The organism is Streptomyces sp. NPDC050564 (genome assembly GCF_044457265.1).
In the GTDB taxonomy this organism is placed as follows: domain Bacteria; phylum Actinomycetota; class Actinomycetes; order Streptomycetales; family Streptomycetaceae; genus Streptomyces.
The window spans coordinates 1-111,580 of record NZ_JBITGS010000009.1 but is presented as its reverse complement, the minus strand read 5'-3'; the positions used below and the strand labels follow the sequence as shown (position 1 = coordinate 111,580).

The 111,580-nt window shown below is 71.0% G+C and carries 102 protein-coding genes and 5 pseudogenes (1 of these 107 cut by a window edge); 44 read left to right on the top strand and 63 right to left on the bottom strand.

The window, feature by feature from the left end; all coding sequences use genetic code 11:
* Positions 1-459: the 3' portion of a Gfo/Idh/MocA family protein gene (locus tag ACIBK0_RS16325; protein WP_399080086.1), read on the top strand. 453 nt of this gene lie to the left of the window's left edge; the window shows 459 of its 912 coding nt (coding positions 454-912); its start codon lies off the left edge, out of view; it ends in the stop codon at positions 457-459.
* Here the strand turns inward: ACIBK0_RS16325 and lnt are convergent.
* Both lnt and ACIBK0_RS16315 read right to left on the bottom strand, forming a co-directional pair.
* Positions 377-1,951 carry an apolipoprotein N-acyltransferase gene (lnt, locus tag ACIBK0_RS16320; RefSeq protein ID WP_399080084.1) on the bottom strand — a complete coding sequence of 525 codons (1,575 nt, stop codon included), beginning with the start codon at positions 1,949-1,951 and terminating at the stop codon, positions 377-379. The genes ACIBK0_RS16325 and lnt overlap by 83 nt on opposite strands.
* Positions 1,952-2,147: 196 nt before the next feature.
* On the bottom strand, positions 2,148-2,633 hold the full coding sequence (locus ACIBK0_RS16315) for a nuclear transport factor 2 family protein (protein ID WP_399080082.1): 486 nt from the start codon (positions 2,631-2,633) through the stop codon (positions 2,148-2,150).
* Between the two features lie 107 nt (positions 2,634-2,740).
* On the opposite strand from ACIBK0_RS16315, the pseudogene ACIBK0_RS16310 reads away from it, so the two are divergent.
* Together ACIBK0_RS16310 and ACIBK0_RS16305 are read left to right on the top strand one after the other, a co-directional pair.
* Positions 2,741-2,918 (top strand): annotated as a pseudogene (locus ACIBK0_RS16310) (DUF4291 family protein); the annotation flags it as partial.
* A 252-nt stretch (positions 2,919-3,170) separates the two neighbouring features.
* Positions 3,171-5,606, top strand: a complete 2,436-nt coding sequence (locus ACIBK0_RS16305) for a SpoIIE family protein phosphatase (protein WP_399080422.1) — start codon at positions 3,171-3,173, stop codon at positions 5,604-5,606.
* 341 nt (positions 5,607-5,947) lie between these two features.
* Here ACIBK0_RS16305 and ACIBK0_RS16300 read toward each other — a convergent pair whose 3' ends face one another.
* The gene (locus tag ACIBK0_RS16300; RefSeq protein WP_399080080.1) at positions 5,948-7,252 is read right to left on the bottom strand and encodes a vanadium-dependent haloperoxidase; all 1,305 of its coding nucleotides are present in this window, start codon (positions 7,250-7,252) and stop codon (positions 5,948-5,950) included.
* A gap of 305 nt (positions 7,253-7,557) precedes the next feature.
* On the opposite strand from ACIBK0_RS16300, the pseudogene ACIBK0_RS16295 reads away from it, so the two are divergent.
* Positions 7,558-7,844, top strand: a pseudogene (locus ACIBK0_RS16295) (SDR family oxidoreductase); the annotation flags it as partial.
* A gap of 436 nt (positions 7,845-8,280) precedes the next feature.
* On the opposite strand, the gene ACIBK0_RS16290 reads toward ACIBK0_RS16295, so the two are convergent.
* The 3 genes from ACIBK0_RS16290 to ACIBK0_RS16280 all read right to left on the bottom strand — a co-directional run bounded on the left by ACIBK0_RS16290 (position 8,281) and on the right by ACIBK0_RS16280 (position 9,453).
* On the bottom strand, positions 8,281-8,460 hold the full coding sequence (locus ACIBK0_RS16290) for a hypothetical protein (protein ID WP_399080078.1): 180 nt from the start codon (positions 8,458-8,460) through the stop codon (positions 8,281-8,283).
* A 136-nt stretch (positions 8,461-8,596) separates the two neighbouring features.
* Positions 8,597-9,112: a DUF1877 domain-containing protein gene (locus ACIBK0_RS16285; protein ID WP_399080076.1), complete on the bottom strand. Its 516-nt coding sequence runs from the start codon at positions 9,110-9,112 to the stop codon at positions 8,597-8,599.
* 110 nt (positions 9,113-9,222) lie between these two features.
* Positions 9,223-9,453 (bottom strand): hypothetical protein, encoded by a 231-nt coding sequence (locus ACIBK0_RS16280; protein ID WP_399080073.1) that lies wholly within the window; start codon positions 9,451-9,453, stop codon positions 9,223-9,225.
* Between the two features lie 10 nt (positions 9,454-9,463).
* Between ACIBK0_RS16280 and ACIBK0_RS16275 the strand changes: the two genes are divergently transcribed.
* Positions 9,464-9,640 carry a hypothetical protein gene (locus tag ACIBK0_RS16275; protein WP_399080070.1) on the top strand — a complete coding sequence of 59 codons (177 nt, stop codon included), beginning with the start codon at positions 9,464-9,466 and terminating at the stop codon, positions 9,638-9,640.
* A 4-nt stretch (positions 9,641-9,644) separates the two neighbouring features.
* Here the strand turns inward: ACIBK0_RS16275 and ACIBK0_RS16270 are convergent, their stop codons facing one another.
* Positions 9,645-10,520, bottom strand: coding sequence for an undecaprenyl-diphosphate phosphatase (locus ACIBK0_RS16270; protein WP_399080067.1), 876 nt, complete (start codon positions 10,518-10,520; stop codon positions 9,645-9,647).
* A gap of 319 nt (positions 10,521-10,839) precedes the next feature.
* Here ACIBK0_RS16270 and ACIBK0_RS16265 point away from each other — a divergent pair, with 319 nt between their 5' ends.
* Genes ACIBK0_RS16265 through ACIBK0_RS16255 form a run of 3 tightly spaced genes read left to right on the top strand, consistent with a single transcriptional unit; the run spans position 10,840 to position 13,702 of the window.
* Entirely contained in the window at positions 10,840-12,042 is a 1,203-nt protein-coding gene (locus ACIBK0_RS16265) for a Gfo/Idh/MocA family protein (protein ID WP_399080065.1), read from the top strand.
* A gap of 2 nt (positions 12,043-12,044) precedes the next feature.
* Positions 12,045-12,980, top strand: a complete 936-nt coding sequence (locus ACIBK0_RS16260) for a PmoA family protein (RefSeq protein ID WP_399080420.1) — start codon at positions 12,045-12,047, stop codon at positions 12,978-12,980.
* Positions 12,974-13,702 (top strand): cupin domain-containing protein, encoded by a 729-nt coding sequence (locus tag ACIBK0_RS16255; RefSeq protein WP_399080418.1) that lies wholly within the window; start codon positions 12,974-12,976, stop codon positions 13,700-13,702. The genes ACIBK0_RS16260 and ACIBK0_RS16255 overlap by 7 nt, the downstream gene beginning before the upstream one ends.
* An 87-nt stretch (positions 13,703-13,789) precedes the next feature.
* Here ACIBK0_RS16255 and ACIBK0_RS16250 read toward each other — a convergent pair whose 3' ends face one another.
* A complete protein-coding gene (locus ACIBK0_RS16250) occupies positions 13,790-14,251 on the bottom strand; it encodes a winged helix-turn-helix transcriptional regulator (protein ID WP_399080063.1) in 462 nt (153 codons plus the stop codon).
* A gap of 149 nt (positions 14,252-14,400) precedes the next feature.
* Between ACIBK0_RS16250 and ACIBK0_RS16245 the strand changes: the two genes are divergently transcribed.
* Positions 14,401-15,570, top strand: a complete 1,170-nt coding sequence (locus ACIBK0_RS16245; RefSeq protein WP_399080061.1) for a thiolase family protein — start codon at positions 14,401-14,403, stop codon at positions 15,568-15,570.
* Between the two features lie 85 nt (positions 15,571-15,655).
* On the opposite strand, the gene ACIBK0_RS16240 is transcribed toward ACIBK0_RS16245, so the two are convergent.
* A complete protein-coding gene (locus ACIBK0_RS16240; protein ID WP_399080059.1) occupies positions 15,656-16,456 on the bottom strand; it encodes a TVP38/TMEM64 family protein in 801 nt (266 codons plus the stop codon).
* Positions 16,457-16,505: 49 nt separating this feature from the next.
* On the opposite strand from ACIBK0_RS16240, the gene ACIBK0_RS16235 reads away from it, so the two are divergent.
* The 4 genes from ACIBK0_RS16235 to ACIBK0_RS16220 all read left to right on the top strand — a co-directional run bounded on the left by ACIBK0_RS16235 (position 16,506) and on the right by ACIBK0_RS16220 (position 20,617).
* The gene (locus tag ACIBK0_RS16235; protein WP_399080057.1) at positions 16,506-17,240 is read left to right on the top strand and encodes a DNA alkylation repair protein; all 735 of its coding nucleotides are present in this window, start codon (positions 16,506-16,508) and stop codon (positions 17,238-17,240) included.
* A gap of 322 nt (positions 17,241-17,562) precedes the next feature.
* A complete protein-coding gene (tuf, locus tag ACIBK0_RS16230; RefSeq protein WP_399080055.1) occupies positions 17,563-18,732 on the top strand; it encodes an elongation factor Tu in 1,170 nt (389 codons plus the stop codon).
* A 129-nt stretch (positions 18,733-18,861) separates the two neighbouring features.
* Positions 18,862-19,704 carry a patatin-like phospholipase family protein gene (locus ACIBK0_RS16225; protein ID WP_399080053.1) on the top strand — a complete coding sequence of 281 codons (843 nt, stop codon included), beginning with the start codon at positions 18,862-18,864 and terminating at the stop codon, positions 19,702-19,704.
* Between the two features lie 67 nt (positions 19,705-19,771).
* Positions 19,772-20,617, top strand: coding sequence for a spermidine synthase (locus ACIBK0_RS16220; RefSeq protein ID WP_399080051.1), 846 nt, complete (start codon positions 19,772-19,774; stop codon positions 20,615-20,617).
* Here the strand turns inward: ACIBK0_RS16220 and ACIBK0_RS16215 are convergent.
* Positions 20,579-20,877 (bottom strand): annotated as a pseudogene (locus ACIBK0_RS16215) (MFS transporter); the annotation flags it as partial. The gene ACIBK0_RS16220 and the pseudogene ACIBK0_RS16215 overlap by 39 nt on opposite strands.
* A gap of 629 nt (positions 20,878-21,506) precedes the next feature.
* Here ACIBK0_RS16215 and ACIBK0_RS16210 point away from each other — a divergent pair.
* The gene (locus ACIBK0_RS16210; RefSeq protein ID WP_399080049.1) at positions 21,507-22,283 is read left to right on the top strand and encodes a calcium-binding protein; all 777 of its coding nucleotides are present in this window, start codon (positions 21,507-21,509) and stop codon (positions 22,281-22,283) included.
* 181 nt (positions 22,284-22,464) lie between these two features.
* Here ACIBK0_RS16210 and ACIBK0_RS16205 read toward each other — a convergent pair whose 3' ends face one another.
* The 3 genes from ACIBK0_RS16205 to ACIBK0_RS16195 all read right to left on the bottom strand — a co-directional run bounded on the left by ACIBK0_RS16205 (position 22,465) and on the right by ACIBK0_RS16195 (position 25,682).
* Positions 22,465-23,502, bottom strand: a complete 1,038-nt coding sequence (locus ACIBK0_RS16205) for a hypothetical protein (protein WP_399080047.1) — start codon at positions 23,500-23,502, stop codon at positions 22,465-22,467.
* A gap of 90 nt (positions 23,503-23,592) precedes the next feature.
* Positions 23,593-24,627, bottom strand: a complete 1,035-nt coding sequence (locus ACIBK0_RS16200) for a hypothetical protein (protein ID WP_399080045.1) — start codon at positions 24,625-24,627, stop codon at positions 23,593-23,595.
* 65 nt (positions 24,628-24,692) lie between these two features.
* Positions 24,693-25,682: a hypothetical protein gene (locus ACIBK0_RS16195; protein ID WP_399080044.1), complete on the bottom strand. Its 990-nt coding sequence runs from the start codon at positions 25,680-25,682 to the stop codon at positions 24,693-24,695.
* A gap of 70 nt (positions 25,683-25,752) precedes the next feature.
* Here ACIBK0_RS16195 and ACIBK0_RS16190 point away from each other — a divergent pair, with 70 nt between their 5' ends.
* The 4 genes from ACIBK0_RS16190 to ACIBK0_RS16175 all read left to right on the top strand — a co-directional run bounded on the left by ACIBK0_RS16190 (position 25,753) and on the right by ACIBK0_RS16175 (position 31,414).
* Positions 25,753-26,205: a DUF4442 domain-containing protein gene (locus ACIBK0_RS16190; RefSeq protein ID WP_399080042.1), complete on the top strand. Its 453-nt coding sequence runs from the start codon at positions 25,753-25,755 to the stop codon at positions 26,203-26,205.
* A 392-nt stretch (positions 26,206-26,597) separates the two neighbouring features.
* Positions 26,598-29,078, top strand: coding sequence for a beta-glucosidase (locus tag ACIBK0_RS16185; RefSeq protein WP_399080040.1), 2,481 nt, complete (start codon positions 26,598-26,600; stop codon positions 29,076-29,078).
* Complete coding sequence (locus tag ACIBK0_RS16180; protein WP_399080037.1) at positions 29,075-30,649, top strand: carboxylesterase/lipase family protein; 1,575 nt, start codon at positions 29,075-29,077, stop codon at positions 30,647-30,649. Before ACIBK0_RS16185 ends, ACIBK0_RS16180 begins: the two co-directional genes overlap by 4 nt.
* A gap of 117 nt (positions 30,650-30,766) precedes the next feature.
* On the top strand, positions 30,767-31,414 hold the full coding sequence (locus tag ACIBK0_RS16175) for a DedA family protein (protein ID WP_399080416.1): 648 nt from the start codon (positions 30,767-30,769) through the stop codon (positions 31,412-31,414).
* 74 nt (positions 31,415-31,488) lie between these two features.
* On the opposite strand, the gene ACIBK0_RS16170 is transcribed toward ACIBK0_RS16175, so the two are convergent.
* Complete coding sequence (locus tag ACIBK0_RS16170) at positions 31,489-32,022, bottom strand: gamma carbonic anhydrase family protein (protein ID WP_399080035.1); 534 nt, start codon at positions 32,020-32,022, stop codon at positions 31,489-31,491.
* A 119-nt stretch (positions 32,023-32,141) separates the two neighbouring features.
* On the opposite strand from ACIBK0_RS16170, the gene ACIBK0_RS16165 reads away from it, so the two are divergent.
* Entirely contained in the window at positions 32,142-32,939 is a 798-nt protein-coding gene (locus tag ACIBK0_RS16165; protein WP_399080033.1) for an acyltransferase, read from the top strand.
* Positions 32,940-32,951: 12 nt separating this feature from the next.
* On the opposite strand, the gene ACIBK0_RS16160 is transcribed toward ACIBK0_RS16165, so the two are convergent.
* A complete protein-coding gene (locus ACIBK0_RS16160) occupies positions 32,952-33,809 on the bottom strand; it encodes an EamA family transporter (protein WP_399080030.1) in 858 nt (285 codons plus the stop codon).
* A 93-nt stretch (positions 33,810-33,902) separates the two neighbouring features.
* Between ACIBK0_RS16160 and ACIBK0_RS16155 the strand changes: the two genes are divergently transcribed.
* Entirely contained in the window at positions 33,903-34,475 is a 573-nt protein-coding gene (locus ACIBK0_RS16155) for a helix-turn-helix domain-containing protein (RefSeq protein ID WP_399080028.1), read from the top strand.
* 43 nt (positions 34,476-34,518) lie between these two features.
* Entirely contained in the window at positions 34,519-35,073 is a 555-nt protein-coding gene (locus tag ACIBK0_RS16150) for a YbaK/EbsC family protein (protein WP_399080025.1), read from the top strand.
* A gap of 249 nt (positions 35,074-35,322) precedes the next feature.
* On the opposite strand, the gene ACIBK0_RS16145 is transcribed toward ACIBK0_RS16150, so the two are convergent.
* On the bottom strand, positions 35,323-36,594 hold the full coding sequence (locus tag ACIBK0_RS16145; RefSeq protein ID WP_399080023.1) for a cation diffusion facilitator family transporter: 1,272 nt from the start codon (positions 36,592-36,594) through the stop codon (positions 35,323-35,325).
* Between the two features lie 62 nt (positions 36,595-36,656).
* Between ACIBK0_RS16145 and ACIBK0_RS16140 the strand changes: the two genes are divergently transcribed.
* Positions 36,657-37,016, top strand: a complete 360-nt coding sequence (locus tag ACIBK0_RS16140) for an ArsR/SmtB family transcription factor (protein ID WP_399080021.1) — start codon at positions 36,657-36,659, stop codon at positions 37,014-37,016.
* Between the two features lie 41 nt (positions 37,017-37,057).
* On the opposite strand, the pseudogene ACIBK0_RS16135 reads toward ACIBK0_RS16140, so the two are convergent.
* Positions 37,058-37,420: pseudogene (locus ACIBK0_RS16135) on the bottom strand (polyphosphate kinase 2); the annotation flags it as partial.
* Between the two features lie 56 nt (positions 37,421-37,476).
* On the opposite strand from ACIBK0_RS16135, the gene ACIBK0_RS16130 reads away from it, so the two are divergent.
* Entirely contained in the window at positions 37,477-38,325 is an 849-nt protein-coding gene (locus tag ACIBK0_RS16130; protein ID WP_399080019.1) for an alpha/beta fold hydrolase, read from the top strand.
* Positions 38,326-38,330: 5 nt separating this feature from the next.
* Here the strand turns inward: ACIBK0_RS16130 and ACIBK0_RS16125 are convergent, their stop codons facing one another.
* Positions 38,331-38,771 (bottom strand): GNAT family N-acetyltransferase, encoded by a 441-nt coding sequence (locus ACIBK0_RS16125; RefSeq protein WP_399080017.1) that lies wholly within the window; start codon positions 38,769-38,771, stop codon positions 38,331-38,333.
* A 65-nt stretch (positions 38,772-38,836) separates the two neighbouring features.
* Positions 38,837-39,244 carry a CoA-binding protein gene (locus ACIBK0_RS16120; RefSeq protein ID WP_399080015.1) on the bottom strand — a complete coding sequence of 136 codons (408 nt, stop codon included), beginning with the start codon at positions 39,242-39,244 and terminating at the stop codon, positions 38,837-38,839.
* A gap of 351 nt (positions 39,245-39,595) precedes the next feature.
* On the opposite strand from ACIBK0_RS16120, the gene ACIBK0_RS16115 reads away from it, so the two are divergent.
* Entirely contained in the window at positions 39,596-41,047 is a 1,452-nt protein-coding gene (locus ACIBK0_RS16115) for an amidase (RefSeq protein ID WP_399080013.1), read from the top strand.
* A 39-nt stretch (positions 41,048-41,086) separates the two neighbouring features.
* On the opposite strand, the gene ACIBK0_RS16110 is transcribed toward ACIBK0_RS16115, so the two are convergent.
* The 7 genes from ACIBK0_RS16110 to ACIBK0_RS16080 form a co-directional block, all read right to left on the bottom strand.
* The gene (locus ACIBK0_RS16110) at positions 41,087-42,277 is read right to left on the bottom strand and encodes a thiolase family protein (protein WP_399080011.1); all 1,191 of its coding nucleotides are present in this window, start codon (positions 42,275-42,277) and stop codon (positions 41,087-41,089) included.
* Positions 42,278-42,392: 115 nt separating this feature from the next.
* Positions 42,393-43,037: a CoA transferase subunit B gene (locus ACIBK0_RS16105; protein WP_399080009.1), complete on the bottom strand. Its 645-nt coding sequence runs from the start codon at positions 43,035-43,037 to the stop codon at positions 42,393-42,395.
* Positions 43,037-43,819 carry a CoA transferase subunit A gene (locus ACIBK0_RS16100; protein WP_399080006.1) on the bottom strand — a complete coding sequence of 261 codons (783 nt, stop codon included), beginning with the start codon at positions 43,817-43,819 and terminating at the stop codon, positions 43,037-43,039. The genes ACIBK0_RS16105 and ACIBK0_RS16100 overlap by 1 nt, the downstream gene beginning before the upstream one ends.
* 89 nt (positions 43,820-43,908) lie before the next feature.
* Positions 43,909-45,672 (bottom strand): FAD-dependent oxidoreductase, encoded by a 1,764-nt coding sequence (locus tag ACIBK0_RS16095; RefSeq protein WP_399080004.1) that lies wholly within the window; start codon positions 45,670-45,672, stop codon positions 43,909-43,911.
* Positions 45,673-45,686: 14 nt separating this feature from the next.
* A complete protein-coding gene (locus tag ACIBK0_RS16090; protein WP_399080002.1) occupies positions 45,687-47,648 on the bottom strand; it encodes a maleylacetate reductase and hydroxyquinol 1,2-dioxygenase domain-containing protein in 1,962 nt (653 codons plus the stop codon).
* Between the two features lie 230 nt (positions 47,649-47,878).
* Positions 47,879-48,781, bottom strand: a complete 903-nt coding sequence (locus tag ACIBK0_RS16085; protein WP_399080000.1) for a helix-turn-helix domain-containing protein — start codon at positions 48,779-48,781, stop codon at positions 47,879-47,881.
* Positions 48,782-49,006: 225 nt separating this feature from the next.
* Positions 49,007-50,824 carry a TIGR03767 family metallophosphoesterase gene (locus tag ACIBK0_RS16080; RefSeq protein WP_399079998.1) on the bottom strand — a complete coding sequence of 606 codons (1,818 nt, stop codon included), beginning with the start codon at positions 50,822-50,824 and terminating at the stop codon, positions 49,007-49,009.
* Between the two features lie 356 nt (positions 50,825-51,180).
* Here ACIBK0_RS16080 and ACIBK0_RS16075 point away from each other — a divergent pair, with 356 nt between their 5' ends.
* Positions 51,181-51,921, top strand: a complete 741-nt coding sequence (locus ACIBK0_RS16075) for a hypothetical protein (RefSeq protein WP_399079996.1) — start codon at positions 51,181-51,183, stop codon at positions 51,919-51,921.
* Positions 51,918-52,463: a SixA phosphatase family protein gene (locus ACIBK0_RS16070; RefSeq protein ID WP_399079994.1), complete on the top strand. Its 546-nt coding sequence runs from the start codon at positions 51,918-51,920 to the stop codon at positions 52,461-52,463. The genes ACIBK0_RS16075 and ACIBK0_RS16070 overlap by 4 nt, the downstream gene beginning before the upstream one ends.
* Before the next feature lie 3 nt (positions 52,464-52,466).
* On the opposite strand, the gene ACIBK0_RS16065 is transcribed toward ACIBK0_RS16070, so the two are convergent.
* Positions 52,467-54,458 (bottom strand): amino acid transporter, encoded by a 1,992-nt coding sequence (locus ACIBK0_RS16065; RefSeq protein ID WP_399079992.1) that lies wholly within the window; start codon positions 54,456-54,458, stop codon positions 52,467-52,469.
* 170 nt (positions 54,459-54,628) lie between these two features.
* Here ACIBK0_RS16065 and ACIBK0_RS16060 point away from each other — a divergent pair, with 170 nt between their 5' ends.
* The 3 genes from ACIBK0_RS16060 to ACIBK0_RS16050 all read left to right on the top strand — a co-directional run bounded on the left by ACIBK0_RS16060 (position 54,629) and on the right by ACIBK0_RS16050 (position 59,666).
* Positions 54,629-55,255, top strand: coding sequence for a YigZ family protein (locus tag ACIBK0_RS16060; RefSeq protein ID WP_399079990.1), 627 nt, complete (start codon positions 54,629-54,631; stop codon positions 55,253-55,255).
* Positions 55,256-55,325: 70 nt separating this feature from the next.
* A complete protein-coding gene (locus ACIBK0_RS16055; protein ID WP_399079988.1) occupies positions 55,326-56,489 on the top strand; it encodes an exonuclease SbcCD subunit D in 1,164 nt (387 codons plus the stop codon).
* 174 nt (positions 56,490-56,663) lie between these two features.
* Positions 56,664-59,666: an AAA family ATPase gene (locus ACIBK0_RS16050; RefSeq protein WP_399079986.1), complete on the top strand. Its 3,003-nt coding sequence runs from the start codon at positions 56,664-56,666 to the stop codon at positions 59,664-59,666.
* A gap of 97 nt (positions 59,667-59,763) precedes the next feature.
* Here ACIBK0_RS16050 and ACIBK0_RS16045 read toward each other — a convergent pair whose 3' ends face one another.
* Positions 59,764-60,210 carry an Lrp/AsnC family transcriptional regulator gene (locus tag ACIBK0_RS16045; RefSeq protein ID WP_369244993.1) on the bottom strand — a complete coding sequence of 149 codons (447 nt, stop codon included), beginning with the start codon at positions 60,208-60,210 and terminating at the stop codon, positions 59,764-59,766.
* A gap of 182 nt (positions 60,211-60,392) precedes the next feature.
* Between ACIBK0_RS16045 and ACIBK0_RS16040 the strand changes: the two genes are divergently transcribed.
* Positions 60,393-60,935 (top strand): rhodanese-like domain-containing protein, encoded by a 543-nt coding sequence (locus ACIBK0_RS16040; protein ID WP_399079983.1) that lies wholly within the window; start codon positions 60,393-60,395, stop codon positions 60,933-60,935.
* Between the two features lie 157 nt (positions 60,936-61,092).
* Here ACIBK0_RS16040 and ACIBK0_RS16035 read toward each other — a convergent pair whose 3' ends face one another.
* The gene (locus tag ACIBK0_RS16035) at positions 61,093-61,896 is read right to left on the bottom strand and encodes an ATP-grasp domain-containing protein (RefSeq protein WP_399079981.1); all 804 of its coding nucleotides are present in this window, start codon (positions 61,894-61,896) and stop codon (positions 61,093-61,095) included.
* 77 nt (positions 61,897-61,973) lie between these two features.
* Here ACIBK0_RS16035 and ACIBK0_RS16030 point away from each other — a divergent pair, with 77 nt between their 5' ends.
* Positions 61,974-62,489 (top strand): immunity 21 family protein, encoded by a 516-nt coding sequence (locus tag ACIBK0_RS16030; RefSeq protein WP_399079979.1) that lies wholly within the window; start codon positions 61,974-61,976, stop codon positions 62,487-62,489.
* 63 nt (positions 62,490-62,552) lie between these two features.
* A complete protein-coding gene (locus ACIBK0_RS16025) occupies positions 62,553-63,398 on the top strand; it encodes an SDR family oxidoreductase (RefSeq protein WP_399079977.1) in 846 nt (281 codons plus the stop codon).
* A 96-nt stretch (positions 63,399-63,494) separates the two neighbouring features.
* Here ACIBK0_RS16025 and ACIBK0_RS16020 read toward each other — a convergent pair whose 3' ends face one another.
* Entirely contained in the window at positions 63,495-65,186 is a 1,692-nt protein-coding gene (locus ACIBK0_RS16020; RefSeq protein ID WP_399079975.1) for a DUF885 domain-containing protein, read from the bottom strand.
* 63 nt (positions 65,187-65,249) lie between these two features.
* A complete protein-coding gene (locus tag ACIBK0_RS16015) occupies positions 65,250-65,777 on the bottom strand; it encodes an Lrp/AsnC family transcriptional regulator (RefSeq protein ID WP_399079973.1) in 528 nt (175 codons plus the stop codon).
* Between the two features lie 60 nt (positions 65,778-65,837).
* Between ACIBK0_RS16015 and ACIBK0_RS16010 the strand changes: the two genes are divergently transcribed.
* A complete protein-coding gene (locus ACIBK0_RS16010; RefSeq protein ID WP_399079971.1) occupies positions 65,838-67,031 on the top strand; it encodes a trans-sulfuration enzyme family protein in 1,194 nt (397 codons plus the stop codon).
* Between the two features lie 441 nt (positions 67,032-67,472).
* Here ACIBK0_RS16010 and ACIBK0_RS16005 read toward each other — a convergent pair whose 3' ends face one another.
* From ACIBK0_RS16005 to ACIBK0_RS15985, 5 genes are all read right to left on the bottom strand, one after another.
* Entirely contained in the window at positions 67,473-68,921 is a 1,449-nt protein-coding gene (locus tag ACIBK0_RS16005) for a GNAT family N-acetyltransferase (RefSeq protein WP_399079969.1), read from the bottom strand.
* Positions 68,922-69,068: 147 nt separating this feature from the next.
* The gene (locus ACIBK0_RS16000; RefSeq protein ID WP_399079967.1) at positions 69,069-71,720 is read right to left on the bottom strand and encodes a DUF6493 family protein; all 2,652 of its coding nucleotides are present in this window, start codon (positions 71,718-71,720) and stop codon (positions 69,069-69,071) included.
* Positions 71,717-73,123 (bottom strand): SWIM zinc finger family protein, encoded by a 1,407-nt coding sequence (locus ACIBK0_RS15995; protein WP_399079965.1) that lies wholly within the window; start codon positions 73,121-73,123, stop codon positions 71,717-71,719. The genes ACIBK0_RS16000 and ACIBK0_RS15995 overlap by 4 nt, the downstream gene beginning before the upstream one ends.
* A 207-nt stretch (positions 73,124-73,330) precedes the next feature.
* Complete coding sequence (locus ACIBK0_RS15990; RefSeq protein ID WP_399079963.1) at positions 73,331-74,926, bottom strand: alkaline phosphatase D family protein; 1,596 nt, start codon at positions 74,924-74,926, stop codon at positions 73,331-73,333.
* 411 nt (positions 74,927-75,337) lie between these two features.
* Positions 75,338-76,786 carry a PLP-dependent aminotransferase family protein gene (locus ACIBK0_RS15985; protein ID WP_399079961.1) on the bottom strand — a complete coding sequence of 483 codons (1,449 nt, stop codon included), beginning with the start codon at positions 76,784-76,786 and terminating at the stop codon, positions 75,338-75,340.
* Here ACIBK0_RS15985 and ACIBK0_RS15980 point away from each other — a divergent pair.
* Positions 76,750-77,670: pseudogene (locus ACIBK0_RS15980) on the top strand (DMT family transporter); the annotation flags it as partial. The gene ACIBK0_RS15985 and the pseudogene ACIBK0_RS15980 sit on opposite strands and share 37 nt — an antisense overlap.
* 45 nt (positions 77,671-77,715) lie before the next feature.
* On the opposite strand, the gene ACIBK0_RS15975 reads toward ACIBK0_RS15980, so the two are convergent.
* Entirely contained in the window at positions 77,716-78,546 is an 831-nt protein-coding gene (locus ACIBK0_RS15975; protein ID WP_399079959.1) for an alpha/beta fold hydrolase, read from the bottom strand.
* Between the two features lie 146 nt (positions 78,547-78,692).
* On the bottom strand, positions 78,693-79,346 hold the full coding sequence (locus tag ACIBK0_RS15970; protein WP_399079957.1) for an NADPH-dependent F420 reductase: 654 nt from the start codon (positions 79,344-79,346) through the stop codon (positions 78,693-78,695).
* Positions 79,347-79,434: 88 nt separating this feature from the next.
* On the opposite strand from ACIBK0_RS15970, the gene ACIBK0_RS15965 reads away from it, so the two are divergent.
* Both ACIBK0_RS15965 and ACIBK0_RS15960 read left to right on the top strand, forming a co-directional pair.
* Entirely contained in the window at positions 79,435-80,319 is an 885-nt protein-coding gene (locus ACIBK0_RS15965) for an RNA polymerase sigma-70 factor (protein WP_399079955.1), read from the top strand.
* Between the two features lie 269 nt (positions 80,320-80,588).
* The gene (locus ACIBK0_RS15960) at positions 80,589-81,350 is read left to right on the top strand and encodes a GntR family transcriptional regulator (protein WP_399079953.1); all 762 of its coding nucleotides are present in this window, start codon (positions 80,589-80,591) and stop codon (positions 81,348-81,350) included.
* An 83-nt stretch (positions 81,351-81,433) separates the two neighbouring features.
* On the opposite strand, the gene ACIBK0_RS15955 is transcribed toward ACIBK0_RS15960, so the two are convergent.
* The 3 genes from ACIBK0_RS15955 to ACIBK0_RS15945 all read right to left on the bottom strand — a co-directional run bounded on the left by ACIBK0_RS15955 (position 81,434) and on the right by ACIBK0_RS15945 (position 84,523).
* Entirely contained in the window at positions 81,434-82,591 is a 1,158-nt protein-coding gene (locus ACIBK0_RS15955; protein ID WP_399079951.1) for an ROK family transcriptional regulator, read from the bottom strand.
* A gap of 100 nt (positions 82,592-82,691) precedes the next feature.
* The gene (locus ACIBK0_RS15950) at positions 82,692-83,354 is read right to left on the bottom strand and encodes a response regulator (RefSeq protein ID WP_399079949.1); all 663 of its coding nucleotides are present in this window, start codon (positions 83,352-83,354) and stop codon (positions 82,692-82,694) included.
* 14 nt (positions 83,355-83,368) lie between these two features.
* Positions 83,369-84,523 carry a sensor histidine kinase gene (locus ACIBK0_RS15945; protein ID WP_399079947.1) on the bottom strand — a complete coding sequence of 385 codons (1,155 nt, stop codon included), beginning with the start codon at positions 84,521-84,523 and terminating at the stop codon, positions 83,369-83,371.
* Between the two features lie 108 nt (positions 84,524-84,631).
* On the opposite strand from ACIBK0_RS15945, the gene ACIBK0_RS15940 reads away from it, so the two are divergent.
* The 3 genes from ACIBK0_RS15940 (at position 84,632) to ACIBK0_RS15930 (ending at position 86,859) form a co-directional block, all read left to right on the top strand.
* A complete protein-coding gene (locus ACIBK0_RS15940) occupies positions 84,632-85,567 on the top strand; it encodes an ABC transporter ATP-binding protein (RefSeq protein WP_399079945.1) in 936 nt (311 codons plus the stop codon).
* Between the two features lie 62 nt (positions 85,568-85,629).
* Positions 85,630-86,355: an ABC transporter permease subunit gene (locus tag ACIBK0_RS15935; protein ID WP_399079943.1), complete on the top strand. Its 726-nt coding sequence runs from the start codon at positions 85,630-85,632 to the stop codon at positions 86,353-86,355.
* A gap of 60 nt (positions 86,356-86,415) precedes the next feature.
* Positions 86,416-86,859, top strand: a complete 444-nt coding sequence (locus ACIBK0_RS15930; protein ID WP_399079941.1) for a hypothetical protein — start codon at positions 86,416-86,418, stop codon at positions 86,857-86,859.
* 1 nt (position 86,860) lies between these two features.
* Here ACIBK0_RS15930 and mug read toward each other — a convergent pair whose 3' ends face one another.
* The 14 genes from mug to ACIBK0_RS15860 form a co-directional block, all read right to left on the bottom strand.
* Positions 86,861-87,361: a G/U mismatch-specific DNA glycosylase gene (gene mug / locus ACIBK0_RS15925; protein ID WP_399079938.1), complete on the bottom strand. Its 501-nt coding sequence runs from the start codon at positions 87,359-87,361 to the stop codon at positions 86,861-86,863.
* A 44-nt stretch (positions 87,362-87,405) separates the two neighbouring features.
* The gene (gene purB / locus ACIBK0_RS15920; protein ID WP_399079936.1) at positions 87,406-88,848 is read right to left on the bottom strand and encodes an adenylosuccinate lyase; all 1,443 of its coding nucleotides are present in this window, start codon (positions 88,846-88,848) and stop codon (positions 87,406-87,408) included.
* Positions 88,849-88,928: 80 nt separating this feature from the next.
* Positions 88,929-90,158 (bottom strand): cytochrome P450, encoded by a 1,230-nt coding sequence (locus ACIBK0_RS15915; protein WP_399079934.1) that lies wholly within the window; start codon positions 90,156-90,158, stop codon positions 88,929-88,931.
* A 23-nt stretch (positions 90,159-90,181) separates the two neighbouring features.
* Positions 90,182-91,576, bottom strand: coding sequence for an NAD(P)/FAD-dependent oxidoreductase (locus tag ACIBK0_RS15910; protein WP_399079932.1), 1,395 nt, complete (start codon positions 91,574-91,576; stop codon positions 90,182-90,184).
* Positions 91,573-91,794, bottom strand: coding sequence for a ferredoxin (locus ACIBK0_RS15905; protein ID WP_399079930.1), 222 nt, complete (start codon positions 91,792-91,794; stop codon positions 91,573-91,575). The genes ACIBK0_RS15910 and ACIBK0_RS15905 overlap by 4 nt, the downstream gene beginning before the upstream one ends.
* A gap of 99 nt (positions 91,795-91,893) precedes the next feature.
* Positions 91,894-92,526, bottom strand: coding sequence for a hypothetical protein (locus tag ACIBK0_RS15900; protein WP_399079928.1), 633 nt, complete (start codon positions 92,524-92,526; stop codon positions 91,894-91,896).
* Between the two features lie 103 nt (positions 92,527-92,629).
* Entirely contained in the window at positions 92,630-92,968 is a 339-nt protein-coding gene (locus tag ACIBK0_RS15895; protein ID WP_399079926.1) for a DUF4326 domain-containing protein, read from the bottom strand.
* A gap of 22 nt (positions 92,969-92,990) precedes the next feature.
* Positions 92,991-93,773 carry an SGNH/GDSL hydrolase family protein gene (locus ACIBK0_RS15890; RefSeq protein WP_399079924.1) on the bottom strand — a complete coding sequence of 261 codons (783 nt, stop codon included), beginning with the start codon at positions 93,771-93,773 and terminating at the stop codon, positions 92,991-92,993.
* Between the two features lie 81 nt (positions 93,774-93,854).
* Positions 93,855-94,868, bottom strand: coding sequence for a hemolysin family protein (locus ACIBK0_RS15885; RefSeq protein ID WP_399079922.1), 1,014 nt, complete (start codon positions 94,866-94,868; stop codon positions 93,855-93,857).
* Positions 94,865-96,190 carry a hemolysin family protein gene (locus ACIBK0_RS15880; protein ID WP_399079920.1) on the bottom strand — a complete coding sequence of 442 codons (1,326 nt, stop codon included), beginning with the start codon at positions 96,188-96,190 and terminating at the stop codon, positions 94,865-94,867. Before ACIBK0_RS15880 ends, ACIBK0_RS15885 begins: the two co-directional genes overlap by 4 nt.
* Positions 96,191-96,349: 159 nt before the next feature.
* Positions 96,350-96,775, bottom strand: a complete 426-nt coding sequence (locus ACIBK0_RS15875) for a GNAT family N-acetyltransferase (protein WP_399079918.1) — start codon at positions 96,773-96,775, stop codon at positions 96,350-96,352.
* Positions 96,776-96,831: 56 nt separating this feature from the next.
* Entirely contained in the window at positions 96,832-97,749 is a 918-nt protein-coding gene (locus ACIBK0_RS15870) for an LLM class F420-dependent oxidoreductase (protein WP_399079916.1), read from the bottom strand.
* Between the two features lie 38 nt (positions 97,750-97,787).
* Complete coding sequence (locus ACIBK0_RS15865) at positions 97,788-100,355, bottom strand: FtsX-like permease family protein (RefSeq protein WP_399079914.1); 2,568 nt, start codon at positions 100,353-100,355, stop codon at positions 97,788-97,790.
* A 7-nt stretch (positions 100,356-100,362) separates the two neighbouring features.
* Positions 100,363-101,274, bottom strand: coding sequence for an ABC transporter ATP-binding protein (locus ACIBK0_RS15860; RefSeq protein ID WP_399079912.1), 912 nt, complete (start codon positions 101,272-101,274; stop codon positions 100,363-100,365).
* 218 nt (positions 101,275-101,492) lie between these two features.
* On the opposite strand from ACIBK0_RS15860, the gene ACIBK0_RS15855 reads away from it, so the two are divergent.
* Positions 101,493-101,732: a toxin-antitoxin system antitoxin component gene (locus ACIBK0_RS15855; RefSeq protein WP_028800409.1), complete on the top strand. Its 240-nt coding sequence runs from the start codon at positions 101,493-101,495 to the stop codon at positions 101,730-101,732.
* Positions 101,733-101,736: 4 nt separating this feature from the next.
* Entirely contained in the window at positions 101,737-102,111 is a 375-nt protein-coding gene (locus ACIBK0_RS15850) for a fic family toxin-antitoxin system, toxin component (RefSeq protein WP_399079910.1), read from the top strand.
* On the opposite strand, the gene ACIBK0_RS15845 is transcribed toward ACIBK0_RS15850, so the two are convergent.
* The 4 genes from ACIBK0_RS15845 to bioB all read right to left on the bottom strand — a co-directional run bounded on the left by ACIBK0_RS15845 (position 102,106) and on the right by bioB (position 106,203).
* On the bottom strand, positions 102,106-102,786 hold the full coding sequence (locus ACIBK0_RS15845) for a class I SAM-dependent methyltransferase (RefSeq protein WP_399079908.1): 681 nt from the start codon (positions 102,784-102,786) through the stop codon (positions 102,106-102,108). The genes ACIBK0_RS15850 and ACIBK0_RS15845 overlap by 6 nt on opposite strands.
* 205 nt (positions 102,787-102,991) lie before the next feature.
* A complete protein-coding gene (bioD, locus tag ACIBK0_RS15840; protein WP_399079906.1) occupies positions 102,992-103,708 on the bottom strand; it encodes a dethiobiotin synthase in 717 nt (238 codons plus the stop codon).
* A gap of 1 nt (position 103,709) precedes the next feature.
* On the bottom strand, positions 103,710-104,990 hold the full coding sequence (locus tag ACIBK0_RS15835) for an adenosylmethionine--8-amino-7-oxononanoate transaminase (RefSeq protein ID WP_399079903.1): 1,281 nt from the start codon (positions 104,988-104,990) through the stop codon (positions 103,710-103,712).
* Complete coding sequence (gene bioB / locus ACIBK0_RS15830; RefSeq protein WP_399079901.1) at positions 104,983-106,203, bottom strand: biotin synthase BioB; 1,221 nt, start codon at positions 106,201-106,203, stop codon at positions 104,983-104,985. Before bioB ends, ACIBK0_RS15835 begins: the two co-directional genes overlap by 8 nt.
* A gap of 160 nt (positions 106,204-106,363) precedes the next feature.
* Between bioB and ACIBK0_RS15825 the strand changes: the two genes are divergently transcribed.
* Entirely contained in the window at positions 106,364-107,488 is a 1,125-nt protein-coding gene (locus tag ACIBK0_RS15825) for an 8-amino-7-oxononanoate synthase (protein ID WP_399079899.1), read from the top strand.
* 12 nt (positions 107,489-107,500) lie between these two features.
* On the opposite strand, the gene ACIBK0_RS15820 is transcribed toward ACIBK0_RS15825, so the two are convergent.
* Both ACIBK0_RS15820 and ACIBK0_RS15815 read right to left on the bottom strand, forming a co-directional pair.
* Entirely contained in the window at positions 107,501-107,725 is a 225-nt protein-coding gene (locus tag ACIBK0_RS15820) for a DUF397 domain-containing protein (RefSeq protein WP_399079897.1), read from the bottom strand.
* Between the two features lie 9 nt (positions 107,726-107,734).
* A complete protein-coding gene (locus ACIBK0_RS15815; protein WP_399079895.1) occupies positions 107,735-108,592 on the bottom strand; it encodes a helix-turn-helix domain-containing protein in 858 nt (285 codons plus the stop codon).
* A gap of 212 nt (positions 108,593-108,804) precedes the next feature.
* Here ACIBK0_RS15815 and ACIBK0_RS15810 point away from each other — a divergent pair, with 212 nt between their 5' ends.
* Positions 108,805-109,263, top strand: coding sequence for an ATP-binding protein (locus ACIBK0_RS15810; RefSeq protein ID WP_399079893.1), 459 nt, complete (start codon positions 108,805-108,807; stop codon positions 109,261-109,263).
* Between the two features lie 8 nt (positions 109,264-109,271).
* Here ACIBK0_RS15810 and ACIBK0_RS15805 read toward each other — a convergent pair whose 3' ends face one another.
* A complete protein-coding gene (locus tag ACIBK0_RS15805) occupies positions 109,272-110,198 on the bottom strand; it encodes a LysR family transcriptional regulator (RefSeq protein WP_399079890.1) in 927 nt (308 codons plus the stop codon).
* Positions 110,199-110,321: 123 nt separating this feature from the next.
* Here ACIBK0_RS15805 and ACIBK0_RS15800 point away from each other — a divergent pair, with 123 nt between their 5' ends.
* A complete protein-coding gene (locus ACIBK0_RS15800; RefSeq protein WP_399079888.1) occupies positions 110,322-110,939 on the top strand; it encodes a LysE family translocator in 618 nt (205 codons plus the stop codon).
* On the opposite strand, the gene ACIBK0_RS15795 is transcribed toward ACIBK0_RS15800, so the two are convergent.
* Entirely contained in the window at positions 110,893-111,411 is a 519-nt protein-coding gene (locus ACIBK0_RS15795) for a DUF6328 family protein (RefSeq protein ID WP_399079886.1), read from the bottom strand. The genes ACIBK0_RS15800 and ACIBK0_RS15795 overlap by 47 nt on opposite strands.
* Between the last annotated feature and the right edge of the window lie 169 nt (positions 111,412-111,580).

Sequence of the window (111,580 nt, the reverse complement as noted above, 5' to 3'; positions counted from 1 at the left end):
GCGCCGCGCACGATGGTGCTGGACGACTTCATCCATGTCGTGGACACCCTGCGGTTCCTGGTGCCGGGACCGGTGGACGACGTGACCGTACGGGCCCGCGTCGAGAACGGGCTGATGCACCATGTCGTGCTGCAACTGGCAGGGGACGGCTTCACGGCGATCGGCGTGATGAACCGCCTCAGCGGCTCGAACGAAGAGATCCTCGAGGTCTCGGGCCAGGACACCAAGCGTCAGGTGGTCAACCTCGCCGAGGTGATCGATCACAAGGGGCAGCCGACCGTCCGGCGGCGCGGGGACTGGGTACCGGTGGCCAGGCAGCGCGGTATCGAGCAGGTGGCGATCGCCTTCCTCGACGCGGTGCGGGCCGGCAAAGTGCTCAGTGCCCGTGACGCGCTCGCGACTCATGAACTGTGCGAGCGGGTGGTACGTGCGGTTGAGGAGCGTGCCGCCGCGCTCTGATCGCGCGGGCGCCCTCCGTCGCGCAGAGCGCCCCCAGCACCAGCAGGGCCGCGTGCACCGGCCAGTCGCCGAACCTGACGTACGGCGTGACACCCCGGGCCAGCGGCACCTCGTACACCATCGTCGTGCTCGCGTCCGTGCCGAGCCAGGAACCGATGCGCTCGCCGCTCGGGCCGTAGACGGCGGAGACGCCGGTCAGCGTCGCGTGCACCATCGGGCGGCCGGTCTCGGCGGCCCGCAGCGCGGCGAGCGAGGCGTGCTGCTCGGGTGCCCAGCTCTTCTGGAAGGTCGATGTCGAGGACTGCGCGAGGAGCACCCCGGCGCCGTCCTGGGCGAGATGGCGGCTCATGTCGGGGAACGCCGTCTCGAAGCAGACCATGGGTCCGATCCGCAGCCCGTGCCCGACGTTCATCACCACCTGCTCGGAGCCGCGCCTGCGGTCCTCGCCCGCCGCCTTGCCCACCGAGGTCGCCCAGCCGAGCAGGGAACGCGCGGGTATGTACTCGCCGAAGGGCACGAGCCGCATCTTGTCGTAGCGGTCGCCGGTCGGGCCCTGCGGTCCCACCAGGACCGAACTCTTGTAGATGCCAGGCCGGTCGGAGCGGCGCGCGTCGACGTTCACCAGGATGTCCGCGCCGGTGAGGCGGGAGAGCGCGGCGATCCGGTTCGCCAGGTCGGGACGGTGGGCCAGGTCGAACCCGACGCTGCTCTCGCCCCAGACGACCAGGTTCACATTCTGCCCGGCGAGCGTACGGGTGAGCGCCTCCTCGCGCGCGAACCGCTTGGCGGGGCTGCCCAGGCCGTCGACGATCCCGGGCTGTACGACGGCGATCCGTACCCGGCCGTCCACGTCGGGGCGCGGCGACCACACCCACGCCGCCGAGGTCGCCGCAGCCGTCGCGAGCAGCCCCGCCACGGCGGGCCTACGGGACTCACGCACCGCGACCAGTACGGCGACGGCGACGTTGACCGCCACCACCAGGAAGCTGAGCAGCCACACCCCGCCGACGGAGGCCAGCCGCAGCGCGGGCTCCACCTGCCACTGGCTCGACCCGAGCAGGCCCCACGGTCCGCCCAAGCCCTGCCAGGACCGGGCCAGTTCGACCACCAGCCACCCCGACGGCAGTACGACGAGCGCGGAGCCGACCTGCCCCGCCGAGGGCACCCCGGCGAGAAACCGACGGACGAGCCAGCCCCAAGGGGCCCACAGCGCACCGAGCAGGGTCGCTATGACCACCGTGAACACATGGAGGCTCGGCAGCAGCCAGTGGTGCACCGCGAGCATGAAGCCCAGCCCGCCGAGCCAGCCGTCGAACGCGGCCCGTCTGCCGGTCGGGGCCGAGCGGGCCAGCAGGAGCCAGGGCACGAGCGCGATGTACGCGAACCACCACCAGGACGGGGCGGGAAAGGCGAACACGGGCAACGCGCCCGCCAGCACGGCGGTGATCCCGCGCCGCCAAGGAGAGGCGAGCCATTGGTCGGGCCTCTTCATGCAGCGCCTCCCTCCCCAGGTGCGTGCCTCCAGTGTGCGCGTCGGAGACGATCTCCGACAGGGGGCATGGACAGGGGGCGGCTGTGGTGGTGAGCGTGGTCGGCAGGGCGCCGCTCTGGGGGCGGGTGTCGTGGCCGCGGGCCCGCCCAGGTGGCGGGTGTCGTCGGTGGGGAGCCCGCTTCGGCGGCGGGCACGCTCAGGTGGCCGCCGGTTGCTGGAGCGTCCGCGGGGTGCGGCGCCACTTCTCCTGGACGATCACGTGGCGTAGTCGCCAGCCGTCGTCCGTACGCAGCAGCCCGAAGGCGTAACGGCCGCCGCACACGAAGTCCGGCGCGGTGGATCCTCCGTCGTGTCCCGCGAACCTCATCGGATTGATGTAATCCGCCTGGACCCGGGCCGTATCGCCCGTGTCCTGCTCGAGGATCCCGAACCGGACGCGCCGGTTGACGATCAAATGCTGGCGCATCGGGAACAGCTCCATGCTCTGGGCGAGCCATCCCGCCACCTGGTCGGCGTCCCCCTCGATGCCCCCGGCCGAGCGGTAGTCCGCGCGTCCGTCCGGCGCGAACAGCCCCCGGTACGCCTCCCAGTCCCCGTCGTCCACCGCCACCGCGTAGTCGGTGACGAGTCCATCCACGGCGAACCGGTCCATCACGGTCGCGAGCTCCACACGCTGCGTCATCGGCTCAGTGTTGGCCACGGGGCGTCCCACGCCAAGGGCCGTGCGGTGATATTCGGTGGCTGATGTTCGCTGACCCCGACGGGGTCGCCCGGTGGACGCTGTTGCCCGTGAACGATCAATCCCTTGCGAAGGAGCCCAAGTTCCGCGTACGCGCCCGTCATACGCCGTCCACGGTCCCCGTCTACCAGGCCTACGGCCCGGGGATCGGCCGTCCCGCGGCGCGCCAACCGTTTTCCGTCCGCGTGGAAGCGGGACCGGATGACGTGGGTCATCAAGCCGGCGTTCACAGCCCACAAGGACTCGTGTCTGAAGTGCCACAACGCCCGACGCGCGCCGGCGACGGAGGGGGTCGCTTCGCCGACCTGCGTGACGGATTGGGCCCGGGCAGTGGCCACTCCCATTCCTTGCACGCGATTCCTTGCACGCGCTGAGCGTCGCCATGCCACTCCTGCCGAACCGCCGAACCGACAGGAAGGGAGAGTCGCGGACGGAGACCGGGGGGAGGAACATCGGAGTCACGGAGGCAAGGTGGTGGTTATGGGGACGCCGTCGATGCTTTTCAGCGAGAGTCCGGAGGATCCGTTCGCCCTCGGGCATGGTGCCTCGGCAGTGCTCGACGATCACGGCACAGTGGTCGGCTGGAGCGCACGTGCACAGGAGCTGCTGGGCTATACCCCCAAGGAAGTGATCGGACGGGCGTGGCAGGACCTCCTGGTCGACGCCCGTGACCTGCCTGTTGCGCGTTCCGTCGTCGTGGACGCCATGAGGACGGGGGGCTGGTTCGGAGTTCTGCCCATCCGGCACCGCGACGGACAGCGTGTGGAGATGGGCTTCCGGGCCCGTGCGATCACCCGCGACGGGGAGTCTCAGGAGTGGATCCTGGTCGGTGCGCCTGCCGCGGAGGTCATTGCCTGGCAGCGGGACCGTGCGCTGCTGGACGGCCTGTACCACCGGTCCCCGATCGGTCTGGTCATCCACAGCCCGGACATGACAGTGATTCGGGTCAACCGTGCGATCGAAAAGGCGAGCGGCGTCCCAGCCGAGGCGCCGGTGGGCCGTCGCCCCCGCGAATTCATGGTCGACGAGGACGCGGGTCCGGCCGAGGAGCGGGTACGGCACGTCCTGGAGACCGGCGAGCCGTTGATCTTCACGGAGCAGTCGGCCCGCACACGCCATGATCCGGGTCAGGAACGGATGGTGTCCGTCTCGGCGTTTCGAATGGAAGACTCCTCGGGCCGGGTTCTGGGCGTGGCCGAGACGATCGAGGACGTGACCCAGCGCTACCGGGCCCGACGCAGGCTCACCCTGCTGAACGAGGCGAGCGCCCGGATCGGAACCTCACTGGATGTGGCACAGACCGCCCGGGAACTGGCCGAGATGGCCGTCCACGGCCTGGCCGACTACTGCTCGGTGGACCTTCTGGAGCCGGTGACACGTGGTGACGAACCATCCCCCGGTGTGGCAGGTCCGCTGCTTCGAGTAGCCCTCTCGCCCCCAGAGCGCCGGGTCCCGTTCCAGGAGGGCGATGTGGTCCCGCTCCTTCCGCAGTCTCCGCAGGAGCGGTGCTTGGCCGAGCGTCGCCCGATTCTCGAAAGGCTGCTGTCCCTGCGCCCCGAGTGGCACGCCATGGACCGGCGGCGGATCGAGATCGCCTTGGGTCTCGGCGTTCATTCGCTGATCGTGGTGCCCCTGGTTGCGCGCGGCCTGGTACTCGGCGTAGTGAGCCTGTGGCGAGTGCGCCACTCGGAGCCTTTCGAGGACGACGATGCCGCCGTGGCCCAGGAGTTCTCCTCGCGTGCGGCCGTCTGCATCGACAACGCGCGCCGCTTCACCCAGCAGCAGAACGCCGCTCTGACTCTGCAGCGCAGCCTGCTGCCGAGCGTGGCGTCCGACCTGCCTGCCGTCGAGGTGGCCTGCCGATACCTCCCAGCGAGCGGTGAACCGGGCATCGGCGGTGACTGGTTCGACGTGATCCCGTTGTCGGGGGCCCGGGTCGCCCTCGTCGTGGGAGACGTGGTCGGCCACGGGATCCATGCTGCGGCCTCGATGGGCCGCCTGCGCGCCGCCGTGCGCACCCTGGCCAGCCTCGACCTGGAACCGGACGAGGTAGTGGCCCGGCTGGACGATCTGGTCGGTCTGCTGGCCACCGAGCTGGAGACGAACGCCGACGGCAACCGGTCGGCGATCGAGCAGGTGCTCGGGGCCACCTGTCTCTACGCGGTCTACGATCCGGTCTCCCGGCACTGCTCCCTGGCGCGCGCCGGCCACCCGGCACCCTTGGTGTCCACGCCGGACGGCCAGGTGACCGTGCTCGACCTGCCCGCAGGACCACCGCTCGGCCTGGGCGGACTGCCGTTCGAGACGTGCGACCTCGACCTCCCCGAGGGCAGCCTGCTCACGCTCTACACCGACGGTCTCCTGGAGGCGCGCAACAGCGACATCGATGCCGCGCTGGAAAGCCTGCACGAATGTCTCGCCCACTCCGCCGATCCTCTGGACCGCACCTGCCACGGCGTGGTCGAAGCGCTGCTGCCCACGGACCACCGCCCCATCGACGACATCGCGCTGCTCATCGCCCGTACCCGGGTGCTACCGCCACAGAATGTCGCCACATGGCAGCTGCCCTTGGAAGCGACCGCCGCTGCCCGTGCCAGGGAGCTGACCACGGCGAAACTGACCGAATGGGGGCTGACGGAACTGGCCTTCACCACCGAGCTGGTCGCCAGCGAGCTCGTCACCAACACCTACCGGTACGCGGCCGGCCCCGTCACCCTGCGGCTCATCCGTGCGCAGTGCCTGATCTGTGAGGTGTCCGACACCAGCCACACTTCCCCTCACCTCCGAAGAGCCCTCAGCACGGACGAGGGCGGACGCGGGCTCTTCCTGGTCGCACAGCTCACGGAACGGTGGGGCACCCGCTACAGCCACGACGGCAAGACCGTTTGGACGGAGCAGCCTCTGCCGCCCTCATGACCCGCGACCTCCACGACCTGCGCGAAAGCCATCGGTGTGGGCTCGGGCGGCTACACCACCATGGACACCCAAGAGGTGGTCATCAAGCTGATCTCATTCGACCACCAGGCCACAGCGGCCGCCCTGTTCGAGGGCAGGGGGACGGTGGACGAGATGGGGAAGAACCCTCCGGGAGACGAGATCGATGGCTTCGAATCACCGTCCCCCGGCGAGGGATGGGTCGGCCGCGGGTTCAACGTGCGGCAGGGAGCTGTCATCGCGAAGGCCGAGTACTCCTGTTCCGAAGACAGTGAAGTGCCCGGCCGTCTGATGGACATCACCAGGATGGTTGTTGAGCGTGTTCAGTCGTCGCCGCACTTCGGCTCGGCGCGCCTGTCCTGCGGAACCGTTCGTGTCGGCGGGGACGGCTGGGTGCCGTCCTTGGCGACCGGCTGGAAGTAGTGGTCCAGCGCCCAGGCGGCCACGTCGGTGCCGGCCCGGCAGCCGGCCACGTCCGCCGTGCGGGAGTGGACGCCGCCCCACACACGGGCGTCGACGACATCCCGGTTGAGGTCGTCGGCGGACCCGTAGTACCGCGTGGTACCGGTGACCTCGGAGGGGACGTAGAGGTCGATGCGCGGGGTGCCGAGGACGCCGGTCAGGGCGCGTGCCACGGCAGCGGTGACGGTCGTGTGGCCGGCGATGTAGTCCGGGTGTGGTGGGGTGAGGAGCAGCGGCTCCCAGGCCGGGTCTGCCGTCGTCGCGGGGTTGCCGTCGGTGTCGGCGAGGCGGATGGCGGTGATCGGCCGCCAGGTGCCGTAGTGGAGCTTGGCGTCCCATGCGGTGACGACGGCGTCGGTCGCCGACGCGTTCACCGCGGCGAACAGCCGGGCCGTCTCGGCGATGCCGAGCCGGTGCCGGGCGGCGTTGTCCCTTACGGCTGTCTGGACCTGTGCGACCAGGTTACCGCTGAAGAAGAGGGCGGTCTCGGTCTGCTGTGCGCTCCTGCCCGAGCCGGTCTTCGCGCCCATGGTCTTCAGCTCCTGGACATCCTCGGCGTACGCGGCCGAGGAGAGGGCGGGGGGTGCGCCGGGGCGGAACTGCTGCGGGGAGGTGAGCAGGAGGGGGCGGAGCCTGGCGAGCCAGGTGTCGATGAAGGGCTGGAACGCGGGCGGGGTGGGCCGCCAGACCCCCGGTGCCGGGGAAGCGGTGAAAGGAACGTCCGCGAACCGGCCGTCGCCCTCCCGGAGTTCGATGATGCGGGCGGCAGCTCGCTTTCCGTAGTCCACGCCCCGGTCTCTGGCCGGACCGGCCGGAAGAGCGGCGAGCGAGTCCGCGTAGGCGGTGTCGAGTTGCTCCTTGAAGGCAGGGAAGTAGGTGAGCAGCATGTCGTGGGCCGCAGTGGCGGCGGCCGCCGCGGAGGATGCCTTGGCCGGACCGCGCTCGTGCCATTTGTACAGGGCGTAGCCGCCTTCGATCCCCACCACGGCGTTGTACACGGCGACGGAGACGAACCCCTCCCAGATCGCTACCTGCCCGGAGGGGCGGGGGCCAAGGCTGGTCTTGATCGTGTCGGTGGCGATGGCGTTCCACTCGCGGACCACGGCTGCCGGGTCCGCCGCGGTCCGGGGGTCCGCGTCGGGGGGACTTGCGGCGGTGAGCGTCACGAGGGCGATGGCCGCGACGGCGCAGATGAATGCTCGGACACGTGAACGCGGAGGAACGGGAAGAGGGGGCTCTTGATGCACAGCGTGCTCCCTAGAGTTGAGTGCCCAAGGCTTAGCAACGGTCCACTGGGTGAGCAAGACAACTCGCCGCGAACCGGGCGGCCCAGGGCGCCCTCGAACGCCTCACCGCCCGCTACGAGGACATCACCGCCGGACAGACCCTGCACCCACCCCGGGCCCGGCGAACCGCGCTGCAAGGGGCAGAGTCGCGAACCTGCTCTCCCGCCTCGACACCGAACGCGACCGTGTCCTCGGCGGCTGCCACGCTCGGCAGCCCCGGTGAGTTCGTGCACTACGCGGCCACCAAGGCGGCCGTCGATGCGCTGACGCCGGGTCTGGCCGAGGAACTCGGCCCCGACGGCATCCGCGTCAACGCGGTCGCACCCGGCGTGATCGGCACCGAGATGCACGCGACGATGGGTGACCCGGGGCGCGCCGAGCGCGCGGCTCGTCGATTCGGCTCCGTCGCGTCGGACAGGCCGAGGAAATCGCCGCCGCCATCGCGTGGTTGATGTCGCCCGACTCGTCGTAGACGACGGGGGCTGTACTTCGGGTGTCCGGGGCGGTGACGGGGCGCCACCGCTCGGCGGTCGGTGCTGAAGCGCGGGCTCGTCGGGCTCAAGTGAGCGCGGGTGCGTCGGCCTCAACTGGCGGGCTGCCGTGGGGAGGTACTGGCCTTGCCCGGCGGGCTGCCGTGTGGATGTGGATGGGCCGGCTGCATCTGGCCGGCTGCCCCGGAGACGCGCCGACTTCGATTGGTCGGCTGTCCTGAGACGTGTCGGCTGCGGCTGGTCGGCTGTCCTGAGACGTATCAGCTACGGCTGGTCGGCTGCCCCGAAGACGAGTCGGCTTGGGGTGGTCGGCTGTCCTCGAGATGCATCGGCCTCGACTGACCGGCTGTCGTGGAGATGCGTCGGCTTGGACCGGTGCGTAGGCAGGGCCCGGTCGGCGCGCTCACCCCACGGCTCTCATGCCGCCTCGACGATCTCTCCCCGTATCGCTTCCGCCCACTTCACGACCAGCAGTTCGTACTCCGCCCGCTCCTGGGCGGACAGGGAACCGCCCGCGCGCGTCCACAGGGCGCGGATCTGCTCGTTCAACGCGGCAGCGGATCGCACGGAACCAGAGGGAGTGAAATCGGGGGACATGCGCACAAGCCTAGGGGCAAGGACTGACAGTGCGCTACCGGACGGCTACTCATGCCGTATGTGCTTCGTCACGGCGGGCGGGGAGTCCGAGGCGCTGCCCGTCGAGCACCGCCTCGACCGGGCTCAGTCGATCCACTCAGTCGATCCAGACGACGACGCACTGACCGCGCAGTTGCGCGCCGCGGAAGAAGGCGCGCAGCGCGAGGAAGTGCTCGACCAGGTAGTCCCGTACGTTGCCACGAAACCCCTCGAATCCGACGACGGAGGCGGCGGCTTCCGGGGATTGCGGCAGATCCGCGAGGACTCGGCCGATGTCCACGTCGAAGAGGGCGCGGGTGATCTCGTCGACCGCGGCGGGAGCCAGCAGACCGGGCGGGTCGGTGACGCCGTCGTACACCTCGTCGTGGTCGAGGAAGCCGATGTCGCCCCCGGGATCGCCGGTCAACACCCGGTCGAGCAGGTCGACCAGACGTGGGTGGGCGGCCGTCTTGCGGCAGTACCAGATGAGGCCCCACATCGCCCAGTCGGCGTCGAGGAGATCGCGGGACGGAGGGGCCCAACCGGGGGCGGCGCCGGGCGAACCGAGGGCCGACTCGCGACACTGCGCCAGGTACTCCGGAGAGACACGGGCGAATTGCTGAGTCAAGGCCATGGAAAGGGATTATGGCCAGGCCCGAGGCCCGCTGTCGCTGGACTTTCGAGGGGCCGTCCAGGGCGGGGTTCAAGCGCGTTGCGGTCCCGGTCCGGGCCTCGCGCCCGGGCTCACTCTCGCTCGGCCCGGACGCGGGACCAGTCCAGCAGAGGCCGCATCGCGGTCACCAAGTCGTCGCCGAGCGGGGTGAGATGCCAGGCCGACTGGGCCGTATGGCGACGTACGCGGAGACGGCCGGTCTCACCCCGGAACAGGTCACCCTCACCGCGATCGGCGCACCCGACGACCCGGTCTGGTCCGCCCGGCAGACGGCTCTGCTCCGCGCCGTCGACGAACTGCACACCACCGCGCGTGAGCGACGCGGTGTGGAGCGGGCTGCGCGAGCATCTCGACGAACAGGAAGTCCTGGAGCCGCTGGTCCGCGCGGGCTGGTACCGGACGATCGCGTACGTCGCCAACGGGGCGCGGAACGAGGAGGAACCCTGGGCGCTCGCCCTGCCCGGGACGGCAGGGGCAGCCGGGGTATGAGCCGTCAGCCCGACGACTCCGCCGCGTGCGGGCTCAGACCGCCCGTCGCCACCAGCGCGATGATGACGATGCCGAGCGCGATCCGGTACCAGACGAACGGCATGAAGCTCTTGTGCGAGATGAACTTCATGAACCACGCGATGACGGCGTAGCCGACCGCGAACGCGATCACCGTCGCGAAGATCGTCGGACCCCAGGAGATGTGCCCCTCCTCGGCGGCGTCCTTGAGCTCGAAGGTGCCGGAGGCGAGGACGGCCGGCATGGCGAGGAGGAAGGAGTATCGGGCGGCCGCCTCGCGGGTGTAGCCCATGAACAGGCCGCCGCTGATGGTCGCGCCGGACCGGGAGACTCCGGGGACCAGTGCCATCGCCTGGCAGAGGCCGTAGAGCAGGCCGTCCTTGGCGTTCAGATCCTCAAGTGTCTTGCGCTGCTTGGCCGCCCGGTGCCTGCCGCCCGTCTCGTCGCGTGCCGCGAGCCGGTCGGCGACGCCGATGACCACGCCCATCACGATCAGCATCGTCGCGGTGACCCGAAGATCGCGGAAGGGCCCCTCGATCTGGTCCTTGAGCGTCACCCCCAGCACACCGATCGGAATGGAGCCGACGATCACCAGCCAGCCCATCTGTGCGTCGTGGTCCCGCCGCATCGTCTTGTTGGTGAGCGAGCGGAACCACGCCGAGAGAATCCGTCCGACGTCCTTGCGGAAGTAGATCAGGACCGCGGCCTCCGTGCCGAGCTGGGTGATCGCGGTGAAGGCCGCACCCGGGTCGTCCCAGCTCGCGAACGCCGCGGTCAGACGCAGATGGGCGCTGGAGGAGACGGGAAGGAACTCGGTCAGCCCCTGGACAAGTCCGAGGATGAGGGATTCAAACCAAGACATGAAGTTACGTGGTCCAAGTGCCGATGGTGGGAGGGGCGACGGGCAGGCCGTGCCGCCGTTCGGGTGATCAAGGGTGTAGAGGGCAGCGTAGCGTCCGGCCGTGACAGCCCGGCCACAGGGGTTTCGCAGCCGTGCGAGGCGGGCCTGCCCGGGATGCGCGGCAACGTTGCCCATGACGTGACCGGGGTGTTGACCGGCCGCTGGATCGCCGCATACGTTGCAGCATTGGAGAAAGCGCTTGCTGTCGCCGGGTTTTGCTCGGGGCATCATGCGTTGGCCAACGTCTGACGTCACGTCCGATGGAGCGCTGATCACGTACATGAGCACATCCCGCACCGCAAGCAGCCCCGAGACCTCCGCGAACCGCCCCGCGACCGCGTTCGACGGCCGCCCCATCCGGGCCGCCCTCATCGGCGCGGGCGCCATCGCGCGCGGGAGCCACTGTCCGGCGCTCGCGCGGCTCGCCGAAGAGGGCGAGACGGAGATCGTGGCCGCGGTCGACATCGCCGAGGGCGCGGTCCGGGAGTTCTGCGCCGAGGTGGGGATTCCGCACGCGTACACCGATCTGGCCCGGATGCTCGAAGAGCAGCGGCCCGACCTGGTCGCCATCTGCACTCCGCCGACCCTGCATCGCGAGCAGACCATTGCCGCGCTGCGCGCCGGCGCCTGGGTGTGGTGCGAGAAGCCGCCCGTCCCGACGCTGGCCGACTTCGACGCCGTAGAGGCGGAGGAGGGAACGGACGGGGGCCCGTACGCGTCGATCGTCTTCCAGCACCGCTTCGGCTCGGGCGCCCGGCACGTACGGCGCCTGATCGCCGAGGAGGCCATGGGCCGTCCCCTGGTCGCGCACTGCCAGACCACGTGGTACCGCAACGCCGACTACTACGCCGTGCCCTGGCGCGGACGCTGGGCCACCGAGGGCGGCGGGCCCGCGATGGGACACGGCATCCACCAGATGGACCTGCTGCTCGACCTGCTGGGGCCGTGGAGCGAGGTGCGGGCGATGGCGGGACGCCTGGTGCACGATGTGGAGACGGAGGACGTCTCGACCGCCCTGGTCCGCTTCGCGAGCGGCGCGATGGCCACTGTCGTCAACAGCGTTTTGAGCCCCGACGAGGTGAGCCGCATCCGCATCGACTGCGAGCGCGGGACCGTCGAGCTCACGCACCTGTACGGGCACAGCAACGACAACTGGCGCATCACTCCGGCACCGGATGTGCCGGACGCCGATGTCGCGGCCTGGCGGGACTTCGGAGCGGACGTACCGAGTTCGCACCTGGCGCAGTTGCGGGAGCTCGTCGCGAGCATGCGAGCCCGAGAACGGCCGCGCAGCAGCGGCGCCGACGGACGGACCAGCCTGGAACTGATCACCGCTCTCTACAAGTCGGCGTTCACGGACACGACCGTCCGCGCGGGGGAGATCGGCCCGGGGGATGCGTACTACACGGCCCTGCACGGCGGCGCGCCCGGCTGGGCGCCCGTGGTCCCCGAGGTGTCCCTGGACCAGGAGGTGCCGGCGTGACCATGTCCTCGCAGGGGAGCCTGCGCCTCGTCCACACGCACGGGGAGCGCGTCACCGTCAGTGAAGTCACCAGCGGTGTGGAGTTGTTGAGCTACGTCTACCGGCCCGAGGCCGCCTGGGAGTCCCCGAAGCCGTATCTGCATCCGCTCAGGACACTGGCGAACAACGTCGTCACGGACTACCGGCCCAACGACCACCGCTGGCACAAGGGCCTCCAGATGACGGCCTCGCACCTCTCCGGGCAGAACCTGTGGGGTGGCAACACATACGTCCACGGAAAGGGATATCTCGAACTCCCAGAGCGCGTCGGGTCGATGGCGCATGTCACCTTCGACGAGGTCGCCTCGGACGGTGCCCGCGCGGTCATCGCCGAGCGCCTCACCTGGCATCCGTACGACGGTGACCCATGGGCCGACGAGGAGCGCCGCATCGAGGTGCACGACATCGATCTCGGAGCGGGCTCCTGGGCGCTGACCTGGACCACCGCGGTCACCAACCGCCGTGCGGAGTCCCTGCGCTTCGGCAGTCCCACCACCGCCGGGCGGGAGATGGCGGGCTACACGGGCCTGTTCTGGCGTGGCCCGCGCGCCTTCCGGGGCGGTCGGGTCATCGGGCCCGACTCCGAAGGGTCCGACCTGATGGCGCGGCAGGCGCCGTGGCTCGCGTACTCGGGTGAGCACGACGGGTCCGACGGCCACGCGACCCTCGTCTTCGCGCACGCCCCCGAGAACGACCACTCCGGGTCGCGAGGCGCCCACCCGGCCCACTGGTTCGTCCGCAACGAGCCCTTCGCGGCCGTCGCCCCCTCGCTCGCCTTCTTCGACGAACTGGAGCTCGCGCCCGGGGAAACACTCACCCGCCGCTACCGGGTCGTCGTCGCCGAGGGCACCTGGGAGCGCGAGGAGGTCGCCAAGTACCTGGAGGAGCATCCCTGGTGAGCGCTGTGATCCCCGGCTTCACCGGACTCCCGGGGGCCGTCGCCGTCTCGCACCTCTGCGTCTACGACTGGCCCGCGGCCGACGGCGTGCGCGGTGGAACCCCTCATCTGCACCTGACCTGTTCGGAGGCGTACGTCGTCACCGGCGGGCGCGGATCCGTGCAGACGCTGACGACGTCGGGGTATGAGGTCACACCGCTCCTCCCGGGCACGGTCGCGTGGTTCACGCCCGGCACGATCCACCGGCTCGTCAATGAGGACGACCTGCGCATCACCGTCCTCATGCAGAACAACGGTCTGCCGGAGGCGGGCGACGCGGTCCTCACCTTGCCCCCCACGTATCTGGCCGACCCCGGGACCTACGCTGCCGCAACCGTCATTCCGGCGGACGCGACCGAGGAGGAGCAGGCGCGGGTCGCCCGGGCCCGGCGCGATCTTGCCCTGGAGGGCTACCGCGCGCTGCGCGACGCGGAGGGGCCCGAGCCGCTCGCCGCGTTCCACCGGGCCGCCGCCGCGCTGGTGCGGCCTCGCCTCGCGGAGTGGCGTGAGCGGTGGCGGCGTGGCGCCGAGGCGGCCGCCTCGGCCACGGGGGACCAGCTCGACCGCCTGGAGCAGGGCGACACGTCTCACCTTGGTGACGCCGTGGTGCGGGCCGAGCTGCCGGCCGCCCACGGCCGGTTCGGGATGTGCGGACGGCTCGACATCTACAAGGGGACCGTCTAGGCCCCTAGAAAGAGGACCGACCAGGCCCGTGGAACGGCGACCGTCCAGGCCCGCAAGGGGCCCGTAGGGCCTGCGCCGGGCCGCGTGCTACGCCGCCGCGGGCCCCGTCACCGTCCAGCCAGGTGCCTGTGGGTGCGCCTTCAGGTCGCCTTGCTCCACCTCATTGCCGCACTCGGCGCAGACGACCTGCGGGACGAGTTCGTGGCCGCAGATGTGCTCGATCACCATCGGGCGGTCGCCGTCGGCGTGGAGGTGGCGGTCGCCCCACGCCATGAGCGTCCACAGGACCGGCACCAGCTCCAGACCGGCCTGGGTGGGCCGGTACTCGTAGCGCTTGGGGCGGTCGCTGTACTCGATCTTCTTCAGTACGCCGGCGTCGACGAGCCGCTTGAGGCGAGCCGTCAGTACGTCGCGCGGGGCGCCGATGTTGCGGACCAGTTGGTCGAACCGCGTGGCGCCCAAGGACACCTCGCGCAGTACGAGCAGGGAGTACTTCTCGCCGACGAGAGCGAGAGTGTCGGCGATCGAGCAGGGGCGCGCGTCCTTCATGCCACCAGTCTAGGGGGTGGGTTGGATTGTCCAACCCACTGAGCTACTCTGGAGTCACTTAGCGGGTTTGGAAAGCAAACTCAGTGAATTTGAAGAACGAACCCGCTCGGTCACCGGTTCCCTGACCTCAGAGACCTGAGAGGCATCCCATGCGTGACGCCGTGATCGTCGAAGCCGTACGCACGCCCATCGGCAAGGGCAAGCCGAACGGCTCCCTCGCCCATGTCCACCCCGTGGAGCTCCTCGCCCACACGCTGCGCACCCTCGTCGAGCGCTCCGGGATCGACCCGGCCCTGATCGACGACGTCATCGGGGGCACCGTCGACCAGGTCGGCGAGCAGGCCATGAACACCACCCGGTACGCCGTGCTCTCCGCGGGATTCCCCGAGACGGTGCCGGCGACCACCGTGGACCGGCAGTGCGGCTCCTCGCAGCAGGCCGTGCATTTCGCCGCGCAGGGCGTCATGTCGGGTGCGTACGACATGGTCGTCGCCTGCGGTGTGGAGTCGATGAGCCGAGTCCCGATGTGGTCGAACGTGCCGGCGGGCAAGGATCCCTTCGGGCCGGGCGTCGCCGAGCGCTACCCGGAGGGTCTGGTGCCGCAGGGGATCAGCGCCGAACTCATCGCCGCCAAGTGGGGCATCTCGCGCGAGCAGATGGACACCTTCGCGGTGAGCTCGCACCAGAAGGCGGCCGCGGCGTGGAACAACGGCCTGTTCGACGCCGAAGTCGCGCCCCTGGAGGGAGTGACCCGCGACGAGTGCGTTAGGCCCGCGAGCACCACGGAGATACTCGCCGGACTCAAGCCCGCCTACTACGACCCCACCTTCGGCGAGCGCTTCGGGCAGATCGACTGGTCCGTCACGGCGGGCAACGCGAGCCCCATCAACGACGGCGCGTCGGCCGTGCTCATCACGTCGAGCGAGACCGCGGCCCGCCTCGGCCTGCGGCCCATCGCCCGGCTGCACAGCTTCGCCGTCACCGGCTCCGATCCGCTGCTGATGCTCACGGGCGTCATCCCGGCCACCGAGAAGGTGCTGCGCAAGGCGGGGCTGGCCCTCGGCGACATCGATCTCTTCGAGGTGAACGAGGCCTTCGCGGCCGTCGTCCTCGCCTGGCAGCAGGAGACGGGCGCGGACCTTTCCAAGGTCAACGTGCACGGCGGAGCGATCGCGATCGGCCACCCGCTCGGCGCGAGCGGCACCCGCCTGACGACCACCCTCGTCCACGCCATGCGGACCCGCGGAGCCCGCTACGCGCTGCAGACGATGTGCGAGGCGGGCGGGCTCGCCAACGCGATGGTGCTGGAAGCCGTGTAGGGCCGGTGGCCGTGCGGTGCCGCGCGGTGGTGAGGCCGCGCGGTGGTGAGGAAGACAGTCAGCGCTTCCGCGACCGCGTGGTGTGTCAGCGGCCGCGCAGGTGGTGGCGCTTGCGCCAGGCCACCACCGCTCCGACCAGGGCCGGTACGGCGATGAAGCCCATCGCGATGAGGAAGGCGGGCGACGTCGGAGCCGAGGCCCGGGCGCCGGCGACGGCGTACGCGGCGGTGTTCGGGATCGAGCCGAGCGCCGTCGCGAGGAGGAAGGGCAGCCAGCCCATGCGGGAGACGGCCGCGCAGTAGTTGGCGGCCCAGAACGGCACCCCGGGGAACAGCCGGGCCACCATCATCGACCGGAAGCCGTGCCGGCTGAGCTGTCCGTCCGCCGCCTTCAGCCAGCGGGCGCGCAGCAACGGGCGCAGCGCGTCCTGCCCGAGGATCCGGCCCAGCCCGAAGGCGACACCGGCACCGAGCACGGTGCCCACGAGCGCGGTGCCCAGGCCCAGTTGGGAGCCGAAGAGGGCGCCCGCCGCCAGATTGAGGAGCGGACGGGGCACGAACGCGACCGTGCACAGCCCGTACGCCACGGCGAACGCGACAGCCGCCGCGGCACCGCCGAGTTGCGGCGGCCAGCCGTCGGCGAGCAGCCGCTGCGGTTCGAAGAGCAGCACGCTCGACGCGGCCGCCGCGAGCAGCACCACGAGCAGGGAGAGCCGCGACCAGGGCGAGAGCAGTGCTCTAGTACAGCGGGTGGTCAGGCCGGTGCGTGCGGCGGTCAGGACGGCGGGTGCGGCGACGGCGAGCTCCGCGGCGACGGAGAGCTCCGTGGCGGCGGCCTGGGGAGTGGCCGTGGCGGTGCCCCCAGAGCGGGTGGTGGCATCGAGCATCCGGCGACACTAACCGACCAGTGTGTGTGATCGCCGTATGGTTCGTCTCATGGGCGTCACAGCTTCCGGAACCTCAGGTGTGCGGTTCGAGGTGCCGAACAGCGCTGTCGCGGACGCCGTGCTGCCGCGGCTCACGGCCACGTACGCCGCGGCCGCCGATGCGGAACGGGCCGCGGCGATGCGCGCATACATGAAGGACGTCGCGCCCTTCCTCGGGCTGACCACGCCCGAGCGTCGCGCCCTGTCTCGGCCCGTCCTCCAGGACACCGCCCGACCCGACGAGGCCGACTGCGCGGCGCTCGCGTTGCGCTGCTGGGATCTGCCCGAGCGCGAGTACCACTACTTCGCCGTCGACTATCTGCGCCGTCATGGGAAGCGGTTGTCGTCTGGCTTCCTGCCGGTGGCGCGCCACCTGGTCCGCACGGTCCCCTGGTGGGACACCGTCGACGCACTCGCCTCCCACGTAGTGGGAGGCCTGGTGGCAGCCGACCCGAAGCTGAAGACCGACATGGACGCGTGGATCGAGGACGACGACCTGTGGGTCGCGCGTACGGCCCTGCTCCACCAGCTCCGCTACAAGGACGCCACCGACACCGAGCGCCTCTTCGGGTACTGCGTCCGCCAGTCCGGGCACCCCGATTTCTTCATCCGCAAGGCGATCGGCTGGTGTCTGCGCGAGTACGCGAAGACGGACCCGCAGGCGGTGCGGGACTTCGTCGCCCGGGAGCGGGGGAGGCTCGCGCCGCTGTCCGTGCGCGAGGCACTCAAGAACATCGGCGCCTGAGGCGCCTTCAGCATCCCATCGCACCACCCGAAACACCCGACTCCCGGGCGCCGAAAACCATTCGACGTGGGCCGACGCGTCGGCGATGATCTCCTCATGTTCCGGTACGCCTTCCTCCTCGCAGCATCCGCAGTCGCGGATGCCCCGAAGGCTGCCGTCCCCGTGGCCGCCGTCGACGGCGCCCGAAGCTGACCCTTCCCGGATCGTCCGGCGGACCCCGCAGGGGGAGGGTCGGCAAGTCCTTGGGGTCCCCGTCCCGGCCCGTATGCGCCGGGGCCATCACTCAGTTCCGCTGACACTGAAGAGGCTTCGAGGTACAGCCATGCCCAAGACGGCTTACGTGCGCACCAAACCGCACCTGAACATCGGCACCATGGGTCACGTCGACCACGGCAAGACCACCCTGACCGCCGCCATCACCAAGGTCCTGGCCGAGCGCGGCTCCGGCACCTTCGTTCCGTTCGACCGGATCGACCGTGCGCCGGAGGAGGCCGCTCGCGGCATCACCATCAACATCGCGCATGTCGAGTACGAGACCGACACCCGGCACTACGCGCACGTGGACATGCCGGGCCATGCCGACTACGTCAAGAACATGGTCACGGGCGCGGCCCAGCTCGACGGGGCGATCCTCGTCGTCTCGGCGCTCGACGGGATCATGCCGCAGACCGCCGAACACGTGCTGCTCGCCCGGCAGGTGGGCGTCGACCACATCGTCGTCGCCCTCAACAAGGCCGACGCGGGCGACGAGGAGCTCACCGACCTCGTGGAGCTGGAGGTCCGCGAGCTGCTCTCCGCGCACGGCTACGGGGGCGAAGCCGTACCTGTCGTACGCGTGTCCGGTCTCAAGGCCCTTGAGGGGGACCCTCGTTGGACGGCGGCGATCGACGCGCTGCTCGACGCGGTGGACACCTACGTGCCGATGCCCGAGCGGTATCTCGACGCGCCGTTCCTGCTGCCGGTCGAGAACGTGCTCACGATCACGGGCCGCGGCACGGTCGTCACCGGTGCCGTGGAGCGCGGCACGATCCGGGTCGGCGACCGCGTCGAAGTGCTCGGCGCCACCGTCGACACGGTGGTCACCGGTCTGGAGACCTTCGGCAAGCCCATGGAGGAGGCGCAGGCCGGGGACAACGTGGCGCTGCTGCTGCGCGGTGTTCCGCGCGACGCGGTGCGACGCGGGCACATCGTCGCCGCGCCCGGCAGCGTCGTACCCAGTCGCCGTTTCGCGGCGCAGGTGTATGTCCTGTCGACGCGCGAGGGCGGACGCACGACACCCGTCTCCACCGGGTACCGCCCGCAGTTCTACATCCGCACCGCAGACGTGGTCGGCGACGTCGACCTCGGCGAGACGGCGGTCGCGCGTCCCGGCGACACCGTCACGATGACGGTGGAGCTCGGGCGCGAGGTCCCGCTGGAGCCCGGCCTGGGCTTCGCGATCCGCGAGGGCGGCCGGACGGTCGGCGCGGGGACGGTGACGTCGGTCGGCTGAGCGTCGGCCGAGGGACCAGGGTGCCCGCCCCGAGAGGGGCGGGCACCCGCTCGTACCGATGTCAGTGCCGTGCGCGAGACTGATCGCAGACGGAGTGTCAGGGGCGCCGAGCCGAGGGGTGGGAAAGCCATGGGGGACAAGGCACTTGTGCTCGGCGGCGGGGGCAGCGGAGGGATCGGCTGGCTCGCCGGAATGCTGTACGGGCTCCTGGAGGCGGGTGTCGACCTGAGCGACGCCGATGTGGTGATCGGTACGTCGGCGGGCTCGTCCGTGGGCGCTCAGCTCGCCTCGGGCCGGCTGACCCTCCTGGAGCTGTACCAGCGTCAACTCGGCCCGCAGAGCGGCGAGCTGCCCGCACGCCTGGGCGCGGGCGCCTACGCTCGCTACGCCTGGGCGACGCTGACGTCGCGCACACCCGAGGCCTACGGCCGGAAGATCGGCCGGATGGCACTGGCGGCGCGCACGGTGGACGAGACGTCGCGTCGCTACGCGATCGAGAGCCGACTCGCCGCGCCCGAGTGGCCGGCGCGGCCGCTGCGCATGCCCGCCGTCGACACGGCCACCGGTGAGCTGCGCGTCTTCGACAAGGACAGCGGGGTGCCGCTCGTGGACGCCATGGCCGCGAGCTGCGCGGTGCCGGGAGCATGGCCGCCGGTCACGATCGACGGCCGCCGCTGGATGGACGGCGGCACCCACTCACCGGCCAACGCCCACCTCGCCGCCGGGTACGCGCGCGTGGTCGTCCTGGCTCCCGTCGCGGCGGGCGGCGGCCCCTTGGCCTCGGCCGCCGAGCAGGGCCGCAGGCTCACGGAGAACGGCGCCCGCGTCGCCGTCATCGCGCCCGACCGTGACGCGAAGCAGTCCTTCGGACGCAACCCCCTGGACCCCGAGGTCCGGGCGGCCGCCGCACGCGCCGGGCGGAAACAGGCCGCGATACACGCGGCGGAAGCCGCCGAGGTGTGGCAGGGCTGAGACGGAGGGTCGTCGCCGGGACGGGGACGACCCTCCGTCTCGGGAGGTATGACGGCACAATGGACCCGTGGACGAGCCGATACCCGTGACACGGGCCGTGGATCACGGAACCGCCAAGCTGATGCCGGATGTCGACCGGAAGCGGGCGTGGCTGCTGACGGTGGACGGGGCGCCCCAGTCGTACGTCGATCTGGACGCGCCGACGCATCTGGAGTTCGAGTACGCGCGACGGCTCGGGCATGTACTCGACACGGTGGTGGAACCGGGAGCGGCCCTGGACGTGCTGCACCTCGGGGGCGGGGCGCTCACCCTGCCCCGCTATGTCGCCGCGACCCGGCCCGGTTCGCGGCAGGACGTGGTGGAGGCCGACCGCGGTCTGCTGTCCCTGGTCGGCGAGCATTTGCCAGTACCCGACGGTTCGGGCATCACCCTGCACGGCGCGGACGCCCGTGCCTGGCTCGAAGCCGCCGCGCCCGACTCCGCCGACATCATGATCGCGGACGTCTTCGGCGGCTCACGGGTACCGGCGCACCTGACCTCCATCGCGTACGCGTGCGCCGCCGAGCGGGTGCTGCGCGCCGACGGCGTCTACCTCGCCAACCTCGCAGACGCCGCGCCCTTCGCCTTCCTCCGCTCCCAACTCGCCACGTTTTCCACGGTGTTCGAGGAGCTGGCGCTGATAGCGGAACCGGGCGTCCTGCGCGGCCGCCGCTTCGGCAACGCGGTGCTCGTGGCGTCCCACCGCCCCCTCGACACGGCCACGCTCGCCCGCCGGACCGCCTCCGACGCCTTCCCCGCGCGTGTCGAACACGGCCCCGCACTGCGGGAGTTCATCGGCGCCGCCGAACCCGTCCGCGATGAGAACGCGGTCCCTTCACCCGAGCCGCCCGACGGGGCCTTCAGCATCGGCTGACCCACTCGCCAGGTCCGGCACCGGCGTCCCCTGAGCCACCGGCCTGGTCCGCCGCCGGATTCCGCACGTCCGGCACGCACAGCACCGCCGCGGTGCCGCCACGACCAGCGCCGCGCAGCCCACAGCTCGGTCGTACGCCCGAAGGCCTGCTCCGCCGGCCCCGCCAGGGCCGTGGCCAGCGGCACCATCGCGATCGAGCCGAACCAGTCGTAGGCCGAGACACGCGAGGGCTTGTCCTCGGGGATTTCCTGGTGGAGCGCGCAACACCTCGGTGAATGTAGCCGTTCTGCTCGCGCTTCTTTCGCTTGGCTGTGCCGGCTGGTACGGCTACGGTCCGGCCCCCGCCGCTCTTCCCATGAGGCGCGGACAATGGCGAGGTTGTTCAGCCGGCTGGACGCGCCAGGGTGGTCGGGGCCGAGGGCTGCCTCGGTGATCTCCAACGCCCGCTCCTCCGTCGGTAACGCTTTTCCTCCCTGCGTGGATGCGATCAGCAAACACCTCAAGCGCGCTGACACGGTTCGAACTCGACTGCGGGGGGCCTGCACTTGGTCATACAGCGGGTGCCCGCGTGGCTCGTCGAGCTCGTAACCGCAGCCACCAGAGCCGGGACCGCGTGGTGGACGAGCCGCTGATCATCGGACCCGCCCTCACGGGCAATCCAGGATCTCGGGTCTACCCACGGCATCGCGGTGGACGGGTCGCCCACCATCCGCACCACAGCCATTGGCGAAGAACAGCACCATCGTGACCGCAGCCGCCCGTCATCCACGGCAACGGCACTGACTGCCCTCGCTTTGCCCCTTGTTGACGACTGCTGACCTACACTCAGCGCGCCAATCGGTGATCGCCACAAGGTACACCGATCCCCAGCTCGTTCCCAGGGAACTTCATGCGGATATCCACCCTGATCACTGCCGTCGGCGCACTGGCCCTGACCGCGCTGATCACGCCTACCGCCCATGCGACCGTGGGTGGCAGCAGCGACATCAGGATCTTGAACGCGACGGTCAACGGCGGCAAAGACATAGTGATCGGCACGACCACCAAGACGATAACGGCCACTGTGACGTCGACCGCTCCGTCCAACATCAAGAACGTGTCGCTGGTGCTCTTCCACGGAACCCATCTGAACACCGATGGCTACGACGGTGTTCTGAACCCGACCTCGAACCAGGCCGACTGCCGGACGGTCAACGATTCGACCTCCACGTGCAAGCTCACCATCAGCGGCAACCCGACCTTGCTGAAGAATGAGACAGCGGGGACTTGGAAGGCCTACATCTCAGTCGTCGCCAAGGACGGCAGCTGGGCCGACGCCGACCCTTACTCCAGTGTCCGCATCCAGCGGAAAACCCTTCTGACGGTGAACGCGTCACCGGAGCCGGTCGGCAAGGGCAAGACAATCACCATTGCCGGCAATTTGAGCCGCGCGAGCTGGTGGGACGACCTCGAGTACCACGGCTATGCCAACCAGCCAGTCGAGCTCCAGTTCCGCAAAGCGGGCACAGCCACCTACACCACGGTGAAGATGGCGTACAGCAACTCCTCCGGCAACCTGAAAACCACCGTGAGGGCCTCCGTGGACGGCTACTGGCGCTACAGTTTCGCCGGTACGACGACCACCCCGGCGGTCAAGGCCGCTGGCGACTATGTCGACGTCCGCTGAGTAACGCGCGGACCGGCCGCAGGTCGCGCGGTCGTCCGCGTTGTTTGGGGACGAAGAAGTCATCACCGAAGGCCTCGCTGCACGCTGCCGCCGTCGCAGCTTGCTCCACGGAGGTGTTCCCCCCTGGCCAGGACGGCAGCGTGCGGTGTGCCCAGGAGGCTCCTGAACTGCCGTACGCGGCTCAGGAATCCGTCGGATCACCGTGTAGGCGTACCGTGCTGAGAATCTTCTGCACGGTCGCGTCCGACACCTCGTCGGACACGCCCTTGGCGCCGTAGAACGTCCAGGACACGAAGTCGCCGGCCGAGTTCTTGAAGGCGAACGTGGTCGCCTTGCCGTCGGAGTCGCACTTGCCCTTCTTGGGGACACCGGTCGAGTACGTCGTCGCGACACTGCCCTTGACGCCCGACTTCGTCGTGTACGGCTTGGGCTTGCCTATGGTGAGCAGCTTCTTGGAGGCGCTTTTCTGGTCGGTGTAGCCACCGAAGACCCACCACGCCGAGTCGTTGCGTGCCGGGTCGTCGGTGTTCTTGGCACCGCTCTGTCCCTTGGTGCCCGCGGCGGCCAGCGCCGTGTCGTTCTCGTACCCGTCCTTGTCGTCGTCGGACGTGCACCACTTTTCCTGGAGGAAGGCGGGCGCGGACATCCCGATCAGCGAGGAGCCGTCGCCCTTCTTCTCGTCCTCGAAGCCGATGAAGGTGCCGGGAGTCTTGACCTCCCAGTCCGCGGGTACGTCGAAGGCGGTGCCCCATTTCGGGTTCACCACGACCTTCCAGCCCGCGATCGTCGCCTTCTCCTCCTCGCCGCCGCGCGGGTTGTCGTCACCACCGCTCTCGCTCGGCGAAGAGGAGACGGACGGCTTGGGGGACTTGGACGGATCGCCACCCGCCTTGTCGTCCTTGTCGCCGCCGCCCAGGACCAGGAACCCGGTGACCCCGGCCGCGATCACGACGGCCGTCGCCGCGACGATCGCCGTGATCCTGGTCTTGTTCCCGCCACCGCCGCTGCCCCCCGAGGCCTGCGGCGCGCCGGGGGGCTCCGACGGAGCCCCCCACTGCGGCTGCCCGTACGGGTTGGGCTGCTGATATCCCGGCTGGCCGCCGGTCTGCTGATATCCGGGCTGCTGGTACGGATTCGGCTGCTGGTACCCCGGCTGCTGGTACGGGTTCTGGTCCTGCGGGTTCTGCTCGCCCCCGGGCGGCTGCTGTCCTGGCCACATGGCCCGTAACGATAGAGGGACCCGGGACCCGAGTGTCACGGCGGTCCACAAAAGGGCCGGACACCCGGGCAGTTGGCTCAGGACGCCGGCTCAGGACTCCGTCGGATCGCCGTGCAGCCGCACGGTGCTGAGGATCTTCAGGATCGTCGCGTCGGGGATCTCCTGGTCCACGCCGGTGGCTCCGTAGAGGCTCCACGCCACGTAGTCGCCCGCCGAGTTCTTGAACCCGAACGTGATGGCCTTGCCGTCGCTCGCGCACTTGCCCTTCTGGGGCGTGTTCTTGGACCTGGCCCAGGCGATGCTGCCCTCGACGCCCGACTTCGTGGTGTACGGCTTGGCCTTCTCGTCGAAGGTGATGCTCTTCTTGTCCGGCTGCGTGTAACCGCCGTAGACCCACCAGGGCACCTGGTTCACGGCGACCTCGTCGGTGTCCTTGGCTCCGCTCGCGCCCTTGGTGCCCACCGCGCCGAGGGCGGTGTCCTCCGTACGGCCGTCCTTGTCGTCGTCGGACGAGCACCACTTCGACTTGAAGTATGCGGGTGCCGACATCACGATGATGGGCTTGTCGCCGGCCTTGGCGTTGTGCTTCTCGAAGCCGATCGACGTGCCCGGCGACTCGACCTCCCAGTCCGCCGGAACGTCGAACGCGGTGCCCCACTTGGGATTGACGACGACCTTCCAGCCGGCGACGGTCGGCTTCTCCTCGTCGCCGCCGCGCGGGTTGTCGTCCGAGGCCGACGCGCTCGGGTCCTGCGAGGGGCTGACCGACGGCTTCGAGTCCTTGCCGCCCTCCGCCTTGTCGTCCTTGTCACCGCCGCCCAGGACGAGGAAGCCGGTCACACCGGCGGCCACGACCACGGCCGTGGCCGCCACGATCGCGATGACCTTCGTCCGGTTCCCGCCCCCGCTCGGGGGTTCGGGCGCCCCCGCGGGAGAGGGAGCGCCCCACTGCCCCTGACCCGGCTGTTGCCCGTACGGGTTGGGCTGCTGATACCCCGGCTGGCCGCCGGTCTGCTGATATCCGGGCTGCTGGTACGGATTCGGCTGCTGGTACCCCGGCTGCTGGTACGGGTTCTGGTCCTGCGGGTTCTGCTCGCCCCCGGGCGGCTGCTGTCCTGGCCACATGGGCAGTAACCCTAGTGCTGCCTGTGACACGTTTCGGTCACCGCGATTCGTCAGGCATGTACCGGTCAGGAGTCGGACGGGACCTTGGAAAGGCGTACGGTGGCGACGATTTTCCGGACCGTCGTGTCCGGTACCTCCTCGGACACCCCCTTGGCGCCGAAGAACTCCCACGACACGATGTCGCCCGAAGGGTCCTTGAAGGAGAAGACGGTGGCCTTCCCGTCGGTGGCGCACTTTTTCGATTTCTTCACACCCGACGACGAGGCGGTGGCAAGGCTGCCCTTGAGCCCGGACGTCGTCGTGTACGACTCCGCCGCTCCGGGCGTGACGAGTTTCTTGTCGGGCTGGGTGTAGGCACCGTAGACCCAGGCGGCCGCGTCGTCACGGGCGGCCTCCTCGGGGCTCTTCGCGCCGTTGTTGCGCTTGGTTCCGGCGCCCGCGAGCATCGTGTACTCCTTGGTGCCGTCCTTGTCCTCGTCGGTGCCGCACCACTGCTCCTTGAGGAGCGCGGGGGCTCCGACACCGATGAGGGGCTTGTCCTCGGGGTCGTCGTCCCGCGAGACGTACGTGACCCAGCCGGTCGACTTGAGTCCCCACTGCGCGGGCACGTCGAAAGCGATGCCGCGCTTGGGGTTCACCACGGTCTTCCAGCCGGCGACGGTCGGCTTCTCGGCACCGTCGGTGCCTCGCGGATCGCTCGCCGGACTCGACTGCCGGGACGGGGACTTGGTCGGCTCAGGGTCGGTCCTGTCGTCCTTGCCGCCGCCGAGCAGGACGAATCCGGTCACTCCGGCGGCGACCACGACGGCCGCGGCCGCGACGATCGCGATGACCTTCGTCCGGTTGCCGTCGCCTCCCGTCGGCGGCGGTCCCGCAGGACCTGCCGTGACCGTCGGGGCGTTCCATGGCTGCGGTTGCTGCTGGTACGGATTGGGCTGCTGGTACCCCGGCTGCTGATACGGATTCGGCTGGCCGCCTCCCGCATGCGGCTGCCCGCTGCCGGCATTCTGCTGCGAATTCTGCGCGCCCCCTGGCGGCTGCTCTCCTGGCCACATGCGGCGTAAGGATACGGCGATCATCATCGGGTACTGGTCAAGGATTGCTACTCGCGGGTAACATGGCGATATGAGCGCAGACCAGATGACGATCGGCGAGATGCTCGCCGCCACCGTGCCGATGGCCCGGACCCTGAACCTCGAGTTCGTGGAGACCAGTCCGGAGAAGGCGGTCGTAGCGCTGCCGGACCAGAGCGACTACCACAACCATGTCGGCGGCCCGCACGCCGGAGCGATGTTCACGCTGGGGGAGTCGGCGAGCGGGGCGATCGTCCTCGCCGCGTTCGGAGAGCAGTTGTCGCGCGCCGTGCCGCTCGCGGTCAGCGCCGAAATCTCGTACAAGAAGCTCGCGATGGGGCCCGTCACGGCCACCGCGACGCTCGGCCGGCCCGCCGCCGACGTCGTCGCCGAACTCGACGCCGGGCAGCGCCCCGAGTTCCCCGTCGCCATCGCCATCCAGCGCGGTGACGGTGCCGTGACCGGTGAGATGACCGTTGTCTGGACGCTCCGCCCGAACAACTGAGCCAGACGCCTTGCGCAGGGCCTTGGCCGGGTCGGTACGACCTGGTCGAGGCCCTTGGTCGTTCATGCGGGGCCGCTCTGCCCCTGCCGTTCGCGACGCACCGCGTCGCCGCGTGGGGTGGCATGTGTGCGCAAGGCGGGTCGCCGCCCAGGGGGTAGGGGCCTGCCTGCCCTCCATGCTCCTTCGGTTCTTGTCGGGTTGTCAGCTGTTTCTGTTCACTTCATTGACACGAGTCACCTCCGGTCATAGTTTTCGCGCCGTACCCGTGGTGCCTGACGGCTTGTCAAGCCGACTCTGACGCGCAGTGCGTTCAAGGGCCGAACGTGGCGTCCGTTGGCACGTGTACACGCGGTCCACAACGATGTGCCCGCGCACCGAAGGAGTGACGGCTCATGTCCCACGCTGCTTCTGATGGGTTTTCCCGGCGATCGGCCCTGCGACTGCTGGGCGGCGCCATCGCGGTCGCCACGGCTGCCACCAGCACCGGTTCCGCCCCGTTCGCCTACGCCGAGTCCAGATCCAGCGCCGGTCCTCGCGTGGAGGGCCGGATCGGGAAACTCACCCTCGACGAGAAGATCTCCCTGCTGCACGGCGCCACCGACCCCACATCGCTCGGCCAGGCCGGATATGTGCCCGGAGTCCCGCGGCTCGGCATCCCCCCGCTCCGACTCGCCGACGGGCCCGCCGGCGTCCGCGTCACCCAGCACGCCACGGCCCTGCCCGCCCCCGTTCTGCTGGCCTCCGCCTTCGACCCAGGTCTCGCCCACCGCTACGGCCAGGTCATCGGGCGTGAGGGCCGCGCACTGGGCCAGGACGTGCTGCTCTCCCCGATGGTCAACCTCATCCGCACCCCGTACGCGGGCCGCAACTTCGAGACCTTCAGCGAGGACCCGCTGCTGGCCGGCGATCTGGTCGCGGCCGAGATCCGCGGCATCCAGGGCGAGGGACTCATCGCCACCGTCAAGCACTTCGCGCTGAACAACCAGGAGAAGGACCGCATGTCCATCGACGTGCGGGTCGACGAGCAGACCATGCACGAGGTCGAACTACGCGGATTCGAGGCGGCCATCGCCGCCCGCTCCGGCGCGGTCATGGGCGCGTACAACAAGGTCAACGGCACCTTCGCCTGTGAGAACAAGACCCTGCTCACCGATGTCCTGCGGGACCAGTGGGGATTCGACGGCTGGGTGATGACCGACTGGTTCGCCGCCCACAGCACCGGCGCCGCGATCACCGCGGGCCTCGACATGGAGATGCCCGACGGCACCTACTTCGGTGCCGCCCTGAAGACGGCCGTCCAGAACGGCAGCGTCTCCGAAACCTATGTCGACCGTGCCGTGCGCCGCGTCCTGGCGGTGATGGACCGCTTCGGGCTGCTCGACGCAAGCGCCCCGCCCCGCCCGGGCCGTGACCCGAAGGCGGGCGCCGCCGTGGCCCTGGAGGTCGCCAAGGCCGGTGCGACCCTGCTGCGCAACGACGGCCGCGCGCTGCCCCTGACCGGAGCCGCCGCCCGCAGCATCGCCGTCGTCGGACCCACCGGTTCGCTCCCCTTCGTCAGCGGCGGCGGCAGCGCGCATGTCGTCCCCGACCAGGCCGACAGCCCGTTGGACGCCATCAAGTCCCGCGCGGGACGAGGCGCCCGCGTCTCGTACGCGCTGGGCGAGGACCTCTTCGGCAAGCCCATCCCCGCGGACGCGCCGAACCCGGCCTTCAACACCGAGGCCCAGGCCGTCGCCGCCGGCCGGACCTGGACGTACGACGGGACGCTGACGGTCGCGGACGCCGACGAGTGGACCTTCGTCATCCACTACTCGGGCGAGCGCCCCAAGGTGCTCCTCGACGGCGAGGACCTCTTCCCGGTGGCACCCGGATTCGGCGAGTACTTCTCGGGTGGCCTCGTCTCGGCCGCCCCCGACGGCCTGTCCGTGCGCCGCAAGACGCTCGACCTCGCCAAGGGCGCGCACCGGCTTCAGGTCACCGCGCAGGGCGGGAGCGGCGGGCAGCTGTTCCGGCTGCGGCGCATCACCGGAGCGACCCGCGCGCAGGACGTCGCCGAGGCCGTCAAGGCCGCGCGGGCCGCGCACAGTGTTGTCCTTTTCGCCTACGAGGACGCGACCGAGGGCCTGGACCGCACGACCATCGCGCTCCCGGGTCACCAGGCGCGATTGATCGAGGCGGTGACGGCGGCGAACCCTCGTACCACCGTTGTCCTCAACACCTCGTCCTCGACCTCCATGCCCTGGGTGGACCGCACGGCCGCCGTGCTCCAGATGTACTACCCGGGCCAGCAGGGCGCGGCCGCCACCGCCGCCGTCCTGTTCGGCGACTGCGACCCGGGCGGACGGCTCACGCAGTCCTTCGCGGTCGACGACGACCACCATCCGGTCGCCGGGGATCCACGCCGCTACCCGGGCGTCGACGGCACCGAGGAGTACTCGGAGGGCATTCACGCCGGCTACCGCTGGTACGACGCCGAGGGCGTGCGCCCCCTGTTCCCCTTCGGGCACGGGTTGTCGTACACCTCCTTCGCGTACGACGATCTGCGGGTGCGCCGCGCCCACCAGGGTCTCGATGTGACCTTCACCGTGCGCAACACCGGACGGCGCGACGGCATCGAGGTCGCCCAGGTCTACGTCGGCCGTTCGCCGGATCTCCAACTGGACCAGGCTGTACGGGTGTTGGGCGGCTACCGACGGCTCGCGCTGCGGGCGGGGGAGCGGCGCCAGGTCACCGTTCGGGTATCGGCGCGCACACTCTCGTCCTGGGACGTGAAGAGGCACGGCTGGGTGCTCGGCACCGGACGCCGCACCGTATGGGTGGGTGCGTCCTCACGCGATCTTCGGCTGAAGACGACCGCGGAGGTGAGCGCGTGATACGCCACCTGGCCATCGGGCTCACCGCCCTCGCCGCCGTCCTCGGCGCCACGGCACCGGCCCAGTCCGCCTCCGCCTCGGCTGCGCGGCACACCCTCGTGCGCACGGACGCGGGCTGGGTCCGCGGCGAGACCACCACCGAGGGACGGCAGTTCCTCGGCATCCCGTATGCCGAGCCGCCCGTCGGCGATCTGCGTTGGCGGAACCCTCGGCCCGTCGAGCCCTGGCACGGTGTGCGCGCCACGAAGGACTTCGGCAAACGTTGTGTGCAGACGGCGAGTTGGGACCCCGGCTACGAACAGCCCAGCCACACCGAGGACTGCCTGGACCTCAATGTGTACGTCCCCGACGGCGCCGGACGGCGTCCGGTGATGGTCTGGCTGCACGGCGGCGGGCTCACCGCGGGCGCGGGCGAGGACATCGTGCCCGACACCTTCGCCCGGCAGACCGGCGCGGTCGTCGTGACCGTCAACTACCGCCTCGGCGCGATGGGTTTCCTCGCCACGGCCGGACTCGACGGCGAGGCGCGCGACGGGATCTCGGGCAACTTCGGGATGCTCGACCAGCAGGCCGCGCTGCGCTGGGTGCGGGCCGACATCGGGCGCTTCGGCGGCGATCCGGGACGCGTCACCATCGCGGGCGAGTCGGCCGGCGGCCGCTCGGTCTGCACCCAGATGGCCTCGCCGACCTCGAAGGGCCTGTACCGCGCGGGCATTGTCGAGAGCGGCGCGTACGGGAACTGCGCGGCACGCACCCACGAGACGGCCGTCTCGGCCGGCGCCGCCTTCGCGAAGAAGGTGGGCTGTGCCGATCTCTCGCTCGGCTGCCTGCGGGGCAAGTCCTCCGAGGAGATCCTCGCCGCGCAGGCCGGCTTCGACTGGGGACCCGTCGTCGGCGGAGACTTCCTGCCCGTGCAGCCCTTCGAGGCGTACGCGAAGGGGGCCGCCGCCCGGGTGCCCGTACTGAACGGGGCGAACGAGGACGAGGGGCGGCTGTTCGCCTTCGGCCAGTTCGACGTGAGCGGGACACCGCTCACCACCGAGCGGTATCCGGTCGTCGTCAAGGACGCCTTCGGCGCGGACCAGGGTGGGCGGGTGCTCCGGCGCTACCCGCTGTCGGACTACCCCTCGCCCACGATCGCGTACGGCACCGCCTTCGGCGACTACCTGATGGCCTGCCCGGCGCTCCGGCTCGACGGCGCGCTCGCGGCTCGCGGTCCGGTCTACTCGTACGAGTTCGCCGACCGCACCTCGCCGCCGTTTGCCTCGCTGCGCAATCTGCACACGGACTTCGACTTCGGCGCGACCCACGTCAACGAGGTGCAGTACCTCTTCAAGCACTTCGGGCTCGAGACCCCGCTGAACGCGGAGCAGCGGGTGCTGTCGAGGCAGATGGTGCAGTACTGGGGATCCTTCATCCGGGGCGGCGTGCCCCGGGCGGACGGACAGACCGCGATGCCCGACCGCACGGGCGTGGTGCTCTCGCTGCGGACCGCCTCCGCGGGCGGAAACACCCTCAGCACCACGGTCGCTCACGCGCACCGGTGCGACCTCTGGGACTCCGCCTCGTAAGACGGACCAGGTAGGCTGCCCGGCGTGCGCCCAGGGGGGAGCGCACGCCGGGTGATCATGAACCGCGCACGTACGGTGCACGCCCGGAACACGCACAGCGAAACGGAGGAAACGGCGTTGCACGTCCAGGAGTGGCTCGAGACGGTGCCCGCGGTCAGCATCTATGCGCTGGTGGGCCTGGTCATCGGCCTGGAAAGCCTGGGCATCCCGCTGCCCGGCGAGATCATCCTGGTCTCGGCGGCCCTGCTCTCCTCGCAGCACGCGGGCATCAACCCCGTCATCCTCGGGGCGTGCGCCAGCCTCGGCGCGATCGTCGGTGACTCCATCGGCTACGCCATCGGCCGCAAGGGGGGACGGCCGCTGCTCGCCTGGCTCGGCGCCAAGTTCCCCAAGCACTTCAGCGAAGGCCATGTCGCCACCGCCGAGCGCTCCTTCCAGAAGTGGGGCATGTGGGCCGTCTTCTTCGGCCGCTTCATCGCCCTGCTGCGGATCTTCGCGGGTCCGCTGGCGGGCGTGCTGCGCATGCCGTACTGGAAGTTCCTGATCGCCAACGTGCTCGGCGGCATCATCTGGGCCGGAGGTACGACCGCGGTCATCTACTACGTCGGTGTGGTCGCCGAGTCCTGGCTCAAGCGGTTCTCGTGGCTCGGGCTGGTGGCGGCGGTGCTCATCGGGCTCGCTTCGATGCTGATCGTCCGCCGCAAGGCGAGGAAAGCCACCGCTGAGCGTGAGGCGGAGCCCGAGCCCGTGCCCGCCGCCGAGTAGGTTCCCTCGGTTCGCAACGGCGGCCCGCCGGTGGCTGGTCGCGCAGTGCCTCGCGCCGCTACGGGGCGTTCTTCCTACCCCGCGTTGTGCGCCTGGCGGTGTGCCTTCGCCAGCTCCACGTACAGCGTGCCGTTCAGCGAGATGCCCTCACGCTCCTCGTCGGTCAGCCGGCGCTTGACCTTGGCGGGGACGCCCGCGACCAGTGAGCCCGGGGGCACCTGCATCCCCTGCGGCACCAGGGCCTGCGCGGCCACCAGCGAACCGGTGCCTATCACCGCGCCGTTCAGCACGGTGGCGCCCATGCCGATCAGGCAGTCGTCCTCGACGGTCGCGCCGTGCACCACGGCGTTGTGCCCGATGGAGACCCGCGCGCCGATGGAGATGGGGAATCCGGGGTCCACGTGAAGGCTGCAGTTGTCCTGGACATTGCTGTCGGCGCCGATGACGATCGGCCCACAGTCGGCGCGCAGCACCGCGCCGTACCAGACGCTCGCGCCCGCGTGCAGCGTCACGTCCCCGATGACCACGGACGTGGGCGCCGCGAACGCCTCCTGGTCCACCTGCGGATCCTTGCCGCCGATCCCCATGATCAGCGCCTGCTGCGTCATCACCGTCTCCTCTTGGTTCGGTACACCGGCACCGTATGCCATCGGTCCCGGCCCCGGTGGGGTGAAGATCACAGCCGTACGAGCCCATCGGCGCGCCGTGCGCTGAGTACCGTGAGCGGGTGCCCAGGAGCAAGAACACGTTCTCATCATGGCGGCGCCGCCTTGCGCAGCGCGCCGTCCACGCGGGCTGGGCCTGGGTGCAGCGCACGGGTGCGGTCACGGCCGAGCACCCCGGGCGATTCCGCTTCGGCGCGATGGGAACGAGTACCAGACTGGCCTTCCCGCTCGGCACGGTCTTCGGGGAACCGTGGATCCACCTCGGCGCCCATTGCATCGTCGCCGAGCAGGTCACGCTGACCGCCGGTCTGATGCCCGACCTCGACCTCGGCCCCGACCCGATCCTGCGCATCGGCGACGGCGTGGTGCTCGGCCGCGGCAGTCACGTCATCGCCGACACGACGGTCACGATCGGCAGCGACTGCTACTTCGGGCCGTACGTGTACGTCACGTCCACCAACCACTCCTACGACGATCCGCACGAGCCCATCGGCAAGCAGTGGCCGCGGATGGAGCCGGTGGAGATCGGGGCCGGCTGCTGGATCGGGACCGGGGCGGTGATCCTGCCGGGGGCGCGGATCGGACGGAACGTGGTGGTGGCGGCCGGTGCGGTGGTCCGCGGTGCGGTGCCGGACCACTCGGTCGTGGCAGGCGCCCCCGCGCGCGTCGTGCGGCGCTGGGACCCGGTGCAGGGGTGGCAGCCGCCGCTGCGGACACCGGCGCCGGTGCCCATTCCCGACGGCGTGACGCCGGAGCAGTTGCTGGCGCTGTCGGGGATGGACGAGGAGACCGCGGCGCGTCTGGCGGAACTGGACCTCGATGCCGAGGGCGCCTCCGGCGACGTGCGCGCCGAGTCCTGAGCCCTCAGGGCCTCAGCCGGTGGCGAGCAGCACCGTGCCGACCAGCGCGAGGCCCGCGCCCGCCGCCTGCACCCCGCGCAGCCGTTCGCTGAGGATGCCGCGTGCGGCCAGGGCGGTGACCACCGGATAGAGGGAGGCGAGGACGGCGGCGACCGTGACCGGGCCGTGCTGGGCGGCGACCGAGTACGTGCCATTGGCCGCGACATCGGCGAGGCCGACGAAGGCGAGCGCGGGGAGGGAGCCCCAGGGGAAACCCCCCTCGGGGAGGGCCCGGGCGCCACGCTTCACGGAGACGAACAGGGCCGTGCCGCCCACCGCCACATTGGTCACGCGCTGGACGAACAGCGCGAGGAACAGCCCGGTCACCGACGACGACGCTTCCGCGATCAGCGCGAACACCGTGCCGAAACCGAGCGCCGCGAGCAGCGTGAGGAGGATCGCCTGCCGCTGCACGGGGGCGCCGCGCAGCTGTGGTCCGCCCGCGAGCACGACGCCCACGACGGCGACCGCGATGCCCGCGAACTGCGTGAGCCCGGGACGCTCACCGAGGACGAGTCCTACGGTGATGGGGACGGCCACGCCCAGCGAGCCGAGCGGGGAGACGACCCCCATCGGGCCGAGGGCAAGCGCCTTGTAGAAGGAGAGCAGCGCGACCGGTCCCACCAGTCCGGCGGCGAACGCGAACCACAGCTGCGGTCCCGCCGCGCTCCAGCCTCCGGTGGCGACCACGATCGCGCCCAGCACCGCCGCCGCGATGGTCTGAGAGACGACGACCACCGTGAGGGCGGGAGTACGCCGGGTCAGCAGACCTCCGCCGAAGTCGGCCAGGCCCCACAGGAGGCTGGTGGCCAGGGCGAAGAGTGCTGTCACGGGGTACCTCGCAGTACAGTTCGGTGAACGATCAGGTGCACCACACGATAGTTCACCGAATTGAACTCTGTCATCCAGGATATTGGACGGAATGTGTCGGACCTCGACCTGCTGACTCAGTCCCTGGCGCGCAACGTGAAGCGCTGGCGCACCGAGCGCGGCTTCACCCTGGAAGCGCTCGCCGCTCGCGCCGGAGTCAGCCGCGGCATGCTCATCCAGATCGAGCAGGCCAGGACCAACCCCAGTCTGGGCACCGTCGTCAAGATCGGCGACGCCCTCGGTGTCAGTATCACCACCCTCCTGGACTATGAGCAGGGCCCCAAGGTCCGGATCGTCCCGGCCGAGCAGGCCGTACGCCTGTGGCACACGGACGCGGGCAGCTACAACCGGCTCCTCGCGGGCACCGAGGCGCCCGGCCCGCTGGAGATGTGGGACTGGCGGCTCATGCCGGGCGAGGGCAGCCCCTCGGACCCGCATCCCGCCGGCACCGTCGAGCTCGTCCATGTCATGGCGGGCGAGCTGACCCTCACGGTCGACGGAGTCGAGCACCGCGTCCCCGAGGGCGCGAGCGCCTCCTTCGAGGCCAACACCCCGCACACGTACGGCAATGACGGCGACGTCCCGGTCGAGATGGTCATGGCGGTGTCCGTCCCGCTCGTGCAGTGAGACACCCGGCGGGCGGCGCCGACGGGGCTGTTAGCGTGCGGTCATGCGCGCACCCATCGGACACTTCGACCACGTCACGCCCGCCCCCGAGTGCCTCGACGAACTCACCCGTCCGGTCGCCGACGCCGTGCGTGAGTGGCGGGGCAGCATCCCCGCCGAGCAGATCGTCTACGTCGACACGGACCCGCAGTGGGCCGACACCGCCACGTTCGTCGAGCACTACGGCCGCGAGCTGCTCGACCAGTCCGCCAACTGCGTGGTCGTCGCGGGCAGGCGCGGCGGCGAGACCACGCTCGCCGCGTGCGTCGTGCTCTCCACCACCCGTGCCGACGTCAACGGTGTGGTTCGCCGCCAACTCGGCGCCCGCAAGGCCTCGTTCGCGCCGATGGATACGGCGACCGGGGAGACCGGCATGGAGTACGGCGGCATCACGCCGATCGGACTCCCGGGCGGCTGGCCCGTGTTGGTCGACTCGGCTGTCGTCGAGCTGCCGTACGTCCTGGTGGGCAGTGGCCGACGGCGCGGGAAGCTGCTGGTGCCGGGGAAGGTGTTCGCGGAACTGGCGAACGCGGTGGTGTTGGACGGGCTCGGCGTGTGAGGGCCGCCTCGCTGATCGGGGAGCGCGCGCGGCTGTGTCACCGCCTCGAACGGGCGCTCTGACACGGTGCTTCAGGCTCTTCGATGACAGCCTCGCCCGGCATCCACCGGTGCGGACCCATCAAGCCCGGGATCAGTGTGCCGCGGGAGCCGCGCGCCGTGTCCGACGCGGCTTCGATCCCGTCCTCGGCCCGGCGGGTACCCACCGTTGTTGATCGCGTATCCCGCGCGGCCGGAAGCCGGTGCCCCCTCAGACCTCGGCGCCGCCTCCTGATGACGACGGCGCGTGGTGGGCCAGCGCCAGATGCGGATCCGTCTCGCCGGGGGCCGGTGCCGGATCGGCGTGGACCAGGGCGGCGGTGAGTTTCGGGACGGCGTGCAGCAGGGCGTGTTCGGCGTCCACGGCGATGCGATGGGCTCGGCGGACGGTCGCCTCGCCGTCCACGACGACCGCGACCTCGGCCCGCAGTCGGTGTCCGATCCACCGAAGCCGCAGCTCACCCACGTCGCGTACCCCCTCGACCTGCCGGAGCGCCCGCTCGGCGCGGTCCACCAACTCCGGTTCGACGGCGTCCATCACGCGCCGGAAGACCTCGCGGGCGGCATCGCGCAGCACCAGCAGAATCGCGGCCGTGATCGCCAACCCCACCAGTGGGTCGACGAGTTGCCGGCCGAGGGCGGCCCCGCCCGCGCCCACCAGCACGGCGAGTGAGGTGAATCCGTCCGTTCGGGCGTGCAGTCCGTCCGCGACGAGTGCCGCGGAGCCGATCTCGCGGCCGACGCGGATGCGGTGTCGCGCAACCCACTCGTTGCCCAGGAAGCCGATGAGGGCGGCCGCCGCGACGACCGGGATATGCCGCATGGGCTGCGGGTCGAGCAGGCGGTCCACCGCCGTCCAGGCCGCGAACGTCCCGGACGCGGCGATCGTCAGCACGATCACGATGCCTGCGAGGTCCTCCGCCCGCCCGTAGCCGTACGTGAAGCGCCGTGTAGCAGCGCGGCGGCCCAGTACGAAGGCGATCCCGAGCGGTATGGCCGTCAGCGCGTCGGCGGCGTTGTGCACGGTGTCCCCGAGCAGCGCGACCGATCCCGAGACGACCACAACGACCGCTTGCGCCAAGGCCGTTGTGCCGAGGACGGTCAGGGAGAGCCAGAGCGCCCGCATGCCTCGGGCCGACGATTCCAGGGCGGAGTCGAGCTTGTCGGCGGTTTCGTGGGAGTGGGGGGTGAGGAGGTGGCGCAGGCGGCTCGCGAGGGTGGTGTGCGCGTGCGGGTGCGGGTGGCTGTGAGCGTGGGGGTGCCCGTGCCGGGGCTGGTGAGGGCGGTCGTGGTCGTGCGGGTGATCGGGGCCGTGCTGGTGTCCGTGCGGGAGAGCGAGGTCGTGCTGGTGTGCGTGCGGGAGAGCGAGGTCGTGCTCGTGGCTGTGCGGCTGCCCGTGGCCGTGGCCGTGCCCGTCCTCGTGCGGCTCTTCGTGTGCGTGCGGCCGCTCGTTGGCGTGCTCGTGGTAGTGCCGATCGCTCACGTGGGGCCCCTTCCGCCGTGCGGCAGTGGACGTGTCGGTGTCCACGGGGCCATTATGTGCGTATGAGCGCACGCATGCACCTATCACCTGCGCAGGATGCGCACCCGCGCACTCCCGGCGAGGAGCAGTTCGCGCTCGCCGCCGAACTCCTGGCTCTCCTCGGCGATCGCACCCGTCTCGCGCTGCTCCATGCCCTGACCGGCGGCGAGGCCGACGTCAGCACGCTCACGGAGGCGTGCGGTGCCGCGCGTCCCGCCGTCAGCCAGCATCTGGCCCGGCTGCGGCTCGCCGGGCTCGTGAACACCAGGAAGGAAGGCCGCCGGGTGATCTACTCGCTCGGCGACGGCCATCTGCGCCGAGTGGTCGATGAGGCACTGAGCCTTGCCGATCACCGCATCAACAACCGTCCCGCGCACGACTGAGGACGACCGGGAGGCCGTACGCCCCGTGGTCGTCGTACCCCTCAGTCGTCGGTGTCGTCCTCGCCCGCCTCCAGCAGGTTCGCCGCCGCGCCCACGATGCTCGGGTCCGGGCTGCCGACGACCTCCTCGTCCTTGTCGGCGTAGTCGAAGCGGGCCAGGACGCTGAGCATGGCCTCGACCCGGGCCCGCTTCTTGTCGTTGCTCTTCACCACGGTCCAAGGGGCCTGTTCGGTGTCCGTCTCGCGAAACATGGTGACCTTGGCGGCGGTGTAGTCCTCCCAGCGGTCCAGTGAGGCCAGGTCCATGGGGCTCAGCTTCCACTGCCGTACGGGATCGAGGCGGATCGTGAAGCGCGTACGCTGCTCGCCCTGCGAGACAGAGAACCAGAACTTGATCAGGTCCACTCGCCCACCGCGCAAACCGCTTGCCGTGATCGTCACAGGGTCAGCAGGATGGCGCCATGCCTACCTTCACCGCCCCCGACGGGACCCAACTCGCCTACCACGCAACGGGGGAGGGCGAGCCCCTGCTCTGCCTGCCCGGTGGGCCGATGCGCGCCTCCGCCTACCTCGGCGACCTCGGTGGACTGGCACGGCACCGCCGGCTGATCAGGCTCGACCTGCGGGGCACCGGCGACTCCGGCATCCCGGCCGACCCGGCGACCTACCGCTGCGACCGGCAGGTCGGCGACGTCGAGGCACTCCGCGCGCACCTCGGGCTTGAACGCGTCGACCTGCTCGCCCATTCGGCGGGCGGCGACCTCGCCCTCCTGTACGCGGCCGGGTACCCGCGGCGCGTCCGCTCCCTCACGCTCGTCACCGGCCGTGCGCGGGCCCTCGGCGTCGACTTCACCGAGGAGCACCGCAGGGAGGCGGCCGCCCTGCGCAAGGCGGAGCCGTGGTTCGAGACGGCCCACGAGGCCTACGAACGGGTCTGGGCCGGTTCCGGGAGCGACGCCGACTGGGACGCCATCGCCCCGTTCTTCTACGGTCGTTGGGACGAGGCCGCCCAGGCGCATGCCGCGACCGACGTCGAGCAGACCAATGAGGAGGCCGCCGAACTGTACGCGTCCAGCGGAGCGTTCCGTCCCGCCGAGGCCCGCGCGGTCGTCGCCGCTTGGGACGCACGGGTGTTGCTCCTCGTGGGCGCGCTCGACAGCGGCCCGCTGCCGCGCGTCGCCGCGGCCATCGCGGAACTCTTCCCGCGGGTCGAGCTGACCGTCCAGCCGGACGCCGGTCACTTCCCGTGGCTCGACGATCCGGACGGTTTCAGCGGGACCGTCGCCGATTTCCTGGACCGGGGGAAGTGACCGCCTCAGGCCAGCCGCAGATCGATCCACTCGGCGGTCTCGCCCGGCAGCACATACCGCTCGATCTCGACGAACCCGCGCTTTTGCGCGAACCGCAGGCCGTCCTCGTTGGCCGCCAGGACGACCGTCTCGATCACCTCGGCGCCCAGCGTGCGCGCCTGCTCGAGCCCGCGTGCGTACAGCTCCTCGCCGAAGCCCTGGCCGCGGTGTTCGGCGAGCACGCGAGCGATCACCGTGGCCGTGGCGGTGTCGTGCGTGGGCGGGCGCACCGTCGTGCAGCCCACCAGGACGTCGCCGAGATACGCGACCTCCAGGTGGTTGCGCCGGACGCGCTCCCGTACGTCGTCGAGCGACATGGCGGCGGGCGGGACGATCACATTGTGGACGTGCTGCCAGTCCTTGAGACGGGCTTCGTCGTCCGGCTGCTCGATGCGAAGGAGGGACACGGGGTGCAGGAAACCGGTGCCGCCCACGGGACGTCAACTGCATTTGCGCATGGGGCGGCGACCGGTCAGCCGAGCCGCGGGATCTCGATGGCCGGGCAGAGGTCCATCACCATGTCGAGCCCCGCTGCCCGGGTCCGGTCGTACGCGGCCTCGTCGATGACATCGAGCTGGAACCAGACGGCCTTGGCGCCGATGGCGCCGGCTTCGTCGGCGACGGGGCCGGCGAGGTCGCCGTTCACGAACACATCGACGACGTCCACTTCGAAGGGGATCGCCGAGAGGGTGGGGTATCCCTTCTCACCGTGGACCGTCTCGGCCTTCGGGTGGACGGGGACGATGCGTTTGCCGAAACGCTGGAGGACGTCTGCCACCCGGAATGCCGCGCGCCGCTCGTTCGTCGAGAGACCGACGATTGCCCAGGTGTCGCCGAGCTCGGTGAGGATCTTGCGGATCGTTGCCGGGTCGCCGTACACGGTCGGCCTCCTTGGAGTCTGTGCAGGTGCTGTCCAGCGGACCAACAGTGTGCGGCGGGCGACCATTCCCGGAGGCTGAGCGGCTCCGCGCACCAGGACGGATTCCCGTCCGATCACTTCGCCACAGGCAGTAGCGGGAGGCCGATTTCGCTGTCGGCGCCCTCGTGGAACGGCCGTGGCCGGGGTGGGGATGAGCGGAAGGCCGCCCTCACGGGTTGAGGCACTCCGCACGGCGCGCGCCGGACCCGCGGGACGTCGCTGAAGTGTCCGACTGCTGAGTATGGAGACATCCAACCCGTTGTGCGAAGAGGCATTTCATGGCCTCTTCCAGTGGCCGATACGGTCGGATTCATGGAGTGGAAATTTCCGACGGCCGAACAACTCGCGGCTGCCTTGCGTGCCGGCGAAGTGACCTCGGCGGAACTGACCGACGAGGCGATCGCCCGTATTGAACGGGACGACGATGCGATCAACGCGATCTGTGTGCCGGACTTCGACCGTGCACGGGCCGCCGCGCGCGATGCCGACCAGGCGCGCGCCCGCGGTGAGGACGGGCCGCTGCTGGGCATTCCGGTGACGGTCAAGGAGTCGTACGACATTGCCGGGCTGCCCACGACCTGGGGTATGCCGCCGCACCGGGACTACATGCCGGCCGAGGACGCGGTGCAGGTGTCGCGGCTCAAGGCCGCGGGCGCGGTGGTGCTCGGGAAGACCAATGTGCCCGTGGGGCTGCAGGACGTGCAGACCTTCAACGAGATCTACGGCACCACCAACAACCCGTGGGACCACCGTCGTACGTCGGGCGGATCCTCCGGCGGCTCGGCGGCGGCCCTGGCGTCCGGATTCGGCGCGCTGTCCATCGGCTCCGACCTCGCCGGTTCGTTGCGCACCCCCGCGCATTTCTGCGGCATTTACGCGCACAAGCCGACACTCGGGCTGGCGGCGAGCCGCGGCATGGTCCCGCCGCCCGGGCCGGCCCTGCCGGTCGAGCACGACCTCGCCGTCGTCGGTCCGATGGCGCGCACCGCTCGCGACCTCACGCTCCTGCTCGACGTCATGGCCGGACCGGACCCGCTGACGCTCGGTGTGGCGTACCAACTGACGCTGCCGCCCGCGCGCCACGGACGGCTCCGCGACTTCCGGGTCCTGGTCGTAGACGAGCATCCGCTCATTCCCACCGGGTCCGCCGTGCGGACGGGCGTGGGCCGGGTGGCCGACGCGCTTGTCGACGGCGGTGCCCGCGTCGAGCGGGACAGTCCGCTGCTGCCCGATCTGACCGAAGCCGCGATGCTCTACAGGCAGTTGCTGTTTTCGGGCTCCGTTGCACGTTTTCCCGTCGAAGCATACGAGCAGCTGCAGGCCCGCGCCGCCGGACTGAGCGCAGACGACCAGAGTCTCGATGCGGCAATGCTGCGCGGCATGGTGTTCAGCCACCGCGACTGGATCGAGGCGAACAGCCGTCGCGAGCTCCACCGCCACGGCTGGCGGCAGCTCTTCGCCGAGTTCGACGCCGTGGTGTGTCCCATCACGCCCACTCCCGCGTTCCCGCACGACCACAACCCCGATCCGAGGGAACGTCGGATCGACATCGACGGCGTCGCGTACCCGTACTTCGACCAGCTCGTCTGGGCCGGTCTGGCCACCATGCCCGGTCTGCCCGCCACCGCCATACCAGCGGGCCGGTCCCCCGAGGGTCTGCCGGTGGGAGTGCAGCTCATCGGTCCGATGTTCGAGGACCGCACCCCGCTGCGGCTGGCCGAATTGCTTGAGCAGAAGATCGGCGGCTTCCAGGCACCGAAGTAGGGCGTACTGCCTGGGTCTCCGTCGACGGCAGGGCGTCACTCAGCGTTCCAGGACGAGGGCGAGGCCCTGGCCGACACCGATGCACAGCGCGGCCAGACCCGTGCCCGAACCCGCTGCCGAGAGCTGGTGGGCGACCGCTCCGGTGATGCGGGCGCCCGAGGCACCGAGGGGATGCCCGAGGGCGATCGCGCCGCCCTTCGGGTTGAGGAGGTCGGAGTCGAGGTCGGGAAGGGCCGCGAGGCAGCCCAACGCCTGTGCGGCGTAGGCCTCGTTGAGCTCGATGGTGTGCAGGTCGCCGAAGTCGCGCCCGGCCTTCGTCAGTGCCTTGCGGATGGCGTCCACCGGGCCGAGGCCGAAGTACTGCGGCTCGATGCCGGTCACGGCGCCGGCCCGGATCCTGGCCAGCGGCTCACGGCCGATTTCGGCCAGCCCGGCCTCGTCGGCCAGCAGCAGGGCCGCCGCGCCGTCGTTGAGGGGCGAGGCGTTGCCGGCCGTGACCCTGCCGCCCTCGCGGAAGACGGGCTTGAGACGGGCCAGCGCCTCGAGGGACGTGTCGTCCCGGATGCCCTCGTCGCGGGGCAGGTCGACACCCTCGACGGGGACGACCTCGGCGTCGTACGCACCGTCCTTCCACGCCCGCGCGGCATTCTCGTGGCTGGCGAGCGCGAAGGCGTCCTGGGCCTCGCGGGTGATCCCGTACTGGTCGGCGATCAACTCGGCGCTCTCGCCGAGCGGGATGGTCCATTCCTCTGGCATGCGCGGGTTGACCATCCTCCAGCCCAGAGTGGTGGAGTACAGCTGCTGGTTGCCGACAGGGAAGGCCCGGTCGGGTTTGGGCAGGACCCAGGGGGCGCGGCTCATGGACTCCACTCCGCCTGCGACGGCGATGGAGGCGTCGCCGAGCGCCACCGCGCGGGCGGCCTGGATGACGGCCTCCATCCCTGAGCCGCACAGCCGGTTGACGGTGGCTCCGGGGACCGTGACGGGCAGGCCCGCGAGCAGGACGGCCATGCGTGCGACGTCGCGGTTCTCCTCCCCGGCACCGTTGGCGTTTCCGAAGAGCACATCGCCGATGAGGGCCGGGTCCAGCGCGGGGCTGCGGTCGAGCAGACCGCGCAGCACGCCTGCGGCGAGGTCGTCGGGGCGCACCGAGGACAGCGCCCCGCCATAGCGGCCGATCGGTGTACGGACGGCGTCGACGACGTAGACGTCCCGCGGGCGCTCGTTCATCGTGACTCCTTGTGGTGGAGGGGGAGATACGGAAGGTGGCTGATGCCGGCCCGCCGGTCCGGGGTGCTGTCCGGGAAACCCGGCCGGCGGGCGATTGGGGGGAGCCGATCCACGGTCACCTGACGGTGTCGGGCACTCGTACGCGCGCGGCGGTACGGCTGACGATGTCGTCGGCGCTGATGCCGGGAGCCGTCTCGACGAGTACGAGCCCGTCCTCGGTGACGTCCAGGACGCCCAGGTCGGTGATGACGCGGTCGACGCATGCCCTGCCGGTCAGGGGCAGGGTGCAGGCCTCCACGACCTTCGGGCTGCCGTCCTTGGCACAGTGGTCCATGACGACGATCACCCGCCGGGCGCCGTGGATGAGATCCATCGCACCGCCCATGCCCTTGACCATCTTGCCCGGGATCATCCAGTTGGCGAGGTCCCCGGCGGCGGAGACCTGCATGGCACCCAGGATCGCCGCGTCGATGTGACCGCCTCGGATCATCCCGAAGGACAACGACGAGTCGAAGAAGCTCGCGCCCGGCAGCACCGTGACCGTCTCCTTGCCTGCGTTGACGAGGTCAGGGTCCACGTCCTCGTCGGCCGGGTACGGGCCGACACCCAGGATGCCGTTCTCCGACTGGAGCACCACATGCACCTCCGCCGGGATGTGCTCGGGCACCAGCGTGGGCAGCCCGATGCCGAGGTTCACGTAGTCGCCGTCCTGGATTTCGGCCGCCGCTCGTGCGGCCATCTCGTCCCTGGTCCAAGGCATCAGCGTCGCACCGTCCCTCGTGCCGGAGGCGCGGAAATCGTGCGCCGTTCGATCTGCTTGTCCGCGGCCTGCTCCGGCGTCAGTTCGACCACCCGCTGGACGAAGACGCCGGGGAGATGGATCTCGTCCGGGTCCAGCTCGCCCGGCTCGACCAGGTGCTCCACTTCGGCGACCGTGACGCGGCCGGCCATGGCGGCGAGCGGGTTGAAGTTGCGGGCCGAGCGGTGGAAGACGAGATTGCCGTGGCGGTCGCCCTTGGCGGCCCGGACCAGTGCGAAGTCGGTGGTGATGCCGTGTTCGAGCACGTAACGGCGCCCGTCGAACTCGCGTGTTTCCTTGGGCGGTGAGGCCACTGCCACGGTGCCGTCGGGCGCGTAGCGCCAGGGCAGGCCGCCCTCGGCGACCTGGGTGCCGACACCGGCAGGGGTGAAGAAGGCGGGGATTCCGCAGCCGCCGGCCCGCAGCCGCTCGGCGAGCGTGCCCTGCGGCGTCAGCTCGAGCAGCAGTTCCCCGGAGAGGTACTGGCGGGCGAACTCCTTGTTGTCGCCGACGTATGAGCCGGTGACACGGGCGATGCGACCCGCGGAGAGGAGGATGCCGAGACCGCCGCCGTCCACACCGCAGTTGTTCGACACCACGCTCAGCCTGCCCGCGCCGGTCGCGTAAAGCGCCTGGATCAGCACGTTGGGGACACCGCTGAGGCCGAAGCCGCCGACGGCCAGCGACGCTCCGTCCACGACGCCGGCCAGCGCCTCCTCGGCGGTGGCAACCACCTTGTCCATGGGCACTGCACTCCGTTCGGGTCCGGCAGCTCGCCGGACCGGCGTCTGCCTTGCTTCGTGTGGTCCTGTGTGGGGCCGGGGTCGCGCCGTCAACGCTGGAGCACGGTCCTCAGCGCGCCGAGCAGCTCGGCGTTGGCCGAGGATTCGTCCTGCGGTGTCGTGGCGGACCGCCAGGCGATGTATCCGTCCGGGCGGACGAGCAGGCAGGCGTCCTCGGCCACTTCCGATACGCGGCGCCACTCGCCGTAGGCGTCGCGGCTGTTCTCACCGCCGATGCGCGCGCGCTTGAGAGGAACACCCAGGGCGGACTCGCAGGCGGCCGCGGCGGCTTCCCACACGCCGCCGGACGGCCCGGTCACCAGCGTGAAGATTCCCTTGCCGACGACGTCCAGCGTGGACAGGCGGTGGCCGTCGTTGTCGACGAGCCAGGCGTGCGGCAGCTTGGCGCCGGGGCGCGTCGTGGGCCGGTGGATCAGCTCCGGGTCGCCTGCCCATTCCTCGGCGAGGCCTGCGTCCTGGACGACCGCGGAGGAGACATAGCGCTGGTTCATCTCGACACCGTGGGCGTTGAACTCGTAGTTCTTCAGCTGGACGGCTTCCTCCAGCGCCTGCCGCCGCTTGGCGCCGTCGGCCGTCTCGCTGCGGGATGCGGCGAGACCGTTCGCGATGTCGTCGTCCCCGCTGTATCCGTCGAGGCCCAGGGCCTCGAAGATCGGGCCGAACTGGTCGCGGCTCAGGTTGGCGCGATCGACGATCTGCTTGCCGACCGGCGCCCGCTCCGCGGTGTAGGTGTCCAGGAGAGCAGGCCCGGCCTGACCACGGATGACCATGGCGAGCTTCCAGGCCAGGTTGTACGAGTCCTGGATGGAGGTGTTGGAACCGAGACCGTTGGACGGCGGATGCCGGTGCACCGCGTCACCGGCGCAGAAGACACGCCCGGCCGAGTATGTCGTGGCGTAGCTGTGGTTGACCGTCCACAGCGAGCTCGACGTGATCTCGACGGGAATGTCACGGGCGCCGACGAGGTCGTGGACGATGTCCCGGGCCGTCGCCTCGTCCATCCGGGGCGGGGGCTGGTCGATGTCGTACCCCCACACCAGCAGCCACTCGTTCCACGGCCGCACCATGCGCACCAGGCCCATGCCGATGCCGCCCATGTGGGCGCCCGGCCGCAGCACCCAGTACAGAACGCTCGGGCGGTGGGCCACATACCGGGACAGGTCGGCCTTGAAGGTGATGTTCATGCTGCCGGCCTTGCCGCTCTGACCGGCGATCGGCAGCCCGATCTGCTCCGCCACCCGGCTGCGGCTGCCGTCCGCGCCGATCAGATAGCGGGCCCGCACGGTGAACTCGTCCCCGCGCACCCGGTCCCGGAGCAGGGCGGTGACACCGTCGGCGTCCTGCTCCAGGCTGAGGAACTCGGTGTCGAAGCGGACCTTTGCGCCGCGCGCGGCGGCGTTGTTCACCAGGATCGGTTCCAGGTACGTCTGCGGTAGGTCGATCATCTGCGTGGGGCTGGCGGCACCGTACTCGGTGGCCGCGTGCGGACCGGTGCCCCAGCTGCGGATCCGGCCGATCTCCTCGCCGGTCAGGGCGGTGCACAGGACGGTGTCGCCCATGAGTTCGGCGGGGCTGCCGGCCGCGGCGGCCTCGGCGTCCACACCGAGGTCGCGCAGCACCTCCATGGTGCGCTGGTTGGTGATGTGCGCGCGGGGGGTGTTGGCCAGCCAGCCGTACTTGTTGACGAGCAGAGTGCGAATTCCGTAGGTGGCCAGGAGCAGGGCGGCGGATCCGCCTGCGGGGCCGCTGCCGACCACGAGGACGTCGGTGTCGTAGGCGTGGGTCGATTCCATGGGACTGCTCCTGATCAGCGGGTCGGTTGGTCGGCGAGGCGGGCGATGCGGAAGGTGAACTGCAGACTGCGCCACTCCTCGTCGATCGCGCGGTCGGCCGGGGGCGGTCCGACGCGCGGCGCGAAGTCGACGACCAGACCCTCCTTGACCCCGAACACGGTGTCGGAGTCCATGTAGTGGCCGCCCTTCACGAACAACTGGGTGACCAGGCGCTGGTGGCCCGGTGCGGAGATCATGAAGTGCAGGTGGGGGGCACGGTAGGGATGACGGCCCACCGCCTTGAGCATCTGTCCCACCGGCCCGTCGTCCGGGATCGGGTACTCGGCCGGCAGGATGCTCCAGAAGCGCAGCCGTCCCTGCTCGTCCGTGCGCAGGCGGCCCCGGAGCACCGGCCCTTCGCACTCGGGCAGTTGGACGTCGTAGAACCCGTCCTTGTTGGCCTGCCAGACATCCACGACGGCGTCCGGCACGGGCCGATCGTCCGTGTCGGTGATACGGATGTCGGCCCACAGCGGAGTGCCGGCGACTCCCTGCGAGATGTCGTCGCCGTGTGCGGTCTCCGGGGGACCGTCCGTGTAGAACGGTCCGAGGACGGCCGACGGCGTGGTCTCGGGTGTGCGCGAATTGGTGAGAAGGTCGACGACGCTGGAGACCCCGAGCGTGTCGGAGAGCAACACGAACTCCTGGCGGGTGCTGGTGCAGATTTGCCCGGTACGGGTCAGGAAGTCGACGGCGTACTGCCACTCGGATTCGGTGACGTCGTTGCTGGTCACGAAGTGATGCAGGTGCCGTACGAGATCACCGAGCAGCTGCCCGACCCGCGGATCGGGTGCGTCCGAGAAGCTCGCCACCACCTGTTCGGTCAGGAGCTCGAGGTCCGTGGCAGCCCCGAGTGCCGAGAGGGCCTGCATGGGGGCGACCGCCGGACGCCGGCCCCGCCAGGCGTCGCGCAGCAGGCTCTCGATGCCCTCGTTCGTGAGCTCCCGGGGATTGGGGTACGGCGTGGCGGTGGCCAGCCGCGCGGCGTCCGCCAGGTCCGCCTCCGCCATGCCCAGTCCGGCCAGTGAGGTGGGCCCGCCCAGGGAGGCGATCAGGTCGAACACTGCGCTCGGGGCGTCTGCCACGCCGAGTGCTTCGGCGATGCGGCTCATGACGTCCGGGGCGGCAGCCGCGTTGTAGGCCATGGCGTGCGGCAGGATCACCGTGTGTGTCTGCGCGTGCGGCAGACCGTACGCACCGCCCAGCGTGTGGCACAGCTTGTGGTGCAGTCCCATTCCGACGGAGGCGAGGCAGGTGCCGGCCAGCCAGGCGGCGTGCAGGAGGTCGGCGCGTGCCTCGGTGTCGGACGGCTCGGCGACGAGAGCGGGCAGGGCGCGGGCGATCCTGGCGACCGCGTCGAGGGCGATGGCGTCGATCACCGGGTTCGCCTGTGGCGAGTACAGGGCCTCCACGGCGTGGGCCAGGGCGTTGACCGCACTGGTGAGCGACATGTCCACCGGCAGATCCCGGGTGAACTCGACGTCGTAGACGACGGTCTCGGGCAGGATCGCAGCCGAGGACTGTGTGGTCTTGTGCCCGCCCTGCGTCTCGCCCAGCACGGGGGTGACCTCGGAGCCCGCGTACGTGGTGGGCAGGATCAGCTGCGGCAGATCCGTGCGCAGCGCCAGTGCTTTGGCCAGCCCTGTCGTGGAACCGCCGCCGACAGCCACCAGGCAGTCGGCCGAGTGCTCCCGGAGTACGGCGAGCGCTCGCTCGGTGACCTCGACCGGGGTGTGCATCGCGGCGCCGTCGAACTCCGCCACCGTGAGGTCCCCGAGGACTTCACGGACTCGGGCTGAGGCCTTGGCCACCGGCGGGCTGGACAGGAGGAGGACGCGGGAGCAGCCGAGCCGCTCGACTTCGTCGCGGACCTGGCCGACCGTTCCGGTGCCGAAGATGACCCGCGAGGGGTGGGAGGTGTAGACGAAGTTCCTCATCGTTGTCCGCCTTCGCGTGAGCCGTGGGTCCTGGACGTCTGCCACCGAGTGTCGGGGCCGTGAACGTTCCGTTTCCTGCACGATTCACGCGTGTTTCTGCAGGATCGGCGCAAGGCTTCCGAGGCCCGGCGGACCGGTCCGGGGCGCGCCGGATCGCGGCGGGGCGGGCAAGGGGGCAGTACGGCGGGAGGGCGCGAGTGATGCGGCGGCGAGGGCCGCGGAACCGAGGGTCAGGCCGCCCGGCGGAAGGCGGCGGGGGTCGTGCCCAGCTTGTCCCGCATGGCGCGTGTGAGGTGTTCCTGGTGGGAGAAGCCGCAGCGGACGGCCACGTCGGCGATGGGTACCGTCGTGGTGCGCAGCAGCCGGCGTGCGTGGTCCAGCCGCAGTTGGAGCAAGAACTGGTGGGGCGACTTCCCGGTGCTGGCTCGGAACCGTCTGGTGAACTGGCTCGCGCTCAGACCGGTGGCCGAGGCCAGCTCGGCCACGGGCAGCGGCTCGGAGAGCCGTGTCTCCATCAACTCGCGGGCGGACGTGAGCTGCTGACCCGTCAGTCCTGACGAAGCGCTGCCGCGCTCCGCAGGCCGGCCGGCCGCATGCGCGTGGGCGAGCCGAGCGGCGAGCGTGCCGACAAGGTGGTCCGCGTAGGTGCGTGCGGAGGGCTCCCAGCGCCGCACGACGCCGTCCAGAGCCAGGACGAGTTGCTCGATCAGCGGGTCGGAGCTGCCCAGTTCCTCGGCGAGCTCCACCGTCCCGCCATCACCGTGCGCTTGCTGCAGGACCGAGTCGGCGAGGTAGAGGTGGACGGTGTCGAGTCCCCCTTGGAGTTCCACGTCCAGCGCGCGGCCCGCGGGGTGGAGGAAGATCCCTCCGGCCTGAATCCGCTGCGTCCGCATCGACCGGCCGGTGCGGCGTCGGACGGTCACCGGGCCGCCCAGATGCAGGATCAGCAGATGGGTGGGGGCGGCGTCGAATGTCGCGTGGTACGGCCGTTCTCGCTGGGTGGAGACATACGCGTGCTCCCAGCCCAGGCCCGAGCTGGTCCGCTCAGGTCTCACCCACGCCTGGCGCAGGATGCCGCTGGTGTCGAGGAGTCCCAGCTCGGACATCGGCGCCCCGAGGTCGAAGGTGCCCATGCGAGCCTCCCGTGGGTCCGTCGGCAGATCCATTTTATTGAATGCTTAATTGCTGGGGCGTATTCCCCGCAAGACCTTCCGCGCCCTGGCCGCTGCTCCGGTGCTCCTTCGCGACCGGGTGCCGCTCGCTGTACCGGACGGCTGGAGGAGACTCCTGTACGCCCGACACCCTCGGGCCTCAGCGACGGGTGAGCCGCGCGGCAAGGGTTTCAGCGACCGAGTGTGTCATTGGCCCCCGCGGATGCTCGGCAGCTCCGTGTTGCGATCGCCGGCGCCGCCCGCCCAGCCCTCCTGGACCCCGGCCCTCATGCCGTCGGCCAGTCCGGGAGCGTTGTACGCCAGCTCCCGGTAGAGGGAGGCGAGGCCGACCGCCGACAGATCGTCGAAGTCCGGGGCGGTGCGGTGCGGGGCGGCCGACTCGATGAGGGTGGTGAACAGGGACAGCGTCCCGTCCTCGTTGTCGACCAGTTCGAACAGCCGGGCGTGATGCGGATAGTCCACGTGGGAGGCGGTGTTGACCTCCCAGAAGGAGCGGGCGGGCGTCGCGTGCCCGTGCGGTGTGATCCGGTTGACGTGGCTGTGGCCGTTGATCCAGGCGACCACGTTCGGGAACCTGCTGAGCAGGGCGACGACTTCGGCGCCGTCGTGGCGCGGCTCGTCGGTGCGGGCGGCGTCGGGGCGGCGGGTCATGCTCGGGCTGTGGTGGTGGCTGAAGACCAGGATGTGGGCGTCGTCGGCGCCGGGATGGCGGACGAGACGGCCGTCCGTGTCGTAGGACCGGGAACTGTGCGCGGCCAGTGTCCTTTCCAGCCAGCGGAGTTGGTCGGTGCCGAGCGAACCCTCGTAGTGCCCGCTGCGGTACGTCGTGTCGATGCTGATCCCGATGACGTTCTCGGCGACCCGGAAGGAGTAGTACATCCGATCGCCGTCGAGATGGTCCTCCGTATAGCCGTGGCCGACCGGACCGGCACCGGCGTGGGCGGGGTCGAGGTGCGCGGCCAGATAGTCGTGCGGGGTGCACAGCCGACGACGCTCGTCGGCCGTCACGGTCCGCGCCGATGCCGCGTTCCTGCTCAGGATCGTCCTGAGCACCTCGCTCTTGGGATCGTCGCCCGACCCCAGCGCCTTCGCGTAGGCGGCGGCGTCCGCGGGCGGTACCGACAGCAGCTTGCGGGAGCCGACCGCGTAGTCGCTCAACGCGGGCGAGAGGCAACCGCCGGGCAGATCGTCGTGGTTGCCGACCGTCGAGTACCACGGGATGCGCAGCCCCGGGCTGGTCACCGGCCGGATCGCTGCGTCGAGGAAGCCGGGGATCAGGGGCAGCCCGCGCCGCTTGTCGAGGTCGCGCAGCGCCGCGTCGCCCGGATGCCAGTACAGGGCGAGCCCGGAGTTCTGGACGCCTTCGTACGCCCGCGGGTCACCAGTGTTGGGGGTGATCCGACCGCCGCTCATGAGCGTGAGGAACCACTCCAGCTCGATCGCGGAGTTGTTGTCCACGTTGTCGCCCGTGGTCATCACGAACGCGGGCGGCAGACCGGTGTGCGGGCCACCGCCGAGCGCGTTCACCTGCTCCACGAGCGCGACCGCCCCCGCCACCGTCAGCGCCTCCTGCGCCCGCCACGCGGTGGGCGTGCGTGACCGCAGGAACTCCGTGCGCAGCGGGTTCTGCACGTCGGCGAGATGCAGATCGGTGAACTGGACGAAGCACGCGAGCGCCGTGCGTCGGTCCTCGCGCCCGGCACGGGGCGGCGCCAGGTCACCCCGTACGACCGTGGGCCATCCGGGGCCCGAGACCAGCCGCCGGTAGGTGCCCGGGCGCGCGGTGCCCCCGAGGCGCGCCGTCGTCTCCAGGGTCGTCGTGGCGTGCGGCGCCGACCGTTTGGCGCCGGTGCGTACGGCGGGCTCGGGCTGCGCGGAATGGGGCCGGCGTTGCCGGGGCAGGAGGGCTCCCGCCGTGCCGGCCGCCCCCACTGCCGCGGTGGCACCCGAGGCGAGCAGAAATCGACGGCGGTTGATCGCGGACGCGGGTTCGGTCCCGGCCATGGGGCGGCCCTCCGGTGCCTCCGAGTGACTCACTGAGCGGAACCACTCATTCAGGCCCCAGGGGCACACGCGTGGCGACGCGATGAACGCCGCCGGAACAGCAGCACCGGCTGCCGGGCGACCTCGGCGGCCTCGGCCGCGGGACGGTCCACGGCAGGCCGGGCGAAGCTTGCGGGAGCCGGTCGAACCCTCCTTCCCGGGCCCGCGAAGGAGCTCCGTCCGGGGTGATCCCGAGTCCGAAGACCTGTCGGCGGCCCTCGTGGACGTACGGCGACAAGCCACTGGAAACGCCTACACGTGTCCGGAATGGGTCCCACCTCCCTGCGCCCGGCCCCCGGCCCGCCTACGCTCAGCCCGTGCTCCGTATCACCGACGCCCGAACGGGCGAGCCCACCGACGCCGCCCGCGCCCGCCGCAACCTGGTCCGCGTCCACGCGCGCGTGTGCGGGTACGACACCACGGGTCTGCGAGTGCTCCTCGTAGCCGATGTCCTCGTACGGGCCCTGGAACTCGGCGGAACTCCCGTTTGGGCGACCCTGAGCTGCTCGGCGGACCGTGCGGAACTCCGAGCCGGTGCCGCGTCGCTCGGTATCCGGCCGTTCGAGGAGCACCATGAGGCCGGGACCGGGCCGGGCGAGGCGCAGACCATCCACGTACTCGGCCCGGAGCCCGGGACGACGGGCGACGGGACGAGTGAGGGCTCGGCGACGGGCGGCGTGCACGTCGAGGTCGCGCCGGTCGAGCCCGGCAGCGGTCCCGTTGATCCCTCCGTCCTGCGACTGGCCCTGCTCGCGCACCGCAGGGACGAGCCTGTGGGGCTCGACGCGGCAACCCTGGCGGACGCCGACGACACGCTCGCGCGTTGGCGCGGGGCGGTCGCCGGCTGGGCGACCCGGCCGTCCCGGCCCGTCCCCGAGGACGTACGCCAACGGCTGCGCGCAGCCTGGGAGGACGACCTGGACGTACCCGGCGTCCTCCGCGTCCTGCGCTGGGTGGAGACGTCCGACGTGCCGGACGGGGCGCGCTTCGAGACCTACGCCTACGCGGACCGTCTCCTCGGGCTAGAACTCACTCGGGAGATCGGGGCGTCGCTGTGACGGCGCGCGCCGGAGCCGGCCCGCTGCGCAGACTCGTCGCCCTGCGGCACGCCAAGTCCGCCTGGCCCGCGGCCGTGCCGGACCACGAGCGGCCCCTCGCACCGCGGGGCCGACGCGACGCCCCGGCGGCCGGACGTGCCCTCGCCGACGCCGACTGCCTGCCGGACCTCGCGCTGTGCTCCACCGCGGTACGCGCCCGCCAGACCTGGGAGCTGGCCGCGGAGCAGTGGGGCACCCCGCCGACCGTACGGCTGGACGCGCGGCTGTACGGCGCGGACGTACCGGAGTTGCTGGAGGTCCTGCACGAAGTCCCGGACCAAGTAAGGACGTTGCTGCTCATCGGGCACAACCCCGGCCTCGAGGAGCTGGTCCTCGAACTGGCGGGGGACGGGCTCGACGACGCGCTGGCACAGGTACGCCAGAAGTTCCCGACCTCGGCCGTCGCGGTCCTCGCCTGGCACGGCAGCAGCTGGCGGGAACTCGCCCCCGGCACGGCCCTGTTGACGGAGATGCTCGTGCCGAGGGGCAAGAAGCGCCCCTGAGGCTCAGCCGACGTGGACCCGGGGCCTGCGCTCCGGGTCGGGCTCGGCGCGGCGGAGCACCTCCCGGGTGACCGGGGCGACCTCGCCCTCACCGAAGACGAGGAAGCGCACGAGGTGGCTCAGCGGATTGCCCTCGGTCCAGTTGAAGTAGGCGTTCGGGACCTGGCCGGTGCGCTCGCGCAGCTGCATGAGGACGGCGGCGATCGTGTTGGGCACGGTCGCGCCCTCCACGCGCAGCCTCCGTACGCCGTGCTTCTCGTCGCCGTGCACCGCCAGGTCGGCCGTGAAGTCGGAGGAGTCCGTGACGAAGACCTCCAGGAACAGCACCGGGCGGCCGTCGGGGATGTGGGTGTGCTCGCGCTGGCTGTACTCCTTGGCGCGGTACTCCCGGGTGCTGTGCTCCTGCGGCTCGTTCGCGATGAGCTGCAGGGGGCCACTCGCGGCGGCTTCGTCGATGAACCGTGCCGCCGCCTCGTCGAAGGTGACGTCGGCGGCGCGCAGCTCGAAGGCGCGGCGCACCCGGGACGCGAACGAGGTGACCAGGATCGCGAGGATGAAGATCAGTGCGATCTTGATGCCGTCCGGACGCTCGATCACATTGGTGACCAGGGTGTATCCGAAGACCGCGGTGATCGCGCCGAATCCGGTCGCGGCGGCCTGGCGGCCCCGCTTGTGCACGGCGACCGTCGAGGCGAAGGACGCGGAGAGCATCAGGACCAGCACACCGGTCGCGTAGGCGCCGCTCTGGTCGTCGACGTTCGCGTTGAACCACAGCGTGATGAAGACCGCGGCCGCCATGAAGACCAGGACCAGCGGGCGCACCGCACGGGTCCACTCCGGTGCCATGCCGTAGCGCGGCAGATAGCGGGGCACGAGGTTGAGGAGCCCGGCGAGCGCGGAGGCGCCCGCGAACCAGAGGATCGCGATGGTCGAGAGGTCGTAGACCGTGCCGAAGGCCTCGCCCAGATGCTCGTGCGCGAGATACGCGAGGGCGCGCCCGTTCGCCGAGCCGCCGCTCTTGAACTCGTCCTGAGGGATCAGGATCGTCGTCGCCAGGCTGGACAGAAGGAGGAAGCCGCTCATGATCACGGCGGCCGTGGTGAGCAGCTTGCGGGTGTCACGAATCCGGCCCGCCGGCTTCGCGTAGGTGTCCGTCGGGTCGCCCGTGACCTGGGGCATCACCGCGACACCCGTCTCGAAGCCGGACATGCCGAGTGCCAGCTTGGGGAAGACGAGGAGCGCCACGGCGATCATGGCGAGCGGCGAGGAGTGCTCGGCCGTCATCGCGTCGGTCCAGTTACCGATCCTGACCGGGTGGCTCAGCACCTCCCAGGTGGCGACGGCCAGAACGACGACATTGAGTGTGAGATACGTCGCCACGAGCGCCACGGCGATGCCGATGGCCTCCTTGAAGCCCTTCAGGAAGACCGCACCCAGGGCGGCGACCAGGACGAGGGTGATCCAGACGTTCGCGTGGTGCATCCAATGCGGAGCGAAAGGATTCTCCACGACGTGCGCGGCGGCATCCGCGCCCGACAGCGTGATGGTGATCATGAAGTCGGTGGCGGCGAACCCGAGCAGCACGAGAACGAAGATCTTCCCCGCCCACCAGGGCAGCAGCCGCTCCAGCATCGCGATCGAGCCCTCGCCGTGCGGGCTCTCGCGCGCGACCCGGCGGTAGACCGGCAGCGCGCCGAGCAGGGTCAGCGCGATCAGCACGAGCGTCGCCAGCGGGGAGAGCAGTCCGGCCGCGAGTGCGGCGATACCGGGCTGGTAGCCGAGCGTGGAGAAGTAGTCCACCCCGGTGAGGCACATGACCCGCCACCACTTGTGGCCGTGGTGCTCGGCGTCCGGGGTGGCGTGCGGGCCCGGATGCCGTGCCGACTGTTCGCTCAGGCCCTCCAGGAGCCATGCCCGCCAGCGGGGCGTGGCAGCGGAGGGCCCCGGTTCGTCGGGTTCGGCGGCGTCCTTACTCTCCACCTGGGTGCCGGTCATGCTGCGATCTCCCTGCGATCGGTCGGGCCCCGTGGGGCCGAGGGTCTGGCCGGGGGCCTTGGACAACGACGAGCGAGTATCCACCACATCGTCGTCCGCGCCGCTGCCGGGGGCGGCCGGGCGAGGATCCGCCGTCCGCCACGCGCGTGTGCAGCGCATACGCTGGCCTGATGCAGGACGAGTACCGCACCGTGGCCCGCGCCGGCGTGCACGAGACCGAGGTCAACCGCTCCCGCTTCCTGTGCGCCCTCGCCCCGGCCGCCACCGAGCAGGAGGCGCAGCAGTTCATCGCCGGCGTCCGCAAGGAGCACGCGGACGCCACGCACAACTGCTACGCGTACGTCATCGGCGCGGACGCCGCCGTGCAGAAGGCGAGCGACGACGGCGAACCGGGCGGCACCGCGGGCGTCCCCATGCTCCAGATGCTGCTGCGCCGCGACATGCGGTACGTGGTCGCCGTCGTCACCCGCTACTACGGCGGGGTCAAGCTGGGCGCGGGTGGACTGATCAGGGCGTACGGCGGCTCGGTGGGCGAGGCGCTCGACACCCTCGGCACCCTCACGCGCAAACGCTTTCGTCTGGCCACGGTGACGGTGGACCACCAGCGGGCCGGCAAGGTGCAGAACGACCTGCGCTCCACCGGGCGCGAGGTGCGTGATGTGCGTTACGGCGAGGCGGTCACCATCGAGATCGGGCTGCCGGACTCCGACGTGGAGGCCTTCCGGGCGTGGCTGGCCGACGTCACCGCCGGGACGGCCGGGTTCGAACTGGGCGGAGAGGCATACGGGGACGCATAGGCGGGCCGGCACGGGCCGATACGGGAGTAGCCGCCCGTGATGTCCGACCCGCCCGTTAGTCTCGGGGATCATGAGGCTTCTGCACACTTCCGACTGGCATCTTGGCCGGGCGTTCCACCGGGTGAACATGCTCGGCGCCCAGGCCGAGTTCATCGGCCACCTCGTCACGACCGCGCGTGAGCGCGACGTCGACGCCGTGGTCGTGTCGGGGGACGTGTACGACCGGGCGGTGCCGCCGCTCGCCGCCGTCGAGCTCTTCGACGACGCCCTGCACCGACTGGCCGACGTCGGCGTGCCCACGGTGATGATCTCCGGGAACCACGACTCGGCGCGCCGGCTCGGTGTCGGCGCGGGCCTCATCGGGCGCGCCGGTATCCACCTGCGCACCGAGGCCTCGGCCTGCGGTACACCCGTGGTGCTCTCCGACGCCCACGGCGATGTGGCCTTCTACGGGCTGCCCTATCTCGAACCGGCCCTGGTGAAGGACGAGTTCGGGGTCGAGAAGGCCGGGCACGAGGCCGTGCTCGCCGCCGCCATGGACCGGGTCCGCGCCGACCTCGCCACGCGCGCGCCGGGCACCCGTTCCGTCGTACTCGCCCACGCCTTCGTCACGGGCGGCGAGGTCAGCGACAGTGAGCGGGACATCACCGTCGGCGGGGTCGCCTCCGTACCCGCCGGGGTCTTCGACGGCGTCGACTACACCGCGCTCGGGCATCTGCACGGCAGCCAGACCATCACCGAGCGCGTGCGCTACTCCGGCTCCCCGCTGCCGTACTCGTTCTCGGAGACCGACCACCGCAAGAGCATGTGGCTCGTGGACCTGGGCCCCGAAGGCTCCCTGAGCGCGGAGCGGATCGACTGCCCCGTCCCCCGAGCGCTCGCCCGCATCCGCGGCCACCTGGACGACCTTCTCGCCGACCCGGCGCTGGAGCGCCACGAGGAGGCGTGGATCGAGGCGACCCTCACCGACCCGGTGCGCCCGGCCGACCCCATGGCGCGGCTGACGGAGCGCTTCGCGCACACGCTCAGTCTGGTCTTCGACCCGGAGCGGGCTCCCGAGGACCCGGACATCTCCTACGCCCGGCGTCTGGCGGGCCGCAGCGAGCAACAGATCGCGGAGGACTTCGTGGGCCATGTGCGCGGGGCGGGTCCCGACGCGGACGAACAGGCCGTGCTGCGGGACGCGTTCGACGCCGTCCGCGCGGACGAGGCCGTACGGGAGGTCGCCCGGTGAAGCGACGGCTGCGGAACACGGAGGGAGCCCGGTGACATCACGCGCACTGGACTCCAGCAGGGCGCGAGTCCTTGGGGATTCCAAGACGGCCCGATGGCTCGTGGACTCCAGGACGGCCCGATGCCTTGGGGCCTCCGGGAGGGCCCGACGCCCGCTGGATTTCGAGGGGGACCGATGAGGCTGCACCGCATGGACATCACCGCCTTCGGGCCCTTCGGCGGCGCCCAGAAGGTCGACTTCGACGAGCTGTCCGCCGCCGGTCTGTTCCTGTTGCACGGGCCGACGGGCGCGGGCAAGACCTCGGTCCTGGACGCCGTCTGCTACGCGCTGTACGGAGCGGTGCCCGGCGCCCGCCAGAGCGGCCAGGGTCTTGGCCTGCGCAGCGACCACGCGGCACCCGCCACCCGCACCGAGATCCGCCTGGAACTCACCGTCGCCGGACGCAGGTTGGAGATCACCCGACAGCCGCCCTGGGAGCGCCCCAAGAAGCGTGGCGTCGGCACGACGACCGAAAAGGCGCAGAGCCGGCTGCGAGAGTACGACGCGACGGCGGCCTCCTGGAAGGACCTCAGCCGCTCCCACCAGGAGATCGGCGAGGAGGTCACCCAGCTGCTCGGCATGAGTCGCGAGCAGTTCTGCCAGGTCGTGCTGTTGCCCCAGGGCGACTTCGCGCGCTTCCTGCGGGCCGACGCCGAGGCCCGCGGGAAGCTGCTCGGCCGTCTCTTCGACACCCACCGCTTCGCCGAGGTCGAGAAGCGCCTCGCCGAGCGGCGGAGGGCGGCCGAGGCCGAAGTACGCGCCGGAGACGCCGCGTTGCTGGCCGACGCGCACCGGATGCAGCAGGAGGCCGGGAACACCGTCGAGATTCCGCTGCCCGACCTGGCGCCCGGCGATCCCGGGCTCGCCGGCGCGATCCTGGCCTGGGCGGCCGTGGCCCGCAGCACCGCCCGTGAACGGCTTACGATCGCCCACTGCACCCGTACGGCCGCCGAATCCGCGCAGGCCGCGGCGGCCCGTGTGCTCGACGACGTGCGCGAAGTGGCCCGCCTGCAGCGCCGGTTCGCTCAGGCGCGGGAGAGTGCCGCGAGCCTGGAGGAGCGGGCCGACGCCCATCGGGAGGCCCAGGCGCGGATGGAACGCGCCCGCAAGGCCGAGGCGGTGGCCCCCGCCCTCGACCTGCGCGAGGTCGCCGAGGCCGAGCACCGACGCGCGGCGGCCGAGGAGGCACACGCGTGTGCCGCGCTGCCGGAGACCTTCGCCGAGGCCGGTGCGCCCGGACTCGCGGCGGCGGCGCGCAAGGCGGCCGAGGAACTGGGCGGCCTGGAGTCGGCACGCCGGGCCGAGCGAAGAGTGGCCGAACTCGTCGAGGAGCGCGCCGACTTGGACCGGCAGGAGCGCGCGGACGAGGATGCGCTCCAGGAGGCCGACAGTTGGCTGGCCACGTGGGAGGCGACCCGCGCGGGTATCGAGGCGCGGATCGAGTCCGCGCAGGAAGCCGCGACGTTCGCCGAGCAGCTCGCCGTCCAGCGCGAACCGGCGCTGAAGCGGCTCAACGCGGCCCGGCAGCGCGACCAGTTCGCCCAGGACACGGACGACGCGGCCGCACGGGCCCTCGCCTCGCGCGAACGCGCCACGCAGGCGCGCGCCCACTGGCTGGACCTGAAGGAACAGCGCCTGAACGGCATCGCCGCGGAACTCGCCGCCGCTCTGCTCGACGGCGAGCCGTGCGCCGTATGCGGTGCCACCGAACACCCCGCGCCCGCACGGAAGATCGCGGGGCATGTCGACCGGGAGGCGGAGGAGCGCGCCCTCGCCCTGTATCAGCGCGCCGACGAGGAGGTCGCCGAGGACGAGCGGCGGCTCGGTGTGGTGCGCGAGGCGCTGGCTGCGGCGAGCGCCGAGGCGGGCGACGCGCCCACGGCACAACTCGTCGAACTGAGCGAGGAGTTGGAGCGGCAGTACGCCGAGGCCCGCGCGGCCGCCTCCGGGCTGCACGCCGCGCGTGAGACCCGGGAGCAGGCCGAACGAGAGCATGAACGGCGGCTGTCCGCCCACCAGGCGGCCGCCCGCCGCGTCGCGTCACGCGCCTCTCTCAGGGATGCCCTGGACCGCGAGAGGGCCGGTCTGGAAGGTGAGCTGGCGCAGGCGCGCGGCGCCGCCGCAAGCGTATCCACGCGGGCCACGCAGCTGGAGCGGCAGGTCGCCCTGCTCACCGAGGCCGCGGACGCCGTCCGCGGCGCCGAGGACACCGCGCAGCGCCTGAAGGACGCCGACGCGCGACTCGCCGACGCGGCCTTCCGCGCCGGATTCGACACGCCGCAGGCGGCGGCCGATGCGCTGCTCGACGACGCGGCCCACCGGGAGCTTCAACGGCGGCTGGACGCCTGGCAGTCGGAGGAGGCCGCAGTGCGCGCCGTCCTCGCCGAGGCCGACACGGCGGCCGCGGCGCAGCGGCCGCCCGCCGACCTGTGGGCCGCGGAGCAGGCCGCGGAGTCCGCAGCCCGGCGCCTGCGGGACGCCGCCTCAGCGCAGGACGCGGCCGCGCGGCGCTGCGCGGAGCTCGACGGACTGTCCGCCCGGGCGCACAGAGGAGTCCGCCGCCTGGCGCCGCTGCGCGAGGAGTACGACCGGGTGGCCCGCCTGGCCGGTCTGGCGGCGGGCACATCGGCGGACAACGAGCGCAAGATGCGCCTGGAGTCGTACGTCCTCGCCGCGCGCCTGGAGCAGGTCGCCGCCGCCGCCACCGTGCGGCTGCAGCGGATGTCCTCCGGGCGCTACACGCTCGTGCACTCCGACGACCGTGCGGGCCGTGGCCGCAGTGGGCTCGGGCTGCATGTCGTCGACGCCTGGACCGGCCGGGAGCGCGACACGGCGACACTCTCCGGGGGCGAGACGTTCTTCGCCTCCCTCGCGCTGGCCCTCGGCCTCGCGGACGTCGTCACGGACGAGGCCGGGGGAGTGCGGCTCGACACGCTCTTCATCGACGAGGGTTTCGGCAGCCTCGACGACCAGACCCTCGACGAGGTTCTCGACGTCCTCGACTCGCTGCGGGAGCGTGACCGCAGCGTCGGCATCGTCAGCCATGTCGCGGATCTGCGCCGGCGCATCCACGCCCAGCTGGAGGTGGTGAAGGGCAGAACGGGGTCGGTCGTACGCCAGCGGGGCATCGACGACTGACAGGCGGCCCGGCCGGCAGGGCCCGATTGGCAGGGCCCGACTGAGGGGGCCTGACAGGTGGGGCCTGACTGACAGGACTCGGCCGGCAAGCCCCGGCTCAGTGGCCCAGCGGTCGCCGCGGCAGTGGTGAGGAGTAGACGACGCTCGTCGTCACCGAACCCAGGGCGCCGATCCTGCCCGACACCTCCTCCAGGTGGCTCATCGAGCGCGCCGCGACCTTGATGACGAAGCAGTCGTCGCCGGTGACGTGGTGCGCCTCCAGGATCTCGGGCGTCGCCTCGACGAGGTCGTGGAACGGCTTGTAGTTGCCGTTCGGGTATCTGAGGCGGACGAACGCGAGGATGGGCAGGCCCAGGCTCTCCGGGTCGACGACGGCCGCGTACCCCTGGATGACGCCCGCCTCCTCCAGGCGCCGCACCCGCTCGGTGACCGCGCTCGCGGACATGGAGACGGCCCGGGCCAGCTCGGCGAAACTGGACCGGCCCTCGCGCTGGAGGACATCGAGGATGCGCCAGTCGGTGGCGTCCGGGGAATACGCGGTCATGTGCGATGGATAGCAGGGAAATCCCCGGCCGATCAAGAGGGAGGCCGTGGATCGCCACTTCAGGAAGTGGATCACTGGCCGTAGATTCTTGGCCAGGAAGTCCCACGTGGCCGGTGCGGAAGAAGCACCGGGGGGCCGGAAACGGCACCAGACCCGTGGGACCCGGGAGGGAAGGCCTGACCATGAGCGTGACCGCTGACACCCCTGCGACCAGCCCCGTGACCAGCCACGGAGCCAGCCCCGTGACCAGCTCCGTGACGGTGACGAACCCCGTGCTGCGCGTCGCGCCGGCGTCCCCGGCAGCGGCCGCCGCCTACTTCGGCGCCAGCCTCGCCTTCCACGCCGACGTGTCCGACGTCGCCGCCGCCCTCGCCACCGACGCCGACCCCGGCTTCGTCGTCCTCGACTCCCGCTCCACCGAGTCGTGGGACCAGGGACACGTCCCCGGCGCGATCCACCTGCCCACCGCGCTCATCCCCGAGCAGGCCGAGCAACTCCTCGACAAGTCGGTGCCCGTCGTCACGTACTGCTGGGGCCCAGGCTGCAACGGCGCGACCCGTGCCGCCCTCGCCCTCGCCGAACTCGGCTTCCAGGTCAAGGAGATGCTCGGCGGCTTCGAGTACTGGGCGCGCGAGGGCTTCGAGTTCGAGACCTGGGAGGGACGCGAGCGGCGTGCCGCGGACCCACTGACGGCGCCGGCCGACGCGCAGGACTGCGGCTGCTGACCCGTCTCAATCCTCACGCCGAGTCCCGTACGGCTCCGGACCTCAGGCCGAGTCCCGTACGGCTCCGGACCTCAGGCCGAGTCCCGTACGGCCCGGGCATCGGGCCCCGTCCCGCAAGGCCCCGGGCATGAGCGCCCTGCCACCCCGAGCGCCCGGCTCAGTCCCGTACGACCTCGGGCAGCGGGCGCAGGAAGCGGAGGTCCGCCGCCGTGCACTCGGTCACCGGGCGGGCCGCGCGCAGCACCACGTCGAGGGCGGCGTCGGGATCGCAGGCGTAATGCCCGCTGGCCCAGGCGGCGTTGGCCTCGACGACGGCCCAGCGTGAGGTGTCGCCGGCCGGCAGACCGACGTCCACGACGACGGCACTCGGCAGCCCCGCCTCGGCGAGGCCGGCGGCGAAGGCGAGCACCTCGTCCTTGCGGGGGTCTTCGTCGAGCGGTGCGACGTCCAGCTCGCCCCGCGCGAAGTACCGGCTTCCGGTGCGGACTTCGCCGTCCAGGAGGAAGAGCCGGTACTCCACGGCGAACGCCATGATGTCGCTCACGAGGACCGGGGTGTCGTCGTCCACCGCGTCCGGCCCGGGCAGCCGACTGCCGTCCGGATAGACCCGCGCCGGGAAGCTCTTGTCGTTGGGCGGCTTCACGAACGCCGGACGTCGCAGCTGTCGGGCCTCGGCCACGGTGCTGAACTCGATGTCCCTGCCCGTGAGTTCGTACGGCAGCCGGCCCAGCCAGTCCGGCGGCGCCTCCAGCAGTCCGAGTCCGAGTCCCGGCTCCCCGGCGACGGCGTCCGCGAACAGCGGCCCGGCGTACAGCGTTGCTCCGGGCGTTCCCCGCCACTCGTCCGGCACCCGCCAGTCGCGCAGCGTCTCGACATGCATGCCACGTCGCCGCGCGGCGTGGGCCAGCGCCTGTCCGGTGGCGGTGACGCGCGGGGAGAGGAAGAGGGTTCGGATGCTCATGGGGGTCGAGGGTCGCGTATCGGACAGGGGAGGGGACACCGAATTTCCCGCGCATCCCCGCCGTGTAGCTTCTGCGCATGGCCAGATACGCGGACCCAGGTGCCGTCGAGTGGGTGGAGTCGGGCGGCGGACCGCTCATAGCGATCCCGGAGGTCGTGCTGCCGTTCTGGTCGGGGGCCGACGGTGACGACATGTCCTCCGACTACGACCGGGCATGTGACATCGACGGATTCATCGGCCTCGTGCCCGTCGGCGACACCAGGGCCCTGGTCCTCGGGGACGAGCCCGCCTCGACGTCCTACCTGCCCGAGCACGGCACCTTCGTCCGGTGGTGCGCCGCCGAGTCGGAGGACGAACTCCTCTCCGGAGTCCCCGCGGCTCTGGCGGCTGCGGAGTGGGAGCCGGAGGTGCAGTGGAACGTGCCCGGTCCCGTGGTCCTCTTCGACGCGGCCTGGCCGGGAACCGCTTCGGTGCGCACGGACCACCTGAGGGTCGCGCTGCAGCCGGGGCGGTACGCGGTGCGCGCGGCGTACGTGGAGCCGGGACCCGAGACCTGGGTGGGGCTCGTACAACTGCGTCGGCTGAATCCCTGAGGAGCGCGTGGTGCGGGGGAATTCACGTGCACCGCACCCGCACACCGCCCATCATGGTCCGTCATGCCCCAACTCCCGCACCCCGCACCCGAAGAACTCCGTCGAGACGTGCTCCCGCTGCGCGGCCGGACCGCCCTTGTCACCGGGGCGGGCCGACGCGGAGGGATCGGCTACGCCGTGGCCCGGCGGCTCGCCGCGTACGGGGCGAGCGTGTATCTGCACCACCATGTGCCGCACGATGCCGCGATGCCGTGGGGCGCCGACCGCCCCGAGGAGGTGGCCGCCGGGGTGCGTGAGGCGCTCGGCGACCCCGCGGCCCGGGTCGCCGAGGGGCCGGGCGATCTCTCCGACCCGACGGAGCCGGCCCGGCTGATCCGGACGGCCGCGGACGCGCTCGGCGGAGGTGTCGACATCCTCGTCGCCAACCACGCGCTGAGCGGGTCGGACGGCACCCTCGACACCCTTGACGCCGCGATGCTCGACGCCCACTGGGCGGTCGATACCCGCTCGGTGCTCCTCCTCGTCCAGGCCTATGCCCGACTGCGGGCCGCACTGCCGCCGGGCGAGCCGGGGGGCCGCGTCGTCATGATGACCTCCGGCCAGGACATCGCCGGCGGCATGCCCGGCGAGATCGCCTACGCCCTGCAGAAGGGTGCCCTGGCGTCGATCACCCGCTCGCTGGCGACCACCCTCGCCGAGCACGCGATCACCGTGAACACCGTCAACCCCGGTCCGGTGGACACCGGTTACCTGACCGGCGACGCCCACTCGGCAGTCGCGGCGATGTTTCCCGCCGGACGCTGGGGGCAGCCCGACGATCCCGCGCGCCTCATCGCATGGCTCGCCACGGACGAGGCGGCATGGATCACCGGGGAGGTCATCGACTCGGAGGGTGGATTCCGCCGCTGACGCCGGCCGATCACGGTGGCTCCCGGGTGTGAGGACGCAGCTCCGCGGTGGCCGGGCTCGAGCCGTGGGGCTGAGACCGGCCGTCGCGCGTGAGCATCAGAGCTGGGACAGCTCGTCCACCAGGTCGTCCAGGCCCAGGGAGCCCTGGGAGAGGGCCGCCATGTGCCAGGCCTTCGCGTCGAAGGCGTCGCCGTGGCGCTGCTTCGCGTTCTCGCGGCCCAGCAGCCAGGCACGCTCGCCGAGCTTGTAGCCGATGGCCTGACCGGGGATGGTGAGGTAGCGCGTCAGCTCGCTCTCCACGAAGTCCGCCGGACGACTGCTGTGCGCGCCGAAGAACTCCTGCGCCAGCTCAGGGGTCCACCGCTCGCCCGGGTGGAAGGGCGAGTCGGCCGGAATCTCCAGTTCCAGGTGCATGCCGATGTCGACGATGACCCGGGCGGCGCGCATCATCTGGGCGTCGAGGTAACCGAGCCGCTGCTCGGCGTCCGTCAGGAAACCCAGCTCGTCCATCAGGCGCTCCGCGTAGAGAGCCCAGCCCTCGCAGTTGGCGCTGACCCGGCCGACGGTGGCCTGGTAGCGGGACAGGTCCTCGACGATGTACACCCATTGCGCGAGCTGCAGGTGATGCCCGGGCACGCCCTCGTGGTACCAGGTCGAGACGAGGTCGTAGACCGGGAAGCGGGTCTGCCCCATCGTGGGCAGCCACGTACGCCCGGGCCGCGAGAAGTCCGCCGACGGCGCGGTGTAGTACGGGGCGGCCGCACCGCCGGGCGGCGCGATGCGGGACTCCACCTTCCGTACCGGTTCGGCGAGTTCGAAGTGCGTGCCGTCCAGGGCCTCGATCGCCTCGTCCATCAGTCCCTGAAGCCAGGCCTGAACCTCGTCGACTCCCTCGATGTGCTTGCCGTGCTCGTCGAGGTGCGCGAGCGCCACCCACGGCGTCTCGGCGCCGGGCAGAATCTTCTCGGCTTCGGCCCTCATCTCGGCGAGCAGCCGGTGGTACTCGGCCCAGCCGTACGCGTACGCCTCGTCGAGGTCCAGATCCGTACCGTTGAAGTAGCGCGCCAGCCGCGCGTACCGCTCGCGGCCCACCGTGTCGGGCGCGCCCTCGATCGTGGGCGCGTACACGTCGCGCATCCAGTCCCGCAGGGCTACCAGCGCCTCGGTCGCGGCGCGGGCGGCCGTGCCCAGCTCGTCGCGCAGCGCCTCGGGGCCCGCGGACACGAAGTCCTCGAACCAGCCGAGGCCCTGCCCCTCGGTGTCCGACCACTCGGTGAGCTGGTCGATGAAGGTGGCGGTCGGGCGGGGGCCCGCGTACAGCTTGCGGTCCAGGCCGAGGGCGAGGGACGCACGGTAGCCCTCCAGCGCGGTCGGCACCGCGCGCAGCCGCTCGGCGATCGCGGCCCAGTCCTCGTCCGTCTCGGTCGGCGTGAGGGTGAAGACCTGCCGCACCCCGTGCGCCGCCGTGTGCAGGTTGCCGACCGACCGCAGGCCCTCGCCTGCCTCGTGGACGGCGAGTTCGGCGGTGAGGCGCTCGCGCAGCAGCCGGGCGCAGCGGCGCTCTATGTCACGGTCCGCGCCGGGCTGCCGCTCCGCCTCGTCGAGCCGCGCGAGGGTCGCCCGCGCCAGATCGGCGACGGCCTCCTGGCCGGCGGGCGAGGTGTCGGGGAGCCTGCTGTAACTCTCCTTCACACCGAGGTACGTACCGAGAACCGGGTCGAGGGCGATGAGATCGTCGACATAGGCGTCGGCGACCTCTCGGGGCAGCGGGTTCTTCGTCTCTGACATGCGGACATCCTCGTACGAGGATGTGGTCGGCGTCAGCCCGATAAGCCGGCCCTCGAGCCGGTATCAACCTGATTTCGCCGTGAGCTCGTCCGCGGGCGGCCTGGCCGGGTGGGGATCCCGTTGGGGCGGCAGCAGCGGGCCGCAGTCCCACTGCTGGAAGATCAACCGCGTCTCGACCCGTGCCACTTCGCGTTGCGAGGTGAACTCGTCGATCACGAGTCGCTGCAGGTCCGCCATGTCCGCGACGGCGACATGTACGAGGTAGTCGTCGGGGCCGGTGAGATGGAAGACGGTACGGGACTCCGGCAGCGCCCTTATCCGGTCCACGAACGGTCCCACCAACTCCCGTCGATGCGGCCTGACCTGCACGGACAGCAACGCCTCCAGTCCCCGCCCCAGCTTCGCCGGGTCCAGCCGCAGCTGATGGCCGAGAATCACCCCTGCCCGGCGCAGCCTCGTCACACGGTCCAGGCAGGTCGAAGGCGCGACACCGACCTGGGCCGCGAGATCGCGGTACGTCGTCCGGGCGTCGTTCTGCAACAGCCGCAGCAGATGCAGATCCACCGGATCGAGTACGACAGAATCGGCCATGGCGCGAACGTAACACGGGATTCGGCGCACGGACCCCGGTCGGTGTTCAGTCTTTCGGGCATGGAATCCGTGGTGTACGACGCATACGACGCTCAGCCCGACCTGAGCGGAACCGGCCAGGTCCTTGTCGAGCCCCCGGCTCGGGCGCTCGCCACCGAGGCCGTACACGCCGGGCGGGAGGATCTCGCCGCGCAGGGTCTGCACGCGGCACCGATCGACCTGTCCACCACATACCCCTCGTACGACAGCCGTGCTGAGGCAGCCCGGATCGACGCGTTCGCGGCCGACGGCGCCGAACCGGAGGGGCCGCCCGTCTACGCCCGGCTCGGCAACCCGACCGTCGCTCGCTTCGAGACCGCGCTCGCACGTCTCGAAGGCACCGAGAGTGCGGTCGCCTTCGCGAGCGGCATGGCCGCTCTGAGCGCCGTACTGCTCGTACGGAACGCGATGGGCCTGCGCCATGTCGTCGCCGTACGCCCCCTGTACGGCTGCAGCGACCACCTGCTCACGGCCGGGTTGCTGGGCACCGAGGTGACCTGGGTCGACCCGGCGGGCATCGCGGACGCCCTCCGCCCCGACACCGGCCTGGTGATGGTCGAGTCCCCGGCCAACCCCACGCTCGCCGAACTCGACCTGCGTGCCGTCGCGCACTCCTGTGGTTCCGTCCCCCTCCTCGCCGACAACACCTTCGCCACGCCCGTCCTGCAGCGCCCCGCCGAACACGGCGCCCGCCTCATCCTGCACAGCGCGACCAAGTACCTGGGCGGACATGGCGACGTGATGGCCGGAGTGGTGGCCTGCGACGAGGAGTTCGCCCGCCGGCTGCGCCAAGTCCGCTTCGCGACCGGAGGTGTCCTGCATCCGCTGGCCGGCTATCTGCTGCTGCGCGGCCTGTCGACCCTGCCCGTTCGAGTCCGGGCCGCCTCCTCGAACGCCGCCGAACTCGCCCGCCGCCTCGCCGCCGACCCGCGCGTCGCCCGCGTCCACTATCCGCGGATCGGCGGCGCCATGATCGCCTTCGAGGTGCACGGCGACCCACACGACGTCATCGCAGGAGTCCGCCTGATCACCCCCGCCGTCAGCCTCGGCAGCGTGGACACCCTCATTCAGCACCCCGCCTCCATCAGCCACCGCATCGTCCCTACCCAGGACCGGCACGACGCGGGCGTCAGCGACCACCTGCTCCGGCTGTCCGCGGGGCTGGAGGATGTGGAGGACCTTTGGGCGGATCTGGAGGCGGCGCTGGGGGCTTGATGGAAGGGGGGAGGGGAGCAGGGGGACTCTTGGGCTGAGCGGTGGCCGGGGGCTCGTCGCCACATCGTCCGGGACTGGTCCTGCGCCTCCCGCCGCACGCAACGCCGGCCGGGGCCGTGCCCCCGTGCGGCGGGTGGTGCAGGCCACCAGCTACGAACAGCCACCGGCCACGCCGGTCACCCGGAGGTGCGCCGCCCGGTTTCGGACCGCCCCCCGGCCTGGGTCCTGTCGTTCGGATCCCGCCTGGGCCGCGGGGTTTGGCACGTACATCTGCGGTGGTGTCGTCAGTCGCCGACTCCCCCACGCTCGGCTTCGCTCGCGCGGGGGGACCCCCATCGCGTCGACTCCCTACTTCGCCTTGCAGCTGTACGCACCTAGCCCCGCTCACCGGCAGTGGTGAACCGCCAGGACCCGAAGTCGGCGTGCTCCGATGGGCAGGACCTAGTCCCGCACCGTGTGTTCTCCCCGCTGCCCCTCGTCGTACGGCAGTCGCGAAGCCACCGGCGTCGCGTCCAGGCGGGCGGTGATGACCAGGGTGCCCTCCTCGATCTGGTAGTCGAGGGGGAGACCGAGGCCGCGCATGGCGGCGACCATGCCGGTGTTGGAGGCCTGAGTGACGACGTACACGCTCTCGCAACCGGCCTCGACGGCCATCGTCACGAGGCGGCCGAGCAGTTCGCTGCCGACACCGCGCCGCTGCCAGTCGTCCTCGACGAGGAGCGCGATCTCCGTCTCGTCACCGTCCCACAGAAGGTGGCCGAGCCCGACGATCCGCCCGGATGCCGTCTGCACGGCGAGGGTGCGTCCGAAGCGGGGGCTGAGCAGATGGTTGAGATAGCGGTCCGCGTCGCCGACCGGGCCGTGGTAGCGCATGTTCAGCGTGCGGGACGAGCAGCGCTCGTGCATCGCCTTGGCGGCCTCGACGTCGCAGACGTCGGCGCGTCGCACGGTGATGGCGTTGCCCTGGGGCAGCGTCAACATGTCCTGACTGCGCGGGATCCGCGGACCGAGCCGCGCATCCAGCTCCACCAGCGCCCGTGCCCGCGCGAACTCGGTCGGCGTGAACGGCAGATACGGCCGCTCCACCGTGATCACCCCACCCTCCGGTGCCCGCAGCCGCATCACCGTGTCCTCGAGCGCCCCCTCCACGGGAGCCCCCTCCTCCGCCCGCCCGGAACCCGGGGACTTGGCGGGCAGCGAGCGGATGGTGCAGCGGCCGAGCAACTGCCGCAGCGCAAGCGGTAGTTCCGCCGCGTCCAGGGCGGTACGGGTGGCCAGGCCGAGCACCCGCGTCGGCGCGTCCACCAGGTCGTGGGCGTCGGCCCGCTCGATCCAGATGCCGGTGCCACCCGCCCGCGACACCGCACGAGTGATCTCGGACGCGGCGAGCTTCGAGGGAGCGCGCAGCAGGAACTCGTCCACCGTGCCCTCCGCGAGCGGGTGTGTCTGCAGGCTCAGGATGTCCACCTGCGGCTGCGCCAGCGCCGTGCACAGCGCGGCCAGCGAGCCCGGCGCGTCCTTCACCGTCGTGCGCATCCGCCAGAGCACGGTCGCCCCGGCGACGGACTCCGGCGTCGCGCCGGATTCTCCGGCGCGCTCCCGCTGTTCGGACGGCCCGGCCCGTCGCACGTCGGCGATCGGCCGGGCACCGGTATCGTCCGCCGGCGGCGCGTGACCGTGGCGTCGTGCCCACCAAATGTGGAACCCGGCCGTGGCGACGAGGATCATCGCCGAGATCAGCAGCAGGGCGGGACCGTCCGGTCCGTGCCCGATCATGTTGGCGACTGCGTCGGCGACCGCGACGGCCGTGAACAGCGCGGCGAGTTCGACGACGTCCCGCCGCCAGTGGTGGACGGGTCGACCGTGCCTCGCACGGGTCACATCAGACATGTCTGGAGTCATGCAACCACTGTGAAGGAAGGGTGTTGCGTGATCACGAACGGTTTGTGACTGATCGGTTAAGTGTCGTTCTGCACCTTTTGCAGTTCTTTTTACGGGTCTTTTGCTCGGGTGGGACGGCTGGGCTTACGACCCTGGTCAGGCGGCGACCCCCTGCGTCAGGGCGGTCCTCAGTCGACGGGCCTGAGTCGCCACCTTGGACGAGCCGCGCCGGCCGGCCGCCTGCGCCAGATGCGCGACCTCACCGCGCGCCCCGGACCGCTCCACACATTCGGCGGCGACGGCCAGGAGGTCTCCGAGCCCGCGCGCCGGCCTACCGATCGTCGTGTCCGTCGCGAGATCGGCCAGTAGGATCGGCAGCGCATCGCGGAGCACCGACCAGACGGTGGCGTACGCGCCCGTGGCCGCCGCCGTCCGTATGGACTCGGCCAGCCGCAGCGGCTTGACGGCTCCCCGGCGCACCAACTGCCCGAGGTCGCCGCCGAGCCGCCCCGCGTCGAGCTGCCCCCGCGCGGCCAGCACCAGCAACGCGTCCACGGCGGAGAGCCGGTCCTCCGTATGCCGCGCCCCGAGCCCGTACGCCAGGCACAGATGCAGGGCCTCGCCCGCTTCACCGTCGGCCTCGGCGAGGAGCGGCAGAACGGCGGCTCCCCGTCGGCTGTCGTCCACGGCCACCGAGGACAGGTCGCCCAGCACGCGTGCCGCCACCAGCTCCCGCCGACCGGGCACGACGGCCGACCAGTGTTGCCGATCCGACTCGGCCCAGTGCGGGCAGTACCAGCGGTCCTTGAAGACGGACAGCGGACGCCCCAACCCGCGGAATTCCGGCGGGAACTGTCCCTGCAACTCTTCGAGTTCGCCCAGTTCCAGCAGGATGCGGACGCCCGAGGTCCGCCGTCGGCTCAGGGGAAGGTCCGGCCCCTCGGCGGTGAGCCACTGGGCCAGCCGGTACCCCTCGGGGGTGCCGAGGGTGCGAGCCCGCACCGCCGCTGCCTCCGCCGTCGCGCGGTCGTCCCGCCGCACCCGCAGAAGTGCCTGGGCGAAGTCGGCCGTCCCCGGCCGGGCATCGAGGCGTCGGTACGCGATGAGGCGGGTCACCAGCTCCTCCGGCTCCAGCAGCCCCGTGTCCCAGCTGGGCGTGGCCAGCAGGAAAGGCAGCGGTTCGACAAGGATCCGGTGGGCCACCTCCCACAGTCGTGCGTCGAAGGCGCGCGACAGCGCGGCGTGCCGGCAGCCGCCCCTCGTCGTCCCCTGCTGGACCGCCGCGTGAAGTGTGTCGGTACGCACATGGCCGAGCAGGGTCGCGAGGACGACCTCCACGCCGTACGGCGCCTCGCGGAAGTATGCGTCCACGGTGGGGTAATGCGGGTCGGCGCCGATCCACCAGCGTCGGGCCACCACCGGGCGCAGGGCCTCCACGAGACCGTCGCGATCCTCGTACGCATGCCGGACCAGACCGTCCAAGGTGCGTTCGAACGAGGCCACGTCGCCGCTCGAGGCCAGCAGGCCACTCACTTCTTCTGCCAGTTCGGCTGCCGAAACCGGGGCCGGAGCGAGCCGAGCCCGCTCCGGCACGGGTGGCAGTATCTCTTCGTGGATCACCGGCGCGGACCTCAGTGCCCCGGCGCCGAGCAGCTTCTCCGCGTGAATCCGCACCCCTGGGCTCAACTCGTCCGCCGCTTGGACGAGTTGTTCACGGACGCCCTCGGAGACGTCCGGCCCCGTCACGTGTCGCTCCACGAGCTTCAGCGCACGCTCCTGCACCTCGGTGTCCTCGTGCCCGAAGGCCTGCGCCACCGCCGGCAGCAGTTCGGCCGCTGCGGACGGATCGTGCCTGAGCGTCTTCCCCAACAGGATGAGCTGTGCCCGTACGAGTTTCTTCTCGGTGCGGAAGAGCACGCCGGACGACATCTCGGCGAGCTGTCGGGGCGTCAACTCGCTGTCGAGTGCCAGAGAGGCGAGGATCGACTGGGCGTGCCACGCCACCGTCGAGGTCGCCTGGGAAGCGAGCGCAATCCAGTCGGCGCAGCGCTCCCGTGCCTCGTCCCGGCTCAGGTCGAGGCAGGTCAACAGCTTCAGGAACACCCGCTGATCGGCGGGGGCGCCGCCGCGCAGCAGTCGGGCCACGCAGGCGTCGACCAGCACCTTGCGGTCGAGGGTGCCTTCCCCCACGAGCTGCGCGAGCGCGTTGTACCAACTGCCCGGCCCGTCGCCGAACAGCCAGGCGACCCGGCCGGTCACGTCCAGGGACTCGAAGAGCGCGGCGATCATCCGCACCAGGTGCGGCTCCTTGCGAAGCCGCTCCACCACGGTGCCCCCGTGGTGCCACGTACCGCCGATGTGTTCGAACCAGCCCTCCACGTAGGCATCGGTGGTGGGCACCTCACAGCCGGACAGTTGCACAAGCCCGGCCAGCAGCGCATACGGGATCCGGGATGCGGCCGGCCGCTCGGCGAGCCGGTGCGCCACGTCGCCGAGCCATGCGGGGTCGCGGTCGCCGAGTACATGCAGGAACACCCCGGGGGAGGCTTGGGACCAGCGCATGTCGGCTGCTGCGATCCAGGTCGCCGCGCCTGCGGCGCCCGTGTGACACGCGGCCCCCGCCGCATGCAGCGCGGGACAGGCCTTGCGGGACGACTCGCTCCACTGCGCGGTGCGCAGCTCCTTGCGGAGCTCCTTCAACGCGGGCAGACAGGCCCGGCGTTCGGCATCGGTCATCCCGTCCAGGAGACCCGCTGCCTCCACCGTCTGCCCCGCCCGTACCGCCCGCACCAGCGCTTCGCCGCTCATCGCGCATCGCCCCCGTCGACCAGAACCTGTTCGTGTCGTACCTGCGCTCCCCGCCGCACCATCCGCACCGCCAGCGCGTGCTTGCAGGGTCCGCGCCCGCCCCGGTACTTCGCCCACCACAGGCAGGAGCAGCTCAGCGTCCCGGATTCGTCGCGGACCCGGTGCACACGCCCGTCGTCGGCGGTCACCGTGCCGAGCGCGCCGTCCAGGGCGACCGCCCCCGCAGCGACCAGGGCGCGGGCCGCACGCAGCCGCGGGTTGTGGCGCTCCACGCGCCCGGCGTCGTAGGGCAGTTCGCGGTGGAAGTACGCCGCCTCCGCAGTGTCGTACCCCACGCGCCCTGACGTGCCAAGCCGCACCAGTGCGGCGCGCACCCGCTCGGCCGGCAGGCCCGAGGCGGTGGCCAGCTCACCGACGTCGATGCACGGCTCCCACGCGAGGAGGACGGCGATCAACTCCGCGTCCTCGGCGGCCTCGTCGGTGGCGAGGGCGTCCAGCACCCCGCCCTCCCCGGAGAACCCGCGCGCGGCGTCCGGTGACAGAGTGAGCGTGAGCCGCATGCCCGGCAGGACGACCTCCCACGCGCCTGCGGCAGCGGCCTCACCGGCGACCGGAGGGCCGTACACCCGCAAGGCCGTCGCATGGCGCAGCACGCGCTGCAGCGCGATCAGCCGCTCGGGACCGGGCAGGCACACCGCCCCCGGCACCGGCCGGGTCGTCGCTCGCAGTCCGTGCCCCGTGGGCACCACCCACTGTGCGCCACGGGCGGCCCCGCGTGCGGAGCCGCGCGGAAGCGAGCGTAGGAACCGTACGGCCTCGGCCGCCGGCAGCTCGGCCCGCAGGTCGAACCCGGCGGCAATCACCTGGGCCTCGGCGAAACCGCGCAGCCAGCGGTCGGGCAATGGCACCTTCTTCTCCACCACAGGGCCGTCCAGGGTGGTTACGGCCATCTCGTCGGGGCCGACCCGAAGGTGCAGCGGATCGTCCGTGCCGATCCGCGAAAGCGCCTCGCGCAGCGGGTTGTTGACGTCGACATTGGTCGTCCCGTGCCCCACCTCGCCGCGGTCGAGGCCCGCCGTCAGTACGTCCAGACGCGCGTACACCCCTCCGCAGCCGGAGAAGGACTCGAAGCGGAGCCGGTCGCCGTTGCCCGTGACCACCGGGTCCAGCGAGGCGCGCAGCTGCCGCTGGTAGTAGCGGGCCGCCGCCACGTCGGCGACCGCGAGCAGCCCGGCGGCGGCGACCTGAGGTGACGTCAAAAGACCTGCGAAGAAGCGGGGATGCTCCTCGAACCCCGTGGGTGTCGCACCGCGCGAGGTCTCGAGTCCCAGGCGTCGTCCGCCCGGTGCGGATTCCAGCGCGGAGGATCGGGTGTAGGCCACGGCCTGCAGAGATCGCGTCATGGAAAAACCGTAGAGGCGACCACTGACAGTGGGTTCTGACCTGCGGAAACTTGCTCGTGAGCCGGGTCCGACGACAAGCGAGCGGGGCCGCGCACCGGGGGATGACTCCGGTGCGCGGCCCAGCGGTTCGAGGGTACGGGAGGCGGAGAGCGTCACGCTCCGCGCCGGCGCCCCCACCCGCCCGCGCTACTGCCCCACGCGCCCGCGCTACTGCCCCACGCGCCCCGGCTGCAGCACCTGGGTGAACAGCACCGTTCCGTCCTGCTCGCGCAGTCGCACCGTCAGTTCGCCGCTGTCGCCGTCGATGTCGACCTCGCCGAAGAACTGGTAGCCGCCTGCGGGCGAGACGTTCGAGGCGGTAGGCGCCTTCACGAACACTCGCTCCGGACCGAACGTGTTGTCCAGCGCACTCGCTGGGAAAGCACCGGCGTTGAGGGGGCCGGAGACGAATTCCCAGAACGGCTCGAAGTCGGTGAAGGCGGCCCGCGACGGCTGGTAGTGCTGGGCCGAGGTGTGGTGCACGTCGGCGGTCAACCAGACCGTGCCCGTGATCTTCCCGTACTTGATGAACCGCAACAGCTCGGCGATCTGCAGCTCGCGTCCGAGCGGCGCGCCCGGGTCGCCCTGGGCCACGGCCTCGATGTTCGGCTTGCCCTCGGTCGTGTCCGGCACGACCAGTCCGAGCGGCATGTCCGCTGCGATCACCTTCCACACGGCCCGCGACCGCGACAGTTCCCGCTTGAGCCACTCCAACTGCTCGGCGCCGAGGATGCCCTGCGGGTCGGTGGTCTGGTTGTCGGGTGAGTTGGCATTGCGATACGTACGCATGTCGAGCACGAAGACGTCCAGCAGCGGGCCGTGGCGCATGACCCGGTTCACGCGGCCGTCCTTGTTGCCCGGCCGCAGCGTCGAGATGGGGAAGTACTCGCTGAACGCGCGACGGGCCCGGGAGGCCAGCACGTCGACGCTCTTCTCGGTGTACCGCGTGTCCGTGGTCGCGATCACCTCGCCCGGGTACCAGTTGTTGCGTACCTCGTGGTCGTCCCACTGGATGATCGACGGCACCTGCGCGTTGAAGCGCTTCAGGTTCTCGTCCAGCAGGTTGTAACGGAAGTTGCCGCGGAACTCGGCAAGCGTCTCGGCGACCTTGGACTTCTCCTCGGTCGTGATATTCCGCCAGGTGCTGCCGTCAGGGAGCGCCGCGGTTGCCGCGATCGGTCCGTCGGCATAGATGTTGTCACCGCTGCACAGGAAGAAGTCCGGGTCGAGCTTGGCCATGGCGTCGTAGATCCGGTAGCCGCCGATGTCCGGGTTGATGCCCCAGCCCTGCCCCGCCAGGTCACCCGACCACAGGAAGCGCACCCCGTCGCGCCGGCCGACCGGCGTCGTACGGAAGGTGCCGGTCACCGGTTCGCCGGTGCGCTGCGGGTCGTCGGGGTCGGCGAGCAGCACGCGGTAGTGGATCTGCTCTCCCGAGGGCAGCCCGCGCAGCCGTGTCGTCCCCGTGAAGTCGGTGTCCGCGCCGAGCAGCGGACCATGCCATCTGTGCGGGTTGCGGAACGACTCGGTCGCGGACGTCTCGACGATCATCCGGGCGGGGCGGTCGGAACGAACCCACACCAGGCCGGAGTCGGCGGTCACGTCGCCGGTCTGGACGCCCCACCCCGCCTTCGGCCGCCCGGAGAGGGCGAATGCCGGTGCCGCGCCGAGCGCGGTGGGCAGGGCCAGCGCCGCGGACGCGGCGAGGGAGCCGCGCAGAACGCTGCGGCGACCGGGGAGGGGGCTCTGCGGACGGTGTGACATGAATGCGCCTCCAGGGACGGATTCGGCCAGTGTGCAGTGCCACAACTACTGGGGCGCCGCAGCGCACACGGAAACCACAAGTGAACAACTGACCCCAGGGACAAGGGGACCGGTGTGCGACTGATGTGCGACTGGCGTGCGACGGCGGGGTGCCTCGGCCCCGCACGGCGTCCTTCCCGGGCTTCGTGTTGCAGGAGCCGCAGGAGGAGCGAAGTGGCCGCGCACGGCGTCCGGCCTGCCCTTCGTGGCGGCTCAGCCGCCCGAATCCGCCGTCCTCAGCTTCGTGGTGGCTCAGCCGCGCGAGGTGTCCGCCCTTCGCCCCGCGCTCCGTGGCGGCTCAGCCACGTATGGCCGGTCTGGGTTCTGAGGCGGCTCAGCCTCGTATCGCCTCCGCCCTCGGCCCGAGGTCGCTCAGCCACGCACCGCTTGCGCCAGCCACCGCACCCCGTCGCGGATCCGCGGGGGAGACAGGTGCGCGTACCCCAGTACCAGCCGTACGCCCCCCTCGACCGCCGCCCCGTAGTGGGCCAGCGGACGCACCGCCACTCCGGCCGCGGCGGCCCGCTCCAGGAAGTGGTTCTGGGGACCGTACCGGTCGGGCAACGTGGCGATGGCATGCAGACCCGCGGCGATTCCGGACACCTCCGTGCCCGGGAAGTGCTCCTCCAGGGCGGACACGAGTGCGTCGCGCCGTTCCCGGTAGGCGCGCTGGCAGCGACGCAGCTGCCGGTCGTAGTCACCCCGTTCCACGAAGCGGGCGAGGAGCGCCTGGTCGACGACCGGGTTCCCGAGATCCATCGTGCGCTTGCGCTCGACGATCTCGTCGGAGAAGGAAGCGGGGACGAGCAGCCAGCCGAGCCGCAGCCCCGGGACGAGGGACTTGCTGACCGACCCGGTGTAGGCGACGTGTTCGGGGTCGAGCCCTTGCAGGGCGCCCACGGGGGCACGGTCGTAGCGGAAGTCCCCGTCGTAGTCGTCCTCGATCACCAGACCGTCCACCGAGCGCGCCCAGTCGAGGAGTTCCGCGCGGCGCCGTGCGGAGTACGCGATCCCGGAAGGGAACTGGTGGGCGGGCGTCGTCACCACCGCGCGTACGCCCGACGTCTCCAGCGGTCCGATGGCCAGCCCTTCCTCGTCCAGGGGCAGCGGCATGGTGCCGATGCCCGCCGAGGCGTACAGGGCGCCGTGCTCGGGACTGCCCGGATCCTCGACGCCGACATGGCGCACCCCGCGCGCGTGGAGCACGAATCCGAGCAACGTCATGGCCTGCGCGACTCCGGATACCACGACGAGCCGCTCCGGGTCCGCGACCACGCCCCGGCGCCGGGCGAGCAATGCGGCGAGGGCAGTACGCAGCCGGGGCAGCCCGCGCGGATCCGGGTAGCCCAACGCGTGGTGCGGGAGTTCGGCCAGTACACCGCGCTGCGCGGCTGCCCACGCGGCGCGCGGGAACAGCGACAGGTCCGGCGTGCCGGGAACGAAGTCGGCCCGCGCTCCGGCAGGCCGTGGGGCGAGATCACGCGCGCGGGGGCTCGCCGCCCGGGCCGCGCCGCCGACCCAGGTCCCGGCACCCCGGTCACTGCGCAGGTACCCCTCGGCCGTCAACTGCTCGTAGGCCTCGGTGACCAGCCCCCGCGACACGCGGAGATCGGCGGCGAGCTCCCGGCTGGCCGGCAGTCGGGTGCCCGGAGCGAGCCGACCGGAACGGACCGCCTCGCGCAGCGCTGCCTGGAGTGTGCGGCCACGCGCGCGTGCCGGGGCCGAAGCGGCGGGTACGAGCAGCTCCCAGGCTGCGGCCCAGGGCGAGGGTCCAGGCGATCCGGATGACGGGCCGCTCGAATTGGTCCCTGATGACGTCATGGAAGTGGACCTTAAGCCGGACCACGCCGCTTCATAGCCTCACCGTCATGAACGCCACCACCACTCGGGGCGCGCTGCTCGCCGCCCTCGCCTGCGTCCTCGTCGGAGGCTCCTTCACCGCCAACAGCGTCCTGGGCCACTACCCGTACGCGGGCGGCCAGTTCCTCCGCTACGGTCTCGCCTGCGTCCTGCTCCTGCTGCTGGTCGGCCGGGCTGGCGCGGCGCCGCTGCGCCGGCTCGCGGCACGCCAGTGGGGGCGCCTCGCGCTGCTCGCGGCCGTCGGCATGGTCGGCTTCAACCTCGCGGTACTCGCCGCCGAACGTACGGCGGAACCGGCGGTTCCCGGCGTCTTCGTGGGCTGCGCCCCGATGGTCGTGGCCGTTGTCGTACCCCTTCAGGAGGGCCGCCGCCCGCAACGTGGTGTGCTGCACGGGGCGTTGCTCGTCGCGCTGGGTGCCTTCACCGTCCAGGGGTGGGGGCGTACGGACGCCGCCGGGATCGCGTACGCCGCGTGCGCGCTGGCCGGGGAGGTCGGCTTCGCGGTGCTGGCCGTGCCCGTCCTGCGCCCGCTCGGGCCACGGCTGCTGTCGGCCACCGTCTGTGGGATCGCCGCGGTCGAGTCGGCGGTGGCCGGGATGCTCGCCGACGGAGCGGCGTGGCTGCCGCTGCCGGACGCCACCGAGGCCGCCGCGCTGCTGTGGCAGGCGGCGGTCGTCACGGTCGTCGGCTTCGTGTGCTGGTACATGGGCATGCAGCGCATCGGCGCGGAGCGCGCCACGCTCTTCTCCGGGCTCATCCCCGTCGCGGCCGCCGGCACCGCGCCACTCGTCGGCACGGGCACCTACGGCGCCGCGCAGGCCGCGGGAAGCGCCCTGGTCGGCGCGGGAGTAGCCCTGGGATCCGGTGCGTTGGGCACCCTGGGGCGTCGTTCAGCGGCTGCCGTCGAGGATGACGCGGGCGACGAGCGCCGGATCGTCGTTCATCGGGACGTGCCCGCAGCCGGGCAGCCGCACCAGCCGCGCCCGGGGAATGATGTGCTTGGCGCGGATCCCCTGGCGGCGCACCAGCAGCCGGTCGCGGGTGCCCCAGGCCACGGTGACGGGGAGCCCGGGGATGTCGTCCGTGAACTGGACAGTGGTGCCGGCCCGGAGAGTGTCGGTGAAGCCCTCGGCGTGGGCCAGCGCCAGGGTCTCGGCGACGACGGCCTCGGGTGAACGGCGGCCGGGGCGGGCGTAGATGGTGCTCGTCAGCGCCGCGCGCCCGGCCGCCGTACGCGAGAGCCGCTCGACCACCGGGAGCGGCAGGCGCCGGGCGCCCTGTCGCATCGCGATCAGCACGCCGAAGGCGTACCGCCGCTCGACCGGCGACCAGAAGCCGGCGGGCGAGAGTGCCGTGACGGACCGTACGAGCTTCTCCCGGCCCAGCTCCAGAGCCAGCAGCCCGCCCAGGGAGTTGCCCGCCACGTGCGGCCGCTCGATCTCCAGCGCCTCGCACAGCGCGCCGAGCGCGGGTGCCACCGTCGACAGGTCGTGCGTGAGGCCTTCGGGCAGCGCCGGTGACTCGCCGAACCCGGGGAGATCGACGGCTATGACGTCGCGCTCGGCCGCCAGGATGTGGATGACCGGGTCCCAGGCCTGTCGGTGGTGACCGATGCCGTGCAGCAGGAGCAGCGGTTCACCGGTGCCCACACGTGCGTAGGACATGGTCACGGTCCTCGGGCCGCGCGGAGAGGGGAGGCTGAAGGAGACCGTGGCGGACATGGGGCTGCTCCTCGTCTGGGTCACGCTGACGGACAGTCTTGTAGACAGCTTGTCAGCAACTGCTACCGACGGGTAGCCCCCCGCCGCCACGAACCCGCACGCGCGCGCGTGCCCGCGTGCAGTCGTGCTCCACGCGCGTGCGTCCCTCAACGTGCCCTGCGCACCTCCACGTTGAACTCCGAGTGCCCGATCTGCTGGAACAGGGTCAGCCATATGGGCAGGTACATCTCCGCGGCCCGCGCCGTCCGGATGCCGCCCAGGTCGAGCACGCGCTGCGGCGGCCAGCCGAACTCACCGAGGAGCGCCGTCACCTGCTCCTTGGCGCTCTGGTCCTCCCCGGAGACGAAGATCTGGTGCTCGCCCGGTACCAGTGCGGGGTCAACCATCAGGTGGCAGTTGACCGTGTTGAGGCTCTTCACCACGCGGGCCTGCGGAAAGGAGCGCTGGATCTGCTCGCCCACGCTGTCCGACTCGACGGGAGAGAGGCGCATTTGCCCGTCCTCGAACGCGAGGGGATTGGAGACGTCGAGGACGACCTTGCCGTTCAGGTGCTCCTCACCGGCCGCTTGCAGCGCGGTGACGGCCACCCGCCCGCCGACCGCGTTCACGACCACCTCGCCGAAGGCCGCCGCCTCCGCGAACGTGCCGTGGCCCGCCCGGGGCCCCGCGCTGTCGGCCCACTCCGCCGCGGCCGGGTTGTCCTTCGTGCGCGAACCCAACGACACCCTGCGACCCAGTTCCACCAGCTTGCCGCCCAGGGTGCGCCCCACTTCGCCCGTGCCCAGAACCGCGTACCGCATCGTCACTCCTCCAGTGTCGAGGCCGCCGGCCACCGGTCGGCGCCGATTCCGCCTGGACACGGCACGAGGTGTCGGGTGGGATGGGACGGTGGCAATCGACACCGTGACCGATGTCTTCGAAGAGCACCGTCCCGTCCTGATGGGCGTCGCCTACCGGATGCTGGGGCGGGTGGTCGACGCGGAGGACGTGGTCCAGGAGGCGTGGCTGCGCTGGTCCGGCGCCGACCGGACCGAGGTGCGCGAGCCACGCGCCTACCTGGTCCGCGTCACCACCCGCCTCGCCATCGACCGGCTGCGCCAGGTGCAGTCGCGCAGCGAGGCGTACGTGGGGCCGTGGCTCCCCGAGCCCTATCTCACCGACTTCGGGGACACCGTTGCCGACACGGCGGAGCGGGCCGTGCTCGCCGACTCCGTCTCGCTCGCCGTCCTCGTCGTCCTGGAGTCGCTGTCGCCCCTGGAGCGTGCGGTATTCGTCCTCAGGGAGGCGTTCGGATACCCGTACGCGGACATCGCCGCCGTCCTCGACCGCGGCGAGCCCGCGGTTCGGCAACTCGCCGGGCGGGCGCGCAAGCACGTCGACGAACGGCGGCCGCGCTACGAGGTCGACCCGGCCGAACGCCGCGATCTGACCGAACGGTTCCTCGCCGCTGCCGCCGAGGGGGACCTGGAGGGGCTCATGTCGATCCTGGCGCCGGACGCGCGGCTGGTCGGCGACAGCGGCGGCCTGTCCCAGGCGCCGCGGCGGGTCCTCGATTCGGCCGACAAGGTGGGGCGCTTCCTCATCGGCGCGGCCAAGAAGGGCGTGCCCGGCCCCTCGTTCCGCTTCCTTGAGATCAACGGCGGGTTCGCGGTGCTCGTCCTCTCCGCCGGCAAGCCGGACAGCATCTTCCAGTTGGACGTCGCGGACGGCCGCATCCAGTGCGTCTACATCATGCGCAACCCCGAGAAGCTGGTGTCCCTGTCCGCCATCTAGACAATCCGTGCCGCATCGGCCCCGTTGCCGTGCGACGCCGAAAGCCCCCGTCTTCTGGACGGGGGCTTTCGGCGTTGTGTCACGAACATCGCCCAGCACGAACGGCCTGTGAACGCTCTGCGGCAACGCACCTGTGCAATCCGTAAGCGATCGAGGATTGGTCTTGACCAAGGGTGGGGGCGGCCCTATGGTCGCAGAGATAGTGCAAGAACCTTTAATAAACAAGGGCGCTAAAACGCCGCCGGGCCACGGCGATTGCGGAGGACAGGGTGGGGACCCAGCAGCTGGAATCGGTGCCGGAGCCTAAGTACTGGCATCTCAAGACGGTGCTCAGTGAGGCACTGGACTCCGAGTTCTCGGTGGGCGAGATCCTGCCCAACGAGCGCGATCTGGCGGCCCGCTTCGGCGTCGCCCGGGCCACGCTGCGCCAGGCTCTCGAGCAGCTCGAACTGGAAGGACGACTGCAGCGCCGCCGCGGAGTGGGCACCACCGTCGCGCCGCCGCGCGTGGGCGTGGCCGTCGGGTCCGAGCAGCACGTGTGGCCGGGCGCGGTCGGCGACGCCTGGCAGCCCGCGGACTGCGCGGTGGCTCTCCCGCCCGCGTCGGTGGCCGACATCCTGGAGACCGTCCACGGCGAGCAGGTCCACACGGTGCGCCGCTCGCGCGTGACGCACGGCCAGCCGGTCGCCGCCGAGCTGCTCTACATCCCGGCGTCCTCGGTGCCCGCCCTGTCCGCGATCGACGCGCCCTCGGGTGCGGCACGCGCGCGTGCGGTGCTGCGTGAGCTGCAGCGCCTGGAGCTGGAAGGCCAGGACCGCGCCGTGGAGCTCGGCTCGGCCCGCGCGGACGATGCCAAGGAACTCGACCGGCTGCCCGGAGCCCCCGTCCTCGTCGTCACGACCCGCTTCTTCGCCGCGGGGCGCACCGCGGCGGTCTCCGTGGCCACGTACCGCGCCGACACCTGCCGGCTGACCTTCGGCGACACCGGCGGCGTGGAGATTCACCACGACCCGGAGCGCCGCGCTTCCTGAGCCGAGCACCGAGCGCTCAGCCGATCCGTACCCCTCGCACCCCGGAGAAATCCGGGGTGCGACGTCGTTCATGAGGAGCCGGGTCAGCGGCGCGCCGTCACGGTTCCATCCACCGCGAACAGCTGCTCCTCCACATGATCGAGAGCCAGCCGCAGCGCTCCGGTCGCCACCGCCGCCTCGCCCAGCAGTGAGAGGGCCACCTTGGGCGGCCGCAGACAGTAGCGCGCCAACTCGTGCCGCAGCGGCTCCAGTACACCGTCCAGGCCGGCCGCCCAGCCGCCGACGACGACCAGCTCGGGGTCGAGGGCGAGGACGAGCGCCGCGACGTCGTGCACGAGGCGCTGGATGAAGCGGTCGACCGCCGCACGGGCCCGCTGGTCACCGCCCTTGGCGAGCGCGAAGACCTCGGCGACGGCCTGCTCGTCGAGTGGGTGGAGCGGCTCGTCCGTGGTGGAGAGCAGTGTCTCGGGGGTGACATCGCGGCCCAGCAGATGCAGCGCGCCGATCTCGCCGGCCGCGCCCCCGTACCCACGGTGCAGCCGCCCGCCGATCAGCGAACCGGCACCCGGGCTCAGCCCCGCCATCACGAACACGACGTCGTCGGACTCCGTCGCCGCGCCCTTCCAGTGCTCGGCGACCGCCGCCGCGTTGGCATCGTTCTCGACGAGCACCGGGCACTTGAAGGAACGGCTCAGCCGCTCGCCGAGCCGCAGGCCCGTCCACTCCGGCAGCGCCGTGCCCAGTCGCACGGTGCCGTCCGCCTCCACGATCCCGGGGCTGCCCACGCCGACCGCCCGCAGCGAACTGCGGGCGACTCCCGCGCGGCGCAGCAGCTCGGCGACCGCCATCCGCAGCCGTTCGAGCCGCTCGTCCGCCGAAGCGCTCTCGTCCACGTCCTTGGCCATGGCACCCAGCACACGGCCGTCCAGATCCGCGAGCAGCGCGGCGACGCGGTGCGGGCCGATCTCCAGGCCCAGCAGATGGCCCGCCTCGGCCCGGAACCGGAACCTGCGTGCCGGACGCCCCTGGCGCCGGGCAGCGCCCTCCTCGGCCGCCTTCTCGACGACGAGTCCGTTCTCGATCAGCCCTTCGACGACGCCCTCGACCGTGGGCCGGGACAATCCCGTCACCCGGGTGATCTCGGTGAGGGTCGCGCAGTCCGTGGCACGCAGCGCGTGCAGCACCACCGCGGAATTGATCCTTCGCAGCAGAGAGGGGTCCCCGCCGGTCAACCGCCCCAACGTCCGTCCTCCCAGCTCGTGCGCGTGTTGGCCGGATCGTACTCGTCGGGGCGGACCCCGGCGAGTGCCGGGGACCCCCTTTGCTACCGACGAGTCGGAATCAGCCGGGCGCCACGAACCCCGACTCGTACGCCGCGATGACCGCCTGCGTACGATCCCGGGCTCCCAGTTTCGCCAGTACGGCGCTGACGTGGGACTTCACCGTCTCGGTCCCGACGATCAGCCGCACGGCGATCTCCGCGTTGGACAGCCCCCTGGCCATCAGCCGCAGCACCTCTGCCTCCCGCTCGGTCAGCGCGGCGCGCTCCATGGCCGCACGCGCCGCCGTGTTCCCGGCGCCGTCCCCGTACTCGGCGGCCAACTGCCGTACGGAGGCCGGGAACAGCAGCGACTCGCCCTCGGCGATCAGCCGCACCGCGTGCACGATCTCGGCGGGCCGGGCCCGCTTCAGCAGGAAACCGTCGGCACCCGCGCGCAACGCCTCGTAGACGTACTCGTCGTTCTCGAACGTCGTGACCACGAGGATCTTCGGCGGGTCACTCACCGTGCGCAGCACCGCGCGCGTCGCCTCGATGCCGTCCAGAAGGGGCATACGGACGTCCATGGCGACCACGTCCGGCCGCAGCTGTCGCACCAGCGGGATCACGGCGGCACCGTCGGCCGCCTCCCCGACGACCTCGATGTCGGGCTGCGCCTCCAGGACGGCGCGCAGACCGGCACGTACGAGGGGTTCGTCGTCGACGAGGAGAACGGTGACCGGCATCCGGCCAGCGTAGATCAACGCAGCGGCAGCTCTACATGCACCTGCCAGTCACCTTGGTCCGGTCCCGTCCGCGCGCGGCCGCCGAGCAACGCGGCCCGTTCCCGTATGCCGCGCAGGCCGCTGCCCCGGCCGGGCCCGGGTATCTCCGCGGTCAGCGGATTGCGGACCTCCAGACCGAGCGCGCCGTCCGCGACCTCGATACGCACCCGGACCGGGACGCTCCCCGCGTGCCGCAGCACATTGGTCAGGGACTCCTGGAGGATGCGGTAGCCCTCGCGGGACACCGGACCGGGCACGGTCTCCAACGCACCCGTCACCTCGGCGTCGACCTTCGCTCCGGAAGCACGCGCCGACTCCAGGAGCCGGTCGGCCTCGGTCAGCGTCGGGCCGCTGCTCGCGGGACGCTCCGCCTCACGCAGCACACCCAGCACCCGCTCCAGGTCCTCCAACGCGGCCCGGCCGGTGTCCTCGATGGCACCCAGGGCCCGGTCGGTGAACGCCGGGTCCCCGGCCGCCCGCGCCGCGCCCGCCTGCACCACCGCCACGGTCAGCGCGTGCCCGATGGAGTCATGGAGCTCCCGCGCGATGCGGTTGCGCTCCAGGAGCTGCTCGGTGCGCTCCTCCAGTGCGGCGAGCCGCTCGGTCGGGGAGGGACCGAGGAGACGGCGCGCGATGGCCGTGATCAGCTCGCCGAGGCCGACCACCGAGCCGTACAGGGCGAGCAGCGGCAGCGGGGCGAGCAGTGCGCAGGCCCACTGCGGAAGCGTCACCGTCACGACCGGCGTGTGGATCGGTCCCGTGCCGAACGCGGCACCGACCAGGACGACGGTTGCTGCGGGCAACCAGACGGTGACCATTCCCGCCACCCAGCCCATGGCCACCCGTACTTCCAGCCAGAGCACGGTCCGCCACCGGTCCCGCCAGGTGGCCGAAGGCGAGATCGAGAACGCCGCTTCCCCGCCGCCCCGCGCCAGCATGAACCGCGCCTGCACGCCCTCGCCCCGCCGCACGGCCGGGACCAGCCCCAGGGGCAGCAGCAGCACCGCAGGCACCCACGGCTTCGACATGTCGATGAACAGCCACACACTTTCGAACAGCATCGGCACCCACAGGTGCAACCAGCGCGTGTACGTCGTCCCCCGGAGCAGCGGGCGCAGAAAGCGGGCCATTGCGTCATCGTGCCAGGCGCCACTGACAACGAGCCTCCCCCGAGCGGGGGAGGCGATCTCCGCCCGCGGGGGAGGTGACGCCCCCTCAGCAACGGCCAGGCTGTGCCCATGACCAGCATCGACGTCCAAGACCTGACCAAGGAGTACGGCAGCAGGCGAGCCGTGGACCACCTCACCTTCAGCGTTCTTCCCGGCCGCGTCACCGGATTCCTCGGCCCCAACGGCGCCGGAAAGTCCACCACCATGCGGCTCGTGCTGGGCCTGGACCGGCCCACGTCCGGCACCGCTACCGTCGGATGCCGCTCCTACGCCACCCTCCACGAGCCGCTGCGTGAGGTGGGCGCGCTGCTCGACGCGGGGGCCGCGCACGGATCGCGGACCGCCCGCGACCATCTGCGGGCGCTCGCCGCGAGCAACCGCATCCCCGAACGACGCGTGGACGAGGTGCTGGAGGAGGCGGGGCTCGCCTCCGTCGCGCGACGCCGGGTGAAGACGTACTCCCTGGGCATGCGCCAGCGCCTGGGCATCGCGGCAGCGCTCCTCGGTGACCCGCCCGTGGTGCTCCTCGATGAACCGTCGAACGGGCTCGACCCGGAAGGCATCATCTGGATCCGGGAGTTGATGCGCCGACTGGCCCAGGAAGGGCGAACGGTCCTCGTCTCCAGCCACCTCATGAACGAGACCGCGTCCTTCGCCGACCACCTCGTCGTCCTCGGCCGGGGTCGGCTCCTCGCCGACATGCCCATGCGAGAGTTCATCGACGCGCGCGTGCAGCCCCGCGTGCGGGTGCGCACCCCGGACGGCGCCGCGTTGAGCGACCTGCTCGCCCGACACGGTATCGAGGCCGTCGAGGGCGAGGGCGACCGCTGGACCGCTCTCGATGCGCGTGTGGAGGACATCGGGCGCCTCACCTCCGCCGCGGGCCTGCAGATCCTCGAACTCGCCGCGGAGGAAGGCACGTTGGAGCAGGCCTACCTGGATCTGACGGCCGCCGAAAGCGAGTTCGCCGCCACGCCGACCCCGACGCAGCCTCAGGAGGCCTGACCATGACGGACTCAGCCGCAAGAGGCCTGACCAAGACAGACACAGCTCCAGGGGGCCTCTCAGTGACCTTCGCACCTGTACTCCGCGCGGAGTGGATCAAGATCCGTACGCTGCGGTCGCTCCTCTGGGGGCTGGCCGCCGTCCTCTTCGCGACCGCGGCGTTCTCCGCGCTCGCCGGTCTCGACGATTCCGGGGACCAGGAATTCGACCCGCTGTTCTCGGCGTTCTTCGGCGTCAGCTTCGGACAGATCGCGGCGATCACCTTCGGCGCTCAGGCGGTCTCGGCCGAGTTCCAGGGAGGCGCCCTGCGCGTCACGCTCGCCGCGGTCCCGGACCGAGTGCGGTGGTTCGCGGCCAAGGCAGTGGCCATCGGCCTACCGGCGCTCGTCGTCGGCCTGGTCACGGGAGGTGTGAGCCTGATCGTGGGCAAGGCGGTCCTCGGGACCAGGGCGAACGGGCTGACCTGGGGCGAGGGGCTCCGCGCAGTGGTCGGCTGCGGCCTCTACCTGACGCTCATGGCGCTGCTCGCGGCGGGACTCGCGGCCGTCCTGCGCAGCGGAGTCGCCACCCTGAGCATCCTGATCCCGTTCCTCCTCATCGTGTCGTTCGTCGTCGGGGGAGCCTCGGGCAGTGTCGCCGACTTCCTGCCGGACAAGGCGGGACAGGTGGTGCTCCACAAGACGTGGGACGGCGCCCTCGGGCCCTGGACGGGGCTCGCCGTGACCGCGGCCTGGGCTGCGGCAGCCCTGACGGCCGGCGTATGGAGCCTGCGGCGTCGCGACGCGTGAAGCCACTGGACCGTACTGACGGCACACCAATTGTCAGTGGCAGCCGCTTTACTGGATCTCATGACCAGCGCGCTGCACCTCGCCACGATCGTGCGGCTGTGCTCCGAGGCCTTCCCCGCGGAGCACGGCCGGTCGGACGTCGGCACCGGCGGACCCGGCTATCACATCGCCGAGTTAGTGACGAGCGAGGACTTCTGGGAGGACGACGGCACGTCACGCGAGGAGACGGAGGCGCAGTACGAGGCCGATCGGGACGGCCTCTCGGAGCTGCTCACCCGTCGCTGGGGCCGTCCGCAGGTCTTCGCTCTGTCGAGCGTTTTCGACCGGTCGATGGACGGTGAGGACATACCCGAGCCATGGGGCATCCTGAGTTCCCATGTGCCCGACGTGCACCTGTGGAAGGCGGACGGGCACGACCGCTGGGTTGCCCTCGGCATCTCGCAGTGGGACAAGGAACTGCCGTTCCAGCTCCTGGCCGTGGTCACGGAGATAGACCCGCCCTGACTCAGGGAGCCTGCGCGGCCTCCCGCAACCGACCGAACTCCTCCGCCATCGTCGCCGCCGTCCAATGCGCGTTGAGCCCACTTGGGTTGGGCAGCACCCACACCCGGCTGGCCCCGATCGTCCGCTCCTGCGGGCCGACTTGAGCCCTTCGCTCGCCGAACGCCGCCCGGTACGCGGTCACGCCGACCACCGCGAGCCACCCCGGCCGCAGTCGCTCCACCTTCGCGCGGAGCAGCCGCCCGCCCTCGAGGTACTCCTCGGCGCCGAGCTCGTCGGCCCGAGCGGTCGCGCGCGCCACCACGTTCGTGATGCCGAGCCCGTACGAGAGCAACTCGCCCTGTTCCGACGGCTTCATGAGCCGGGGCGTGAACCCGGAAAGGTGCAGCACCGGCCAGAAGCGGTTGCCGGGCCGGGCGAAGTGATGGCCGGTGGCGGCCGTCATCAGACCCGGATTGATACCGCAGAACAGAACATGGAGGCCGTCCGCGACGACATCCGGCACGAGCCGGTCGCGGGCGGCCTCCAGGTCCGCGGGGGTGAGCCGCGTCAGAGGATCGCCCCCGGCGTGTAGCCCGCGGTCTCCGGGTGCTGCTTCACGATGTCCTCGATACGGCCGACGACGGCGGCGACCTGGTCGGCGGCGGCACCCGTGAAGGACAGCTTGTCGGCCATCAGCTCGTCGAGCCGAGCACGGTCCAGCGGGATGCGCTCGTCCGCGGCGAGCTTGTCGAGCAGTTCGTTGCGCTCGGCGCCCTGCTCACGCATGGCGAGCGCGGAGGCGACGGCGTTCTCCTTGATCGCCTCGTGCGCGACCTCGCGGCCGACACCCGCGCGCACCGCGCCCATCAGGACCTTGGTCGTCGCGAGGAACGGCAGGTAGCGGTCCAGCTCGCGCGCGACGACGGCCGGGAAGGCGCCGAACTCGTCGAGGACGGTGAGGAAGGTCTCCAGCAGGCCGTCCAGCGCGAAGAACGCGTCGGGCAGCGCGACGCGGCGTACGACCGAGCACGACACGTCGCCCTCGTTCCACTGGTCGCCCGCCAGCTCGCCGGTCATCGACGCATAGCCGCGCAGGATGACCATCAGGCCGTTGACGCGCTCGCAGGAGCGGGTGTTCATCTTGTGCGGCATCGCGGACGAGCCGACCTGGCCGGGCTTGAAGCCTTCGGTGACCAGCTCATGCCCGGCCATCAGCCGGATCGTCTTGGCGAGCGAGGACGGGGCGGCCGCCAGCTGCACCAGAGAGGTGACGACCTCGTAGTCGAGCGAGCGCGGGTAGACCTGGCCGACGGAGGTGAAGGCCTGGGAGAAGCCGAGGTGCTGGGCGATGCGCTGCTCCAGGTCCGCCAGCTTCGCCGCGTCCCCGCCGAGCAGATCGAGCATGTCCTGCGCCGTGCCGACCGGGCCCTTGATGCCACGCAGCGGGTAGCGGCCGAGCAGCTCCTCGACCCGGCCGTACGCGACGAGCAGCTCGTCGGCGGCGGTCGCGAAGCGCTTGCCGAGGGTGGTGGCCTGGGCGGCCACGTTGTGTGAGCGGCCGGCCATGACCAGTTCGGCGTACTCGCCCGCGAGCTTGCCGAGACGCGCCAGGACGGCGACCGTGCGGTCGCGCATCAGCTCCAGCGAGAGCCGGATCTGCAGCTGCTCGACGTTCTCGGTGAGGTCCCGGGACGTCATGCCCTTGTGCACGTGCTCGTGCCCGGCGAGGTCGTTGAACTCCTCGATCCGTGCCTTCACGTCGTGCCGCGTGACCTTCTCGCGTTCGGCGATCGAGGCGAGGTCGACCTGGTCGAGGACGCGCTCGTAGTCGGTGACGGCGGTGTCCGGCACCTCGATCCCGAGGTCCTTCTGGGCTCGCAGCACGGCGAGCCAGAGCTGACGCTCCAGCTTCACCTTCTGCTCGGGGGACCAGAGCGTGGCGAGCTCGGCGGAGGCGTAGCGTCCGGCGAGGACGTTGGGGATACGGGGCTTTGCGGGCGCGGCAGTCACGTGTAGGGAGTTTACCCGGCGTCCGGTGGGGATCTGTACGTCCACACAGCTCAGAGAGCCCGAGCCAGTGTGGTGAAGCTCTAAGGACGGATGCCGTCACAGGCGACCGCCAGATGGCGCGGGCCGCGAAGGACCGCGCTCTGCCGGTAGGGCGGCGGATCCTCCAGCAGTCGGGGATTCTCCAGCCTGCGGGCCAGCTCGCTCAGCGCGAGCTGTGCCTCCAGCCGGGCCAGCGGGGCGCCGAAGCAACTGTGGATGCCGCTGCCGAAGCCCAGATGCTGGATGTCCCCGCGGTCCGGGTCGAACCGGTCCGGATGCTCGAAGCGGTCGGGATCGCGGTTGCCCGCTGCCAGTACCAGCCACAGCGACGCGCCCTTGGGGATGGTGACGCCGCGCACCTCGATGTCGGCGAGGGTGCTGCGCTGCGGCACCAGCTGCACCGGTGGCTCGAAGCGCAGCAACTCCTCGACGATGGGGACGGACAGTTTCGGGTCCTCGCGCAGCCGTTGCAGGACGTCGGGGTTGCGCAGCAGGGTCAGCATGCCGTTCGTGATGAGGTTGACCGTCGTCTCGTGGCCGGCGATCAACAGGAGCACCGACGTGGTCAGGGCCTCCATCGTCGTCATGGCGCCGTCCGGCCCGTGCGAGGTGGCCAGCTCCGACAACATGTCGTCGGCCGGCTTCTTGCGGCGTTCCTCGATGAGCCCGGCCAGATACATGCCCAGCTCCGTGCGCGCATTCTGCGCGATCTTGTCGCGCTCCTCGCGATCGGCGTCCATGACGGGGTCCAGACTGGCGGCGAGGGTGTCCGCCCAGGTGTGGAAGCGCCTCTCGTCCTCGCGCGGCACTCCCAGCAGTCGGCAGATCACGGTCACCGGGAAGGGATAGGAGACCTGTTCGACCAGATCGATCCGGTCCGGGGCGTCGATACCGTCGATGAGCCCGGAGACGATGCCTTTGAGGTCGTCGTGCATGTCGTAGATGCGCCGTGGGGAGTGCGGGGGACCGAAGGGCCGGTTCGTCATACGCCGCAGTCGGTCGTGTTCAGGAGGGTCGAGCCGCAGGAAGCTCGGTGGCAGCGTCGACCCCTCCTGTTCGTCGGAGGCCAGCGGATCGGCCGCCGACGACTTGAGATTGCGCACGTCGGAGCTGACCCGCGGATCGTGCAGAAGACTCTGGATGTCGTAGTACGTGCTGACGACGTACGGCCCGTCCGCCTCGTGGTACACCGGCGTCTTGCGGAGCTGCTCGTACAACGGATACGGATTGGCGCGGTTGGCGTGGTCGATGATCTGCCGCAGGATGTCCATGGTGCGTCCTCGTGAGCGTCGGATCAGTGCACGGCGGGGGTGAACGTCATCCGCCGGTCGGCCGGCGAATATCCGCTGAGAGTGACGGTCGGGCCGTGCGTGGGCACCGACGGGTCGGGGAAATCGGCGTCCATCGGGTGTTGTCCCTCCGGACGGCGGTCCACCGTGGGGTACGGCGGGGGGAACGGCGCTGTGGTCTCGATCTGCTGCTGGTAGAACTGCAGCCACTTCGACTGGTCGAAGGTGACGGCGCCGATGACGCGCCCCTGATACCCGTACACGCCGGTGAATCTGCGCTCGTTGAGTGCGCCCTGCGCGATGAGGATCTCCGTCCCCATCGTCGGCACCCCGACGGACTTGATGTTCACACCGAACTGGGAGGACCAGAAGGCGGGTACCCAGATGTGGGGGCGGCGGTCCGTGCTTTCACTCATCATGTTGTGCGCCGCGGTCTCGGCCTGGGAAACGGCGTTCCCCCAGTGCTCCAGAGACAGGAACTGGTATCCGAACAGCGGATGTGGGGAACGGGCGACGTCGCCCGCCACATAGATGTCGTCGGTGACGATGCCCCGGATGTCGAAGGCCCGGCAGCCGGCGTCACAGGCGATGCCACGGGGGCCCGCGCCGAGTCCGGATCCGGCGAGCCATTCGGTGTTGCGCATGGCGCCGAGCGATACGACCACCACGTCCGCCTCGACGGAGTTCCCGTCGGAGAAGTGGGCGGCGCGGACGCGACCCGTGGAATCGCCCTCCAGGCCGGTCACCATCACACCGCAGCGCAGGTCGACGCCGTTCTCGCGATGCAGCTCGGCCGCGACCTGGCCGATGACTCCGCCGAGCGCTCCGACCAGGGGGGCGTCGGCCCGTTCGGCCACGGTGACCGCGATCCCGCGTTCCCGGCAGGCGGAGGCGATCTCCGAGCCGGTGAATCCGGCGCCGATCACGAGCACGCGCCGCGGTCCCTGCGCCAGCGCGCGCTCCAGTGCGTGGGCGTCGTCGCGGGTCCGCAGGACGAACACGCCTTCGAGCTCCGCCTCGTCCTCCTTCGGCCACGGGCGGGCCCGTACACCGGTGGCGATGAGCAGCCGGTCGTACTCCACCTCGTCGCCGTCGGCCAGCCGTACCCGCCTGGCCGCCATGTCGAGACCGGTGGCCGGCAACCCGAGACGCCACTGAGCGTCGAGCGCCCGGCGCCGGGGAAGGAGCGTGCGGTCCGCTGTCGCCTTGCCCAGCAGGACCTGCTTGGACAGCGGGGGGCGGTCGTACGGCTCGTACGGCTCGTCCCCGATCATTGTGAGCGAGCCCGTGAACCCTTCCTCGCGCAACGTCTCCGCGCCCCGCAGCCCCGCCAGGGAAGCCCCGACGACGACGATGCGCCCTTCGCGCTTGAGCCGGTCCAGAGATCCGTCACTGCTCACTGAGCGCCTCCGGGGGCCTCGTCCGAGGTGTCCGCGTCCACGAGGATGGCCTGAACGGGGCACGCGGCGACGGCTCTCGCCACTTCCTCGCGCCTCTCCTCCTCGGCCAGCGGGTTGTAGAGCAGCGACTCGTCTCCGTGCATGGCGAACACGTCGGGAGAGAGGAACGCGCACTGCGCGTATCCCTGGCAGCGGTTGAGATCGACGACAAGCCTCACCGAGGATCAGCCTTTCCGTGTCCCCTTCTCGCCCCCTCCACCTCAGCATGCGCGAGGGGGTGCGCAGACGCGCGCCAGGGCACCCGTTGGGGGGCATGCTCACCGCGAGCCCCCGGCAAGGAGTGGCTCGCGAGGACCGACGCGGAGGATGTGGACGCTGATGACCAGTGCCCAGGCCGGAAAGACCAGTTCGGACCAGGGCAGGCCGGACCCGAAGACGAGCAGGACAAGACCCACCAGGTACCCGAGGACGGCGATCGGACGTCGGAAGACGCCGAGGCGGTGCCCGATGGTCGAGGTGGTGAAGACGAACACGGAGGCCATGCGAAGCGCGTACGTCGTCATGAGCGTGTACGCGAAGTGGCGGCCGAAGCCGGAGGGCTGAGTCTCATTCAGCACGGTGCCCGCCGCGGCGCCGGCCCCGAACATGGTGGCGACGAAGACCAGTCCACTGCCCAGGAACACGGTGGCGATGAATCTGTCCTCGGCGTCCCCGACCTGTGCGCGCAGGGCGCCCATGAACCACAGGAAGAAGATTCCTGCGAAAGGGAGGATCTCGAGCGCCACCCGCACCGCCCACCGCTCGCCCGGATCGATCTTCGCGTCGGCGGCGTTCCCCGCGGGGATGGCGATCCGCACCAGTACGATCGCCGCCGCCAGCAGGACCGCGAACACCGCCCCCGCCATACCGGCGGCCCGCGGTGTCCTCAGCCGCTCGTCCTTCGGCTCCATCGACGCTCGCCTTCTTTCCCGATTCCCCTCTCGGTCCAGAAAGCAGGCAGAGGCGCGCCGACGCCATCGGTGACAGCCACGGGAGTGAAGGCCCGAGGCCCGTCTACGAGGCGTCCGCCAGCTCGGCCAGGATGTCGCCGTGGCACAACTCGGGCGCGCACCAGCACGCCAGGGTTTTGCCGCGCAGGGCGGGCACCTGGGCGAGGAGCTCGGGGCGTTCGAGGAGATACGCCCGGTACTTCTCCATGCCCTCGGGCCGCGGGCCGTCGCGCTTCTTGGTGGGGGTGTCGGGCGCGAACGGGTTGTAGAGCGGGTGCTGCGGGAGGTCCCAGTGGCCGATGGTCCAGCGCCGGCCGATGTAGACGAGGTCGGCCGGAGCCTTCTCCAGCCGGGGGCCGAAGTCGTGGATGCGGCCCTTGAGATTGATCACGGTGGTGGGCATGCGGCTCCCTTCCGGCGTATGTCTACCCCGCCGGCTCCTCGTACGGCAGCAGCTCCGGCCGCTTGGCCGGGCGTCCGTCACCCGAGGAACGGCCCGTCAGCCGCCGGCCTATCCACGGCAGCAGGTGCTGCTTGGCGAACCGGGCGTCGGCGGTGCGGCGGGCGACCCAGCCGGGCGGCGCCGTGGCCGCCATCGGCGTATGCCACTGGGCGTCCTTCGGCTCGTACCCGAGTGTCTGCCACACCGCCTCGGCGACGCGACGGTGTCCCTCCGCCGTCAGGTGCAGCCGGTCCACGTCCCACAGACGGGGGTCGGCGAGCGAGGGCGCCCCGTACAGGTCGACCACGAGCGCACCGTGCCGTTCCGCCAGGTCGTCCACCACGGCGAAGAGCTCCTCCATCCGCGGCCGGAAGCGCTCGAGTACCGGGCCGTTGCGGCCCGGACTGCGCATGAGGACCAGTTGCTTGCAGGCGGGGGCGAGCCGCTCCACGGCCTCCTCCAGGAGACCGCGGACGCGTCCCATGTCGACCTTGGGTCGCAACGTGTCGTTGAGCCCGCCGACCAGCGTGATCACGTCGGGCCGCATCGCGGCCGCCACGTCCACCTGCTCGTCGACGATCTGCCCGATCAGCTTGCCGCGCACCGCGAGGTTGGCGTACCGGAAGCCGGGCGTCCGTGCCGCCATCCGGGCGGCGAGGAGGTCGGCCCAGCCGCGGTAGGAGCCGTCGGGCAAGAGGTCCGACATGCCCTCGGTGAAGGAGTCGCCGACCGCGACAAGACTGGTGTAGGTGGCATTCGTCTGCATGGCGGAAAGGATGGTATCCCGACCGCATACCCGTCGGTCGGTCGGGCCACCGGGGGCCGACGCCCCGGTGGCCGGGCGTGCTCACGCCGGCTGCCCGAACAACTCCCGCAGCACGTCCTCCATGGTCACCAGTCCCGCGAGCCGCCCATCGCTGCCCATGACCGCCGCGAGGTGCGTACGACTGCGCCGCATGGCCGTCAGCACGTCGTCCAGGGGAGTGCTCTCCCGGACACGGGCGATGGACCGCATGTCCTGCACCCGGAACGGCACGTCGCGCGGCATGGCGTCGAGCGCGTCCTTGACGTGCAGGTAGCCGACGATGTGCCGGCCCTCGTCGACGACGGGGAAGCGGGAGAAGCCGGACTCGGCGGCCAGCCCTTCCAGTTCCTCCGGCGTGACGCCCACGCGCGCGTAGACGACGCGTTCCACGGGCAGGACGACGTCGCGCACGGGCCGGCGGCCCAGTTCCAGCGCGTCGTGCAGTCGCTCCTGGGCGCGGTCGTCGATGAGTCCGGCCGCGCTGGAGTCCTTGACCAGCCGGGCCAGTTCGTCGTCCGAGAAGGTCGCCGTGACCTCGCCCTTGGCCTCCACCCGCAGCAGCTTCAGCAGCCCGTTCGCGAAGGCGTTGACCGTGAAGATCACCGGGCGCAGCGCGCGCGAGAGCGCCACCAGCGGCGGGCCGAGCAGCAGTGCGCTGCGCACCGGCTCCGCGAGCGCGATGTTCTTCGGCACCATCTCGCCGAGCAGCATGTGCAGATACGTGGCCAGAGTGAGCGCGATGACGAACGAGACCGCGTGACCCGCGTTCTGCGAGACGCCCACCGCGTGGAACACCGGCTCCAGAAGGTGCGCGATCGCGGGCTCGGCCACGATGCCCAGGACCAGCGTGCACAGGGTGATGCCCAGCTGTGCGGCGGCCAGCAGCACGGACACGTGCTCCAGACCCCACAGCACACTGTGCGCCCGCCGGTCACCTCGCTCGGAGTGAGGCTCGATCTGGCTGCGCCGCACCGAGATCAGCGCGAACTCGGCGCCCACGAAGAAGGCGTTCACGACCAGCGTCGCAAGGCCGATCAGCAGCTGTACGACGGTCATCGCTCACCCTCCTCTTCGCCGTGCGGCGCGTGCAGCAGCACACGCGCGGCTCGCCGCCCCGAGGCGTCCACCACTTCGAGGAGCCACCCGACGACCTGGACGGTGTCCCCGACGGCGGGAATGCGGCCGAGCTCGGCCGCCATGAAACCGGCCAACGTCTCGTACGGTCCCTCGGGCACGCGCAGCCCGACCCGCGCCAGCTGGTCGGTGCGGGCCGATCCGTCGGCCGAGTACAGCGCCCGGCCCTCGATGTCCGTGCCCGCAGGGGCCAGATCGGGCGTCTCGTGCGGGTCGTGCTCGTCCCGCACCTCGCCGACGACCTCCTCGACGATGTCCTCCAACGTGGCGACGCCGGCCGTGCCGCCGTACTCGTCGATGACCATGGCCATGGTGCGCTTGCCGGACAGCCGGTCGAGCAACCGGTCGACGGTCAGTGACTCCGGCACGAACAGCGGCTCACGCATGATCGGGGAGACGGACATACGGGTCCTTCGGTCCGCGGGCACGGCGAGTGCGTCCTTGATGTGCGCGATGCCGACGACCGAGTCGAGATTGCCGCGGTAGACGGGGAAGCGGGACAGTCCGGTCGCCCGTGTCGCGTTCGCCACGTCCTCGCAGGTCGCCTGCACATCCAGTGCGATGACCTGCACACGCGGTGTCATCACGTTCTCCGCAGTCAGGTCGGCAAGGTTCAGCGTGCGCACGAACAGCTCGGCGGTGTCCGCCTCGAGGGCGCCCTGCTTGGCGGAGTGCCGGGCGAGCGCCACCAGTTCCTGGGGCCCGCGCGCGGAGGCCAGTTCCTCAGCGGGTTCGAGGCCGAAGCGCCGCACGATGCGGTTCGCGGAGTTGTTGAGGTGCGTGATGAACGGGCGGAACGCGGCGCTGAACCAGCGCTGCGGCGTCGCCACCCGTTTGGCCACCGCGAGCGGCGAGGAGATCGCCCAGTTCTTGGGCACGAGCTCGCCGACGACCATCAGGAAGACCGTCGACAGGGCTGTGCCGATGACCAGGGCCACCGAGTTCGAGGCGGAGGGCGGGACGCCGATCGACTCCAGCGGACCCGCGATGAGCTTGGCGATCGACGACTCGGAGAGCATGCCGACGACCAGGTTGGTGACCGTGATGCCGAGCTGGGCGCCGGACAGCTGGAAGGTCAGATTCCGTACGGCCTTGAGGGCGCCGGACGCGCCGCGCTCACCGCGCTCGACGGCCCGCTCCAGCTCGCTGCGCTCGACCGTGGTCAGGGAGAACTCCGCGGCGACGAAGGCGCCACAGGCCAGTGAGAGCAGGACCGCTACCAGGAGGAGGAGCACTTCGGTCATCGGGTCACCTCCGTCCCATGGTCGACCAGGGGCGGGGGGATCGCGCGATGTCGAGTACTGGGAGGCTCGCCCATGGGCGGACGCTCACACCTTTCATTGAAAGACCGAGTGACCCTCCAATAGTAAAGGATCAGCAAAGTGCTCTCGTCGACGGTGGGCCTAGTCGATGAGCGGCTTCACCCAGCGGCGCCACTGTTCCTCGGGGGCATACCCGGCCGCCCGCCACGCATGCTGCGCGGTCTCGTTCCGCTGGAGCACCATCGCATCGCCGCGGCGGCCGCCGAGCCGTACGAAACGCTCCTCGGCCGCGGCGAGGAGTGCCGCGCCGATACCGAGGCGCCGCCGCTCGGGGTGCACCGCGAGACGGTACAGATGACACCGCCAGCCGTCGAAGCCCGCGATCACCGTGCCGGCCAGCTCGCCGTCCTGTTCGGCGAGGATCAGCGCCTCCGGATCGCGGGCGATCATCCGGTCCACGCCGTCCCGGTCGTCACTGATGCTGGTGCCCTCGGCGGCCACTTTCCAGAAGGCCAGCACGGCGTCGAGATCATCGGGCGTCGCGGCCCGTATACGCGGGTCAGTCATGCCGTGATCCCATCACGGGCCCTCGCCCGTGCTACGGAATTTCCAGTATCCGGACGTCACTCGCCACGCAGCGCCTCGACGACGGGGGCGAATGCCTCCATGTTCGGCTCCAGCACCGTCAGATACGAGAATCCGTACCGCTCCCGCTGCGCCCGCACCTGCTCGATGATCTGCTCCAAGGTGCCCACCAGCACGATCGGCAGTTCCAGGACCTGTTGCTCGGTCAGGTGAGGAATGCGGGGCAGCCAGGGCTGAACGGCGGCAGCACGGTCGTCGGTGACGGTGACGATCTGGATCAGCAGGTTGAGCTCGGCGGGCTCCTTGCGCCCGGCGGCGGCCTCCCTGAACAGGGCGACACGTTCGTCGAGTTCCCCGTCCGTGAGGGGCGCCAGCGTGCCGCCCTCCACGGTGCGCGCGCCGGTGAAGGCCGCGATGTCCGCGTGCTCGGCGGTGAGTCGCAGCATCCGGTCGCCGTTGGCGCCGATGAGCAGCGGGACCCGAGGCTTCTGCACCGCCTGCGGCATGGCGGTCCCCCCGCTCGAGTGCGGCCGAGAGTGGGGGAGCGCTTCCGAACCGAGGAGCCGGTCCAACTCCTCCACCGTGCACAGGAGATGGTCGACCCGCTCGCGCGGCGAACCCCAGGGCAGGCCCGCGGTCTCGTGCTCCGCCTGTACGTAGCCCGTGCCGAGGCCGAGTTCGAGACGCCCGCCCGTCAGCGCGTCCGTGGTGGCCACCTCGCGGGCCAGCAGCGTGGGGTTCCAGAAGCCCGTGTTGAGCACGAACGTGCCGAGGCGGGGCCGCTCGGTCGCCTCGGCGGCGGCGACCAGGGACGGGAACGGGGCGGGCATGCCGAGGTGGTCGGCCACGGTGATGACGTCGTAGCCGAGTTCCTCGGCCCGACGGCACTTGGCGCGCCACGCGTCGGCGGCTGCGGGGCTGAGCAGGTTGACGCCGAAACGGAAGGGGCGCGGCATGAACTCTCCTTCTCCGGAGGCGATTTGACGCGAGTACATCACTCGTGCGCGATCGCCGCCAGCACATTCATGCGCGACGCACGCAACGCCGGCAGCAGCGCCGCCACGATACCCACGACCGCCGAACCGACCACCACCGCGATGATCGTCGCCCAGGGGATGGCGAGCGCCTTCATGCCCTGCAGCGCGAGTACTTGCTGGATGCACACACCCCAGACGATCCCCAGCGCCAGGCCGAGGACCGCCCCGAACACGGCGATCACCACCGACTCCAGGCGGATCATCCGGCGCAGCTGGCGCCGGGCGAGCCCGATGGCGCGCAGCAGCCCGATCTCGCGGGTGCGTTCCACGACCGACAGGGCGAGGGTGTTCACGACGCCGAGCACCGCGATGACGATCGCGAGGCCGAGAAGCGCGTACACCAGGTAGAGCAGTACGGCGATCTGATCGTGGATCAGCTTTTTGTAGTCGGCCTGGTCGAGGACCTTTGCCTGCGGATACGGGTCGAGCGTCTTCTCCAGTCGCGTGCGCAGCTGGTCGGCGCCGGTACCCGAGGCCGCGTTCACATACAGCGCGGAGTCCTGTCCGCCGGGCACGTACTTCTCGATGGTGCCGAAGCCGAAGTACAGGCCGCCCTGCATTCCGAAGCCCTTGGCGGCGTCCTGGTCGGTGAGCGCCGCCACCGTCAGCTCGGTCTTCCGTTTGGCGGGGAATTCGACGCGGATCACGCTGCCGACGCGCACGTCGTGCTCCCTCGCGAACTTCACGTCCATGGCGATATGACCGTCGCCGAGCGCCGCCGCGGTGTTCCCTTGCGCGTACGTGACGTGGGCGACGTCGTCCAGCCGCGGATCGTAGGCCGCGGCGGTCGTCTCGATGCGCTTGCCGTCCGGCAGCCGCACCGCGACCGGCGTGAACCGCTGGCGGACCACGAGCCCGGCGCCCTGGGTGCCGCGCACCTTGTCGGTGAGGTCCCGCGGGAACGGCACGAAGTTGCTGTTCTGGATCACGAAGTCGGCGCCGAGTGTCTTGTCGATCTGGTGGTCGAAGGACTTGGTCATGGACGCGCTGGCCACGGACATTCCACCGACCAGGGCGAGGCCCACCATCAGGGCGGCCGCGGTGGCGCCCGTGCGCCGGGGGTTGCGCAGCGCGTTGCGCTGACTCATCCGGCCGACGGAGCCGAAGACCGCGGGGAAGGCCCCGCCCAGGACCCGGATCACCGGCCGTACCAGGAGCGGACCCGCGATCACCGTGGCGATGAGCGTCAGGACGACGCCGAGACCCAGCAGAGAAGCGGCCGTCGAGGTCTTCGACGACGCGGCGCACCCCGCGAGCGCGGCGGCACCGACCGCGCCGACGACCGCGCCGACCACGGCGCGCACCCGCAACGGCCGGCCCACACCGGCGACTTCGGCGTCCGCGAGGGCCGCCATGGGGGAGACGCCCGCGGCGCGTCTGGCCGGGAGATACGCGGCCACGAAGGTGACGCCGACGCCGACGACGTACGCCGAGACCGGTGTCGCCCAACCGATCACCATCTCGGTCGACTTGAGGTTCATGCCGAACGCGGTCATGAGCTTGATCAGGCCCAGTGCGAGCCCGATCCCCGCGGCGAGTCCGAGCGTCGAACCGACCAGGCCGAGCAGCAGCGCCTCGGTGAGCACGGACCGGCGCACCTGACGCCGGTCGGCGCCGAGGGCGCGCAACAGGCCCAGCTCGCGAGTGCGTTGGGCGATCAGCATCGAGAAGGTGTTGACGATGAGGAAGACGCCCACGAGCACGGCGATCCCGGCGAAGCCGAGCATCACATACTTAATGACGTCGAGGAATCCGCCCAGTTGGGCGGCGGCGGACTTGGCCTGCTCCTCGGCGGTCTTCAAGTCGTACGTTCGCGTGCCGAGTTCGGCGGCGATGCGCTGCTTGAGTTGTGCGTCACTGACGCCCGGCGCCGCGTCCACGGAAATGCTCGTGGCGGCTTGCGGGCTGCCGAGCAGCTTGGTCTGTGCGGTCGGGGTGTCGAGGAAGATCAGCGCGGCACCGGGGTTGGTGGTGGTGAAGGTGGCGATCCCGACGATCTGCACCTTGAAGGGGCCGGGCTGCGCCTGCACCGTCAGGGTGTCGCCGATGCGGACGTGCTTCTTCTTCGCGGTGTCCGCGTCCAGAAGCGCCTCGCCGTCGCCCCGGGGCTCATGACCGGAGGTCAGCTTCACCGGGCTGCGCTCGGTGACCTCCCAGTTGGTGACGATGGTGGGGGCGCCCGTCGTCGGGCCGACCGACTCGTGCTTGCTGTCGACGACCGTGGCGTTCTCCACCGCCGCGTCCACATGGGTGGCGGCGACGCCGTCGATCTTCGTCAACCGGTCCGCGAGGGAAGCGGGCACGGTCTGGGTGGCGCCGGTCGGGATCTGTGAGCTGAGGTCGTTCTTCGGCTCCACGGTCACATCGGCCGAGGTGGAGGCGAAGAGCCGGTCGAAGGTCCGGGTCACCGTGTCCGAGAAGATGAGGCTGCCCGCGACGAACGCAACGGACAGCACGACGGCCAGCGCCGAGAGCAGAAGCCGTCCCTTGTGCGCGAGAAAGCTCCGCAGAGTCGCTTTGAGCACGCCCGCCTCAGTCCTTTTCGAGGGTTACGTCGCCGGAGCCGGCCTCGGGAATCGCCGTGCCGGGGCTGCTGTCAAGGGGTACGTCACCCGGGGCGCCCGCAGCGGGTGTCCCAGCGGAGCCGCCGCCCCCGCCGTCGAAGGTCACCCGGATCGTGTCGAAGCGCTTCATCCGCTCCAGCACCGCCTCTGCCGAAGGCCGCTCCATCTCGTCCACGATCCGCCCGTCCCCGAGGAAGAGCACCAGGTCGGAGTGGGCGGCCGCGCCCGGGTCGTGCGTCACCATGACGACGGTCTGGCCCAGTTCGTCGACCGCCTCGCGCAGAAAGCCGAGGACTTCGAGCCCCGCGCGCGAGTCGAGGTTGCCCGTCGGCTCGTCCGCGAAGATCAGCTCCGGGCGCGAGGCGAGCGCGCGGGCGCAGGCGACGCGTTGCTGCTGGCCGCCGGACAGTTGCGCCGGCCGGTGCTTGAGCCGGTCACGCAGGCCGAGCGTGTCGATGACCTGGTCCAGCCACTTCTGGTCGGGTTTCTGGCCCGCGATGTCCATGGGCAGCGTGATGTTCTCCGCCGCGTTGAGCGTCGGGATCAAGTTGAACGACTGGAACATGAAGCCGATCCGGTCGCGCCGCAACCGGGTCAGCTCACGATCCTTCAGCCCTGTGATCTCGGTGTCGCCCAGCCATACCTGTCCGGCCGAGACGCTGTCGAGCCCCGCCAGGCAGTGCATGAGGGTGGACTTCCCGGAGCCCGACGGACCCATGACCGCGGTGAAGCGGCCGCGCGCGATGTCCACATCGACCGAGTCGAGGGCGAGCACCGTCGTCTCGCCCGAGCCGTACGCCTTCGTCAGCCCGCGGGCGCGGGCGGCGATCGGATCCGCCTCCGCGCGGCCGACGGCGCGCTCCGCAGCAGGTGTGGACAAGGCCGCCTCCTAGGTGATGGACGTCCCGACTCCTTTGTCCGGCCGAGCCTAATGTGATCCGAGGCACACTCGGTATCCCCCCGAGGTCCCGCGCGTTCTCCGCCGCAGGTCGTGCCCCTGATACCCGTGTAAGGGGCACTCTCCACCGGCGCTCTCCACCTTCGTGTCCATCCGTGGCCCTCTTGCCGGTGCTAGCAATTCAGCGCTAGCTTCGAAGCATGGCGAAGACTCAGCTGAACGTACGGGTGGACGAGGGCACGGCCCGCGCCGCCCGTGAGCGAGCCCTGGAGCGCGGGATGAGCGTGAACCGCTACATCGAAGAGCTGGTCAGACAGGACACCGGAGAAGTCGGCCACACCTTCGTGGAGGCCGCCGCCGATTTCATGAAGCAGTACGAGTCCGTCTTCGCCGAGGAATTCGGCGCGGACCGCGAAGGCACCCGCGAAGGTCGTCGTTGATCCCTTGAGCAGTCTCAGAGTCGACCTTGCCTGGCTCCTCATGATCGCCGAACAGAAGACGCCCGGAGATCCCCAGGTCACCGACTGGGGAGCCCTCGTCGCCGCCGTCAGCCGGCACGAGGCGGAGATATTCGGCATTCCCGTCTACGACAGCCCGCACACCCGCGCCGCCGCGCTGCTCCAGCTCCTGCTGCACGTACCGGCGCTCGAACGCTCCAACGCGATGTTCGCCTCGGCCGTCGCGTACGCCTATCTCGTCGCCAGCGGCCTGAAGGTCGTCACCTCTCCCGAGCAGGTGCGCGATTTGGCCCGACTGGTCAAGGGCGGCGACGCCACCGTGCACGACATCGCGCAGCAGCTGCGCCAGTGGAGCCTATGAGTCCGGGCGCCACGCCGTGCCCAGCACGCAGTAGGAGGTGGGCAGCCGCGGCCCCTTCTCGGGCATCAACATGCGCCGGTAGGGGCCGAGTTCGAATCCGGCGTCGCGCACCGCCGCGATCGGGTCGCGGGCCAGGTGGCAGCCGCCGTTCAGCCGCGGCCACACGGTGCGGTCCAGGCCGTGCTGGGTGAACGCCATCGCGCGCCCGCCGCCCTTGCCGTGCTCGAAGAACCGCAGGGTGCCGCCGGGGCGCAGTACGCGTCGCAGTTCGGCGAGGGCGCGCGGCACATCGCGCACGCTGCACAGCACCAGCGAGACCACGGCCGCGTCGAATGCCTCGCTCTTGACCGGCAGAGCCTCCGCCGCGCCCGGCACCACGTCGACGGGCACGTCGGAGCGCAGGGCGGCCTCCACGGCCAACTGCCGCAGCAGCCGCTCGGGTTCGATGGCGACGACCTCCGAGACGGCGCTCGGATAGTGCGCGAAGTTCAGACCGTTGCCCGCGCCGATCTCGATGACCCGCCCGGACAGGCCGGCGAGCAGCCGCCCGCGCACCCCGCCCATGCCCAGCCGCGTCTCGGCGGTCACACTGATCCGGGCGTAGTAGCGGGCGAACAGCGGATGGTGCACGGGATCTCGAGTCAGCTTGCCTGAGTCGGCTGGCCTGAGCGGCATGACGGACCTCCCGGGAGGACGGGCCTTACCGTGATTGTCCCCCCAGGACGTCCGCCACACGCGCCGCGCGCCGTGGTGTCCGGGGTGAGCGAGTCGTCGCAGCTCGCCGGCTGCGGTTCGTCTCCGGCTGATCGCGCAGTTCCCCGCGCCCCTAACCGGGCGCGGGGGTTCGGTGCCTCCTACGGGGTACAGACTTCCGCGGCCCTCAGGGGGCGTAGGCCGAAGCGAAGGCGCTCGCGTCCCAGGTGCCGCCCAGTAGGGGTGCCAGCCACGTCTGCGCACCCGCGCGGAAGTCGGCGGGCGTGCAGGCCCCCGCGCCCGCCGGGACCGCACCGAGCAGTGGACCGTCGGCCACCGTCGGCAGGTCCGCGAGGTTGCAACGGGAGGCCAGGTCCGCGTCGTTGGGCCAGCTTCCGATGACGATGCCGACGAAGTCCAGCCCCCGGCGCCGCAGTTCATGGGCCGTCAGCTCCGTCGTGTTGAGCGTGCCCAGTCCCGCCGAAGCGACCACGAGCACCGGGGCGTCGAGCAGCCGCGCCGCGTCCGCCAGGGTGCCCCCGTCGTCGTCGAACCGTACGAGCAGCCCGCCGGCACCTTCCACCAGCACGAGGTCGTGCTCGGTGGCCAGCTTGGCCGCCGCTTCCGCAACCTCCTGAGGCCGTACCGGCGCGAGCGCGGCGCGTCGCGCGGCCGTCGTCGGCGCCAACGGCTCCGGGTACCTGGCGAGTTCGAGCGTGGTGACGGTGCCCGCGAGCCGGGCCACCTCGTCGGCGTCACCGCGCTCGTCCGGACCGATACCGGTCTGCGCGGGCTTGAGCACGGCCACGGATTGCCCGGACGCGACGGCCACCGCGGCGACGGCGGCCGTCGTGACCGTCTTGCCGACCTCCGTGCCCGTGCCCGTGATCACCAGTACCGGCATGTCATCCCTCCTGTGCCGCCGCGCACACCGCGCGCGCGATCCGTGCCACGTCGGCGTCGCTCGTGACGTACGGCGGCATCGTGTAGACGAGGTCGCGGAACGGCCGCAGCCACACGCCCTCGCGCACGGCGGCCACCGTCGCCGCCTTCATGTCCACCTCGTGGTCCAGCTGGACGACGCCGATGGCACCCAGGACACGTACGTCACGAACCCCGTCAAGCTCCGCAGCCGGAGCCAGTCCCTCGCGCAGCCCCGCCTCGATGCGCTTGACCTCGGTCTGCCAGTCCTGCCCGAGCAGCAGGTCGATCGAGGCGCAGGCCACGGCGGCGGCCAGCGGATTGCCCATGAAGGTCGGCCCGTGCGCCAGCACCGGGACCTCACCCCGCGAGATGCCGTCGGCCACCCGCGAGGTGCACAGCGTCGCCGCCATCGTCATATAGCCGCCGGTCAGCGCCTTGCCGACGCACATCACGTCCGGCGTGACGCCCGCGTGCTCCGCCGCGAACAGCTCGCCGGTACGGCCGAAGCCGGTCGCGATCTCGTCGAACACGAGCAGCACATCGTGCGCGTCGCACGCCTCTCGCAGCACGCGCAGATACGCGGGGGAGTGGAACCGCATCCCGCCCGCGCCCTGCACCACCGGCTCCACGATCACCGCGGCCAGCTCGTCGGCGTGCCGCTCGATCAGCTCGCGCAGCTGATCGGCGTACGACTCCTCGTAGGCGACCGGCGGCGGATCGGCGAACACCTGGCGCTGGAGCACGCCCTGCCACAGCTCGTGCATCCCGCCCTCGGGGTCGCACACCGACATCGGCTGCCAGGTGTCCCCGTGGTAGCCGCCGCGCCAGGTCAGCAGCCGCTGCTTGCCGGGGCGGCCGAGGGAGCGCCAGTGCTGGAGGCACATCTTGACGGCGACCTCGACCGAGACCGATCCGGAGTCGGCGAGGAAGACGTGCTCCAGGCCCTCCGGCGAGATGTCGACAAGGCGCTTCGCCAGCCGAACGGCGGGCTCGTGGGTGAGCCCGCCGAACATGACGTGGCTCATGCGCTCCAGCTGGTCGCGCACCGCGTCGTTGAGCACCGGGTGGTTGTAGCCGTGGATGGCCGACCACCAGGACGACATGCCGTCGACCAGTTCACCCGAGCCATCGGCCATGCGCAGGCGCACGCCGCTCGCCGACTCCACGACCAGCGGTTCCTGGCGGCCGGGCATCGGCCCGTAGGGATGCCAGACGTGCCGCCGGTCGAGGTCGAGCAGTTCCTCGACGGACAGGTCAGGCATTGGGCGCGAGATCCGTTCCGGCACCTCGGCGGCGTACGGCGACGAGGTCCGTACGGGCGTCGGCGGGCTTCTCCGCAGAAGCCGCAGAAGCCGCAGGAGTTGCAGAAGCAGAGCCGCACACAGAGCCCCCGTCGTGGGACCCGCACCCGGCACTCTCGTGCGAGCCGCATCCGGCGTCCCCGTGCGAGCCGCACCCGCCACCCACCGAAACCCGGTGCTCCGGCAGCGTCACCTCGCCCGCGCCCTCCACCTCGAAGCCGGCGTCGGCGATCATGTCCAGGTCCGCCTTGCCGGCCTGGCCCTCACTGGTGAGGTAGTCGCCGAGGAAGATCGAGTTGGCGAGGTTCAGGGCCAGCGGCTGCATGGTGCGCAGATGGACCTCACGGCCGCCCGCGATGCGGACCTCGACGTCCGGGCAGACGAACCGGACCATCGCGAGGATGCGCAGACAGCGCTGCGGGGTGAGGTTCCACTCCTTGGCGAGGGGGGTGCCCTCGAAGGGGATCAGGAAGTTCACCGGAATGGAGTCGGGGTCGAGCTCGCGCAGCGCGTAGACGACGTCGACGAGGTCCTCGTCCGACTCGCCCATTCCGGCGATCAGACCCGAGCAGGCGGACAGTCCCGCAGCGTGCGCCTTCTCGACCGTGTCCACCCGGTCGGCGTACGTGTGCGTGGTCGTGATGTCCCCGTACGTCCCCTCGGACGTGTTCAGGTTGTGGTTGTAGGCGTCCGCGCCCGCCTCGCGCAGCCGCTCGGCCTGGCCGTCGGAGAGCAGGCCGAGGCAGGCGCACACCTCGACGTTCTCGTTCTGGTCCTTGATCGCCTTGATGGTGTCGGAGACCCGGTCCACGTCACGGTCCGTCGGACCGCGCCCGCTGGCCACCAGACAGACCCGCTTGGCGCCCCCGGCGAGCCCGGCCGCCGCGGCCTGCGAGGCCTCGTCGGGCTTGAGCCAGGTGTACTTCAGGATGTCGGCCTTGGAGCCGAGCCGCTGCGAGCAGTACGAGCAGTCCTCGGGGCACAGGCCCGACTTGAGGTTGACGAGATAGTTGAGTTTCACCCGTCGGCCGAACCACTGCCGGCGCACCTTGCCGGCCGCGGCCACCACGTCGAGCACATCGTCATCGGAGGTGGCCAGCACGGCCAGAGCTTCGTCCCGGGTCGGCAGCTCGCGCCGAAGCCCCTTGTCCACCAGCGTGTTCAGCAGGTCCATGAGGTCCGATCCTGGACTATGCGACCGCTCTCGGCCAAGGAGAGTTTGGACAACAGAGACGGATCGACGTGTGGGTATTGCCACATCCTGGGCGGCTGGTCCGCCCGCTAGGGTCTGTGCACTGCCTACAAAACACCCCTCACCACGGCCCGGAGGACACATGGCGTTCGGCTGGATCGACGAGCAGGCCGAGGCGCGCCGCCGGGCCGGACTCGTGCGCACGCTGCGCCCGCGCCCCGCCGACTCGCCGCTCCTCGATCTCGCGAGCAACGACTACCTCGGTCTCGCCCGCCATCCGGAGGTCACCGAGGGCGCGGCCCGTGCCGCGCGCAGGTGGGGCGGCGGTGCCACCGGCTCCCGGCTCGTCACGGGCACCACCGAACTGCACGGCGAGCTCGAACGCGAGCTGGCCGACTTCTGCGGCTTCGAGTCCGCGCTCGTCTTCTCCTCCGGATACGCGGCCAATCTCGCCGCCGTCGCCGCGCTCGCGCCGCACGGCTCGCTCGTCGTCTCGGACGCGGGCAACCACGCCTCGCTGATCGACGGCTGCCGGCTGGCCCGCGGCACCACACAGGTCGTCGCGCACGCCGACCCCGACGCCGTGCGCAAGGCGCTCGGCACCCACGAGGGCCCCGCTGTCGCCGTCTCCGACACGGTCTTCTCGGTGGACGGGGACGCGGCGCCGTTGTCCGAACTCGCCCTCGCCTGCCGGGAGTACGGGGCCGGGCTGATCGTCGACGACGCGCACGGGCTCGGTGTGCTGGGCGACGGTGGCAGGGGCGCGCCGCACGCGGCGGGGCTCGCGGGCGACCCGGACGTGGTCGTGACCGTCACGCTCTCCAAGTCGTTCGGCAGCCAGGGCGGCGCCGTGCTCGGCCCCGCCCCGGTCATCGACCACCTGGTCAACGCGGCGCGTACGTTCATCTTCGACACCGGTCTCGCGCCCGCGGCGGCGGGCGCGGCCCTCGCGGCGCTGAGGCTGCTGCACCGTGAGCCGGCGCGGGCCGCGCGGGCGTGCGCGGTGGCGACGGCGCTGCACACCCGTCTGACAGCCGAGGGTCTGGAGGCGGTGCGACCGGACGCCGCTGTCGTCTCCGTGCGGGCGCCGTCACCCGAGCGGGCCGTGCGGTGGGCGGCCGACTGCCGTGAGGCGGGACTGGCCGTCGGCTGCTTCCGTCCCCCGTCCGTGCCCGACGGCATCTCACGGCTGCGGTTGACGGCCCGCGCGGACCTCACCGAGGAACAGATCGAGCATGCCGTACGCGTGATCAGCCAGAAGCGGTGAATGCGGTAGCGGTCAGTTCAGTGCGGCGATGAATCCCTCCCACGCGGCAGGAGCGAAGAACAGGGCGGGACCCGCCGTGTTCTTGGAATCGCGCACGGCCACCAGTCCGGACCAGGGGCCCGGTCCGGGGCGTGCCGTCTCGACGCAGTTGTTCATTCCCGTACTGCGGCTGCTGCGCAGCCATCGCACGTCGTGCAGAGAAGTACTGGAAGGTACGTACCGAGGCAGTGCAGACATGGTGCCTCCTTACGCGCCGTCACCAATCACGGCGATGTAATCCAACGAGTCCTCGGGCGAAAGGGCGTGGATCTGAAGGGCGTTGAAGGCCTCGCTGTAGGCCTGAAGGTCTTCTTTCCGTTCGAGGTAGAGGCTACTCGTCAAGTGGTCGAGAACAACCACATCCAGATCAGTTGTGTTCGGAAATGAGAAGATAACGAAAGGTCCGGTGACCCCGATGTGTGCGCCGGCGGCGAACGGCAGTACCTGAAGCCGCACTTGAGGCAGGGTGGCGGCCTCCCGCAACCGCTCCAGTTGCCGTGCCATGACGTCCGGTCCGCCGACCTCCCGTCGTAACACCGCCTCGTCCAGGACCGCGCTCAGTTCCAGCGGCGGATTCGAACGCAGCACGTCCTGGCGGGCGAGGCGCACCTCGACGAGTGCGTCGAGCTTGCAGTCCTCCAGTCCGTCCACCGCGGCCTGCGTCACCGCACGGGCGTACTCGGGCGTCTGCAGCAGCCCCGGCACGACGGAGGTCTCCAGCGTGCGCATCCCACTGGCTTGCGACTCCAGGCTGATGAAGTCGCGGTATGTCCGTGGCAGTACCCCGCGATAGGCGTGCCACCAGTGGTGCCGTCCATTGCCCTCGGAACCCGCCAACACGACCAGGAGGTCTCGTAATTCGGGATCCTCGACGCCGTACGCGTCCAGCAGGCGTGCTACGTCCGCCGGCTTCACCCCGCTGGTGCCGGTCTCGATCCGGCTCACCTTCGACTGATGCCAGCCCAGGAGGCGGGCCGCCTGACCACTCGTGAGGCCCGTATCGGCGCGCAGCGCGCGCAGTTCGGCACCGAGCTTGCGGCGGCGCACCGCGGGACCGTGCTGCATGGCCGTACTCCTTACTCCTTCCGAGCCGCCCAAATAGAGTCTGCCGTCGCAGAGTTCACCGCTTCGAGCGACAGATATATGCATATCTTGGTGGATCGCACCCGTGACCGGCCCGGTGATGGCAGTCTGGCGCGAAGCACCAGTCCGGGACCGTACTCGAACCATCCGCTCCGTGTCGGACTCCGGTCCCGTGGGAAAAGGACGACGTCGCCATGGCAGATCACCAGGAAGCATCCGTCACTCTGCCGAGCGATCCCGCCTCGGTCTCCGCGGCCCGGAAATTCGTCGCCGATGTGCTGGTCGAATGGGGCCTGCCGTGCGACTCCGAAGTCGCGGACACCGTACGCCTGATCGTGTCCGAACTAGCCACCAACGCCGTCCAGCACACTTTCGGGCAGTCGCCCACCTTCACGGTGGACGTCCGGCTCGACCGAGACGAACACCTGCGCCTCGGCGTCACCGACAGCCACCCGCGCTTTCCCAAACGGCTGCCCGCGGCCGTCCAGCAGGACAACGGCCGCGGCATGGTGATCATCCGCTGGCTGACCGCCGAGTGCGGCGGCAGGCTCACCGTTCGGCCGACCCGGGAGGGCGGCAAGACCGTCTCCATCGAACTGCCTTGGACGGCACCGGTCCAGCCGGTGGCGGCCGGGGGGCCTCAAGAGCCGTAAGGAGCGGCTCAGTTGTCGTGCCTGTACTGCCCGGCCCGTCCGAAGGCGCCGCGCAGCAGGGCACGGAACGCGTCGGCCGCGGGTGCCGCCTCGTCGGTCCGATGGACGACCGAGATCGTCCGGCGTAGATCGCCTGGTTCCAGCAGCCGCGTTCCCACCGGTGTCGCCGCGGTCGTGGCCACCATCTCCGGTACGACCGCGACCCCGAGCCCGGCGCTGACCAGCGCGCACACCAGGGCGTACCCCGGGGTCTCGACCAGCACCGCGGGGGTGGCCCCGGCCCGGGCCAGCGCGGCCTCCACGCCCTGCCGGGCCGGAAGGTCCGGGGCCATGCTGATCAGGGGCTGTCCGGCGAGTTCGGTCAGCGGCAGCCGCGCCGAACCGCCCGCGAGGACATGCCCAGGCACGGTCACCAGCACCAACTCCTCGACCAGGACCGGCTCCGCGCGCACGGACGACGGCAGTGGCACGGGGGTGGAGGGCTCGTAGATGTGCGTCAGGGCCAGGTCGACCTCGCCCGCCGCGACCGCCGAAATACCCTCCGGAGGCTCGTAGTCGGCCACCGCGAGCTCTACGTCGGGATGGGCCCGGCGAAAGGCGCTGAGCACCGGCGGCAGCAGATGGATGCCCGCCGTCTGGAAGGTACCGAGCCGCAGTGTTCCGCCCGACAGACCTGCCAGGCGCGCCAGTTCGTGCCGGGCCTGCTCCATCTCGTCGAGGACCCGGCGGGCCCGCGCCACGAGCAGCTCGCCCGCGGCCGTCAGCCGCGCCCCGCGATGCGACCGCACCAGCAGGGTCGCGCCGGCTTCCCGTTCCAGCTTCGCCAGTTGCTGGGAGAGCGCGGGCGGGGTGTAGCCGAGGCGCTCGGCGGCCCTGGTGATCGACCCCGCCTCGGCGACCGCCACCAGCGCCGCGAGCCGCGTCGGGTCGTACATCGTGCCCCTCCTGCTGCCCGGGCCCCCCAGGCACTGGGCTGCCTGGGTCTAAACGATTGCTTAAGGCTCACCCAGAATATTCGACATACCTGCTGAAGGCCCGGCGGAGGCAGTCTGGTGCTCATGGACGCACAGCTCATCGCCTTCACGGGGGTCGCAGCCGGCATGGTCGCCATGCCGGGCGCGGACTTCACCGTCGTCGTACGCAACGCCCTGGTCTCACGTCGGGCCGGAGTCGCGTGCGCGCTCGGCGTCACGGGTGGGCTGCTCCTGCACACGGCGCTCGCCGTCGCCGGGGTCGCCGCGGTCCTCACCGCCGTACCCGCGCTGTTCCGCGCGCTGCGGCTGCTCGGCGGCGCCTATGTGCTGTATCTCGGCGTACGGACACTGAGGTCGCTGGGACGGCCCCGCCGGGCGGTGGCGGACGAAGCGGGGCCCGACGCGCGCCCGCTGCGCCAGGGCTTCGTCACCAACGCGCTCAATCCGAAGGCGCCGATCACCTTCCTCAGCCTGCTGCCACAGTTCGTGCCCGCGGGCAGCCCCGCGCTGCCCCGGACCCTGCTGTTGGCGCTGATCGTGGTCGTTCTCGCCCTGGTGTGGTTCCCCGCGGTGGCCCTGCTGGTGGACCGGCTCGGCCGGTGGCTGCGCAGGCCGCGTGCCGCCCGGGCCGTCGAGGCGGTCACCGGCACCGCGCTCACGATTCTCGGTCTGGTGCTTCTGCTCGAGCCTCTGAGGAGCTGACGCCACGCCGCACCAGCCGGGGCAGCAGGGCCCACAGCCCCAGACAGGCGGCCAGCGTGCCGGCGCCGGCGGCGACACCCGCGCCGCGCCCCAGAGCCACGTCCACGACGAGGAGCACCGATCCGGTGAACGCCAGCATCAGCACATACAGACCGACGTGGGCCAGCCGCGAGGAGACCCGCACGATGAGGGGCTTCACGTTCTGCTGGAACAGCGACCGGTGCAGGGCGGCAGGGGCCATGAACAGGACGGCGGCCAGCATCGAGAGCAGCAGTGTGGCGACGTAGGTGGCGCGCTGTGCGGTGTCGAGGGACGGGAAACGCTGGGTGAAGGCCAGAGTCAGCAGGAAGGCGAAGAGGATCTGTACCCCGGTCTGGATGACGCGCAACTCTTGGAGCAGTTCCGCGAAATTGCGGTCTGCGCGTTCGAGGCGCGTCTCGTGGCGTGCCGCGGGGTCAGGTTGCTCGGCCATGGTGCACGAGTAACCGGTTCATCCCGCTTTCAAGCCCCGAGGGGGTGACGGCGTACGTCGCCGTCACCCCCTCGGGCCGGGGGGGGGGCCCCGCCCGAACCAACCCGCATCGGGCCCAACATATGGGGCGTATCCAACGACCCCGGGCTTGGGGTGTGGCCGATGTTTA

What these genes read in the sequence shown, in the direction of transcription:
- ACIBK0_RS16240 (WP_399080059.1), bottom strand. Translation starts at nt 16,456, where the DNA reads ATGCTCGATGCCACCACCCGCTCTGGGGGCACCGCCACGGCCACTCCC.
- ACIBK0_RS15820 (WP_399079897.1), bottom strand. Translation starts at nt 107,725, where the DNA reads ATGTCTGCACTGCCTCGGTACGTACCTTCCAGTACTTCTCTGCACGAC.
- ACIBK0_RS15985 (WP_399079961.1), bottom strand. Translation starts at nt 76,786, where the DNA reads ATGACGTCATCAGGGACCAATTCGAGCGGCCCGTCATCCGGATCGCCT.
- ACIBK0_RS16110 (WP_399080011.1), bottom strand. Translation starts at nt 42,277, where the DNA reads ATGAACGAGCGCCCGCGGGACGTCTACGTCGTCGACGCCGTCCGTACA.
- ACIBK0_RS16200 (WP_399080045.1), bottom strand. Translation starts at nt 24,627, where the DNA reads ATGTGGCCAGGACAGCAGCCGCCCGGGGGCGAGCAGAACCCGCAGGAC.
- ACIBK0_RS16170 (WP_399080035.1), bottom strand. Translation starts at nt 32,022, where the DNA reads ATGACGCAGCAGGCGCTGATCATGGGGATCGGCGGCAAGGATCCGCAG.
- ACIBK0_RS16260 (WP_399080420.1), top strand. Translation starts at nt 12,045, where the DNA reads ATGTCCTCGCAGGGGAGCCTGCGCCTCGTCCACACGCACGGGGAGCGC.
- ACIBK0_RS16025 (WP_399079977.1), top strand. Translation starts at nt 62,553, where the DNA reads ATGCCCCAACTCCCGCACCCCGCACCCGAAGAACTCCGTCGAGACGTG.
- ACIBK0_RS15950 (WP_399079949.1), bottom strand. Translation starts at nt 83,354, where the DNA reads ATGCCGGTCACCGTTCTCCTCGTCGACGACGAACCCCTCGTACGTGCC.
- ACIBK0_RS16150 (WP_399080025.1), top strand. Translation starts at nt 34,519, where the DNA reads ATGCGCGCACCCATCGGACACTTCGACCACGTCACGCCCGCCCCCGAG.
- ACIBK0_RS15795 (WP_399079886.1), bottom strand. Translation starts at nt 111,411, where the DNA reads ATGGCCGAGCAACCTGACCCCGCGGCACGCCACGAGACGCGCCTCGAA.
- ACIBK0_RS15810 (WP_399079893.1), top strand. Translation starts at nt 108,805, where the DNA reads ATGGCAGATCACCAGGAAGCATCCGTCACTCTGCCGAGCGATCCCGCC.
- ACIBK0_RS15990 (WP_399079963.1), bottom strand. Translation starts at nt 74,926, where the DNA reads ATGTCACACCGTCCGCAGAGCCCCCTCCCCGGTCGCCGCAGCGTTCTG.
- ACIBK0_RS15800 (WP_399079888.1), top strand. Translation starts at nt 110,322, where the DNA reads ATGGACGCACAGCTCATCGCCTTCACGGGGGTCGCAGCCGGCATGGTC.
- ACIBK0_RS16005 (WP_399079969.1), bottom strand. Translation starts at nt 68,921, where the DNA reads ATGTCTGATGTGACCCGTGCGAGGCACGGTCGACCCGTCCACCACTGG.
- ACIBK0_RS16270 (WP_399080067.1), bottom strand. Translation starts at nt 10,520, where the DNA reads ATGTCTTGGTTTGAATCCCTCATCCTCGGACTTGTCCAGGGGCTGACC.
- ACIBK0_RS16040 (WP_399079983.1), top strand. Translation starts at nt 60,393, where the DNA reads ATGAGCGTGACCGCTGACACCCCTGCGACCAGCCCCGTGACCAGCCAC.
- ACIBK0_RS16265 (WP_399080065.1), top strand. Translation starts at nt 10,840, where the DNA reads ATGAGCACATCCCGCACCGCAAGCAGCCCCGAGACCTCCGCGAACCGC.
- ACIBK0_RS16190 (WP_399080042.1), top strand. Translation starts at nt 25,753, where the DNA reads ATGAGCGCAGACCAGATGACGATCGGCGAGATGCTCGCCGCCACCGTG.
- ACIBK0_RS16080 (WP_399079998.1), bottom strand. Translation starts at nt 50,824, where the DNA reads ATGGCCGGGACCGAACCCGCGTCCGCGATCAACCGCCGTCGATTTCTG.
- ACIBK0_RS15825 (WP_399079899.1), top strand. Translation starts at nt 106,364, where the DNA reads ATGGCGTTCGGCTGGATCGACGAGCAGGCCGAGGCGCGCCGCCGGGCC.
- ACIBK0_RS15945 (WP_399079947.1), bottom strand. Translation starts at nt 84,523, where the DNA reads ATGGCCCGCTTTCTGCGCCCGCTGCTCCGGGGGACGACGTACACGCGC.
- ACIBK0_RS16010 (WP_399079971.1), top strand. Translation starts at nt 65,838, where the DNA reads ATGGAATCCGTGGTGTACGACGCATACGACGCTCAGCCCGACCTGAGC.
- ACIBK0_RS15970 (WP_399079957.1), bottom strand. Translation starts at nt 79,346, where the DNA reads ATGCGGTACGCGGTTCTGGGCACGGGCGAAGTGGGGCGCACCCTGGGC.
- ACIBK0_RS16140 (WP_399080021.1), top strand. Translation starts at nt 36,657, where the DNA reads ATGAGCGCACGCATGCACCTATCACCTGCGCAGGATGCGCACCCGCGC.
- ACIBK0_RS16235 (WP_399080057.1), top strand. Translation starts at nt 16,506, where the DNA reads ATGGGCGTCACAGCTTCCGGAACCTCAGGTGTGCGGTTCGAGGTGCCG.
- ACIBK0_RS16085 (WP_399080000.1), bottom strand. Translation starts at nt 48,781, where the DNA reads ATGGGCACCTTCGACCTCGGGGCGCCGATGTCCGAGCTGGGACTCCTC.
- ACIBK0_RS15895 (WP_399079926.1), bottom strand. Translation starts at nt 92,968, where the DNA reads ATGCCCACCACCGTGATCAATCTCAAGGGCCGCATCCACGACTTCGGC.
- ACIBK0_RS15835 (WP_399079903.1), bottom strand. Translation starts at nt 104,990, where the DNA reads ATGCCTGACCTGTCCGTCGAGGAACTGCTCGACCTCGACCGGCGGCAC.
- ACIBK0_RS16000 (WP_399079967.1), bottom strand. Translation starts at nt 71,720, where the DNA reads ATGAGCGGCGAAGCGCTGGTGCGGGCGGTACGGGCGGGGCAGACGGTG.
- ACIBK0_RS16115 (WP_399080013.1), top strand. Translation starts at nt 39,596, where the DNA reads ATGGAGTGGAAATTTCCGACGGCCGAACAACTCGCGGCTGCCTTGCGT.
- ACIBK0_RS16245 (WP_399080061.1), top strand. Translation starts at nt 14,401, where the DNA reads ATGCGTGACGCCGTGATCGTCGAAGCCGTACGCACGCCCATCGGCAAG.
- bioD (WP_399079906.1), bottom strand. Translation starts at nt 103,708, where the DNA reads ATGCCGGTACTGGTGATCACGGGCACGGGCACGGAGGTCGGCAAGACG.
- ACIBK0_RS15995 (WP_399079965.1), bottom strand. Translation starts at nt 73,123, where the DNA reads ATGACGCGATCTCTGCAGGCCGTGGCCTACACCCGATCCTCCGCGCTG.
- ACIBK0_RS16020 (WP_399079975.1), bottom strand. Translation starts at nt 65,186, where the DNA reads ATGTCAGAGACGAAGAACCCGCTGCCCCGAGAGGTCGCCGACGCCTAT.
- tuf (WP_399080055.1), top strand. Translation starts at nt 17,563, where the DNA reads ATGCCCAAGACGGCTTACGTGCGCACCAAACCGCACCTGAACATCGGC.
- ACIBK0_RS15805 (WP_399079890.1), bottom strand. Translation starts at nt 110,198, where the DNA reads ATGTACGACCCGACGCGGCTCGCGGCGCTGGTGGCGGTCGCCGAGGCG.
- ACIBK0_RS15940 (WP_399079945.1), top strand. Translation starts at nt 84,632, where the DNA reads ATGACCAGCATCGACGTCCAAGACCTGACCAAGGAGTACGGCAGCAGG.
- ACIBK0_RS16225 (WP_399080053.1), top strand. Translation starts at nt 18,862, where the DNA reads ATGGGGGACAAGGCACTTGTGCTCGGCGGCGGGGGCAGCGGAGGGATC.
- ACIBK0_RS16250 (WP_399080063.1), bottom strand. Translation starts at nt 14,251, where the DNA reads ATGAAGGACGCGCGCCCCTGCTCGATCGCCGACACTCTCGCTCTCGTC.
- ACIBK0_RS15890 (WP_399079924.1), bottom strand. Translation starts at nt 93,773, where the DNA reads ATGCAGACGAATGCCACCTACACCAGTCTTGTCGCGGTCGGCGACTCC.
- ACIBK0_RS16055 (WP_399079988.1), top strand. Translation starts at nt 55,326, where the DNA reads ATGAGGCTTCTGCACACTTCCGACTGGCATCTTGGCCGGGCGTTCCAC.
- ACIBK0_RS16210 (WP_399080049.1), top strand. Translation starts at nt 21,507, where the DNA reads ATGCGGATATCCACCCTGATCACTGCCGTCGGCGCACTGGCCCTGACC.
- ACIBK0_RS16090 (WP_399080002.1), bottom strand. Translation starts at nt 47,648, where the DNA reads ATGAGGAACTTCGTCTACACCTCCCACCCCTCGCGGGTCATCTTCGGC.
- ACIBK0_RS16290 (WP_399080078.1), bottom strand. Translation starts at nt 8,460, where the DNA reads ATGTCCCCCGATTTCACTCCCTCTGGTTCCGTGCGATCCGCTGCCGCG.
- ACIBK0_RS15900 (WP_399079928.1), bottom strand. Translation starts at nt 92,526, where the DNA reads ATGGAGCCGAAGGACGAGCGGCTGAGGACACCGCGGGCCGCCGGTATG.
- ACIBK0_RS16185 (WP_399080040.1), top strand. Translation starts at nt 26,598, where the DNA reads ATGTCCCACGCTGCTTCTGATGGGTTTTCCCGGCGATCGGCCCTGCGA.
- ACIBK0_RS15975 (WP_399079959.1), bottom strand. Translation starts at nt 78,546, where the DNA reads ATGTCCGCCACGGTCTCCTTCAGCCTCCCCTCTCCGCGCGGCCCGAGG.
- ACIBK0_RS16030 (WP_399079979.1), top strand. Translation starts at nt 61,974, where the DNA reads ATGGCCAGATACGCGGACCCAGGTGCCGTCGAGTGGGTGGAGTCGGGC.
- bioB (WP_399079901.1), bottom strand. Translation starts at nt 106,203, where the DNA reads ATGGACCTGCTGAACACGCTGGTGGACAAGGGGCTTCGGCGCGAGCTG.
- ACIBK0_RS15870 (WP_399079916.1), bottom strand. Translation starts at nt 97,749, where the DNA reads ATGCCGCGCCCCTTCCGTTTCGGCGTCAACCTGCTCAGCCCCGCAGCC.
- ACIBK0_RS16065 (WP_399079992.1), bottom strand. Translation starts at nt 54,458, where the DNA reads ATGACCGGCACCCAGGTGGAGAGTAAGGACGCCGCCGAACCCGACGAA.
- ACIBK0_RS15880 (WP_399079920.1), bottom strand. Translation starts at nt 96,190, where the DNA reads ATGACCGAAGTGCTCCTCCTCCTGGTAGCGGTCCTGCTCTCACTGGCC.
- ACIBK0_RS15930 (WP_399079941.1), top strand. Translation starts at nt 86,416, where the DNA reads ATGACCAGCGCGCTGCACCTCGCCACGATCGTGCGGCTGTGCTCCGAG.
- ACIBK0_RS16130 (WP_399080019.1), top strand. Translation starts at nt 37,477, where the DNA reads ATGCCTACCTTCACCGCCCCCGACGGGACCCAACTCGCCTACCACGCA.
- ACIBK0_RS15815 (WP_399079895.1), bottom strand. Translation starts at nt 108,592, where the DNA reads ATGCAGCACGGTCCCGCGGTGCGCCGCCGCAAGCTCGGTGCCGAACTG.
- ACIBK0_RS16100 (WP_399080006.1), bottom strand. Translation starts at nt 43,819, where the DNA reads ATGGACAAGGTGGTTGCCACCGCCGAGGAGGCGCTGGCCGGCGTCGTG.
- lnt (WP_399080084.1), bottom strand. Translation starts at nt 1,951, where the DNA reads ATGAAGAGGCCCGACCAATGGCTCGCCTCTCCTTGGCGGCGCGGGATC.
- ACIBK0_RS16050 (WP_399079986.1), top strand. Translation starts at nt 56,664, where the DNA reads ATGAGGCTGCACCGCATGGACATCACCGCCTTCGGGCCCTTCGGCGGC.
- ACIBK0_RS16105 (WP_399080009.1), bottom strand. Translation starts at nt 43,037, where the DNA reads ATGCCTTGGACCAGGGACGAGATGGCCGCACGAGCGGCGGCCGAAATC.
- ACIBK0_RS16060 (WP_399079990.1), top strand. Translation starts at nt 54,629, where the DNA reads ATGCAGGACGAGTACCGCACCGTGGCCCGCGCCGGCGTGCACGAGACC.
- ACIBK0_RS15845 (WP_399079908.1), bottom strand. Translation starts at nt 102,786, where the DNA reads ATGCCGCTCAGGCCAGCCGACTCAGGCAAGCTGACTCGAGATCCCGTG.
- ACIBK0_RS16315 (WP_399080082.1), bottom strand. Translation starts at nt 2,633, where the DNA reads ATGACGCAGCGTGTGGAGCTCGCGACCGTGATGGACCGGTTCGCCGTG.
- ACIBK0_RS16195 (WP_399080044.1), bottom strand. Translation starts at nt 25,682, where the DNA reads ATGTGGCCAGGAGAGCAGCCGCCAGGGGGCGCGCAGAATTCGCAGCAG.
- ACIBK0_RS15885 (WP_399079922.1), bottom strand. Translation starts at nt 94,868, where the DNA reads ATGACCGTCGTACAGCTGCTGATCGGCCTTGCGACGCTGGTCGTGAAC.
- ACIBK0_RS16045 (WP_369244993.1), bottom strand. Translation starts at nt 60,210, where the DNA reads ATGACCGCGTATTCCCCGGACGCCACCGACTGGCGCATCCTCGATGTC.
- ACIBK0_RS16015 (WP_399079973.1), bottom strand. Translation starts at nt 65,777, where the DNA reads ATGGCCGATTCTGTCGTACTCGATCCGGTGGATCTGCATCTGCTGCGG.
- ACIBK0_RS16035 (WP_399079981.1), bottom strand. Translation starts at nt 61,896, where the DNA reads ATGAGCATCCGAACCCTCTTCCTCTCCCCGCGCGTCACCGCCACCGGA.
- ACIBK0_RS15875 (WP_399079918.1), bottom strand. Translation starts at nt 96,775, where the DNA reads ATGACTGACCCGCGTATACGGGCCGCGACGCCCGATGATCTCGACGCC.
- ACIBK0_RS16285 (WP_399080076.1), bottom strand. Translation starts at nt 9,112, where the DNA reads ATGGCCTTGACTCAGCAATTCGCCCGTGTCTCTCCGGAGTACCTGGCG.
- ACIBK0_RS16305 (WP_399080422.1), top strand. Translation starts at nt 3,171, where the DNA reads ATGGGGACGCCGTCGATGCTTTTCAGCGAGAGTCCGGAGGATCCGTTC.
- ACIBK0_RS15855 (WP_028800409.1), top strand. Translation starts at nt 101,493, where the DNA reads ATGGCGAAGACTCAGCTGAACGTACGGGTGGACGAGGGCACGGCCCGC.
- ACIBK0_RS16205 (WP_399080047.1), bottom strand. Translation starts at nt 23,502, where the DNA reads ATGTGGCCAGGACAGCAGCCGCCCGGGGGCGAGCAGAACCCGCAGGAC.
- ACIBK0_RS16095 (WP_399080004.1), bottom strand. Translation starts at nt 45,672, where the DNA reads ATGGAATCGACCCACGCCTACGACACCGACGTCCTCGTGGTCGGCAGC.
- ACIBK0_RS15915 (WP_399079934.1), bottom strand. Translation starts at nt 90,158, where the DNA reads ATGGACATCCTGCGGCAGATCATCGACCACGCCAACCGCGCCAATCCG.